Annotated in this window: 103 protein-coding genes and 4 tRNA genes (2 of these 107 cut by a window edge); 69 read left to right on the top strand and 38 right to left on the bottom strand. The window is 73.8% G+C overall.

Going from position 1 to position 112,071, the window contains the following annotated elements; translation table 11 throughout:
- Positions 1–1,774, bottom strand: partial view of a DNA gyrase/topoisomerase IV subunit A gene (locus tag LIV55_RS02085; RefSeq protein ID WP_229299036.1) — the 5' portion only. The gene continues 662 nt to the left of window position 1, outside the view; the window shows 1,774 of its 2,436 coding nt (coding positions 1–1,774); it begins with the start codon at positions 1,772–1,774; its stop codon lies off the left edge, out of view.
- Between the two features lie 179 nt (positions 1,775–1,953).
- Here LIV55_RS02085 and LIV55_RS02080 point away from each other — a divergent pair, with 179 nt between their 5' ends.
- Genes LIV55_RS02080 through LIV55_RS02055 form a run of 6 tightly spaced genes read left to right on the top strand, consistent with a single transcriptional unit; the run spans position 1,954 to position 9,046 of the window.
- Positions 1,954–2,487, top strand: coding sequence for an RNA polymerase sigma factor (locus LIV55_RS02080; protein WP_205473773.1), 534 nt, complete (start codon positions 1,954–1,956; stop codon positions 2,485–2,487).
- The gene (locus tag LIV55_RS02075) at positions 2,484–3,851 is read left to right on the top strand and encodes a hypothetical protein (protein WP_229299035.1); all 1,368 of its coding nucleotides are present in this window, start codon (positions 2,484–2,486) and stop codon (positions 3,849–3,851) included. Before LIV55_RS02080 ends, LIV55_RS02075 begins: the two co-directional genes overlap by 4 nt.
- A 42-nt stretch (positions 3,852–3,893) precedes the next feature.
- The gene (locus LIV55_RS02070) at positions 3,894–6,563 is read left to right on the top strand and encodes a bifunctional acetate--CoA ligase family protein/GNAT family N-acetyltransferase (protein WP_229299034.1); all 2,670 of its coding nucleotides are present in this window, start codon (positions 3,894–3,896) and stop codon (positions 6,561–6,563) included.
- Between the two features lie 49 nt (positions 6,564–6,612).
- On the top strand, positions 6,613–7,209 hold the full coding sequence (locus LIV55_RS02065) for a DUF5998 family protein (RefSeq protein ID WP_123091999.1): 597 nt from the start codon (positions 6,613–6,615) through the stop codon (positions 7,207–7,209).
- 2 nt (positions 7,210–7,211) lie between these two features.
- Positions 7,212–8,360, top strand: a complete 1,149-nt coding sequence (locus LIV55_RS02060) for an alkaline phosphatase family protein (RefSeq protein WP_157090101.1) — start codon at positions 7,212–7,214, stop codon at positions 8,358–8,360.
- A gap of 11 nt (positions 8,361–8,371) precedes the next feature.
- Positions 8,372–9,046 carry a thymidine kinase gene (locus LIV55_RS02055; RefSeq protein WP_191681544.1) on the top strand — a complete coding sequence of 225 codons (675 nt, stop codon included), beginning with the start codon at positions 8,372–8,374 and terminating at the stop codon, positions 9,044–9,046.
- Between the two features lie 49 nt (positions 9,047–9,095).
- Here the strand turns inward: LIV55_RS02055 and LIV55_RS02050 are convergent, their stop codons facing one another.
- Positions 9,096–9,491, bottom strand: coding sequence for a hypothetical protein (locus tag LIV55_RS02050; RefSeq protein ID WP_229299033.1), 396 nt, complete (start codon positions 9,489–9,491; stop codon positions 9,096–9,098).
- 4 nt (positions 9,492–9,495) lie between these two features.
- Complete coding sequence (sepH, locus tag LIV55_RS02045) at positions 9,496–10,794, bottom strand: septation protein SepH (RefSeq protein ID WP_267492230.1); 1,299 nt, start codon at positions 10,792–10,794, stop codon at positions 9,496–9,498.
- A 94-nt stretch (positions 10,795–10,888) separates the two neighbouring features.
- Here sepH and hemH point away from each other — a divergent pair, with 94 nt between their 5' ends.
- From hemH to LIV55_RS02005, 8 genes are all read left to right on the top strand, one after another.
- The gene (hemH, locus tag LIV55_RS02040) at positions 10,889–11,992 is read left to right on the top strand and encodes a ferrochelatase (RefSeq protein ID WP_229299031.1); all 1,104 of its coding nucleotides are present in this window, start codon (positions 10,889–10,891) and stop codon (positions 11,990–11,992) included.
- A complete protein-coding gene (locus tag LIV55_RS02035; RefSeq protein ID WP_229299030.1) occupies positions 11,989–12,864 on the top strand; it encodes an inositol monophosphatase family protein in 876 nt (291 codons plus the stop codon). Before hemH ends, LIV55_RS02035 begins: the two co-directional genes overlap by 4 nt.
- Complete coding sequence (locus tag LIV55_RS02030) at positions 12,861–13,475, top strand: maleylpyruvate isomerase N-terminal domain-containing protein (RefSeq protein WP_191564796.1); 615 nt, start codon at positions 12,861–12,863, stop codon at positions 13,473–13,475. Before LIV55_RS02035 ends, LIV55_RS02030 begins: the two co-directional genes overlap by 4 nt.
- Before the next feature lie 148 nt (positions 13,476–13,623).
- Positions 13,624–13,923 (top strand): DUF4193 domain-containing protein, encoded by a 300-nt coding sequence (locus LIV55_RS02025; protein ID WP_068275393.1) that lies wholly within the window; start codon positions 13,624–13,626, stop codon positions 13,921–13,923.
- Between the two features lie 2 nt (positions 13,924–13,925).
- On the top strand, positions 13,926–14,408 hold the full coding sequence (gene dut / locus LIV55_RS02020) for a dUTP diphosphatase (RefSeq protein ID WP_229299029.1): 483 nt from the start codon (positions 13,926–13,928) through the stop codon (positions 14,406–14,408).
- The gene (locus LIV55_RS02015; RefSeq protein WP_068275401.1) at positions 14,395–15,045 is read left to right on the top strand and encodes a DUF3710 domain-containing protein; all 651 of its coding nucleotides are present in this window, start codon (positions 14,395–14,397) and stop codon (positions 15,043–15,045) included. The genes dut and LIV55_RS02015 overlap by 14 nt, the downstream gene beginning before the upstream one ends.
- Complete coding sequence (locus tag LIV55_RS02010; RefSeq protein ID WP_068275402.1) at positions 15,042–15,407, top strand: OB-fold nucleic acid binding domain-containing protein; 366 nt, start codon at positions 15,042–15,044, stop codon at positions 15,405–15,407. Before LIV55_RS02015 ends, LIV55_RS02010 begins: the two co-directional genes overlap by 4 nt.
- Complete coding sequence (locus LIV55_RS02005; protein WP_229299028.1) at positions 15,404–16,135, top strand: DUF3159 domain-containing protein; 732 nt, start codon at positions 15,404–15,406, stop codon at positions 16,133–16,135. Before LIV55_RS02010 ends, LIV55_RS02005 begins: the two co-directional genes overlap by 4 nt.
- A 21-nt stretch (positions 16,136–16,156) precedes the next feature.
- Here the strand turns inward: LIV55_RS02005 and LIV55_RS02000 are convergent, their stop codons facing one another.
- Together LIV55_RS02000 and LIV55_RS01995 are read right to left on the bottom strand one after the other, a co-directional pair.
- Positions 16,157–16,831 carry a potassium channel family protein gene (locus LIV55_RS02000; protein ID WP_068275405.1) on the bottom strand — a complete coding sequence of 225 codons (675 nt, stop codon included), beginning with the start codon at positions 16,829–16,831 and terminating at the stop codon, positions 16,157–16,159.
- Between the two features lie 9 nt (positions 16,832–16,840).
- Entirely contained in the window at positions 16,841–17,506 is a 666-nt protein-coding gene (locus LIV55_RS01995) for a potassium channel family protein (RefSeq protein WP_229299027.1), read from the bottom strand.
- Between the two features lie 153 nt (positions 17,507–17,659).
- On the opposite strand from LIV55_RS01995, the gene LIV55_RS01990 reads away from it, so the two are divergent.
- The 6 genes from LIV55_RS01990 (at position 17,660) to dxs (ending at position 27,179) form a co-directional block, all read left to right on the top strand.
- Positions 17,660–19,621: an APC family permease gene (locus LIV55_RS01990; RefSeq protein WP_068276534.1), complete on the top strand. Its 1,962-nt coding sequence runs from the start codon at positions 17,660–17,662 to the stop codon at positions 19,619–19,621.
- 2 nt (positions 19,622–19,623) lie between these two features.
- Entirely contained in the window at positions 19,624–20,934 is a 1,311-nt protein-coding gene (locus tag LIV55_RS01985) for a class I SAM-dependent RNA methyltransferase (protein WP_229299026.1), read from the top strand.
- 156 nt (positions 20,935–21,090) lie between these two features.
- Positions 21,091–23,901, top strand: coding sequence for an aconitate hydratase (locus LIV55_RS01980; RefSeq protein ID WP_229299025.1), 2,811 nt, complete (start codon positions 21,091–21,093; stop codon positions 23,899–23,901).
- A 77-nt stretch (positions 23,902–23,978) separates the two neighbouring features.
- Positions 23,979–24,704 (top strand): SDR family oxidoreductase, encoded by a 726-nt coding sequence (locus LIV55_RS01975; protein WP_229299024.1) that lies wholly within the window; start codon positions 23,979–23,981, stop codon positions 24,702–24,704.
- 126 nt (positions 24,705–24,830) lie between these two features.
- Entirely contained in the window at positions 24,831–25,199 is a 369-nt protein-coding gene (locus tag LIV55_RS01970) for a hypothetical protein (protein WP_229299023.1), read from the top strand.
- Between the two features lie 117 nt (positions 25,200–25,316).
- Complete coding sequence (gene dxs, locus LIV55_RS01965) at positions 25,317–27,179, top strand: 1-deoxy-D-xylulose-5-phosphate synthase (RefSeq protein ID WP_229299022.1); 1,863 nt, start codon at positions 25,317–25,319, stop codon at positions 27,177–27,179.
- Positions 27,180–27,438: 259 nt separating this feature from the next.
- On the opposite strand, the gene LIV55_RS01960 is transcribed toward dxs, so the two are convergent.
- From LIV55_RS01960 to LIV55_RS01950, 3 genes are read right to left on the bottom strand one after another with little or no spacing between them, the layout of a single operon-like run.
- Complete coding sequence (locus LIV55_RS01960; RefSeq protein WP_068276537.1) at positions 27,439–28,977, bottom strand: helix-turn-helix domain-containing protein; 1,539 nt, start codon at positions 28,975–28,977, stop codon at positions 27,439–27,441.
- A gap of 31 nt (positions 28,978–29,008) precedes the next feature.
- Positions 29,009–30,742, bottom strand: a complete 1,734-nt coding sequence (locus LIV55_RS01955; RefSeq protein ID WP_229299021.1) for an NAD(P)/FAD-dependent oxidoreductase — start codon at positions 30,740–30,742, stop codon at positions 29,009–29,011.
- A 13-nt stretch (positions 30,743–30,755) separates the two neighbouring features.
- Positions 30,756–32,618, bottom strand: a complete 1,863-nt coding sequence (locus LIV55_RS01950; protein ID WP_229299020.1) for a Na+/H+ antiporter — start codon at positions 32,616–32,618, stop codon at positions 30,756–30,758.
- Positions 32,619–32,758: 140 nt separating this feature from the next.
- Here LIV55_RS01950 and LIV55_RS01945 point away from each other — a divergent pair, with 140 nt between their 5' ends.
- Entirely contained in the window at positions 32,759–34,606 is a 1,848-nt protein-coding gene (locus LIV55_RS01945; RefSeq protein ID WP_229299019.1) for an ABC transporter ATP-binding protein, read from the top strand.
- Positions 34,607–34,719: 113 nt separating this feature from the next.
- On the opposite strand, the gene LIV55_RS01940 is transcribed toward LIV55_RS01945, so the two are convergent.
- Together LIV55_RS01940 and LIV55_RS01935 are read right to left on the bottom strand one after the other, a co-directional pair.
- Positions 34,720–36,837, bottom strand: coding sequence for a 3-hydroxyacyl-CoA dehydrogenase NAD-binding domain-containing protein (locus tag LIV55_RS01940; RefSeq protein WP_229299018.1), 2,118 nt, complete (start codon positions 36,835–36,837; stop codon positions 34,720–34,722).
- A 3-nt stretch (positions 36,838–36,840) separates the two neighbouring features.
- The gene (locus tag LIV55_RS01935) at positions 36,841–38,064 is read right to left on the bottom strand and encodes a thiolase family protein (RefSeq protein WP_229299017.1); all 1,224 of its coding nucleotides are present in this window, start codon (positions 38,062–38,064) and stop codon (positions 36,841–36,843) included.
- A gap of 266 nt (positions 38,065–38,330) precedes the next feature.
- Between LIV55_RS01935 and LIV55_RS01930 the strand changes: the two genes are divergently transcribed.
- Complete coding sequence (locus LIV55_RS01930; RefSeq protein WP_229299016.1) at positions 38,331–39,221, top strand: alpha/beta fold hydrolase; 891 nt, start codon at positions 38,331–38,333, stop codon at positions 39,219–39,221.
- A 233-nt stretch (positions 39,222–39,454) separates the two neighbouring features.
- Here the strand turns inward: LIV55_RS01930 and LIV55_RS01925 are convergent, their stop codons facing one another.
- The 3 genes from LIV55_RS01925 to LIV55_RS01915 all read right to left on the bottom strand — a co-directional run bounded on the left by LIV55_RS01925 (position 39,455) and on the right by LIV55_RS01915 (position 42,883).
- Entirely contained in the window at positions 39,455–40,726 is a 1,272-nt protein-coding gene (locus LIV55_RS01925) for a ribonuclease D (protein ID WP_191563802.1), read from the bottom strand.
- Complete coding sequence (locus tag LIV55_RS01920) at positions 40,723–41,304, bottom strand: DUF3000 domain-containing protein (protein WP_068275439.1); 582 nt, start codon at positions 41,302–41,304, stop codon at positions 40,723–40,725. The genes LIV55_RS01925 and LIV55_RS01920 overlap by 4 nt, the downstream gene beginning before the upstream one ends.
- A gap of 112 nt (positions 41,305–41,416) precedes the next feature.
- Entirely contained in the window at positions 41,417–42,883 is a 1,467-nt protein-coding gene (locus LIV55_RS01915) for a hypothetical protein (RefSeq protein WP_229299015.1), read from the bottom strand.
- Between the two features lie 102 nt (positions 42,884–42,985).
- On the opposite strand from LIV55_RS01915, the gene LIV55_RS17080 reads away from it, so the two are divergent.
- Positions 42,986–43,822, top strand: a complete 837-nt coding sequence (locus LIV55_RS17080) for an EamA family transporter (protein ID WP_229299014.1) — start codon at positions 42,986–42,988, stop codon at positions 43,820–43,822.
- A gap of 122 nt (positions 43,823–43,944) precedes the next feature.
- Positions 43,945–45,009 carry a uroporphyrinogen decarboxylase gene (gene hemE / locus LIV55_RS01905; protein WP_191563827.1) on the top strand — a complete coding sequence of 355 codons (1,065 nt, stop codon included), beginning with the start codon at positions 43,945–43,947 and terminating at the stop codon, positions 45,007–45,009.
- Here the strand turns inward: hemE and LIV55_RS01900 are convergent.
- Positions 44,957–45,952 (bottom strand): DUF4349 domain-containing protein, encoded by a 996-nt coding sequence (locus LIV55_RS01900; protein ID WP_229299013.1) that lies wholly within the window; start codon positions 45,950–45,952, stop codon positions 44,957–44,959. The genes hemE and LIV55_RS01900 overlap by 53 nt on opposite strands.
- Positions 45,953–46,080: 128 nt before the next feature.
- On the opposite strand from LIV55_RS01900, the gene hemG reads away from it, so the two are divergent.
- The 3 genes from hemG (at position 46,081) to LIV55_RS01885 (ending at position 49,354) form a co-directional block, all read left to right on the top strand.
- Positions 46,081–47,532 (top strand): protoporphyrinogen oxidase, encoded by a 1,452-nt coding sequence (hemG, locus tag LIV55_RS01895; RefSeq protein WP_229299012.1) that lies wholly within the window; start codon positions 46,081–46,083, stop codon positions 47,530–47,532.
- Complete coding sequence (gene hemQ / locus LIV55_RS01890; RefSeq protein WP_191563807.1) at positions 47,529–48,245, top strand: hydrogen peroxide-dependent heme synthase; 717 nt, start codon at positions 47,529–47,531, stop codon at positions 48,243–48,245. The genes hemG and hemQ overlap by 4 nt, the downstream gene beginning before the upstream one ends.
- A 197-nt stretch (positions 48,246–48,442) precedes the next feature.
- Positions 48,443–49,354 (top strand): type IV toxin-antitoxin system AbiEi family antitoxin domain-containing protein, encoded by a 912-nt coding sequence (locus LIV55_RS01885; protein ID WP_123091880.1) that lies wholly within the window; start codon positions 48,443–48,445, stop codon positions 49,352–49,354.
- Between the two features lie 106 nt (positions 49,355–49,460).
- Here LIV55_RS01885 and msrB read toward each other — a convergent pair whose 3' ends face one another.
- Positions 49,461–49,886 carry a peptide-methionine (R)-S-oxide reductase MsrB gene (msrB, locus tag LIV55_RS01880; RefSeq protein WP_372430348.1) on the bottom strand — a complete coding sequence of 142 codons (426 nt, stop codon included), beginning with the start codon at positions 49,884–49,886 and terminating at the stop codon, positions 49,461–49,463.
- Positions 49,887–49,989: 103 nt separating this feature from the next.
- Positions 49,990–52,443 (bottom strand): DUF8508 domain-containing protein, encoded by a 2,454-nt coding sequence (locus tag LIV55_RS01875; RefSeq protein WP_229299011.1) that lies wholly within the window; start codon positions 52,441–52,443, stop codon positions 49,990–49,992.
- Positions 52,444–52,606: 163 nt separating this feature from the next.
- On the opposite strand from LIV55_RS01875, the gene LIV55_RS01870 reads away from it, so the two are divergent.
- Positions 52,607–53,689: a DNA polymerase domain-containing protein gene (locus tag LIV55_RS01870; protein ID WP_068275462.1), complete on the top strand. Its 1,083-nt coding sequence runs from the start codon at positions 52,607–52,609 to the stop codon at positions 53,687–53,689.
- 13 nt (positions 53,690–53,702) lie between these two features.
- Here LIV55_RS01870 and LIV55_RS01865 read toward each other — a convergent pair whose 3' ends face one another.
- Complete coding sequence (locus tag LIV55_RS01865; RefSeq protein ID WP_191563811.1) at positions 53,703–53,981, bottom strand: hypothetical protein; 279 nt, start codon at positions 53,979–53,981, stop codon at positions 53,703–53,705.
- Positions 53,982–54,010: 29 nt separating this feature from the next.
- Positions 54,011–55,078: an ATP-dependent DNA ligase gene (locus LIV55_RS01860; protein ID WP_308012862.1), complete on the bottom strand. Its 1,068-nt coding sequence runs from the start codon at positions 55,076–55,078 to the stop codon at positions 54,011–54,013.
- 30 nt (positions 55,079–55,108) lie between these two features.
- On the opposite strand from LIV55_RS01860, the gene LIV55_RS01855 reads away from it, so the two are divergent.
- On the top strand, positions 55,109–56,275 hold the full coding sequence (locus LIV55_RS01855; RefSeq protein ID WP_123091875.1) for an alpha/beta hydrolase family protein: 1,167 nt from the start codon (positions 55,109–55,111) through the stop codon (positions 56,273–56,275).
- 70 nt (positions 56,276–56,345) lie between these two features.
- Here the strand turns inward: LIV55_RS01855 and LIV55_RS01850 are convergent, their stop codons facing one another.
- Positions 56,346–57,020, bottom strand: a complete 675-nt coding sequence (locus tag LIV55_RS01850; RefSeq protein WP_229299010.1) for a dihydrofolate reductase family protein — start codon at positions 57,018–57,020, stop codon at positions 56,346–56,348.
- 51 nt (positions 57,021–57,071) lie between these two features.
- Here LIV55_RS01850 and LIV55_RS01845 point away from each other — a divergent pair, with 51 nt between their 5' ends.
- On the top strand, positions 57,072–58,067 hold the full coding sequence (locus LIV55_RS01845) for a polyphosphate kinase 2 family protein (protein ID WP_201467111.1): 996 nt from the start codon (positions 57,072–57,074) through the stop codon (positions 58,065–58,067).
- Between the two features lie 32 nt (positions 58,068–58,099).
- Here LIV55_RS01845 and LIV55_RS01840 read toward each other — a convergent pair whose 3' ends face one another.
- Positions 58,100–59,758 (bottom strand): acyl-CoA dehydrogenase family protein, encoded by a 1,659-nt coding sequence (locus tag LIV55_RS01840; protein ID WP_229299009.1) that lies wholly within the window; start codon positions 59,756–59,758, stop codon positions 58,100–58,102.
- A 176-nt stretch (positions 59,759–59,934) separates the two neighbouring features.
- Between LIV55_RS01840 and LIV55_RS01835 the strand changes: the two genes are divergently transcribed.
- The 4 genes from LIV55_RS01835 (at position 59,935) to LIV55_RS01820 (ending at position 61,209) form a co-directional block, all read left to right on the top strand.
- Entirely contained in the window at positions 59,935–60,843 is a 909-nt protein-coding gene (locus LIV55_RS01835) for a YihY/virulence factor BrkB family protein (protein ID WP_229299008.1), read from the top strand.
- A gap of 104 nt (positions 60,844–60,947) precedes the next feature.
- Positions 60,948–61,020, top strand: a tRNA-Gly gene (locus tag LIV55_RS01830).
- 22 nt (positions 61,021–61,042) lie between these two features.
- A tRNA-Cys gene (locus LIV55_RS01825) sits at positions 61,043–61,113 on the top strand.
- 24 nt (positions 61,114–61,137) lie between these two features.
- Positions 61,138–61,209, top strand: a tRNA-Val gene (locus LIV55_RS01820).
- Between the two features lie 84 nt (positions 61,210–61,293).
- Here LIV55_RS01820 and LIV55_RS01815 read toward each other — a convergent pair.
- Positions 61,294–62,466: a ScyD/ScyE family protein gene (locus LIV55_RS01815; RefSeq protein WP_229299007.1), complete on the bottom strand. Its 1,173-nt coding sequence runs from the start codon at positions 62,464–62,466 to the stop codon at positions 61,294–61,296.
- Positions 62,467–62,677: 211 nt separating this feature from the next.
- Here LIV55_RS01815 and LIV55_RS01810 point away from each other — a divergent pair, with 211 nt between their 5' ends.
- Entirely contained in the window at positions 62,678–63,763 is a 1,086-nt protein-coding gene (locus LIV55_RS01810; protein ID WP_229299006.1) for a helix-turn-helix transcriptional regulator, read from the top strand.
- Positions 63,764–63,852: 89 nt separating this feature from the next.
- Positions 63,853–64,335 (top strand): hypothetical protein, encoded by a 483-nt coding sequence (locus LIV55_RS01805; protein WP_229299005.1) that lies wholly within the window; start codon positions 63,853–63,855, stop codon positions 64,333–64,335.
- A gap of 4 nt (positions 64,336–64,339) precedes the next feature.
- Here the strand turns inward: LIV55_RS01805 and LIV55_RS01800 are convergent, their stop codons facing one another.
- Genes LIV55_RS01800 through LIV55_RS01790 form a run of 3 tightly spaced genes read right to left on the bottom strand, consistent with a single transcriptional unit; the run spans position 64,340 to position 67,583 of the window.
- Positions 64,340–64,888, bottom strand: a complete 549-nt coding sequence (locus LIV55_RS01800) for a DUF6328 family protein (RefSeq protein ID WP_229299004.1) — start codon at positions 64,886–64,888, stop codon at positions 64,340–64,342.
- Positions 64,888–66,573 (bottom strand): alpha-amylase family protein, encoded by a 1,686-nt coding sequence (locus LIV55_RS01795; RefSeq protein WP_229299003.1) that lies wholly within the window; start codon positions 66,571–66,573, stop codon positions 64,888–64,890. The genes LIV55_RS01800 and LIV55_RS01795 overlap by 1 nt, the downstream gene beginning before the upstream one ends.
- Positions 66,570–67,583 carry a TIGR03885 family FMN-dependent LLM class oxidoreductase gene (locus tag LIV55_RS01790; protein ID WP_229299002.1) on the bottom strand — a complete coding sequence of 338 codons (1,014 nt, stop codon included), beginning with the start codon at positions 67,581–67,583 and terminating at the stop codon, positions 66,570–66,572. Before LIV55_RS01790 ends, LIV55_RS01795 begins: the two co-directional genes overlap by 4 nt.
- A gap of 85 nt (positions 67,584–67,668) precedes the next feature.
- Here LIV55_RS01790 and LIV55_RS01785 point away from each other — a divergent pair, with 85 nt between their 5' ends.
- The 4 genes from LIV55_RS01785 (at position 67,669) to LIV55_RS01770 (ending at position 70,241) form a co-directional block, all read left to right on the top strand.
- Positions 67,669–68,679, top strand: a complete 1,011-nt coding sequence (locus tag LIV55_RS01785) for a chorismate-binding protein (RefSeq protein WP_229299001.1) — start codon at positions 67,669–67,671, stop codon at positions 68,677–68,679.
- Positions 68,676–69,524 (top strand): aminotransferase class IV, encoded by an 849-nt coding sequence (locus LIV55_RS01780; protein ID WP_123091864.1) that lies wholly within the window; start codon positions 68,676–68,678, stop codon positions 69,522–69,524. The genes LIV55_RS01785 and LIV55_RS01780 overlap by 4 nt, the downstream gene beginning before the upstream one ends.
- 5 nt (positions 69,525–69,529) lie before the next feature.
- Positions 69,530–70,096 carry a PGPGW domain-containing protein gene (locus tag LIV55_RS01775; RefSeq protein ID WP_224766860.1) on the top strand — a complete coding sequence of 189 codons (567 nt, stop codon included), beginning with the start codon at positions 69,530–69,532 and terminating at the stop codon, positions 70,094–70,096.
- Positions 70,097–70,167: 71 nt separating this feature from the next.
- Positions 70,168–70,241, top strand: a tRNA-Val gene (locus LIV55_RS01770).
- A gap of 299 nt (positions 70,242–70,540) precedes the next feature.
- Here LIV55_RS01770 and LIV55_RS01765 read toward each other — a convergent pair.
- Positions 70,541–71,050: a GNAT family N-acetyltransferase gene (locus LIV55_RS01765; protein WP_229299000.1), complete on the bottom strand. Its 510-nt coding sequence runs from the start codon at positions 71,048–71,050 to the stop codon at positions 70,541–70,543.
- A 66-nt stretch (positions 71,051–71,116) separates the two neighbouring features.
- On the opposite strand from LIV55_RS01765, the gene LIV55_RS01760 reads away from it, so the two are divergent.
- Positions 71,117–72,409 (top strand): HNH endonuclease signature motif containing protein, encoded by a 1,293-nt coding sequence (locus LIV55_RS01760; RefSeq protein WP_229298999.1) that lies wholly within the window; start codon positions 71,117–71,119, stop codon positions 72,407–72,409.
- 129 nt (positions 72,410–72,538) lie between these two features.
- Positions 72,539–73,144: a GNAT family N-acetyltransferase gene (locus LIV55_RS01755; RefSeq protein ID WP_229298998.1), complete on the top strand. Its 606-nt coding sequence runs from the start codon at positions 72,539–72,541 to the stop codon at positions 73,142–73,144.
- A 5-nt stretch (positions 73,145–73,149) separates the two neighbouring features.
- Here the strand turns inward: LIV55_RS01755 and LIV55_RS01750 are convergent, their stop codons facing one another.
- From LIV55_RS01750 to LIV55_RS01735, 4 genes are read right to left on the bottom strand one after another with little or no spacing between them, the layout of a single operon-like run.
- Positions 73,150–74,742, bottom strand: a complete 1,593-nt coding sequence (locus LIV55_RS01750; RefSeq protein WP_229298997.1) for an ABC transporter permease — start codon at positions 74,740–74,742, stop codon at positions 73,150–73,152.
- Positions 74,739–75,671 (bottom strand): ABC transporter ATP-binding protein, encoded by a 933-nt coding sequence (locus LIV55_RS01745; protein WP_229298996.1) that lies wholly within the window; start codon positions 75,669–75,671, stop codon positions 74,739–74,741. Before LIV55_RS01745 ends, LIV55_RS01750 begins: the two co-directional genes overlap by 4 nt.
- A 31-nt stretch (positions 75,672–75,702) precedes the next feature.
- On the bottom strand, positions 75,703–76,929 hold the full coding sequence (locus LIV55_RS01740) for an MFS transporter (RefSeq protein ID WP_229298995.1): 1,227 nt from the start codon (positions 76,927–76,929) through the stop codon (positions 75,703–75,705).
- 42 nt (positions 76,930–76,971) lie between these two features.
- Positions 76,972–78,288, bottom strand: a complete 1,317-nt coding sequence (locus tag LIV55_RS01735; RefSeq protein WP_229298994.1) for an NAD(P)/FAD-dependent oxidoreductase — start codon at positions 78,286–78,288, stop codon at positions 76,972–76,974.
- Between the two features lie 123 nt (positions 78,289–78,411).
- Between LIV55_RS01735 and LIV55_RS01730 the strand changes: the two genes are divergently transcribed.
- The gene (locus tag LIV55_RS01730; RefSeq protein WP_191564390.1) at positions 78,412–79,044 is read left to right on the top strand and encodes a response regulator; all 633 of its coding nucleotides are present in this window, start codon (positions 78,412–78,414) and stop codon (positions 79,042–79,044) included.
- Between the two features lie 38 nt (positions 79,045–79,082).
- Positions 79,083–79,316: a superinfection immunity protein gene (locus tag LIV55_RS01725; protein WP_229298993.1), complete on the top strand. Its 234-nt coding sequence runs from the start codon at positions 79,083–79,085 to the stop codon at positions 79,314–79,316.
- 70 nt (positions 79,317–79,386) lie between these two features.
- On the opposite strand, the gene LIV55_RS01720 is transcribed toward LIV55_RS01725, so the two are convergent.
- Entirely contained in the window at positions 79,387–80,037 is a 651-nt protein-coding gene (locus LIV55_RS01720) for an NAD(P)-dependent oxidoreductase (protein ID WP_229298992.1), read from the bottom strand.
- A gap of 231 nt (positions 80,038–80,268) precedes the next feature.
- On the opposite strand from LIV55_RS01720, the gene LIV55_RS01715 reads away from it, so the two are divergent.
- Complete coding sequence (locus tag LIV55_RS01715) at positions 80,269–80,637, top strand: winged helix-turn-helix transcriptional regulator (protein ID WP_229298991.1); 369 nt, start codon at positions 80,269–80,271, stop codon at positions 80,635–80,637.
- A 7-nt stretch (positions 80,638–80,644) separates the two neighbouring features.
- On the opposite strand, the gene LIV55_RS01710 is transcribed toward LIV55_RS01715, so the two are convergent.
- Positions 80,645–81,826 carry a MarP family serine protease gene (locus LIV55_RS01710; RefSeq protein ID WP_123091851.1) on the bottom strand — a complete coding sequence of 394 codons (1,182 nt, stop codon included), beginning with the start codon at positions 81,824–81,826 and terminating at the stop codon, positions 80,645–80,647.
- Positions 81,827–81,933: 107 nt separating this feature from the next.
- Between LIV55_RS01710 and LIV55_RS01705 the strand changes: the two genes are divergently transcribed.
- On the top strand, positions 81,934–82,680 hold the full coding sequence (locus LIV55_RS01705; RefSeq protein WP_068275541.1) for a flavodoxin family protein: 747 nt from the start codon (positions 81,934–81,936) through the stop codon (positions 82,678–82,680).
- A 45-nt stretch (positions 82,681–82,725) separates the two neighbouring features.
- Here the strand turns inward: LIV55_RS01705 and LIV55_RS01700 are convergent, their stop codons facing one another.
- Both LIV55_RS01700 and LIV55_RS01695 read right to left on the bottom strand, forming a co-directional pair.
- Positions 82,726–84,648: an acyl-CoA dehydrogenase family protein gene (locus LIV55_RS01700; protein WP_229298990.1), complete on the bottom strand. Its 1,923-nt coding sequence runs from the start codon at positions 84,646–84,648 to the stop codon at positions 82,726–82,728.
- A 31-nt stretch (positions 84,649–84,679) separates the two neighbouring features.
- Positions 84,680–85,363 carry a TetR/AcrR family transcriptional regulator gene (locus tag LIV55_RS01695; RefSeq protein WP_068275547.1) on the bottom strand — a complete coding sequence of 228 codons (684 nt, stop codon included), beginning with the start codon at positions 85,361–85,363 and terminating at the stop codon, positions 84,680–84,682.
- A gap of 118 nt (positions 85,364–85,481) precedes the next feature.
- On the opposite strand from LIV55_RS01695, the gene LIV55_RS01690 reads away from it, so the two are divergent.
- From LIV55_RS01690 to map, 4 genes are all read left to right on the top strand, one after another.
- Positions 85,482–86,777 (top strand): acetyl-CoA C-acetyltransferase, encoded by a 1,296-nt coding sequence (locus LIV55_RS01690; protein ID WP_229298989.1) that lies wholly within the window; start codon positions 85,482–85,484, stop codon positions 86,775–86,777.
- 61 nt (positions 86,778–86,838) lie between these two features.
- Positions 86,839–88,176 (top strand): 3-oxoacyl-ACP reductase, encoded by a 1,338-nt coding sequence (locus LIV55_RS01685; protein ID WP_229298988.1) that lies wholly within the window; start codon positions 86,839–86,841, stop codon positions 88,174–88,176.
- The gene (locus LIV55_RS01680) at positions 88,176–89,027 is read left to right on the top strand and encodes a MaoC/PaaZ C-terminal domain-containing protein (RefSeq protein WP_229298987.1); all 852 of its coding nucleotides are present in this window, start codon (positions 88,176–88,178) and stop codon (positions 89,025–89,027) included. The genes LIV55_RS01685 and LIV55_RS01680 overlap by 1 nt, the downstream gene beginning before the upstream one ends.
- 221 nt (positions 89,028–89,248) lie before the next feature.
- On the top strand, positions 89,249–90,022 hold the full coding sequence (gene map / locus LIV55_RS01675) for a type I methionyl aminopeptidase (protein ID WP_191564246.1): 774 nt from the start codon (positions 89,249–89,251) through the stop codon (positions 90,020–90,022).
- Here the strand turns inward: map and LIV55_RS01670 are convergent.
- Positions 90,003–90,935 carry a LysR family transcriptional regulator gene (locus LIV55_RS01670; RefSeq protein WP_123091845.1) on the bottom strand — a complete coding sequence of 311 codons (933 nt, stop codon included), beginning with the start codon at positions 90,933–90,935 and terminating at the stop codon, positions 90,003–90,005. The two genes, map and LIV55_RS01670, sit on opposite strands and share 20 nt — an antisense overlap.
- Before the next feature lie 76 nt (positions 90,936–91,011).
- Here LIV55_RS01670 and LIV55_RS01665 point away from each other — a divergent pair, with 76 nt between their 5' ends.
- From LIV55_RS01665 to LIV55_RS01640, 6 genes are all read left to right on the top strand, one after another.
- Complete coding sequence (locus tag LIV55_RS01665) at positions 91,012–91,779, top strand: aspartate/glutamate racemase family protein (RefSeq protein WP_229298986.1); 768 nt, start codon at positions 91,012–91,014, stop codon at positions 91,777–91,779.
- An 82-nt stretch (positions 91,780–91,861) separates the two neighbouring features.
- Positions 91,862–93,091 carry an FUSC family protein gene (locus LIV55_RS01660; protein ID WP_229298985.1) on the top strand — a complete coding sequence of 410 codons (1,230 nt, stop codon included), beginning with the start codon at positions 91,862–91,864 and terminating at the stop codon, positions 93,089–93,091.
- The gene (locus tag LIV55_RS01655; RefSeq protein ID WP_229298984.1) at positions 93,088–94,077 is read left to right on the top strand and encodes a phosphotransferase enzyme family protein; all 990 of its coding nucleotides are present in this window, start codon (positions 93,088–93,090) and stop codon (positions 94,075–94,077) included. Before LIV55_RS01660 ends, LIV55_RS01655 begins: the two co-directional genes overlap by 4 nt.
- A 118-nt stretch (positions 94,078–94,195) precedes the next feature.
- The gene (thrS, locus tag LIV55_RS01650) at positions 94,196–96,190 is read left to right on the top strand and encodes a threonine--tRNA ligase (protein WP_229298983.1); all 1,995 of its coding nucleotides are present in this window, start codon (positions 94,196–94,198) and stop codon (positions 96,188–96,190) included.
- Between the two features lie 125 nt (positions 96,191–96,315).
- The gene (locus LIV55_RS01645) at positions 96,316–96,771 is read left to right on the top strand and encodes a GNAT family N-acetyltransferase (RefSeq protein ID WP_123091840.1); all 456 of its coding nucleotides are present in this window, start codon (positions 96,316–96,318) and stop codon (positions 96,769–96,771) included.
- Between the two features lie 33 nt (positions 96,772–96,804).
- Positions 96,805–97,362 (top strand): HIT family protein, encoded by a 558-nt coding sequence (locus LIV55_RS01640; RefSeq protein ID WP_068275577.1) that lies wholly within the window; start codon positions 96,805–96,807, stop codon positions 97,360–97,362.
- On the opposite strand, the gene LIV55_RS01635 is transcribed toward LIV55_RS01640, so the two are convergent.
- Both LIV55_RS01635 and LIV55_RS01630 read right to left on the bottom strand, forming a co-directional pair.
- Positions 97,280–98,161, bottom strand: coding sequence for an HTTM domain-containing protein (locus LIV55_RS01635; protein WP_229298982.1), 882 nt, complete (start codon positions 98,159–98,161; stop codon positions 97,280–97,282). The genes LIV55_RS01640 and LIV55_RS01635 overlap by 83 nt on opposite strands.
- A complete protein-coding gene (locus tag LIV55_RS01630; RefSeq protein ID WP_229298981.1) occupies positions 98,158–98,616 on the bottom strand; it encodes a hypothetical protein in 459 nt (152 codons plus the stop codon). The genes LIV55_RS01635 and LIV55_RS01630 overlap by 4 nt, the downstream gene beginning before the upstream one ends.
- 94 nt (positions 98,617–98,710) lie before the next feature.
- Here LIV55_RS01630 and pgsA point away from each other — a divergent pair, with 94 nt between their 5' ends.
- Genes pgsA through LIV55_RS01610 form a run of 4 tightly spaced genes read left to right on the top strand, consistent with a single transcriptional unit; the run spans position 98,711 to position 102,013 of the window.
- A complete protein-coding gene (gene pgsA / locus LIV55_RS01625; RefSeq protein WP_191564254.1) occupies positions 98,711–99,340 on the top strand; it encodes a phosphatidylinositol phosphate synthase in 630 nt (209 codons plus the stop codon).
- Between the two features lie 5 nt (positions 99,341–99,345).
- Complete coding sequence (locus LIV55_RS01620; RefSeq protein ID WP_224766943.1) at positions 99,346–100,296, top strand: phosphatidylinositol mannoside acyltransferase; 951 nt, start codon at positions 99,346–99,348, stop codon at positions 100,294–100,296.
- Positions 100,293–101,444, top strand: a complete 1,152-nt coding sequence (locus LIV55_RS01615) for a glycosyltransferase family 4 protein (RefSeq protein WP_229298980.1) — start codon at positions 100,293–100,295, stop codon at positions 101,442–101,444. Before LIV55_RS01620 ends, LIV55_RS01615 begins: the two co-directional genes overlap by 4 nt.
- Positions 101,441–102,013, top strand: a complete 573-nt coding sequence (locus LIV55_RS01610; protein ID WP_191681819.1) for a hypothetical protein — start codon at positions 101,441–101,443, stop codon at positions 102,011–102,013. The genes LIV55_RS01615 and LIV55_RS01610 overlap by 4 nt, the downstream gene beginning before the upstream one ends.
- A 50-nt stretch (positions 102,014–102,063) precedes the next feature.
- Here LIV55_RS01610 and fdhD read toward each other — a convergent pair whose 3' ends face one another.
- Positions 102,064–102,897: a formate dehydrogenase accessory sulfurtransferase FdhD gene (gene fdhD, locus LIV55_RS01605; RefSeq protein ID WP_191564257.1), complete on the bottom strand. Its 834-nt coding sequence runs from the start codon at positions 102,895–102,897 to the stop codon at positions 102,064–102,066.
- Between the two features lie 128 nt (positions 102,898–103,025).
- On the opposite strand from fdhD, the gene LIV55_RS01600 reads away from it, so the two are divergent.
- The gene (locus LIV55_RS01600; protein ID WP_229298979.1) at positions 103,026–104,396 is read left to right on the top strand and encodes a hypothetical protein; all 1,371 of its coding nucleotides are present in this window, start codon (positions 103,026–103,028) and stop codon (positions 104,394–104,396) included.
- A 19-nt stretch (positions 104,397–104,415) separates the two neighbouring features.
- On the opposite strand, the gene LIV55_RS01595 is transcribed toward LIV55_RS01600, so the two are convergent.
- On the bottom strand, positions 104,416–104,934 hold the full coding sequence (locus LIV55_RS01595) for a GNAT family N-acetyltransferase (protein WP_229298978.1): 519 nt from the start codon (positions 104,932–104,934) through the stop codon (positions 104,416–104,418).
- Positions 104,935–105,027: 93 nt separating this feature from the next.
- Between LIV55_RS01595 and LIV55_RS01590 the strand changes: the two genes are divergently transcribed.
- From LIV55_RS01590 to LIV55_RS01555, 8 genes are all read left to right on the top strand, one after another.
- The gene (locus LIV55_RS01590; protein WP_229298977.1) at positions 105,028–105,804 is read left to right on the top strand and encodes a YebC/PmpR family DNA-binding transcriptional regulator; all 777 of its coding nucleotides are present in this window, start codon (positions 105,028–105,030) and stop codon (positions 105,802–105,804) included.
- Between the two features lie 113 nt (positions 105,805–105,917).
- Entirely contained in the window at positions 105,918–106,481 is a 564-nt protein-coding gene (gene ruvC, locus LIV55_RS01585) for a crossover junction endodeoxyribonuclease RuvC (protein WP_229298976.1), read from the top strand.
- The gene (ruvA, locus tag LIV55_RS01580; RefSeq protein ID WP_229298975.1) at positions 106,478–107,074 is read left to right on the top strand and encodes a Holliday junction branch migration protein RuvA; all 597 of its coding nucleotides are present in this window, start codon (positions 106,478–106,480) and stop codon (positions 107,072–107,074) included. Before ruvC ends, ruvA begins: the two co-directional genes overlap by 4 nt.
- Positions 107,071–108,240: a Holliday junction branch migration DNA helicase RuvB gene (gene ruvB / locus LIV55_RS01575; protein WP_229298974.1), complete on the top strand. Its 1,170-nt coding sequence runs from the start codon at positions 107,071–107,073 to the stop codon at positions 108,238–108,240. The genes ruvA and ruvB overlap by 4 nt, the downstream gene beginning before the upstream one ends.
- 144 nt (positions 108,241–108,384) lie before the next feature.
- Positions 108,385–108,774 (top strand): preprotein translocase subunit YajC, encoded by a 390-nt coding sequence (gene yajC / locus LIV55_RS01570; RefSeq protein ID WP_123091828.1) that lies wholly within the window; start codon positions 108,385–108,387, stop codon positions 108,772–108,774.
- A complete protein-coding gene (gene secD, locus LIV55_RS01565) occupies positions 108,774–110,732 on the top strand; it encodes a protein translocase subunit SecD (protein ID WP_229299556.1) in 1,959 nt (652 codons plus the stop codon). The genes yajC and secD overlap by 1 nt, the downstream gene beginning before the upstream one ends.
- Complete coding sequence (secF, locus tag LIV55_RS01560) at positions 110,729–111,952, top strand: protein translocase subunit SecF (RefSeq protein WP_229298973.1); 1,224 nt, start codon at positions 110,729–110,731, stop codon at positions 111,950–111,952. The genes secD and secF overlap by 4 nt, the downstream gene beginning before the upstream one ends.
- On the top strand, positions 111,949–112,071 hold the 5' portion of the coding sequence (locus LIV55_RS01555; RefSeq protein ID WP_229298972.1) for an adenine phosphoribosyltransferase. 429 nt of this gene lie beyond the right edge of the window; the window shows 123 of its 552 coding nt (coding positions 1–123); the start codon lies at positions 111,949–111,951; its stop codon lies off the right edge, out of view. The genes secF and LIV55_RS01555 overlap by 4 nt, the downstream gene beginning before the upstream one ends.

Raw genomic sequence — 112,071 nt, 5'->3', positions numbered from 1 at the left:
CGCCGCCGGAGAGGGAGGGGGCGTCGTTCGTCGGGGGCAGCGTCGGCAGCTCCAGGGCGCTCACCCGGGCGACGCGGCCCGCGCTCGTCACGACCCCGATCTCGCCGCGGGCGGTGCTGCGCACCGCGGAGACGACGGCGTCGTGGCGCGAGCGCGAGCCCTCGCGGGACGGCTCCTGCTCGCTCGTCGTGCGGGCGAGCAGCCCGGTGCTCGACAGGAGCACCCAGCACGGGTCGTCGCTCACCTCGAGCGGGGTGCTCGTCGCCGTGGGCGTGCCCGCCGACTCGAGCAGCACAGTGCGGCGCGGGGTGCCGTGCTGCTTGGCGACCTCGGCGAGCTCGGAGGACACGAGGCGGGTGAGCACGCGCTCGTCGCCGAGGATCTCCTCGAGCTCGGCGATCTGGCGGCGCAGGTCCTCCTGCTCCTGCTCGAGCTCGATCCGGGAGAACTTCGTCAGGCGGCGCAGCTGGAGGTCGAGGATGTAGCTCGCCTGGACCTCGCTGAGGTCGAAGACCTCCTGGAGGCGCTGGCGGGCCGTGCCCGCGTCGTCGCTGCCGCGGATGAGCTGGATGACCTCGTCGATGTCGAGGATCGCGACGAGCAGGCCGTCGACGAGGTGCAGGCGGTCGCGCTTCTTGCCCAGCCGGTGCTCGGTGCGGCGGCGCACGACGTCGACCCGGAAGTCGACGTAGACCGTCAGCAGCTCCTTGAGGCCCATCGTGCGGGGCGTGCCGTCGACGAGGGCGACGTTGTTGATGGAGAAGCTCTCCTCCATCGGCGTCAGCTTGTACAGCTTCTCGAGGACCGCCTCGGGGTTGAAGCCGTTCTTGATCTCGATGACGAGCTCGAGGCCCTTCGTGCGGTCCGAGAGGTCCTTGACGTCGGCGATGCCCTCGAGCTTCTTGCCCTGGACGCCGTCCTTGATCTTCTCGATGACCTTCTCGGGACCGACGAGGTAGGGCAGCTCGGTGACGACGATGCCCTGCCGGCGCGGCGAGACCTTCTCGACCCGCACGGTGGCCCGGGTGCGGAAGCTGCCGCGACCGCGCAGGTAGGCGTCGCGGATGCCGTCGAGACCGACGATGCGCCCGCCGCCGGGCAGGTCGGGACCGGGCACGAAGCGCATGAGGTCGTCGAGCGAGCACTGCGGGTGGGTGAGCAGGTGCCGGGCCGCGCCGATGACCTCGACGAGGTTGTGCGGCGGCATCTGGGTGGCCATGCCGACGGCGATGCCGGTCGTGCCGTTGACGAGGAGGTTGGGGTAGGCCGCCGGCAGCACCTCGGGCTGGGTGAGCTGGTCGTCGTAGTTGGGGACGAAGGGGACGGTGGACTCGTCGAGGCTGGCGACCATGAGCAGCGCCGCGGGCGCCATCCGCGCCTCGGTGTAGCGCGAGGCCGCGGGGCCGTCGTCGAGCGAGCCGAAGTTGCCGTGCCCGTCGACGAGCGGCAGCCGCATGGCGAAGGGCTGGGCGAGGCGCACGAGGGCGTCGTAGATCGCGGTGTCGCCGTGCGGGTGGTACTTGCCCATGACCTCGCCGACGACGCGGCTGGACTTCACGTGGCCGCGCTCGGGGCGCAGCCCCATCTCGCTCATCGAGTACAGGATCCGGCGGTGCACCGGCTTGAGCCCGTCGCGGGCGTCCGGCAGCGCGCGTGCGTGGATCACCGAGACCGCGTACTCGAGGAACGCGCCGCGCATCTCGTCCGCGACGTCGATGTCGACGATCCGCTCCGGGACGGGGGGCGGCGCGGGGGTGGTGGTGCGGCGGGCCATGCGTGCGGGTGCTCCTTCGTCGGGCAGGGGAGGACCCCATCTTCGCCGATCGCACCGTCAGCCCCGTGATGACACCCCGACGGCGGGTCGCGGGGTGCCCGCCTGCGCCGCCGGGGGGACTCTGCCAAGATCACCCCGAACCACGCAGGGGGCTGCGGCGTCTCACAGGCATGACCGCCATGAGCATCGTCCTCCCGAGGAGCGAAGGGGTGACGATGGCGCGAGCCCGCACGGACGTCGATGCGGAGCTGCGGGAGGTCTACGACGCGCACTACGGGCGTCTGGCGGGCTGGACCAACCGTCTCGTCGGCGACCCCGATCTCGCCCACGACCTCGCGACGGAGGCCTTCGTCAAGCTCGTGCGCGAGTGGGGCCGGGTCGACGAGCCCAAGGCGTGGCTCTACGCGGTGACCGCCAACCTCGTGCGCGACCACTGGCGCAAGCGCGGGCGGGAGCACTCCGCCTACCTGCGTCACGAAGGGGGAGCCCCGGCCGAGGGGCGGGACGACCCCGACGTCGCGACCCAGGTCTCCGTGCGCACCGCCGTCCAGTCGCTCCCCGACCGGCTGCGCGTGGCGGTGCTGCTCTACTACTTCGCCGACCTCTCCGTCGGCTCCGTCGCCACCCAGCTCGGCAAGTCCGAGGGCGCGGTCAAGCGCGACCTCTTCGAGGCCCGCAAGTCCCTGGCTGCCATGCTGGAGGGCGCCCGATGATCCCCCGTGACGAGCACGACGACCTCGAGACGTTCGGCAGGCTGATGGACGACCCCACGCGGCGCGACGACCCCGTCGACGCCTTCTTCGCCCGTGAGCGCGAGCTCGTCGAGGACCTCCCCGGGCACGACGTGCACCTCCAGGGCGTGCTGCGCGCCGGTCGGACCGGTCGGCGTCGCTCCACCGGCTGGCTCGTCGCCGGGGCCGCCGCCGTCGCCGCCGTGGCGACGGCCGTCGGCGTGGGGATGCTCGGGACCGGTCAGGAGGAGCTGCGACCGGCCGGCGACCCGACGACGGTGAGCCTGCCCGAGCCGAGCGAGGCGACGACCCCGGCCCCGACCGCCTCACGCGCCGAGCCGGCCGACGGCCAGCTCCTCGCCCGCTCGGTGAGCGCCGGCGACGACCGCACCCGCGCGGTGCTCGGCGAGGCGCGGTGCAGCGCCGAGACCACCTGCCCGCTGCTGCTGCGCACGACCGACGACGGCCAGAGCTGGATCAACACCGCCGCCCTGCCCGACCTCTCCGTCGCCCCGCCCGGCGGGATCGCCGTCGCGCCCGACCAGGTGGGCATCCTGCGCTGGGCGAGCGCCGACACCGGCTACCTCGCCGGGTCGGTGCTGCGACGCACGACCGACGGCGGCACGACGTGGGCCGACATGCCCTACCCGGGCGGCACGATCGTCGCCACGGAGGTCGCCGACGGCGTCGTGCACCTCGTGAGCGCGGGGGAGTGCACCGAGCAGGGGTGCGCCGGCCCCCTTCGCGTCTACCGGGCCGGCACCGGTGACAGCAGCGCCGACGTCGTCGTCCTCGACGAGGACGTCTCGGGCATCACCGGGGCACAGCTCGTCGTGCGCGGGCCGCGCGCCTACCTCTCCGTCGGCACCGCCGACGGCAGCCGCACCTACCGGATCGGCGAGCAGGCCGAGCACCTCGAGCCGTGCGACGAGGGCGACAGCGTCTTCTTCGGCACCCCGGCCGACGGCGAGGGCCCGCTGAGCGCGCTGTGCGGCACGCCCGGGGACGACGGCGGCACCTCGATCCGGGTGCGCACCTCCACCGACGACGGGGTCACCTGGTCGCCGGCGAGCCCCTCGGTCGCCGTCGGCGGCACGGTCGCCGGGTACGCCGAGACCCAGCCCGGGACGGCGGTCGCCGTCACCCGGGGCGAGGCCGGAGGCCGTGCCCTGCGCACGACCGACGGCGGTGCGAGCTGGCGCGTGGCGAAGGCCGACTCCGTCCAGTGGTCGTGGGTCGCCGCGGGCGGGGACGACCGCGTCTACGGCCTAGCGGACGACTCCGAGGGCTTCCTCGAGAGCACCGACGGCGGCCAGTCCTGGCGGGTCGAGGTCCTCGCGCCCTGAGCGTCGCGCTCGACGGGCGAGGGGCATGGCAGGATCGGACGCATGAGCGAGGCGCTCCCACCGGGGTACCCCCATCTGGCCGAGGCTGACGTCGTGCTGCGCGACGGCACCGTCGCCCGGCTGCGACCCATCCGTCCGAGCGACGCCGAGGGCATCCACCGCTTCCACGCGGGGCAGTCCGAGGAGTCGATCTACCTGCGCTTCTTCGCGCCGATCCGGCGGCTGAGCGAGCGCGACGTCGAGCGCTTCACGAATGTCGACTACGTCGACCGGATGGCGCTCGTCGCGCTCATCCGCGACGAGATCATCGGGATCGGCCGCTACGACCGGATCGCGCCGACGAGCGCCGAGGTCGCCTTCAACATCAGCGACCACTACCAGGGCAAGGGCATCGGCTCGGTGCTCCTCGAGCACCTCGCGGCGATCGCCCAGGAGCACGACATCACCCGCTTCGAGGCGGAGGTGCTCCCGCAGAACCGCAAGATGCTCTCCGTCTTCTCCGACGCCGGGTACGAGGTGAGCCGACGCTTCGAGGACGGCGTCGTCATGCTCCACTTCGACATCGAGCCGACCGCGCAGTCGTTGTCGGTGCGCTTCGCCCGCGAGCACCGCGCCGAGGCAGAGAGCGTGTCGGCCCTGCTCCACCCGCGCAGCATCGCCGTCGTCGGCGTGAGCCGGCGCGAGCGCGCGATCGGCCACCAGGTGATGCGGCACGTCCTCGACGGCGGCTTCACCGGCGAGGTCTACCCCGTGAACCCCGAGGCCGACCGCCTGCTCGGGGTGCCCGCCTACCCGAGCATCACCGACCTGCCCGAGGCCGTCGACCTCGCCGTCGTCGCCGTGCCGGCGAGCGCCGTGCCCGGGGTCGTCGAGGAGTGCGCGGCGAAGGGGGTCCGCGGCCTCCTCGTCATCTCCTCGGGCTTCGCGGAGGAGGGCGAGGAGGGCACGGCGCTGCAGCAGCGGGTGCTGCGCGTCGCGCGCGACAACGGCATGCGCGTCATCGGGCCGAACTCCTTCGGCATCCTCAACAACGACGAGGCGGTCCGACTCAACGCCAGCCTCAGCCCGACGACCCCGCCCGCCGGTCACCTCGGGCTGTACTCGCAGAGCGGTGCCCTCGCGGTCGCGAACCTCGACTCCGCCGCCCGACGCAACCTCGGGGTCTCGGTCTTCCTCTCCGCGGGCAACCGCGTCGACGTCTCCGGCAACGACGTCATGCAGTACTGGGTCGACGACGACAGCACGCACGCCGTCGGTCTCTACCTCGAGTCGATGGGCAACCCGCGCAAGTTCTCGCGGATCGCCCGGGCGCTCGCGATGACCAAGCCGGTCATCGTCGTGAAGTCGCCGATGGAGGAGGTGCCGGGCCACCGGGTGCGCTCCACGACCGTGCGCCCCCACGCCTTCCGCGCGATCATGGCGCAGGCCGGTGTCATCCACGTCGAGAACGTCCACCAGATGTTCGACGCCGCCCAGCTGCTCCTGCACCAGCCGCTGCCCGAGGGCAACCGGGTGGCCATCGTCTCCAACTCCCACCAGCTCGGCACGATCAGCGCCGGCAGCGCCGCGGCGTGGGGGCTCGAGGTCACCCACGGGCCGGTGTCGGTGCGCACGGAGGCCACGCCCTCGGAGTTCCGGGCCGCGGTCGACGCCGCCTTCGCCGACGAGCAGGTCGACAGCGTCGTCGTGTCCTTCATCCCTCCGATCGGCGCCGTCGAGCACGACGTCGTCGAGGCCGTGCGCTACGCGGCGAAGCGCTCGAGCAAGCCCTGCGTCGGCAACCTCCTCGGCATGCGGGGCGTCGACACCGGGTCGCTCGTCGCCGAGGACCCCGGCGCGAGCTCGGGGGACGTGCCGCGCGAGGCGGTGCCGCTGTACGCGATGCCCGAGGACGCCATCCGCGCGCTCGGCCTGGCCACGCAGTACGGCCGGTGGCGCACCAAGGACAAGGGCGAGCCCGTCGTGCGCGACGGGGTGCGCCGCACCGCCGCCCGAGAGCTCGTCGACTCGGTGCTCGCCGAGTACCCGGAGGGGCGCGCCCTCACCGACGACGAGTCGCACGACCTGCTCGCCGCCTACGGCATCGACCTGTGGCGTCGCATCGAGGTCGCGAGCGCCGACGAGGCGGTCGCCGCCGCCGCGGAGGTCGGCCACCCGGTCGTGCTCAAGTCGCTCTCGCCCCTGGTGCGCGGGCACTCGCTGCTCGACGCCGTGCGTGTCGACCTCACCGAGCCGGAGCACGTGCGGGCGGCCTTCGAGGCGATGGACGCCCGGCTGGCCCCGCTCGACGCGAACTACTTCGTCGTCCAGCGGATGGCGCCGCAGGGCACGTCGTGCGTCCTCGGGACCGTGGAGGACCCGCTCTTCGGCCCGGTCATCTCCTTCAGCCTCGCCGGTGCGCCGACCGAGCTGCTCGACGACATCGCCTACCGCATCCCGCCGCTCACCGACGTCGACGTGCGCGAGATCGTCGACGACATCAAGCTCGCGCCCCTCCTGCACGGTCACAAGGGCGCGACCCCGGTCGACCGGGCCGCGCTCGAGGACGTCCTCGGGCGGCTGTCGCTCATGTCCGAGGACTTCGTCGAGATCGCCTCCGTCGTCCTCGACCCGGTGATGGCCCACGGCAAGGGGGCGAGCGTCCTCGGGGCCCAGATCCACCTCGCCCCGCCGCTGCGCCGCAAGGACCCCGGTCGCCGGGCGATGACCTGAGCCCTGCGGGTGGTCCGGGGTGTCCTCGCCCTGCGGCAGAATGGGGGTCATGTCCCAGGTGCCCACCGATCTCACCAGGATCGTCCTGCCGTCCCCCCTCCTCGACGCGATCGCGCGGGCCGGGTACTACCCCGACCTCGTCGCCGACATCATCCGCGCCGCCGTCGGCGAGGAGGAGGTCATCTCCCACCTCGTGCACCAGGAGACGACCTTCGACCAGGAGTCGGTGCGCCGGCACATCACCGCGCTGGTGACGACGAGCACCCGCCTCGTCATCGCCCACGCCGACGACTTCCCCGACGACGAGACCTCGCGCGAGGACGTCGCGACCGCGACGACCGAGTGCATCCCCCTTCGCGCCGTGCGCGGGGTCATGCTCACGCACGTCGTGCCCAAGCCGAGCGAGTACGTGCCCGGGTCCCTCGGGCGCGAGCTCACCCTCACCGTCGGGTGGGGCACCGTGAGCCGGGTCGACCTGCTCCCCGCCGTGTGCGCGGACCCCTCGTGCGACGCCGACCACGGATACGAGGGCACGATCGCCGCGGACGACATCTCGCTGCGCATCAGCGCCGAGGCCGAGGGCAGCGGCGCGCTCGACGCCGCGGTGACCTTCGCCCGGGATCTCTCGGCTCGCGTCGGCGTCTGAGCGTGCCCCCCGCCCCGGCCCTGCCGGTCGTCGGCGACGGTCTGCTCGACCGCCTGCTGCCCAGCGTCGCGACGAGCCTCGGGGTCGCCGGGCTCGCCCGCCCCGGTGACCGGGTGCTCGAGCCCGCACGGCGCGCCGTCGTCGTGCTCGTCGACGGGCTCGGCGCCGAGCTCCTCGCCCGGCGGGGAGGTCATGCCCCCTACCTGCGCGGGCTCGCCGCGGCGCCCGGCTCGCGCTCGGTGGCCTGCGGCTTCCCCTCGACGACCGCGACGTCGATGGCGACCTTCGGCACCGGCCGGCTCGCGGGGGAGCACGGCCTCGTCGGCTACGAGGCGTACGACCCGGCGACGGGGCGCGCCTTCAACGAGCTGTCCTGGGAGGACGGCCCGGCCCCTCGCGCCTGGCAGCCGCACCCGACCGTCTTCGAGGCCGCGTCGGCGGCCGGGGTCGAGGCGGTCCGCGTCGGGCCGGGCTTCTTCGACGGCTCCGGCCTCACCGAGGCCGCCCTGCGCGGCGGCCGCTTCGTCGCCGCCTCCAGCCTCGCGCAACGGGTCGACGCGACCCTCGCGGCGCTGCGCACCCGCCCGCGAGCCCTCGTCTACCTCTACTGGGGCGACCTCGACAAGGTCGGGCACGTGCACGGCTGCGGCTCGTGGCAGTGGGGCGAGGAGCTCGAGGCGGTCGACGCCGAGCTGCGGCGGCTCGCCGCCTCGCTGCCGCCCGACTGCGCGCTGCACGTCACCGCCGACCACGGCATGGTCGACGTCGCGATGGACCGCCGTCTCGACGTCGCCCACGAGCCCGATCTCGCGGCCGGGGTGGCCGAGGTGTCCGGCGAGCCGCGCTCGGTGCAGCTGCACTGCCTGCCCGGCGCCGTCGACGACGTCCTCGCGGCATGGCGGGGACGGCTGGGAGAGGACGCCGTCGTCGTCACCCGCGACGAGGCCGTCTCGGCCGGGTGGTTCGGCCCCGTCGAGGACCGCGTGCGGCCCCGGATCGGCGAGGTGGTCGCGACGATGACCGGCGAGCTCGCCGTGGGGGACTCCCGCCGTCACCGTCCCGAGCTGCTGGCCCTCGTCGGCCTGCACGGGTCGGTCACCCTCGACGAGGTCGCCGTGCCGTGGCTCTGCGCGCCGGCGCGACGGGCCTAGGCTGTCCGACCGTGGCTGAGCTCGTCTTCTTCTCCGGCACCATGGACTGCGGCAAGTCCACCCTCGCCCTCCAGATGGACCACAACCACCGCGCCCGCGGCCGCGAGGGTCTGATCTTCACCCGGCTCGACCGGGCCGGCGACTCGGTGCTGTCCTCGCGCCTCGGCCTGTCGACCGGCGCCGTCGAGGTCCACGAGGAGCTCGACTTCTGGGAGGTCGTCGTCGCCCAGCTGACGAGCGGGGGCAAGGTCGACTACCTCATCTGCGACGAGGCGCAGTTCTACTCACCGGCCCAGGTCGAGCAGCTCGCCCGCGTCGTCGACGAGCTCGACATCGAGGTCTACGCCTTCGGCATCATGGCCGACTTCCGCACCCAGCTCTTCCCGGGGTCGCAACGGCTCGTCGAGCTCGCCGACCGCACCCAGGTCCTCCAGGTCGCCGCGCTGTGCTGGTGCGGTGCCCGGGCCACCCACAACGCCCGCGTCGTCGACGGCTCGATGGTCGTCGAGGGCGAGCAGGTCGTCGTCGGTGACACGACCGACGGGACCCAGGAGGTCGAGTACGAGGTGCTCTGCCGTCGTCACCACATGCGCCGGATGAGCTCGCACGCGGCCCACGCCGCCGCGCTCTCGGCCGACGTCCTCCCCTTCGACCTCGACGCCTGCCCGGTGCCGCCGCGCGCCTGAGGGCCCCTGAGGTCGCCGCAGAGGCGGTGCCGGCCCGGGGCGGGGTCGATCAGATCCAGAAGGTGACGACGAGCCTCATGAAGCTGACGAAGCCCTCGAGGCCCCCGCCGACGAGGACGACGGCGGAGACGACCCACCAGCCCCACCGCCAGGCGAGCCCGGCGGTCGTGCGGCGGGCCGGGGCGCGCATGACCGCCCAGTGGCGGTTCTGCGCGAGCGGCCCGTAGCGGCCCGCCCCGTCGGGGGCGAAGGGGGCCCACGGGTCGCCGAGGGCGCGTGCCCGCAGCAGCTCGGTGAGGACCGGGCGGAAGAAGACGACGGGCACTCCGACGAGCACGAGCCCGAGGCCCAGGCTGAAGACGACGAGCATGATGCGCACGCCCCAGACCAGCGCGGTGAGATCGGTCTCGAGGACGAGCGCAGCCGTCGTGGCTGCAGCGGTCACCGGGTCACTCGCCGCGCTTGGCGCCGAACATCACGTCGTCCCAGCTCGGGACGCTGGCGCGACCCTTGCGGCGACCGCCGGAGCTCTTGGGCCCGGCAGCAGGGGCCTCGGGGGCCGGGTCGGGCTCGGGCTCGGGGTCCGGGTCGGGCTGGGGGGTCGTCTCGGCATCCTCCGGTGCGCCCACCTCGACGTCTGCCTCGTCCGGACCCGCGGCCGCCGAGGCCTCGGGCTGCGGTGCCTCGGGTCGAGATGTCTCGGCCTCCGGGGTCTCGGGCTCCTCGTCGGCGTCCTCGCCGACCGGCTCGGGCGTCGTGTCCTCGAGGACGTCGGCCTGCGCCGGCGCGTCGGCGGGAGGTGCCCCGCCGTCCTCGACGCCCGGCTCGGCCGGCTCGACGACCGGCTCGACCTCGAGCAGCTGCTCGCTCTGCTGGGGGCCGGTGGTGTCCTGCGGCTCCACGACCTCGACCGGCTCGGCGGCCGCAGCCGCACGATCCTCGTCACGGGGGTGGACCCCCTTCGCCCCGGGCGGGAGCTCGGTCGGCAGCGGGGTGCCGGCCTCGTCGCCCTCGAGGGGGAGCGGGGGCTCGACGTGGTTCGGGCGGCGACGGCCACGACGGCGGCCACGGGCCGCCTCGCGCATCGAGGCCATGAGCTCGTCGGGCTCGCGTCGCTCCTGGGCCTCGACGTCGAAGACGGCGGTCGGCCGGTGGGGGGTCGGCACGGCGCTCTCGGCGGCGTCGGCCTCGGAGAGCCAGCGCGCCTCGTCGTTGGCGGCGACGACGCTCATGCCGGCCCGGTCGAACCACCAGCGCGCGGTGCGCTCCTTGCCCCCTGCCGCGAAGGTCACGGTGACGCTCCACTGCCCCTCGGCGTCACGCGAGGAGTCCCACAGGACGGCCTCCTCCGGCACGCCGCGCGACGCCAGCCGCGAGGCAGCCCGGCCGCCGAGGGTCTCGTCGGACCCCGAGCCCTGGCCGCGCACGCGCACCCGCTGGGCGGCGCTCGCGACGTGCTGGCGCTCGTCGAGCACCGGGCCCTCGAAGCGGGCGATCTTCTCCATGCTCCAGCCCGTGCGGGCCGCGACCTCCTCGCTGGAGGCCCCGGCGCGGATCATCGCCTGCACCTCGCGCGGGCGCACGGTGCTGTCCATCTCGATCTGCAGCTGCCCGAGGCGCGGACGATCGCGGCGCACGGCGGCGCGCAGCTGGTCGTCGATGCGGACGCGGTACTCCTGGCCGTCGCCGTCGGCGACGACGAGGTGCTCACCGTCGCCGTGCACGCCGATCAGTCGAAGGTCTCGCATGACTGTCCTCTCAGCTCTTCGGGGGTCGGGTGCGACTCTGCCACCCCCGTCCCGTGCGGCGGGGCCACCACGCCGCGCGACTACGGTTGGCTCCATGCCGCACGACGCCATCGCCCCGTACGACGCGATCATCCTCCACTCCTTCGGCGGGCCCGAGGGGCCCGACGAGGTCCTGCCCTTCCTGCGCCGTGTCACCGGGGGCAAGGGCATCCCCGACGAGCGCCTCCGGGAGGTCGGCGCGCACTACGACCTCTTCGGCGGCCGATCGCCGATCAACGACCACGGTCGCCGTCTCGTCGCCGAGCTCACCGAGGAACTGCGCCGCCGCGAGATCGACGTGCCGGTCCGCCTCGGCAACCGGCACAGCCCGCCCTTCACCGCCGACGTCCTCGCCGAGCTCGCCGACGAGGGCGCCCGACACGTGCTCGCGATCCGCACGAGCGCCTGGCAGTCCTACTCCTCGTGCCGCTCCTACCGCGAGGACCTCGCCGCGGCCCTCGCCGACGTGCGCGTCGACGGGCTCGACGTCGACCTCGAGTTCGTCCGCCCCTACGGCCAGCACCCCGGCTTCGCTCAGACCAACGCCGAGCTCGTCACGGCCGCCCTGCGCGAGGTGCTCGAGGACGACGAGGCGCCCGCCCTGCTCTTCGTCACCCACTCGATCCCCGAGACGATGGACATCACCTCCGGCCCCGGCGACGCCGAGGAGCGGGCCTACTCGCGCGGTCACGCCGACCTCGGCGCCGCGATCTGCGACCACGCGAGCGAGCAGCTCGGCCAAGAGATCACCGGCGAGCTGACCTTCTGCTCCCGCTCGGGCCCGCCGAGCATGCCCTGGCTCGAGCCCGACGTCGGCGACCGCATCGAGGAGCTCGCTGCTGAGGGCGTGCGGACCGTCGTCGTCGTGCCGATCGGCTTCGTCAGCGACCACATGGAGGTCATCTACGACCTCGACACCGAGGCCGCCGCGACGGCGAAGGAGCACGGCGTGCGCCTCGTGCGGGTGCCGACCGTGGGCACCCACCCCGCCTTCGTCGAGGGTCTGGCCGACCTCGCGCAGGAGCGGGCGGCGATGCGCCGCGGCGAGGACGTCGAGCCGCGGGCGTGGGCGGGCCTCGTGCCGGCGGCCACGCCGTGCCGGCCGGGCTGCTGCCCGAACCTGCGCGAGGCGCTGCCCGCCGTGGGCGAGCACGCATGAGCACCGCGCCCGCGCTGCCCGAGGGCACCGATGTCCGCGCCCTCGCCGAGGTGGCCCGCGAGGTCGCCGAGGAGGCCGCGACGATGATCGTCCAGCGCCGGCCGGCCGATCTCGGTGTCGCGACGACCAAGTCCTCGCTCACCGACGTCGTCACGGTGATGGACCAGGCCAGCCAGGACCTCTTGCGCTCGCTCCTCGGCGAGCGTCGGCCGCAGGACGCCTTCGCCGGTGAGGAGGAGGGCGGGAGCGCCGGCACCTCCGGGCTCACCTGGGTCGTCGACCCCATCGACGGCACCGTCAACTACCTCTACGGCCTCGCCGCTTACGCGGTCTCCGTCGCGGTCGTCGTCGGCGACCCCTCCCGGCCGGGTGCGTGGCGACCCGTCGCGGGCGCCGTCGTCGACCCGGTCGCCGGCCGCACCTACGTCGCCGCCCTCGGCGAGGGCGCGACCGTGAGCGAAGGGGGAGGCGCGCCGCGCCCCCTTCGCGTCGCCGAGGCGGAGGGGCTGGGTCTGGCCCTGTGCGCCACGGGCTTCGGGTACGAGGCCGACCGACGCGCCTGGCAGGGGCAGGTGCTCGCCCGTCTGCTCCCGCAGGTGCGCGACATCCGCCGCCTGGGCAGCGCCGCGCTCGACCTGTGCCGGGTCGCCGACGGCACCGTCGACGTGTACTACGAGCGCGGGCTCAACCCGTGGGACCTCGCCGCCGGCTGGCTCGTCGCCACCGAGGCCGGGGCGGCGGTCACCGATCTCGACGGCGGCGACCCGAGCAGCGCGATGACGCTCGCGGGCGCCCCGCGGACCCAGGCGGCCCTGCGAGAGGCCGTCCTCGAGGCGGTCGACGCCGTGGGCGAGGAGCACGACCGGTCATGAGCGAGGTCGGCCCCCGCGCCTGGTTCGAGCTCGCGAGCACGGGCGTGCTCGCGGTCGTCGACGCGATCTCGTCCGAGCAGCTCGACCGGCCGGGGCTGGGGGAGTGGGACGTGCGCTCCCTGCTCGGCCACACGTCGCGGGCCTTCGTCACGCTCGTCGACTACGTGGGCCGCGAGCCCGGGCCGGACGTCGAGCTCGTCGGCACCGCGGGCTACTACGCCGCGGCGCGCGCGCTGCCCTCCGGTGACGCGGCCGTCGCCGAGCGCGGCCGTGCGGCCGGCCGGGCCCTCGGGGACGACCCCTGGTCGGCCGTGCACGCAGCCGCGGACCGCGCCCTGCGCGTCGTGCACGAGAGCGCGGACGACACCCCGGCGGTCACCCCCTTCGGCACCCTCGTGCTCGCCGACTACCTGCCGACGCGGGCCCTCGAGCTCACGGTCCACGGGCTCGACCTCGCCCGGGCGACCGGGCAGGAGCCGCCCGCCGAGCTCGTCGAGGCGTGCGTGCCCGCTGTCGCGCTCTGCGCGCGGATCGCGCCGGGGCAGGCCCCGCAGGTGCTGCTCGCCCTCACCGGGCGTACTGTCCTTGCTCCAGGTTTCTCCCTCCTGTGAGGGCTCACGGTCTCCCCCTGCGAACCCAGGTGGCGCTCGTGCCCCCCGCTCAGGCACAATCCGCCCCGCCGGGCACAAAACTGCGGGGTCGTGCGTTGCACGACCCGACCACGATCTACCACGCGCGCTGAGGGGAATGACCACCACAATGGCAACCGACTACGACGCTCCACGCAAGACCGACGACGACATCTCCGAGGACTCCATCGAGGAGCTGAAGTCTCGACGAGCCGACCAGCAGTCGAGCAACGTCGACGTCGACGAGACCGAGGCGGCCGAGGGCTTCGAGCTGCCCGGGGCCGACCTCTCCGGTGAGGAGATGTCGGTGCGGGTCCTGCCTCGTCAGGCCGACGAGTTCACCTGCACCAGCTGCTTCCTCGTCCACCACCGCAGCCAGCTCGCCAGCGAGGGCACGTCCGGCCCGATCTGCCGGGAGTGCGCCGCCTGAGCATGGCTGACCGACCCGAGGTCCTCGTCCGTCGGCTCCACGCCGACGCGGTGCTGCCGACGTACGCCAAGGACGGCGACGCCGGCGCGGACCTCACCAGCGTCGCCGAGGTCACCCTCGCGCCCGGCGAGCGTGCGCTCGTCCCCACCGGGGTCGCGATCGCGCTGCCGCCGGGCTGGGTGGGTCTGGTGCACCCCCGCTCCGGGCTCGCCGCCCAGCACGGGGTCTCGGTCGTCAACGCCCCCGGCACGGTCGACTCGGGGTACCGGGGAGAGATCCTCGTCAACCTCGTCAACCTCGACCGTGAGCGCGCGGTGACCCTCGCCGCCGGCGACCGCATCGCGCAGCTCGTGCTCCAGGAGGTCGGCACCGGCGACTTCGTCGAGGTCGATTCGCTCCCCGGGTCGCTCCGGGGCGAGACTGGTCACGGCTCCAGCGGGGGCTTCACCATCGAGGAAGGTCCAGGACACGATGTTCGGTCGTAAGAAGAAGGCGTCGGAGCAGGGCGACGCCCCGCAGACCCAGGACGCCGACGGCTCGACGACGGCCGACGAGACGTCGGACGGCACCGCCGTCGCGGCGGGCGAGAGCGGTCCCTTCGACCAGTCCCAGGTCGGCGAGGCCGACGGCCGCGTCGACTTCGGCGGACTGTGGCTGCGCCCCGGCCCCGGCATGGAGCTGCGCCTCGAGGTCGACCCGACGTCCGACGCTGTCTCCGCCGTGCAGGTCGGCGTCGACGACGCCACCGTCCAGCTCCAGGCCTTCGCCGCGCCCCGCTCCAGCGGCATCTGGGACGAGATCCGCGGCGAGATCGCCGAGATGATCGAGAAGAACCGCGGCACCGTCGAGGAGGGCACCGGTCCCTTCGGCACCGAGCTGCGCACCCGGCTGCCCCAGCCCGGCGGCGACGGCCGCACGGTCTTCGCCCCTGCGATCTTCGCCGGGGTCGACGGCCCCCGGTGGTTCCTGCGCGCCGTGTACTCCGGCCGCGCCGCGGTGGACGAGGCCGCCCGCGCCCGGCTCGACGACGTCGTGCGCGACCTCGTCGTCGTCCGTGGTGCCGACCCGATGGCGCCGCGCGAGATGCTCGAGCTGAAGATGCCGGCGACCGAGCAGTCATGAGCACCGTCCTGCGCCGCCTGCGCGACATCGTGCGCTCCGACGACGACCTCGTCGACGACGAGCTGCGCACGGGTGCGAAGGACCTCGGCTGCACCGCGCTCGACGAGGCACCCGACCGCGAGGTCGTCACCGTCGCCGGCACGATCCGCAGCGTCACGCTGCGCCCTCGGGTCACGGTGCCCGCGCTCGTCGCTGAGCTCTACGACGGCACGTGCCCCGTCGACCTCGTCTGGCTGGGCCGGCGCGAGATCGGCGGCATCCGCCCCGGCACCTACGTGCGTGCCCACGGCCGGCTGTGCCAGGGGACGCGCAACCGCACGATCTACAACCCGTCCTACGACATCGTCCCCCCGCCCTCATGAGCCGCGACGCGGACGCGCCGGCCGGCACGCCCGAGGCCCTGCGCCCGGTGCCGACGACGGTCGAGGGGCTCATCCGGCAGCGGCTGTCCGACGCCCTCGGCGGGATCCGGGGCTCGCTCGAGACGACGCTGCCGATGCTCGCCTTCGTCATCTCGTGGTCGATCACGCAGGACCGCACGATCTCCCTCGGCGCCGCCGGGGTGCTCGTCGTCGTCATGCTCCTCGCACGTCTGGCCTCGCGCTCGAGCGTGCAGTTCGTCGTCTCCGGCGTCTTCGCCGCGGCGATCGCCGCCTTCTTCGCGCTGCGCTCCGGCAACGCCGAGGACGCCTTCCTGCCCGGGATCCTCACGAGCCTGGCCTACGGCGTCGCGGCGGCCCTGTCGGTCGTGCTGCGCTGGCCCCTCGTCGGCCTGATGATCGGCGCCACCGACCCGGCGGCTCGCGAGGGCGACTTCACCCGCTGGCGGCGCAACCCCGCCGCCGTGCGGGTGTGCAGCCGGCTCACCCTCGTGCTCGTCGCGGTCTACGCGATCCGCGTCGCGATCATGGGTCCGCTCTACCTCGCCGAGAACGTCGCGGGTCTCACCGTGAGCAAGGTCGTCCTCGGCTGGCCGCTGTGGGCGGCCGCCGTCGCCCTCATGGGCGCGATGCTCCTGCGGGGCCAGACCCCGATCGAGCCCGGCGACGAGCTCCTCCAGGAGCCGGCCGGCCCGCACCCGCCGCGCTGAGCGCGCGAGCGGCCCGGTCGCTCAGGCGGTCGCGCCGCGACGCGGGCTCATCATGTGCGCCAGCTGGGGCTCGGCCTCGGCCGTGGTGAGGAAGAGCAGCTCGTCGAGCGCCTCGAGGGCGTCGTCGACCGAGGGGTGGATCGGACGGGCGTCGCGGATGATCCCGGTGAGGACGGTGTCCACGGGGAAGGTGATGTCGCCGACCCGACGCCCGACGTAGGGGTTGTCCGCGGGCAGGGTGATCTCGACCATCGTCGCGCTGCCCTGCTGGAACTCGAAGATCCGCACGAGGTCGCCGACGCTCACCGCCTCCTCGACGAGGGCGGTCATGATGCGCGGCGTCGACACGGCGACGTCGACGCCCCACGACTCGTCGAACATCCACTCGTTCTTGGGGTTGTTGACCCGTCCGACGGTGCGCGGCACGCCGAACTCGGTCTTGGCGAGCAGCGAGACGACGAGGTTGACCTTGTCGTCGCCCGTGGCGGCGACGACGACGTCGCAGTCGGCCAGGCCCGCCTCGAGCAGGGTGGAGATCTCGCACGCGTCACCGGCCAGCCAGCTGGCCTCGGGCAGCTTGGCCACCCGGGCCTCGTCGGCGTGCTTGTCGACGAGGAGGATCTCGTGCTCGTTGTCGAGCAGTTCACGGGCGATGGAGCGGCCCACGCTGCCGGCCCCGGCGATGACGACTCGCATGGTGTCCTCTCAGTCCTGCGCCGGAGGGGCCTTGTCGAGGACGCGCTCGACGTCTCCGACGCGCGTGCGCGGGATGGTCAGGTGGACGAGGTCGCCCTCCTGGTAGACCGTGTCCGGCCCGGGGATCGTGCCCTCGCCGAGCCGGGTGAGGTAGGCGACGCGGGCGCCCGTCGCCGACTCGAGCTGCGAGAGACGACGACCGACCCACGACGGGTCGACCTGCACCTCGGCGATGATCACGGCGCCGGAGGCGTCGGTGTGCTCGGGGGCGTGGCCCTGCGGCAGGAGCCGGCGGATCACCTGGTCGGCGGTCCACCGCACCGTCGCGACCGTGGGGATGCCCAGGCGCTGGTAGATCTCGGCGCGGTCCGGGTCGTAGATGCGGGCGACGACGTGCTCGACGCCGAAGGTCTCGCGCGCCACCCGGGCCGCGAGGATGTTGGAGTTGTCACCGCTGGAGACGGCGGCGAAGGCGTAGGCCTGCTCGATGCCGGCCTGCAGCAGGGTGTCCCGGTCGAAGCCGACCCCTTCGACACGTCGCCCGGCGAACTCCGGGCCGAGCCGGCGGAAGGCCGCCGGGTCCTGGTCGACGACGGCGACGTCGTGGCCGCCGCGCTCCAGCGACCGGGAGAGCGAGGCCCCCACGCGACCGCACCCCATGATGACGAAATGCACGGTGCGACGGTACACGCCGGCACGTGCGGCGGCCGGGGGGCGAAGGGGTGACGCGGCACCTCGTCGTCGCGCAGCGGCGGGCCCGGTGCCCGCGTACAGTTCTGCCTCGTGTCCAGGGGTCGTCTGCTCAAGCGGGTGCTCGTCGGCCGAGCGATGCGCAGCGACCGTCTCGGCGAGACGCTGCTGCCCAAGAAGATCGCGCTGCCGGTCTTCGCCAGCGACGCGCTGTCCTCCGTGGCCTACGCCCCGGACGAGATCCTGCTGACCCTCGGTCTGGCCGGCGGCGCGCTCGCCCTCACCCACTCGTGGGAGATCGCGCTGGCGGTCGTCGTCGTCATGGTCGTCGTCGTCCTCAGCTATCGCCAGAACGTCCACGCCTACCCCTCCGGCGGCGGTGACTACGAGGTCGCGAGCGTCAACCTCGGGCCGCGCGCCGGTCTGACCGTCGCGAGCGCGCTGCTCGTCGACTACGTCCTCACGGTCGCCGTGTCGGTGAGCTCGGGGGTGCAGAACGCCGCGTCCGCCTTCTCCTTCCTGCGCGGGCACGAGGCCCTCGTCGCCGTCGGCATCGTCGTCGCCCTCACCGCGATGAACCTGCGCGGGGTGCGCGAGTCGGGCTCCGCCTTCGCGATCCCCACCTACCTCTTCATGGCCGCCGTGCTCGGGATGGCGCTCGTCGGCTTCGCCCGGCGCACCTTCGGCGAGCTGCCGCAGGCCGAGTCGGCCGATCTCACGCTCGCCCCCGAGGCCGGGTACGAGCAGCTCGGCACGCTGGCGATGGCCTTCCTGCTCCTGCGCGCCTTCTCGTCCGGCTGCGCGGCGCTCACGGGTGTCGAGGCGATCAGCAACGGCGTCCCGGCCTTCAAGAAGCCCAAGTCGACGAACGCCGCGACGACGCTGCTCCTCATGGGAGCGGTCTCGACGACGATGCTCCTGTCGATGATGAGCCTCGCGACGTGGACCGGGGTCCACTTCGCCGACGACCCGCAGCGCCAGCTGCTGCGCGACGGGGTGCCCGTCGGCGACTCCTACGTCCAGGACACCGTCATGGGCCAGGTCGCGAAGTCGGTCTTCTCCGGATTCCACCCCGGCGTCGTCCTCGTCTCGGTCGTCACCGGGCTCATCCTCGTGCTCGCGGCGAACACCGCCTTCAACGGCTTCCCCGTCCTGGGGTCGATCCTCGCCAAGGACGGCTACCTGCCGCGCCAGCTGCACACCCGCGGCGACCGCCTCGCCTTCAGCAACGGCATCGTCATCCTCGCGGCCGCCGCAGCGGCGCTCATCGTCGCCTACGACGCCGAGGTCACGGCCCTCATCCAGCTCTACATCGTCGGGGTCTTCATCTCCTTCACGCTGAGCCAGACCGGCATGGTGCGCCACTGGAACCGCCACCTCGCGGTCGAGAAGGACGAGCGGGCCCGCCGCCGCATGCGCCGCTCACGGGCGATCAACGCCGTCGGCGCGGCGATGTCGGGCACGGTGCTCGTCGTCGTCCTGCTGACGAAGTTCACCCACGGCGCGGGCTACGCGCTCGCGGCGATGGGCGTGCTCTTCGCCCTGATGATCGCGATCCGACGGCACTACGACCACGTGCGCGAGGAGCTCGCGGTCCGCGAGGACGACACGCAGCAGCAGCTGCTCCCCTCGCGGGTCCACGCCATCGTCCTCGTGAGCAAGATCCACAAGCCGACGCTGCGAGCCGTCGCCTACGCCGCCGCGACCCGGCCCTCGCGCCTCGAGGCGATCACCGTCGACGTCGACCCGGACGAGACGGCCCAGATCCAGGCCGAGTGGCTGCGCCGGGGGATCCCCGTGCCGCTGAAGTCGCTCGACTCGCCCTACCGCGAGATCACGCGGCCGGTCGTCGACTACGTGAAGTCGATCCGTTCCGGCAACCCGCGCGACCTCGTCGTCGTCTACATCCCCCAGTACGTCCTCGGGCACTGGTGGGAGCAGCTGCTGCACAACCAGAGCGCGCTGCGGCTGAGGTCGCGCCTGCTCTTCACCCCAGGGGTCATGGTGAGCTCGGTGCCGTGGCAGCTCGCGAGCTCGCAGGGTGCCGAGGAGCGCTTCGACGGACCCGTCGCGGGCGACGTGCGACGAGGAGAGAAGTGAGCATGACGACACCTGCAGGCGACGAGCTGGCCGTCGGCGACGAGATCGAGGTCGTCGTCGGCCCGGTCGCGCACGGCGGGCACTGCGTGGCTCGCCACGACGGGCGCGTGGTCTTCGTGCGCCACACCATCCCGGGGGAGCGGGTGGTCGTGAGGATCACCGAAGGGGGACCCGGCGACCGCTTCGTGCGCGGTGACGCCGTCGAGGTGCTCGAGGCCTCGGAGCACCGCGTGCCGCGGCGCTGCCCCGTCTCCGGGCCCGGGGGCTGCGGCGGCTGCGACCTCCAGCACGTGAGCACCGAGCACCAGCGCACCCTCAAGACGCAGGTCGTCGTCGAGCAGCTCAAGCGCCTCGGCGGGGTTGAGCGCGAGGTGGTCGTCGAGCCGCTGGGCGACACCGACGGGCTGGCCTACCGCACCCGGGTCGAGGTGGCGGTCGGGCGAGAGGGCGGGGGGACCCCCTTCGTCGGGCTGCGCAAGCACCGCTCGCACGACCTCGTGCCGATCACCGGGTGCCCCATCGCCCACCCGAGGGTCGACGAGGGCATCGCCGCGGCCGCGCAGGAGGCCGCCGAGGGCGGGCTCGAGGACGCGGTGGCCGTCGACGTCGTCGCGGCCTCCGGGGAGGAGGACGTGGCGCTCGTCGAGGTCGGCCCGCAGGGCCGCGCGCAGCGCATCACCCTCACCGAGCGGGTGGCCACGCCGACGGGGGAGCGCGAGATGAGCGTCGACGCGCGCGGCTTCTGGCAGGTCCACGCCGATGCGCCGCGTGCCTTCGTCGAGGCCGTCCTCGAGGCGGCGCAGGTGCAACTGGGGGAGCGGGTGCTCGACCTCTACAGCGGGGTCGGCCTGCTCTCGCTGCCGCTGGCCGAGGCGACCGGGCCGGAGGGCCAGCTGCTCGCCGTCGAGTCGGACCCGCTCGCCCTGGACCACCTCGCCGAGAACCTCGCCGAGCAGCGGCACGCCGTCGTCGTGCCCGGCCGGGTCGACGACCTGCTGGGGGTGCCCCGGCAGGGGCGTCGCCGCGGACAGCGCGGGGGACGCGCTCCTGTTCGCTCCCAGCTGCTGCCGCCGAGCGCCGACGTCGTCGTCCTCGACCCGCCCCGCACCGGCGCCGGTCGCGGGGTCGTCGAGGCGCTGCTCGCGATGCGCCCTCGGCGCCTCGTCTACGTCGCCTGCGACCCCGCCGCGCTGGGGCGCGACACCGCCACCCTGCGGGCAGGCGGGTACGAGCTCGACGCGCTGCGCTCGCTCGACGCCTTCCCGATGACGCACCACGTCGAGTGCGTCGCGACCTTCGTCCCGGCGGGCTGAGAGCGCCCTGTCCGCCCGCCGACGAGGGCTGCTGCTCGGCGCGCCGAGCGGCCCCGTGTGCGAGACAGTGGGAGCAGAACCGGACCCCGTGACGCACGGGGGCTGTGATAAGTTTATCTTGACGTCAAGATAAAAACCACGACAGAGGAGTCGACAGTGCCCAGTGCGAACACCTTCGGTGCGAAGGGCGAGCTCAGCGTCGGTGACGCGTCCTACGAGATCTTCCGGCTGGCGCAGGTGGAGGGCTCGCAGACGCTGCCCTACAGCCTCAAGGTCCTGCTCGAGAACCTCCTGCGGACCGAGGACGGCGCGAACGTCACGGCGGACCACATCAACGCCCTCGGGCAGTGGGACGAGACCGCGGAGCCCGACACCGAGATCCAGTTCACCCCTGCTCGCGTCATCATGCAGGACTTCACCGGCGTCCCCTGCGTCGTCGACCTCGCGACCATGCGCGAGGCCGTCGCCGACCTCGGCGGCGACCCCTCGAAGATCAACCCGCTCGCCCCGGCCGAGCTCGTCATCGACCACTCGGTGATCATCGACGTCTTCGGCCAGCGTGACGCCTTCGAGCGCAACGTCGACTTCGAGTACGAGCGCAACGAGGAGCGCTACCAGTTCCTGCGCTGGGGGCAGACCGCCTTCGAGGACTTCAAGGTCGTCCCCCCGGGCACCGGGATCGTCCACCAGGTCAACATCGAGCACCTGGCCCGCGTGACGATGACCCGCGAGGTCGAGGGCACGCTCCAGGCCTACCCCGACACCTGCGTCGGCACCGACAGCCACACGACGATGGAGAACGGCCTCGGCGTGCTCGGCTGGGGCGTCGGCGGGATCGAGGCCGAGGCCGCGATGCTCGGCCAGCCCATCTCGATGCTCATCCCGCGCGTCGTCGGCTTCAAGCTGACCGGCGAGATCCCCCAGGGTGCGACGGCGACCGACGTCGTCCTCACGATCACCGAGATGCTGCGCGACCACGGCGTCGTCGGCAAGTTCGTCGAGTTCTACGGCGAGGGCGTCACCGCGGTGCCGCTGGCCAACCGCGCGACGATCGGCAACATGAGCCCCGAGTTCGGCTCCACCTGCGCGATCTTCCCCGTCGACGACGTGACGCTCGACTACATGCGTCTCACCGGCCGCCCCCAGGAGCAGCTCGACCTCGTCGAGGCCTACGCCAAGGAGCAGGGCCTGTGGCACGACCCGAGCGTCGAGGCCCGCTACTCCGAGCGCCTCGAGCTCGACCTGTCCAGCGTCGTCCCCTCGATCGCCGGCCCGAAGCGTCCGCAGGACCGCATCTCGCTCACCGACGCGAAGTCGCAGTTCCGCAAGGACCTGCGCAACTACGTCGTGGACGGCAACGGCATCGACAAGAGCGCCGTCGACGCCGAGCTGGCCGACACCTTCCCCGCCTCCGACTCGCCGTCGCACGACGCCCACGAGGAGTCGCAGGAGGCCGGTCGTCCGAGCCACTCCGGTGGTGAGGCCAACGGGCTGGCGAGCAACGCCGTCCAGGTGAGCATCGACGGTCACGAGGTGAGCATCGACCACGGCCACGTCGCCATCGCCTCGATCACGAGCTGCACCAACACCTCGAACCCCTCGGTGATGATGGCCGCGGCCATGCTCGCCAAGAACGCCGTCGAGCGTGGTCTGAGCGTCAAGCCGTGGGTCAAGACCTCGATGGCACCGGGCAGCAAGGTCGTCACCGAGTACTACGAGAAGGCCGGCATGTGGCCCTACCTCGAGAAGCTCGGCTACCACCTCGTCGGCTACGGCTGCACGACGTGCATCGGCAACTCCGGCCCGATCATCCCGGAGGTGTCCGAGGCCGTGGCCCAGGGCGACCTCGCGGTGACCGCGGTCCTGTCCGGCAACCGCAACTTCGAGGGCCGGATCAACCCCGACGTCAAGATGAACTACCTCGCCTCGCCGCCGCTCGTCATCGCGTACGCGCTCGCCGGGACGATGGACTTCGACTTCGACGCGGACCCGATCGGTCAGGACGGCGAGGGCCAGGACGTCTACCTCAAGGACATCTGGCCGAACCCCTCCGACGTGCAGCGCACGATCGACGAGGCCGTGAGCACCGAGATGTTCGCCGACAAGTACTCAGACGTCTTCGCCGGTGACGAGCGCTGGACGGGCCTGCCGACCCCCGAGGGCAACACCTTCGACTGGGCCGCCGACTCGACCTACGTGCGCAAGGCGCCGTACTTCGACGGGATGGGCCGCGAGCCCGAGCCGGTCGAGGACATCTCCGGGGCCCGCGTCCTGGCCTGGCTCGGTGACTCGGTGACCACCGACCACATCAGCCCGGCCGGCTCGATCAAGGCCGACAGCCCGGCGGGCCGCTACCTCGCCGAGCACGGCGTGGACAAGAAGGACTTCAACTCCTACGGCTCGCGTCGTGGCAACCACGAGGTGATGATCCGCGGCACCTTCGCCAACATCCGGCTGCGCAACCTGCTGCTGGACGGCGTCGAGGGCAGCTTCACCCGCGACTTCACCAACGGCGGCGAGCAGACCTCGATCTTCGAGGCCTCGGAGTCCTACGCCGAGCAGGGCACCCCGCTCGTCGTCCTCGCCGGCAAGGAGTACGGCTCGGGCAGCTCGCGCGACTGGGCCGCGAAGGGCACGCGCCTGCTCGGCGTCCGCGCCGTCATCGCCCAGTCATACGAGCGGATCCACCGCAGCAACCTCATCGGCATGGGGGTCATCCCGCTGCAGTTCCCGCAGGGCGAGAGCGCCGAGAGCCTCGGCCTCGACGGCACGGAGACCTTCGACGTCGAGGGGATCACCGCGCTCAACGAGGGCACGACGCCCAAGACCGTCAAGGTCACGGCGACGAAGGACGGCGGCGAGCCGATCTCCTTCGACGCGGTCGTGCGCATCGACACCCCCGGCGAGGCGGAGTACTACCGCAACGGCGGCATCCTGCAGTACGTCCTGCGCTCGCTCGTCGCCTGACGAGACCCGCGCACGACGCCCGACGGCCCGGTCCCCCTTCGTGGGGGCCGGGCCGCCGGCGTCCCTAGGGTGGGGCCATGACCATCGAGCCCACCCGACGTCCCCTCGCCCTCGTCACCGGCGGGACCCGCGGCATCGGCCGCGCGATCTGCGAGGTCCTCGCCCCGACCCACGACCTGCTCGTCGGCGGGCGGGACGAGGCCTCCGTCGCCGAGACGGTCGCCGCCCTGTCGACGAAGGGGTGCACGGCTCACCCCTTCGTCGCCGAGCTGAGCGACGACGCGCAGACCGCGGCCGCGGTCGATCACGCCGCCGAGGTCCTCGGCGGACGTCTCGAGGTCCTTGTCCACAGCGCGGGGATCGCCCGCAGCGGGACGGTGGAGGAGCTGACGCGCGAGGACTGGCGGGTGCAGCTCGAGGTCAACGTCGTCGCGGTCGCCGACCTCACGCGCCGGCTGCTCCCGGCGCTGCGCGAGGCGCGCGGCCAGGTCGTCGTCATCAACTCCGGGTCCGGCTTCTCCTCGCGCGCCGGGGGTGGGTCGTACTCCGCCTCGAAGTTCGCCGTCCGCGCGCTCACCGACGCCCTGCGCGAGGAGGAGCGCGGCCAGGTGCGGGTGTGCTCGATCCACCCGGGGCGGGTCGACACCGACATGCAGGTCGACCTCCAGCGCTCGAAGGGGCGCGCCTACGACCCGGACGAGCACCTGCGGGCCGACTCCGTGGCCGCGACCGTCCGTCTGGCCGTCGACGCGAGCCCCGAGGCGATGGTCGAGGAACTGAGCATCCGCCCCGTCCACCCCTGACCCCGCGAGGTATGGAGATCGGTCGCCACGGACCCCGTCCGGGCGACCGATCTTCATACCTCGGCGAAGGGGGGAGGGGCGAAGGGGGAGGGGCGGGCGTCGTCGGGGGCGGGTAGCATCGAACGCATGTTCGAGCACGTGCCTCCGGGGTGGCCACCAGGCGTGCGCCCGCCGGGCACGACGGGCTGGCAGGGCGATGTCGCCGGCTGGCTGCTCGACCAGTGCCCGCCGGACTACCGCGCGCACGACGTGCTGCGCCGCCACCCCGTCGCGCTCGCCTGGCTCGCCCGGCTGCACGTGCGCGCGCAGGTCGACGCGACGCGGCAGGCCTACCGCGAGGCCCGGGTCGCCATGGTCGCCGAGCTGCCAGCGGGCACCCTCGAGCCGCTGCTCGCCGCGCTCGAGGCGGAGGGGCGTCGGCTGCGCACCGCCGAGCACGGGGTCGAGCTGGTCCGCGACGCCCTCGCCGGACGCACCTACGTGCCGCGGATGTGACGTCGGCGGCACCCGCCACGCCGAGCCCTCCTCGCAGGGAGCGCCCAGCCGGGGGCACCTAGACTGGCTGCTCGTGTGCACGCACCCGTGCGCCCATCCCTCGGAAGGACACAGCCGGTGACGGACCTGGAGCGCATCAGCGGTCCTCGCGACCTCGACGAGATGACGCCGGAGGAGCTCGACGCGCTCGCCGCCGACATCCGGGCCTTCCTCGTGCGCGAGGTGTCGCGCACCGGGGGTCACCTCGGGCCGAACCTCGGGGTCGTCGAGCTGACCATGGCGCTGCACCGCGTCTTCGACAGCCCGAGCGACACGCTCGTCTTCGACACCGGGCACCAGTCCTACGTGCACAAGATCCTCACCGGCCGCAGCGACTTCTCCGCCCTGCGCGTCAAGGACGGCCTCTCGGGGTACCCGAGCCGCGCCGAGTCCCCGCACGACGTCGTGGAGAACAGCCATGCCTCGACCTCGCTCTCGTGGGCCGAGGGCATCGCGTCCGGCTACCGGCTGCGCGGCGAGGACCGTCACGTCGTCGCCGTCATCGGCGACGGGGCCCTCACCGGCGGCATGGCCTGGGAGGCGCTGAACAACATCGCCTCCGAGAAGGACCTGCCCCTCGTCATCGTCGTCAACGACAACGAGCGCAGCTACGCCCCGACGATCGGCGGGCTCGCCGACCACCTCGCGATGCTGCGCACCAACCGCCAGTACGAGCAGGTCCTCGACTGGGGCAAGGACAAGCTGACCCGCACCCCCGTCGTCGGGCGGACCGCCTACCAGGCCTTCCACTCGATGAAGAAGGGCGCGAAGGACTTCTGGGCGCCGCAGGGGATGTTCGAGGACCTCGGCATCAAGTACCTCGGCCCGGTCGACGGGCACGACCTCGGTGCGCTCGAGCAGGCGCTGCGCCGCGCCAAGGCCTTCGGCGGACCGGTGCTCGTCCACTGCATCACGCAGAAGGGACGTGGCTACGACCACGCCGTCGACGACGTCGCCGACCAGTTCCACGCCGTCGGCAAGATCAACCCCGAGACGGGCCTGCCGCTGGAGATCGCCGGGCGGAGCTGGACCGACGAGTTCAGCGACGAGATGGTCGCCCTCGGCGCCGAGCGCGAGGACGTCGTCGCGATCACCGCGGCGATGATGATGCCGGTCGGCCTGCAGCCCTTCGCCGACGCCTACCCCGACCGCATCTTCGACGTCGGCATCGCCGAGCAGCACGCGACGACGATGGCCGCGGGCCTCGCGTACGCAGGCCTGCACCCCGTCGTCGCGATCTACGCGACCTTCTTGAACCGCGCCTTCGACCAGCTCCTCATGGACTGCGCGATGCACCGCGCCGGCGTCACCTTCGTGCTCGACCGCTCCGGCGTCACCGGACCGGACGGCGCGAGCCACCACGGCATGTGGGACATGTCGCTCGCCGCGATCGTCCCCGGGCTGCGCCTGGCCGCTCCCCGCGACGGCCAGCAGATCCGCCGAGCCGTCCGCGAGGCGGTCGACGTCACCGACGGCCCGACCGTCGTGCGCTTCCCCAAGGGCAGCGTCGCCGACCCGATCGAGGCGGTGGCGACGCACGAGGGTCTCGACGTCCTGCTCGGCGACCCCCAGGTCGACCCCGACGTCCTCGTCGTCTCGGTGGGCGCGATGGCGGGCACCTCGACGACCGTCGCCGAGAAGCTCGCGGCCGAGGGGCTGACCACCCTCGTCGTCGACCCGCGCTGGGTGCTCCCGGTGCCGGAGGCGCTCGTCGCGCTCGCCGCCCGCAGCGGCCGCGTCGCCGTGCTCGAGGACAACTCGGTCGCCGGCGGTGTCGGCTCAGAGGTGGCTCGCGCCCTGCAGGACGGCGGGGTCGGCGTGCCCGTGCACCGCTTCGGCCTGCCCAAGGAGTTCATCCAGCACGCGTCGCGCGGCCAGGTGCTCGAGGCCGTCGGCCTCACCCCGGAGCCGATCGTCGAGGAGCTGCTCCGCAGCCGCTGACCGGCTGTCGCCCCACCGGCGAGGGAGGGGGGGGCCCGCCCCCCCCCGGGGGGGGGCCCCCCCCCCGGCCGGGGGGGGGGGGGGGGCGGGGGGGGGGGGGGCGGGGGGGGGGCCGGGGGGGGCCCCCGGCGGGCGCCGTGCGTGGTGGCGCGGCGCCGCTGCGGCGGCCCGGCGGGCGCCCCCCCGGCGACGATGGGTGGGCCCGTCACCCCGAGGTGCGGGGCCCTCCCTTCGTCCGGGTGGCGCGGATGGGCCGGGCTCAGATGTCCCGGAAGGGGCGCACGTCGGCGCCCAGGGCGTTGAGGCGCTCGGCGAGGTCCTCGTAGCCGCGGTTGATGACGTAGACGTTGCGCAGGAAGCTCACGCCCGGGGCGGCGAGCATCGCGAGCAGGACGACGACGCCGGGGCGCAGCGCCGGCGGGCAGGCGACCTCGTTCGCGCGCCACCGGGTCGGGCCGGTGATCTGCACGCGGTGCGGGTCGAGCAGGGTGACGTGCCCGCCGATCTTCGTCAGCTCGGTGAGGTAGATCGCGCGGTTCTCGTAGACCCAGTCGTGGATCGTCGTCGTGCCCTCGGCGCACGCCGCGATGAGCGCGAAGAAGGGCAGGTTGTCGATGTTCAGACCCGGGAAGGGCAGCGGGTGGATCTTGTCGATCGGCGCCTTGAGCGGCCCGGGGTGGGTCGTGATGTCGACGAGGCGCGTGCGGCCGTTGGCGGCCGTGTACTCCGGCGAGAGCGTGTAGCGCATGCCCATCTGCTCGAGCGTCGCCAGCTCGATCTCGAGGAACTCGATGGGGGAACGGCGGATGGTGATCTCGCTGCCGGTGACGACCGCGGCCGCGATGAGGCTCATCGCCTCGATCGGGTCCTCGCTCGGGCTGTACTCGACGTCGACGTCGATCTCGGCGACGCCGCGCACCCGCAGGGTCGTCGTGCCGATGCCCTCGATGCTCACGCCGAGCTTCTCGAGGAAGAAGCACAGGTCCTGGACCATGTAGTTGGGGCTGGCGTTGCGGATGGTCGTCGTGCCGGTGTCGCGGGCGGCGGCCATGAGGGCGTTCTCGGTGACGGTGTCGCCGCGCTCGGTGAGCACGATCGTCTTGTCGGTGCCGACGGCGTCGCTGACACGGGCCTCGTAGAAGCCCTGGGTGGCCTCGACGTCGAGCCCGAAGTGCTTGAGTGAGGCGAGGTGCGGCTCGACCGTGCGGGTGCCGAGGTCGCAGCCACCGGCGTAGGGCAGGCGGAACTGCGGCATGTCGTGCAGCAGCGGGCCGAGGAACATGATGACCGTGCGGGTGCGGCGGGCCGCGGCCTCGTCCATGCTCGCGAGGTCGAGACGGGCCGGCGGGGTGATCCGCAGGTCGTTGGAGTCGGGCAGCCACTGCGTCTGCACGCCGATGGAGTGCAGCACCTCGAGGATGCGGTTGACCTCCTCGATGCGGGCCAGGCTGCGCAGGGTCGTCGTGCCCTTGTTGAGCAGCGAGGCGCACAGCAGCGCGACGGCGGCGTTCTTGCTCGTCTTGACGTCGATGGCGCCCGACAGCTGCCGCCCGCCCTCGATGCGCAGGTGCACGGCGCCGTCGACGCCGGACTTGCCGAAGGAGAGGAACTCGGTGTCGAGGGCCTCGCTGATCTTGGCCAGGGAGTCCAGCGTGAGGTTCTGCTTGCCGGACTCGACGCGGGTCACGGCGCCCTGGCTGGTCTCCAGGACGCCGGCCAGCTCGGACTGGGACATGCCGCGCTTGACGCGGGCGTCGCGGATCAGCAGGCCGATGCGGTTCAGGTAGTCGTCACTCACGTCGTCCAAGGTAACTCATATATGAGTTAACTCAAGTCGACGTCCGGCGTGGCGCGGGTGCCGTGGCGGTCGGGCCGGGCGACGGGGGAGCCTCAGGGGAGAGGTGGAGGTGCACCTGGGGGACGACGGACGCCCCTTCGCCGGCGGCGGAGGCGACCCGCTTCATCGAGCCGGCGCGGATGTCCCCGACCGCGAAGACGCCCGGCACCGTCGTCGACAGGTCGGCCGGCGGGCGGCCGTCGACCCAGGCGTCGCGGGGCACGTCGCGACCGGTGAGGACGAAGCCGCGCTCGTCGCGGGCGAGGGCATCGGGCACCCAGTCGCACGCCGTCCGCGCGCCGAGCAGGAGGAAGAGCCCGCCGGCGGGGACGCGGCGGCTCTGCCCGGTGTCGCAGTCGGTGAGCTCGAGCCACTCCAGCCGGGCCGCGTCGTCGGCGTCCTGCGCACCGGCGTCGGTGATCTCGGTGCGCCCGAGGACGGTGATGCGGGGGTTGTGCCGGATCTCGCCGACGAGGTAGGAGGACATCGTCGAGGAGAGGTCGGGCCGTCGGACGACGACGGTCACCGAGCGGGCGTACCGGGCGAGGTGGACCGCGGCCTGCCCGGCGGAGTTGCCGCCGCCGACGACGTAGGCGTCGAGCCCCTCCATCTCGCGGGCGACCGCCATCGCGGCGCCGTAGTGCACGCCCCGGCCGACGAAGGCCTCGACCGAGGGGACCCCGAGGCGCCGGTAGTCGACGCCGGTGGCCAGGACGACCGCGCGGGCGGCGATCTCGCCGCCCTCGGTGCGCACGCGGTGGGGCGCGCCGTCCTCGCCGACCTCGATGCCGACGACCGGCCACCCGGTGAAGAAGCGGGTGCCGAAGCGGATCGCCTGGCCCCGCGCGCGCTGGGCCAGGCGCATCCCCGAGATGCCACGGGGGAAGCCGAGGTAGTTGCGGATCATCGAGCTCGTGCCGGCCTGGCCGCCGACGACCTCGCTCTCGACGACGACCGTGGCCAGCCCCTCGCTCGAGCCGTAGACCGCGGCGGCCAGACCGGCCGGTCCGGCCCCGACGACGACGAGGTCGACGACGGCGTCGACGTCGACGTCGTCGGGACGGCCGTAGAGCATCGCGGCCACCTCGCGGGCCGAGGTGACGAGCACCGGGGCGACCTGCTGCCCGACGCCGGTGACGACGGGCCACCCGGGCGGCCCGTCGTAGCGGGCGAGCACCTCGCGCCCCCGGGGGCTGTCGGGCGTGTGCACCCCGACGGGCAGACCCGTGCGCTCGAGCAGCCCGCGCACGTCGAGGGCGACGCCGGTGAGCGAGGGGGCGATGATCGAGACCGTCTCGACGACGGGGGCGCCGACGGTCGCGTTCCAGTCGTTGAGCAGCTCGCCGACCGCGCTGTGGAACTCCTCGTCGCGCACCCCGCGCGGCAGGAGGAGGAAGGCGTCGTACACCCCCTTCGCCAGCCCGGGGCGCAGCGCCGGGGCCTCGGCGCGGAAGCGCTCCCACGGCGAGAGGACGACCCGGCGGGCCGTCGGCACGACACCGCGGAGCTTGACGAGCAGGGCGTGGATGTCGGTGCCGGGGACGAGCGACTCGGTGACGAAGAGCGCGACCGGGGTGCCGGCGTCCTGGAGCGCGCGTCCGTGCGCCTCCGCGGAGGCGAGGTCGGGGGCGACGACGACGGTGTACTCGCCCTCGTAGCGCCGGAACTGGGTACGCAGCTCGTCGCCGTGCTCGGGGGCGATGACGATGATCGCGGGGTCGCTCATGACGTGCCTGCTCTCAGCCGCTCAGCTGGTGGACGAAGCACCACCGCCACGACTCGTCCGGCTCGGCGGACTGCATGACGGGGTGCTGGGTGTGCTCGAAGTGGCGCGACGCGTGCCGCTGCGGCGAGGAGTCGCAGCAGCCGACCTCGCCGCACCCGAGGCAGCGCCGCAGGGTCACCCACGTCGTGCCCTCGGCCTCGCACGCCGGGCAGGTCTGCGCCGTCGCCTCGTCGAGCGCGGGATGGGCGTCGAGGTCGTCGCACGAGGCGCCGGCGGCGACGGTGTCGGCGGTGGGGGCGGGGGCGGGCTCGTCCTGACGCGCGGCCTCGACCATCGACTCCTCGATGTCGAGCATCGCGAGGACCTCGCGGATGACCTGCGAGGGCATCTCGCCCTCGCTGCGGATCTGGAGCACCCGCTCCCGCTCGGCGGCGAGCATCTCCTGGCGCACCCTGGCGTAGAGGGCGGCCGGGCTCTGCGCGCCGTCACGCGTGCCGAGCCGCTCCCACGCGGCGAAGCTGCGCTGCTCGACCCGGGTGCGGACCATCTCGGCGACCCCGTGCTCCTCCGGGCCGAGCTCGGCCGGGTCGAGCTCGTCGAGCCGGGCGAAACCGGCCTCGCCGGCCTGCTGCAGGACCGTCGCGCGGGCGAGCGCGTCGGAGGCGGGGTCGGGCGGCGGCACGCCGAGCAGACGGGTGAGCAGGGGCAGGGTGAGCCCCTGGGCGAAGAGCGTGCCGGCCACCGTGGTGAAGGCGATCATGAGCACGACCTCGCGGTGCGGCGTGTCGTCGGGGATGACGTATGCGGCCGCGAGGGTGACGACGCCGCGCATGCCGGCCCAGCCGACGAGGAGGGCCTGACGGGGCGGCAGGGCGGCGGCCCGCCGGGTGCGGCCGAGCAGCGCCCGGGTGCTGAAGACCCACGCGACGCGCACGACGACGACGGTCGCGAGCACCGCGAGGCACACGAGGACGACCCTGCCGACGCCGATGTCGCTGCGGCGCACCTCGTCGACGAGGGCGCTCGCCTGGAGGCCGATGAGCAGGAAGACCGCGCCCTCGAGGACGAAAGCGGTGCTCGCCCACGTCATCTGCTCGGTGATCCGGGAGCGGGCGGTCTGCACGAGGGGTGCCTTGTGGCCGAGGAGCAGCCCGGCGACGACGACGGCGATGACGCCGGAGGCCTCGATCTCCTCGGCGCAGATGTAGGCGGCGAAGGGGGTGACGAGCGAGATCGCCGTGTCGAGGAGCGGGTCGGTGACGCGCCGGCGGACCTTCGCGACGACGACGAAGGCGAGCAGGCCGACGAGGGCGCCGCCGCCGGCGGCGACGACGAAGTCGAGGGCGACGTCGAGGACCGCGACTCCTCCCGCCGTTGCGGCGATGGCGGTGCGCAGCGCGACGAGGGCGGTCGCGTCGTTGAAGAGCGACTCGCCCTCGAGGATCGTCACGACCCGGCGGGGCAGGCCGATCCGGCGGGCGACGGCGGTCGCCGCGACGGCGTCGGGCGGGGCGACGACGGCGCCGATGGCCACGGCCGCCGCCCAGGAGAGGTCGGGCACGAGCTGGCGCACGACGACGGCGACGACGGCGGTCGTCGCGAGGACGAGCCCGACGGACAGGGCGAGGATCGCGCCGCGGTTGGCGCGGAAGTCGACGAGCGAGGTCTGCAGCGCCGCCGAGTAGAGCAGCGGCGGCAGCAGGCCGAGCAGCACGACCTCGGGGCTCAGCTCGATGGTGGGGGCGAAGGGGAGCAGCGACCCCAGCGCGCCGACGAGGACGAGGAGCAGTGGTGCCGGCACCCGGAGCCGCTCGCTCACCGCGGTGCCGGCGAGGACGGTCACGGCGAGCAGCACGAGGGTGATCGCGGTCTCCACCAGGGGAGGGTAGGCCTGTCCGGGCCGCAGCGCACCGCTGCCGCGTCGTGCGCGTCGCCGCGGACCGCTGCCGGTCGCCCGCTCGCCGCCCCCTAAGGTGACCCTTACCTGACGACCCCCGATGGGAGCGCATCACCTCCGTGAGCAGCAGCACGAGCACCCGCCCGCCGCAGACCGCGGCCGACCCGACGACCGCCCCGCGGCCCGCCGACGACCCGAGCCGCCCCCTTCGCGCGCTGTGGGAGCGCTACCGCGCCTACCGGGGACGCTTCGTCCTCGCGCTGCTCATGTCGACGCTCAACAAGATCGCCGACGTCGTGCCCGAGCTGCTCATCGGCGCCGCGATCGACGTCGTGGTGCGGGGCGACCGGTCCTTCGTCGGCGAGCTGCTCGGCGTCGAGTCGCGCTACGGCCAGCTCGCGTGGCTGGCGGCGATCAACGTCGTCGTCTGGGTCGTCGAGTCGCTCACCGAGTACCTCGCCGCGGTGCTCTTCCGCGGGCTCTCGCAGGCCGTCGAGCACGACCTGCGGGTCGAGGCCTACGACCACGCGCAGCGCCTCGACCTCGGCTGGCACGAGCGCCGCCCGCAGGGCGCGACCCTGGCGGTCGTCAACGACGACATCAACCAGCTCGAGCGCTTCCTCGACGTCGGCGTGCCCTCGATCCTGCAGACCGCGCTCAACGTCGTGCTCGTCGGGGCGGTCTTCGCGGTCGCGTCGTGGCAGCTGCTCGTCCTCGCCTTCCTGCCCATCCCGCTCGTCATCGGCGGTGCGCTCGTCTTCCAGCGGCGGCTGCAGCCGCTCTACGCCCGCGTCCGCGAGGCCGTCGCCGACCTCTCCGGCGCGCTCTCGGCCAACCTCGCCGGGCTGGCGACGATCAAGGCCTTCACCGCCGAGCCGCGCGAGACCGAGCGGATCAGCGCGAGCTCGGACGCCTACCGCCAGGCGAACATCACGGCCATCCGGTCCTCGGCCGCCTTCGTGCCGCTCGTGCGCATGGCGATCCTCGCGGGCTTCACCTGCACCCTGCTCGTCGGCGGGTGGCAGGTGCTCGACGGCGACCTCGCCGTCGGGCTGTACTCGGTGCTCGTCTTCATGACCCAGCGCCTGCTGTGGCCGCTCACCGACGTCGCCGAGGTGCTCGACCTCTACCAGCGCGGGCGGGCCTCCGTTGTTCGGGTGCTCGGGCTGCTCCAGGAGCCGGTGGGAGTGCGCCCGGGTGCGCAGGAGGTCGAGGGCCCCGCGGAGGGGCGCATCGAGCTGCAGGGCGTGCGGGCGGGCTACGCCGACGGCCCCGACGTGCTCCACGGCATCGACCTCGTCATCCCCGCCGGGCAGACGCACGCGCTCGTCGGGGCGACGGGGTCGGGCAAGTCGACCGTGCTGCGCCACCTGCTGCGCTTCGACGACCCGCGCGCCGGCCGGGTGCTCCTCGACGGCCGTGACGTGCGCGAGCTCGACTGGGACTCGCTGCGCGGGTCCATCGGCTACGTCGCCCAGGACATCTACCTCTTCGCCGGGACGATCGGCGAGAACATCGCCTACGGGCGGCCCGACGCGACCCGTGAGCAGATCCGCGCGGCCGCCGACGCCGCCGCCGCGCTCGACGTCGTCGACGCGCTGCCCGAGGGGCTCGACACGTGGGTGGGGGAGCGCGGCGTGACGCTCTCGGGCGGCCAGCGCCAGCGCGTCGCCCTCGCCCGAGCGCTCCTGCGCGACCCCTCGATCCTCGTGCTCGACGAGGCGACGAGCGCGGTCGACAACGAGACCGAGGCCGCGATCCAGCGCTCGTTGCGCACCGCGACGCGCGGGCGCACCGCGGTCGTCGTCGCGCACCGCCTGTCGACCGTGCGGCACGCCGACCGCATCTGGGTCATGGACTCGGGGCGGGTCGTCGAGGCCGGCAGCCACGACGAGCTCGTCGAGCAGGGCGGTCTCTACGCCGCACTGTGGGCGGTGCAGACCGGCGACGCGCCCGTCGCGGGGTAGGGCCGACGCACGACGAAGGGGGACCCGCGCGAGGTGCGCGGGTCCCCCTTCGTGCTCCTGCTACGGCGCAGTACTGGTCGTCATCACGACCAGTACTGCGCCGTAGCGCGGGGTCAGGCCGGGACGGAGGCGACGCCCGGCGGCAGGAAGCGCTGCCCGGTGACGCGCTCGGACACGCCCTCGCGGTCGAGCAGCGGGGTGATCCCGCCGTTCCAGAACTGGAAGCCGGCGCCGGTGATCATCGCGAGGTCGATGTCCATCGGGGCCTGCGCGACGCCCTCGTCGAGCATGAGGCGCACCTCCTCGGCGATGACCCCGAGGACGCGCTCGCGGACCTGCTCGACGGTGAGCTCGACGGGCTGCTCCGGCGCGACCTGGGCGGCGAGCAGCTCCGGGTCGGCGACGGGCTTGCCGTCCTGCCACAGGTAGTAGCCCGGCTTCTTCATCTCGACCATGGTCTGCAGGTTCGGCGAGACGTAGAAGCGGTCACCGAGGGCCCGGTGCAGCGTCTCGCTGTTGTGCAGCGCGATCGGCGGGCCGACGAGACCGAGCAGGACGAAGGGGGGCATCGGCGCGAGCCCGGCGACGCCGCGCTCGGCGACCTCGACCGGGGTGCCCTCGTCGACGACCCGGCTGAACTCGCCCATGAATCGGCCCAGCAGGCGGTTGGTGATGAAGGACGGGCTGTCCCCCACGAGGATGCACGTCTTCTTCAGGCCCTTGCCGGCGGAGAAGGCCGTCGCCAGGGTCGCGTCGTCGGTGCGCTCGCCGGGGATGATCTCCAGCAGCGGCATGACGGCGACGGGGTTGAAGAAGTGGAAGCCGACGACCCGCTCGGGGTGCTCGAGGTCGGCGGCCATCTCGGTGATCGACAGCGACGAGGTGTTCGAGGCGAGCACGCACTCGGGGCGCACGACGGCCTCGACCTCGGCCCACACCTGCTTCTTGACCGAGATCTCCTCGAAGACCGCCTCGATGACGAGGTCGGCGTCGGCGAAGCCGTCCTTGCTCGTCGAGCCGGTGACGAGGCCGCGCAGCTGGTTGGCCTTGTCCTGGCTGATCTTGCCCTTGGCCAGCGACTTCTCGATCTCGGCGTGGACGTAGCCGACACCCTTGTCGACGCGGTCCTGGTCGAGGTCGGTCATGACGACCGGCACCTTGAGCGAGCGGATGACGAGCATCGCGAGCTGGCTGGCCATGAGGCCCGCGCCGACGATGCCGACCTTGCCCACGGGACGGGCCAGGGCCTTGTCCGGGGCGCCGGCGGGACGCTTCGCGCGCTTCTGCACGAGGTCGAAGGCGTAGAGCCCGGCGCGCAGCTCGTCGCCCATGACGAGGTCGGAGAGGGCCTCGTCCTCGGCGGCGAAGGCCTCGTCGCGACCGGCCGTGCGGGCCGCCTGGACGAGGTCGATGGCGCGGTACGGCGCCGGAGAGGTGCGCGAGGTCTTCGCGTCGGCGAGAGCCCGGGCGGCGTCGCAGGCCGCGGCCCACACCCCTTCGTCGTCGCTCACCGGGGCGCGCTCGACGGTGGTCTCGCCGCGCAGGACCGAGGCGGCCCAGCGGATCGAGTCCTCGAGGAAGTCGACGGGGGCGAAGATCGTGTCGGCCATGCCGAGCTTCGCGGCCTGCGGGCCGGAGAGCATGCGGTTCTGGCTGAGGGGGTTCTCGACGACGACCTTCAGGGCCGCCTCGGGGCCGACGAGGCGCGGCAGCAGGTAGCAGCCGCCCCACCCGGGCACGAGACCGAGGAAGACCTCGGGCAGGGCGATCGCGGGGACGCCCGCGGAGATCGTGCGGTAGTCGCACGCGAGCGCGATCTCGACGCCGCCGCCCAGCGCGGCGCCGTTGACGAACGCGAAGGTGGGCACCGGCAGGTCCATGACCGCGGCGAAGGCGGCGTGGCCGGCCCGGGCGATCTCGCGCGCCTCGTCACGGGAGGTGACGTGCGGGACCCCGGAGAGGTCGGCGCCGACGGCGAAGACGAAGGGCTTGCCGGTGATGCCGACGGCCTGGATCTCGCCGGCCTCGGCGCGGCGCCGCGCCTCGGCGACGGTCTGCGAGAGCTCGGCGAGGCCGGTCGGGCCGAAGGTGCTCGGCCGGGTGTGGTCGAGGCCGTTGTCGAGAGTGATGAGGGCCATCGTCCCGGCGCCGCCGGGGAGGGTGACGTCCTGGGCGGGGGCGTGGGTGACGACCTCGTCGTGCGCGGTCGTCGGGGCTGCGGTGGTCGTCATGGCTCAGGCCTCGCTCGTCGTGTCGGAGCCGTAGTCGGCGTGGTGGGGGTTCTCCCAGATGACGGCGCCACCCATGCCGATGCCGATGCACATCGCGGTCATGCCGTAGCGCACGCTCGGGTCCTCCTCGAACTGGCGCGCGAGCTGGGTCATGAGACGCACGCCGGAGCTCGCGAGGGGGTGCCCGGTGGCGATGGCGCCGCCGTAGCGGTTGACGCGCTCGTCGTCGTCGGCGATGCCGAAGTGCTCGAGGAAGGCGAGCACCTGCACGGCGAAGGCCTCGTTGAGCTCGAAGAGACCGATGTCCTCGATGCCCAGGCCGGCCTTGGCCAGGGCCTTCTCGGCTGCGGGGACCGGGCCGTAGCCCATGACCTCCGGCTCGACGCCGACGAAGGCGAAGTCGACGAGACGCATGCGCACCGGCAGGCCGAGCTCGGCGGCGGCCTGCTCGGAGGCGATGAGGCACGCGGTCGCGCCGTCGTTGAGACCGGCGGCGTTGCCGGCGGTGACGTTGCCATGGGGGCGGAAGGGGGTCTTCAGCCCGGCGAGGTCCTCGAGCGTGGTCTGCGGGCGGGGCGGCTCGTCGGTCGTCGCGAGCCCCCAGCCCTTCTCGGCGTGCCGGGTCGCGACCTCGACGAGGTCGGGCTGGATCTTGCCGTCCTCGTAGGCCTGCGCGAGCTTGCGCTGGCTGCCCAGGGCGTAGGCGTCGCTGCGCTCCTTGGTCAGGCTCGGGTAGCGGTCGTGGAGGTTCTCGGCCGTCTTGCCCATGACGAGGGCGCTGGGGTCGACGAGCTTCTCAGCGACGACGCGGGGGTTGGGGTCGACCCCTTCGCCCATGGGGTGACGCCCCATGTGCTCGACGCCACCGGCGACGGCGACGTCGATCGCGCCGAAGGAGATGGCGCCGGCGACGTTGGTCACCGCCGTCATCGCGCCCGCGCACATGCGGTCGACGCTGTAGCCGGGGGTGGTCTTCGGCAGCCCGGACAGCAGGGCGGCCATCCGGCCGAGGGTCAGGCCCTGGTCGCCGATCTGGGTGGTCGCGGCGATGGCGACCTCCTCGACGCGCTCCGGCGGCAGGTCGGGGTTGCGACGCAGGAGCTCACGGATGCACTTGATGACCAGGTCGTCGGCACGGGTCTGGGCGTACATGCCCTTCTCACCGGCCTTGCCGAAGGGCGTACGCACGCCATCGACGAAGACGACCTCACGCGGGGTGCGGGGCACGGCGGCCTTCACTTTCGCTCGGGGGTCCCCACCGGGATGGCGGGGTGACGTCAGGCTACTAAGCGAGCGCTCACCGCACGAGGGGTGGTGGGGTGAGTTGTCCCACCCCGCCCCGCCGAGACCCCCGGCTACCACCCCGTCGGTGGGGCGATCACCACCAGGACGGCGGGGTAGGTGGGGGTCTGGGCGGGTGGGTGGACAGGGATGGGGGACGACGGGGGAGCGCGGGGACCGCCGGGGCGAAGGGGGTGCGGCAGGGTGGGCGGATGAGCGGCGCCGAGATGTTCGAGGGCTTCGCCGACGAGCGGGTCGACGTCGGCGAGGTCGTCCTGCGGGTGCGTCACCGGCTCACCGACCCCGCTCGCACACCGGTGCTCCTCGTCCACGGGCACCCGCGCACCGGCGCGACGTGGCACCAGGTGGCCCGCCGGCTCGTCGAGCGCGGGCACGACGTCGTCGTCCCCGACATGCGCGGCTACGGCGCGTCGACCTCGCCGGACCCGCTGCCTGACCACCGGCAGCAGTCCAAGCGCGCCGTCGCGGGCGACCTCGTGCGGCTGCTCGACGTCCTCGACGTGCCTCGCGTCGTGCTCGCCGGGCACGACCGCGGCTGCTACGTCGCGCTGCGGCTGGCCCTCGACCACCCCGACCGCGTCGCCGCCCTCGGGGTGCTCGACGGGGTGCCGATCAGCGAGGCGCTGGCGCGGTGCGACGCACGCTTCGCCGCGGCGTGGCCGCACTGGTTCTTCTTCGCGATGCCCGACAAGCCCGAGCGCGCGATCCTCGCCGACCCGCTCGCCTGGTACGCGCCGTCCTCGCAGGACATGGGCGCCGTGGCGCTCGCCGAGCTCGAGGAGGCGCTCGTGCGTCCGCAGGTCGTCCGGGCGATGCTCGAGGACTACCGCGCGGGGCTGGGCGTCGACCGCGCGGACGAGGAGGCCGACCGGGCCGCGGGGAGGCGGCTGCGCATGCCGACGACCTTCGCCCGCAGCCGCGACGACGACCTCGCCGAGCTGTACGGCGAGCCGGTGCGGATCTGGCAGGACTGGGCCGACGACGTCGTCGAGGTCGTCGTCGGGTCGGGCCACCACATGGCCGAGGAGGCTCCCGGCGAGGTCACCGACCTGCTCGCGGACCTGGCCGCCCGCGCCCGCTGACGCGCCCCGTCGCGCCCGCTGACGCGCCCCGTCGCGCCGGCTGGCGGTGTCCCCTTCGCCGCCGGATGGCGGTACCCCGTCGCCGCGGGGTGACGGTGCCCCCTTCGCCGCCGGGTGACGGTGCTCCCTTCGACGCGCGCTTCGACGCAGTACTGGTCGCGACCACGACCACTACTGCGTCGTAGCGCGCGTCAGAGCGGGAGCGAAGGGGGACGAGCGGCGGCCGAGCGGGGTCAGCCCGTGTGCTCCTCGAAGGCTGCCGCCAGCATCGGGGCGACCACCTCTCGCTGCCAGGGCCGCACGCCGTGCGCGGCGAGCGCCGCCTCGAAGCCGGCGGCGTCGGTCTGCTCCGGGGGCGTCCACACGACGCGACGCAGCGGGTCGGGCGCGCAGACGTTCTCGACCGGGATCGTGTGCGCCTCGGCGAAGGCCGTGAGCATCTCGCGGGTCGTCGTGAGCCGGGCCGCGGCGACGGGGTTGCGGTCGGGCCAGCTGCGCTGCGGCGGCGGGGCGTCGGTGCGCACGGACACCGGGGGCAGCTCGGAGTCGGGGAGCGCCGCGGCCCGCTCGACCGCGGCGAGCCAGTGCCGGCCGTAGCGCGGCACGCTGCGCGGCGAGGTCGGCAGGTCGGCCGCGGTCGTCGGGGACTCCATGGCGATGGCGACGAGCGCCGCGTCCGGGACGACGCGGCCGGGGGAGATGTCGCGCTCCTGGGCGATGGCGTCGCGGGCGTACCAGAGCTCGCGCACGGTCGCGAGGACGCGCGGCTTGCGGATCTTGTGCATCCCCGAGGTGCGCCTCCACGGGTCGTCCTTGACGGCCGGCTGCCAGGTGAGCAGCGCCTCGAACTCCTGGCGCGCCCACTCGGCCTTGCCCTGCACGGCGAGGTCGATGCCCATGAGGTTGCGCACCTCGCCGAGCACCTCGACGTCGAGCGCCGCGTAGCGCAGCCACGGCTCGGGCAGCGGGCGGGTCGACCAGTCGACCGCCGAGTGCTCCTTGGCCAGGCTCAGCCCGAGGTAGTGCTCGACGACGGCGGCCAGGCCGACGCGGGGCAGCCCGAGCAGACGGGCGGCGAGCTCGGTGTCGAAGAGCTGGCGCGGCCGCAGGCCGACCTCGGCGAGGCAGGCGAGGTCCTGGGTCGCGGCGTGCAGCAGCCACTCGCCGCTGCCGATCGCGCGGTCGAGCGGCGAGAGGTCGGGCACGGCCATCGGGTCGAGCAGCCAGGTGCCGGCGTCGTCGCGGCGCACCTGCACGAGGTAGGCGCGCTGGCCGTAGCGGTAGCCCGAGGCCCGCTCGGCGTCGAGGGCCACGGGGCCGCTGCCGCGGGCGATCGCCTCGGCGCACTCGAGCAGACCGCGCTCGGTCGTCACGACGTCGGGCACACCCTCGGCCGGCTCGGACAGCACGGGCAGAGGAGCAGGGGTGGGCTGCTCGGCGGCCTCCTCGAGGTCACGGACCTCGGAGGGACCGCTCTCGTCCGGTCCGCCTCCGGCGGTGCTCATCGGCGCCTCCCCGGCAGGGCGACGACGCCGTCGGGCAGCGGGGGCAGCCCGCCGATCGTGCACAGCAGGTCGACCCACGCCTCGAGGTGCTCCCCGACCTGGGCGTCCTGCGGGCTCCACGACGCGCGGATCTCCATCTCGACGCTCACCGAGCGGTCCTCGAGGTCGCCGTAGGACTCCGAGACGACGCGCGTCACCGTGCCGGCCTCGGCGACGAGCTCGACACCGCGCTCCTCCAGGGCGTCGACGAGCCAGGACCAGCCCACCTCGCCGAGCACCGGGTCGGTCGCGACCTCGGGCTCGAGCTCGGCGCGTGCGTAGGTGACGACCCGCCACGGGCCGCCCCACGGCTCGGGCTCGGAGGGGTCGTGCAGCAGCACGAAGCGTCCGGTGGCGAGCTCGTCCTCGCCGTTCGCGTCGAGCACGTCGCCGGTCATCGCCACGGCGTGCGGGGCGATCCGGGTGGGTGCGGGGACCTCGGTGAGCCGTACCTCGGGCCGCACGCTCGCCGCGTGCAGCGCGCTGAGAGCGTGCTCGAAGTCGTCCGCGCCCTGCGCGGAGGTCGGTCGGGTGGCCACGTCGCGAGGGTAGGTCGACCGGTGACCCCGCGGGAGTTGCCACGCCGGGGGCTCCCCCTTCGCCTGGCATCGCGGGATGACCCTCGTCCTCGGCCTCCCCACGCCGGGCCGATCAGTCCCGGCTGACGACCATGCTGGTCACCCGGTCGGCGTCGTCGTAGCGGACGGTCCACACCCCGCCGTCCACGGGTCGCTGCTCGACCCGCTGAGGATCGGTGCGCGCCGGCGCCAGTCCCTGGCGCAGGGCGCGCAGGTCTGCCCGCGTCGGCTGCGGCGGCAGGCCGTCGACGGCCGCGGCGAGCCGGTGCCCCCCGTGGCGCCCGCCCAGCTCGATCTCGTCGACCTGGTTGGCGCGGAACCCGACGCGCACCCCGGGCAGGGCGCGCACCCGATCGACCAGAGGATGGTCACGGTCGCGGCCGAGGGTGTCGAGGAAGGTCACCAGGTCGCCGCTCACCCGCCACCGGCGGTCGGGGACCGCGTGACCGCCCCGAGCCCGGACCGAGACCGATCTCGGGGCGACCGCGGTCCCGAGGGCTCCGTAGCCGACCACCACGTCACCGACCGGGGACCGGAAGAGGTCCAGGTCCGCGGTGGTCATCACCGGGTGCCCCAGGGCGTCGGCCACCTCGCCCCGGGACGGCGGTCGGGTCAGCCCGGACAGCAGGGCGGGTCGGCCCTCGTCGGGGTGCAGCGCGGGCGTGCGGACCTCGGTCACGCGCCGGTCGTCGAGGAGCACCTCGACCCCACCGGCGAGCTCGATCATGCGTCGCGACCCCAGCAGCGAGTCGGTCCACCGACGACGCGGCTCGCCGAGCAGGGCGATCAACGCCCCGAGCGGCGCGCTGCCCTCGTCCTGACCGAGCGCGTGAAGCATGACCCCTATGGCCCCGACGGGTGCCGTGGGCGGAGCCGGACGGGAGAGCGTCAGGCCGACGAGGCCGCCGGCGTCGTCGTAGCGTGCGGTGAGTCGATCGCCCTCGAGACGATGGACGTCGGGCCCCTCGTCGACCGGGTCGCCGAGGATCGCGGCCACCCGCGCGCTATCGCTGCCGGCGGCCAGACCGACGACCAGCGCTCCCGCTCGCGGATGTGCGGCCCCACCGGTCAGGTCGAGCTCGACCCCGAGGTGCACGCCGTCGCGCTCGACGGCCCGGGCCGTGCCGCCGGCCAGGGCACGCGACCGGGTGACGGCGTCGTCGTCGACCGCCGCGCCCAGCGCGTCGAGATGGCACCAGATCTCTCCGGCGACCCGGGGCGGCACGGTCCGCTCGGCCCACGGCGACCAGCGCTCGGGACGCCACCGACCGCCCGCCGGGCTGAAGAGCAGCCGGTCCGGGCGGTGACCGGACCAGCACTCACCCAGGAAGGGTCGCAGCGCGTCGGGCTCGGCCAGCCCCGTGCGGTACTGCTCGTCGGTCAGCGCGTACAGCGCGTCGGCCGACCCGTGACCGACCTGCTGGTCCACGCCGACCCACGCTCGCCCGCTGGTCACCTCGACCCCGAGGCTCGGCCGGCGTGCGACCTCGACGAACCACCGCTGATCCGGCTTCCGGCTGGGTCCGGTGCGAGTGCTCACCTGCCGATCCTCTCCTGCCGGGCCTGCGTCAGGGAGCCCGCTCCCGTCGCAGGGACCCCGCGGTGCCAGGCCGGGGGCTCCCCCTTCGCCTAGCCTCGCGGGGTGACCCTCGTCCTCGGCCTCCTCGCGGCGGTGGTGTGGGGCAGCTCGGACTTCGTCGCCGGGCTGACGTCGCGGCGCACGCCCGCGGGGGTCGTCCTCGGGTGGAGCTTGGCGGTCGCCGCGGTGCTCACGAGCGTCGCCGTCCTCTCCGCCGGGCCGCTGCCGCCCGGTCGCTGGTGGCTGTGGGGGAGCCTGTCGGGGGTCGTCGGCACCCTCGGCCTGTGCGCGCTGTACGCAGGGCTCGCGGCGGGCCGGATGGGCGTCGTCGCACCGGTCGCCGCGTGCGGCGTCGTCGTCCCCGTCGTCGTCGGGCTGCTCGGCGGTGACCCGGTCGGCGTCCTCGTCGTCATCGGCCTCCTGTGCGCGGTCGTCGGCATCGTCCTCGCGAGCGGTCCTGAGCTGCGGACGGGGGCGAAGGGGGAGCGCGCCGGCCTCCCGGTCCTCCTCGCGCTCCTCGCGGCGCTCGGCCTGGGGGCCTCGCTCGTGCTCGTCGAGCGCGGGTCGCACAGCTCGGTCCTGCACACCCTGTGGTCGCTCAAGGTCGTCGGCGCGCTCGTCGTGCTCCTCGGCGCGCTCGCCGTGCGCCGGGTGGGGGTGCCGCCGCGCGCGACCCTGTCCGGGATCCTGCTCGTCGGTGTCGCCGACCTCGGGGCCAACGTCCTCTACGCGCTCGCCGCGACGCGCGGCCCGCTGTCGGTCGTCAGCGTCCTCGCCTCGCTCTACCCGGTCGCCACGGTGGCGCTCGCGACCCTCGTCCTGCACGAGCGGCTGCGGCCGGTCCAGGCGGCCGGGGTCGTCCTCGCCCTCCTCGGCGTCGTCCTGCTCGCCGCCGGCTGAGCCGCGGGCGAAGGGGGGACGAGGGTTTCGTCACCGGCCCGGCCGTGGGGGAGGATCGGGGCGTGAGCACCGCCGACCCCACCGCCGACGCCCGCGCCGACCGCACCGGTGCCGCACCGGGCCTGCAGCAGCCGCTCGAGGCGGCGACGACCTCGGCGGACAGCGACCTCGTCCGCGCGGCACGGGGGCTGCCCGTGCGCCGCACGCCCGTGTGGTTCATGCGTCAGGCCGGCCGCTCGCTGCCCGAGTACCGCGCGCTGCGCGAGGGCAACGAGATGCTCGCCGCGTGCCGCACGCCCGACCTCGTCACCGAGATCACGATGCAGCCGGTGCGCCGTCACGGCGTCGACGGGGCGATCTTCTTCTCCGACATCGTCGTGCCGGTGCACGCCGTGGGCGTCGACCTCGACATCGTGCCGGGCCGGGGTCCGGTGGTCGCCGAGCCCTTCCGCACCCGCGCCGACCTCGACCGGCTGCCCGAGCTGACGCCCGAGCACGTCCCGGACATCACCGAGTCGGTGCGCCGGCTCGTCGCCGAGCTCGGCCCGGTCCCGCTCATCGGCTTCGCCGGAGCGCCCTTCACCCTCGCCAGCTACCTCGTCGAGGGCGGGCCGAGCAAGAACCACGAGCGCACCAAGGCGCTCATGCACGGCGACCCCCAGCTGTGGCACGACCTGTGCGAGCGGCTCGCGCGGATCGCGGGCGCCTTCCTGCGGGTGCAGGTCGAGGCCGGCGCGAGCGTCGTCCAGCTCTTCGACTCCTGGGCCGGCTTCCTCTCGCGGGCCGACTACGTGACGCACGTGCAGCCCCACTCGGCCGCGGCCCTGGCGATGGTCGCCGACCTCGACGTCCCGACGATCCACTTCGGGGTCGGCACCGGCGAGCTGCTGCGCGACATGGGCGCGGCGGGGGCCGACGTCGTCGGCGTCGACTACCGGACCTCGCTGGCCGACGCGATCGAGCGGCTCGAGGGCCGCCACGCCGTCCAGGGCAACCTCGACCCCGCCCTCCTCTTCGCCCCGTGGGAGCCGCTGGCGGCGGCGGTCGAGCGCATCGTGGCCGAGGGCCACGCCGCGCCGGGCCACATCTTCAACCTCGGCCACGGCGTGCTGCCCACCACCGACCCCGACGTCCTCACCCGTGTCGTCGAGCTGGTCCACCAGCAGCCGGTACGAGCGGCGCGCTGACCCGCCGGCGCCGCCACCACCACACGAGCGGCGCGGTGACGAGCAGCCCGAGCGCGACGAAGGGGGTGAGCGCCCCCAGGACCGTGAGCAGCACGGCCGCCGAGCTGCCGAAGGCGTCCCAGCCGGCCGACAGCCCGGCGACGAAGCCCGTCGCGTCCTCGTCCTCACGCTCCGGCGCGCCCTCCTGCGACAGGCTGACCGTCACCGGCGAGGTGCTCGTGCGCCGCTCGAGGTCCTTGAGCTGGGCCAGGAGCGACTCGAGGTCGGCCTGACGGGTCGACAGGTCGCTCTCGAGCGTGACGAGCTGGTCGATGTCGTCCGTGCTCGCGACGAGCCGCTGGACGCGGGCGATGGAGGCCCGCATGGTCTTGATGCGCGACGAGGTGTCGGTGTAGGTCGAGCTCTCGTCGCTCGTCGAGGTCGTGCGCCGCTCGACGGTCCCGAGCTCGGACAGCGCGTCGAGGGTCGTGTCGAGACGTGAGCTCGGCACGGTGACGACCACCTCGCCCCACGCGTGACCCTCGTCCGAGGAGACCTCCTCCGAGGTCACCGCGCCGTCGACCCGGGCGGCCGCGCTGCGGACCTTCGCCGCGGCCTGGTCGACGTCGGCGACGGTGAGGTCGAGGGTCGCGCTGCGGGCCAGGCGCTGCTGCGAGACGACGGTGCGCTGCTGGGAGCGCGCGCCCGTCGCCCCCTTCGCGCCGGTGGCCGGTCGGCTCGCGTCCTGGTCGTCGGCGACCGAGGAGTCCTCGGCGGCGCCTCCCTCGCCCTGGGCGGTCGCGCCCTCGGACCGGGGGACGCCGGAGTCGGAGGACGACCCGCCGAAGCCGCACCCCGTGAGCGTCACCGCCGCCACCAGCGCCGCGGCGGCCGTCCCGACGGCCGGGCGGCGCCACCCCTTCGTGCTGTCCTCGCGGTGCGTCCTGCTCGCCTGCGTGCTCATCGTCTGCCCCCTGCTCTCGCGGCACCGCCGGGTGCGGCGCCGTCGGGGATGGGACGGCGCCGGCGGGGCGGGGGGTTCCGGCCGGGGCGGTCACGATCGGGTCACGCGTGGGTGGCAGAGTTGGGGGCATGGCTCGAGTCGTCGTCATCGGGGCCGGGATCGCCGGTCTGACCACCGCGGAGTCGCTCGCCGCGCGCGGGCACGACGTGCTCGTCGTCGAGGGTCGCGACCGCGTGGGCGGCGTCGTGGCGCCGGCCGAGGTCGCCGGGGTGCGCCTCGACGTCGGCGCCGAGTCCGTGCGGATCACCGACGACGCGACGGCGGCGCTGGAGCGCGTCGGCCTCGCGCAGCGCCAGGTGCGCCCCGAGCCCGTCCCCGCACAGCTGTGGGACCGCGGCCGGCTCGTGCCGCTGCCCACCCGGACCTACATGGGTGTCCCTGCGGACGCCGCGACGACCGGCGGCGTCCTCACCGAGCAGGAGCAGGAGCGGGCGGCGAAGGGGGGAGCAGCAGCCCTCGGCGAGGGGCCCGACGCCGACGTCTCCGTGGCCGCGGGCATCTCCGCCGAGTACGGCCGCGCCGTCGTCGACCGGCTCGTCGAGCCGCTCCTCGGCGGGGTCTACGCCGGCCGCGTCGACGAGCTCTCGCTCCCCTCGACGATGGGCGGGCTGTGGCAGGCCGCGCGCGAGCACGGCTCGCTCGCCGCCGGCGCCCGCGCGCTCGTTCCTCCTGCCGACCCCGCGGCGGCACCCGCTTCGGGCGCAGGCGGGGCGACCGGCCGGCGCGGACCCGCCCTGCTCGGCGTCGACGGGGGAGTCCACCAGCTGCCGCTCGCGCTCGCGGACCGGGTGCGCGCGCACGGCGGGCAGATCCGTCTCGGCACGATCAGCCGCGGCGTCGAGCGCACCGCGCAGGGCTGGCGCGTCGTCGTCGGCCCGACGACCGCGTCCGAGGCGATCGACGCGGACGCGGTCGTCGTCGCGACCCCCGCACCCGCCGCGACCCGTCTCCTGCGCGACGTCGCCCCCGTCGCCGCCGACGCGCTCGCCGAGGTCGAGACCGCCTCGATGGCCGTCGTGACGATCGCCGTCCCCGCCGGTCGGGACGGCTGGGACGACCTGCCGGGGTCGGGCTTCCTCGTGCCCGCGGTGGACGGGCGGCTCATCAAGGCGAGCACCTTCGTCAGCACGAAGTGGGCGTGGGCGGCGCAGGCGGCGCGCGAGCACGGGCTGCTCCTGCTGCGGGCCTCCGTCGGACGCGCCGGCGACGTCACGAGCCTGCAGCGCGAGGACGCCGAGCTCGTCCGCGGGGCCCTCGCCGACGTCGCGACCGCGCTGGGCCGGCCCGTGCCGCAGGTCGCCGACAGCCACGTGCAGCGCTGGGGCGGGGGGCTGCCGCAGTACACGGTCGGCCACCGCGCCCGTGTCGCCCGCGTCGTCTCCGGGCTCGCCGACCTGCCCGGGCTCGCCGTCACCGGCGCGACCTACGAGGGGGTCGGCATCGCCGCCGTCATCGCCCACGCCCGGGCCACCGCAGACATCACCCACGACCAGCTGAGCCACACCAAGGAGATCGCATGAGCACCCGTCCGTCCCCGTCCAAGCCGTCGCGCGAGCAGCTCGAGGCGATCAACTCCTCGGTGCACTACGCGATGTTCTCCGTCTTCGCCGCGGTGAGCCCGCTCGGCGAGGACCGCGAGGGCGCGGCGGCCGAGGTCGCCGAGCTCTTCGCCGAGCTCGAGGCGGACGGGGTGCGCATCCGCGGCACCTACGACGTCGCCGGTCTGCGCGCCGACGCCGACCTCATGATCTGGTGGCACGCCGACACGATCGAGCAGCTGCAGGGCGCCTACCACCGCTTCTTGCGCACCGCGCTCGGGCAGCACCTCGAGCCCGTGTGGTCGGTCGCCGCGCTGCACCGCCAGGCGGAGTTCAACCGCAGCCACATCCCGGCCTTCATGGCCGGCGAGGACCCCCGTGCCTACCTGTGCGTCTACCCCTTCGTGCGCTCCTACGACTGGTACGTCATGGACGAGACCGAGCGCCGCTCGATGCTCGCCGAGCACGGCGCGATGGCCCGTGACTACCCGGACGTGCGCGCGAACACCATCAGCTCCTTCGCCCTCGGCGACTACGAGTGGGTGCTCGCCTTCGAGGCCGACGAGCTGCACCGGATCGTCGACCTCATGCGCGAGCTGCGCGCCTCCAAGGCCCGCCTCCACGTCCGCGAGGAGATCCCCTTCTACACCGGCCCGCGGGTGGAGATGGCCGACTTCGTCGAGCGTCTGCGCTGACGCCCCACCTGCCCCAAGTTTCTCGGGTCACCCGATAAACCCCGGCTTAGCACGAGTCCCGAACTCCTGCCGAGCCGGGGTTTGTCTTGCTCAGTGCCCTCGACGTGGTTGTCCCCAGGCACCGACCGCTCGGGAACCTCGTCCACAGCCCGGGGTCGACCACGGCGCCGACAGGGCACAGAGCGCGACCGTGACGCATGCATCTCGTCACCCCAGACATCTTCAGCAGCCTGCTCGCGATGCCGGACGGCATCTTCACCCGCCAGGACGCCCTGCGGACGGGCATGAGCGACGAGGTCCTCACCGCCGGGTGCCGCCGCGGTGTCATCGTGAGGATCTGCCGGGGCGCCTACACCCGACCCGGGGAGTGGACGAAGGGGGAGCACCGTCGCCTCCTCGCCCGGGCGGCCCTGCGGGTCTACCCGGACGCCGTCCTCGCGAGCGGCACCGCCGTCGAGGCTCATGGCGTGCCGACCTTCGAGGTGGCGGTGATCCGGACCGACATCTGCCGGCCCATCGCCCGCGAGGCCTTCACCGAGCAGCTGCGCATCCGGCCCCTTCGCCAGGAGCCGGTCGCCACGCCCTGGGGTCCGGCGGTGCCCCTGCCCGACGCGCTCGCCCAGACGGCCGTCGACCACGGGATCCCCGCCGGCGTCGCGTCGATCGACGCCGCTCTCCACGAGCGGAAGGTCTCGATGCACGAGCTCGAGGCCGTCCGAGAGGCCATGGCCGGCACCCCGCGCTCGTCCCGTCTCACGTGTGCCCTCGCGTGGGCCGACGCGGCGGCCGAGTCCCTCGGTGAGAGCGTGACCCGGGTCGCCCTTCGTGGTGCGGGGCTCGAGGTGGAGTCGCAGGTGGACATCGCCGACCAGGACGGGGTCTTCGTCGGGCGGGTCGACCTGCGCATCAAGGGCACCCGGGTGCTGCTGGAGTTCGACGGCAAGGTCAAGTACACGGAGGGCGGCACTGACGCCCTCTTCCGTGAGAAGAAGCGCGAGGACCGGCTCCGCGCCCTCGGTTACGTCGTCGTGCGGCTGACCTGGGCGGACCTCTTCCACACCGATCGCATCATCGCCGCCGTCACGGCAGCCCTCGCCGTCGCCGCGTGACCCGCTGAGCATGACAAACCCCGGCTTCGCACGAGTTTCTTACTGGTGCCAAGCCGGGGTTTATCGGGTCACCCGAGAAACGGGTGACGGGTGGGGCGAAGGGGGATCAGCCCTGGGCGGGGCGCAGGGTCATGGCGATCGAGTTGATGCAGTACCGCTGGTCGGTGGGGGTCTCGTAGCCCTCGCCCTCGAAGACGTGCCCGAGGTGGCTGCCGCAGCTGCCGCAGCGGACCTCGACGCGGGGGCGGCCCGGGAGCGAGTCGTCCTGGATGTACTCGACGCGGTCCTGCGCGAGCGGGGCGAAGAAGGACGGCCAGCCGCAATGGCTCTCGAACTTCTCCGTCGAGGTGAAGAGCTCGGCGCCGCACGCGCGGCAGGCGTACACCCCTTCGGTCGTCGTGTCGGTGTACTCGCCGGTGAAGGGACGCTCCGTGCCGGCCTGACGCAGCACCGAGTACTCGTCGGCGCTGAGCTCGGACCGCCACTGGGCGTCGTCCTTGGACACGGAGTACTGCCGGCCGGTGGGCTCCACGATGGTCTCCTTCGCGGGTCGGGGGTGGATCACATCATGCCAACGCCCTCACGCCCCAGATGTTCCCGGGGCGTGAGGGCGTCGGTGCGAAGGGGGCAGAGCCCTACTTCTTGAGGTCCAGGTGCACGACCTGCGGGTCGTGGTCGCTGTCCTGGTCGGAGAAGGCGGCGTTCGTGTGGACGATGTCGTAGCGGAAGACCGGCTCGCCGTGCTGGTGCTTGCCGGGCCGCCACGGGCCGTTGACCTTCTCCCGCGTCACGAGCGAGGGGCTGAGCAGGATGTGGTCGAGGACCTGGCTGTTGCCGTCGAAGACGTAGGTCCACCGCTCACCGGCGGGCAGGGTGCGCGGCAGGTCGGTCAGCGCCGTCGAGCCGCTGCCCTCGAGCGTGTCGACGAGGATGTCGGCGGTCTGCGAGAACTCGAAGTCGTTGACGTCGCCGGCGACGACGACCTTGGCCTGGCTGTCGGCCTCGAGCAGGTCGTCGACGAAGGAGCGCACCGCGCGCGCCTGGGCGTGCCGGTCGTCCTCGCTGGAGCGCACCGGCTGCTGCCAGCGCCCGAAGAGCGGGTCGTCGCCGCCCTTGCTGCTCAGGTGCACGGCGATGACGAAGACGCTCTCGCCGCGGTAGCGCAGCTCGGTGACGAGCGGCTTGCGCGAGCTCTCGAAGGCGGGGTTCGTCGGGTCGACGCGGCCCGGCGAGGTCGTGAGGTAGGTCTCGGTCCGCTTGCCCTTGCGCCGCGTCTCGACGAGTGCCTCGTGCTCGGGGTCGCCCGCGTCGCGGGTGATGACGTCGACGTCGCGGTCGGCGCGCACGAGCAGGACGTTGCGGATGTTGCCGCCGGGCTGGCCGCCGTCGGCCTTGTCCTTCGGGTTGACCCAGTGCGCCGTGTACTGCGGTCCGCCCTGGGCGAGGATCGCCGCGGCGAGCTTGTCGGTCGTCGCGGTCGAGTCGACGGTGCCGTCGTCGACCGCGCCGTTGTCGTCTTGGACCTCCTCGACGGCGATGACGTCGGGGGAGCGCAGGTTCGTCACGATCTGCCCCGCGAGCCGGTCGAACTTCTCCTGCGGGTTCGTCGGCGCGAGGTTCTCGACGTTGAAGGACGCGACGCTCAGCTCGCGGTCGCGCTGGACGGGCGCGACCTCGCGCTGCGCCGGGCCGTCGACGACCGTCGGCTGCTCCTGGACGTGGAGCTTGAAGTTGCCGAAGTCGTAGTCGAGGACGCCGGTGACGAGCCCCGGCAGGGTGTCGCCCTGGTCGGCCGCCGGGAGGACGCCGGTGAGGTAGTCGTCGAGGATGACGCGCATCGTGTTGGGCCGGTCGTAGCCGGAGTAGACGACGCCGTCCCACGCGGTGCGGGTGGCCTGGACACCGCTGCCGGGCACGACGGGGAGCTCGCCGAAGGAGTTCGTCGGGCCGACGGCGGTCGCGTCGCGCACCCCGAGGCGCATGCCCTCGAGCGACTCGTAGAAGTCGATGGCGTCGCGCTCGGGCCGGAACTCGGCACCGTCGTACTCGACGTTCTTCGGGTCCGCCGCGTCGACGCTCTGCTGCGGGGCGGTGCGGTCCTCGCCGAGGACGACCGGGGCCGGGACGGGCGCCGTGCCGGTCACGGTCACCCGCGGGCCGACGACCTGCGTCGTCGTGAGGTTGTCCCACCCGCTGGAGCCACCGGGACGGAACTCGTCGACGGCGCCGTCGACGCTCACGGTGTCGCCGACCGTCGCGGTCGGCGCCGTGCGGGTGTAGACGAGGATCGCCTCGGACGTCGCGGGGTCGTCGTCCGGGGTGGTCGACTGCATCCAGAAGCCGTTGCGGCTCACCGCGGTCACGACCCCTTCGACGCCGTTGACCCGCTGCCCGTCGAGCGGGGAGAGGTGCGCGGCGCCCTGGATCTGCGCGATGGTCTCCGGCTCGTCGACGGGCGGCTCCTCGCCCCCTTCGCACGTCGTCACCGGGGTCGTCGAGGACTGCGGCGTCGGTGCCCCGACGACGAAGTCACCCGCGTTGTTGTCCGTGTCGCTGCAGATGTCGCGGCGCGCGACGGACGTCGTGTTGCTCGTCGCCCCGGCCGGCGCGCCCTCGAAGGTCGTCGCCGAGCCCCAGCCGAGGAGGTCGACCTCGCCCCCGCTCGCGTCGCGCAGGACGACGCGGGCGCCGCTCGAGGACATCGGGACCGTGCCGGTCGCGTCGGGGGTGGGCAGCGCGGGGGCGGTCGCGCTCGCGCCGTCGGCCTGCTTGACGAGGTAGCGACCACCCGCGGCGATGCTGCCGCTCAGCGGCGTCGTCTGCGCGGTCGTGCCGCTCGCGGAGTAGTAGGCCAGGCTCCAGCCGCTGAGGTCGACGGCCGCGCCGGAGCGGTTGGCGAGCTCGACGAAGTCGCTGCGGAAGGGGGCGCCGGAGTTGCCGCCGCCGCCGTAGGCCTCGGAGATGACGACCGTCGTGGAGACGGCGGTGGCGTTCGGCGCGGTGACGGCGAGAGCGGCGGTGACGAGCGGGACGGCGGTGAGCGCCGCGAGCGCGCGACGGCGTCGGGGCGAGGTGTGGCGAGTGGGCACGGGGGTTGCTCCTGAGCTGGAGAGAGGGGGCGAGAGAGACGGTAGGCACCCCTGGGTGACGCCACGCCGCGTCCGGGGTAAACCTCTGGCCAAGACCAGGTCAGGACTTCGTCAGGGGGCGAAGGGGGACCGCGCTGTCCCCTCTCGCCACTACCGTGAGCGCATGGCCAAGACCCCCGCGGGCAGCGTCACCGCCGGTGAGCGCGAGGTCCGCGTCTCCAGCCCGGACCGGGTGATCTACGAGGCGACCGAGCGCACGCCACAGATCACCAAGCTCGAGGTGTGCCAGTACTTCGCCGACGTCGGCGAGGCGATGATGCGCGCGGTCGGCGAGCGACCGACGGCGATGGAGCGCTGGCCCGACGGGTGGCGCGAGGGCATGCGCCTGGCCGTCGGCCCCCAGGACAAGGGCGCCGACGGCTTCTACCAGAAGCGGTTGCCGCGAGGCGCGCCCGACTACGTCGAGACCGTCGAGATCACCTTCCCCAGCGGACGGACCGCGGCCGAGCTGTGCCCCACCGAGCCCGCCTCGGTCGTGTGGGCCGCGCAGATGGGTGCGCTGACGCTCCACCCGTGGCCGGTGCGCCGGCCCGACGTCGACCACCCCGACGAGCTGCGGATCGACCTCGACCCCCAGCCCGGCACGACCTTCGCCGACGCGCGGCGCGTCGCCGGCGTGGCCCGCGAGCTGCTCGAGGAGCTCGGCATGCGCGGCTACCCCAAGACGAGCGGCAACCGCGGCATCCACGTCTACGTCCGGGTCGAGCCGACGCACTCCTTCGAGGACCTGCGCCACGCGGCGATCGGCTTCGGGCGCGAGCTCGAGCGCCGTGACGACGGCGTGACGACGGCGTGGTGGAAGGAGGAGCGCGGGGAGCGGATCTTCGTCGACTTCAACCAGAACAACCGCGACCGCACGATCGCGAGCGCGTGGAGCCTGCGCGCCCGCCCCGGGGCGCCGGTGAGCACCCCGCTGACGTGGGAGCAGCTCGCCGAGGTCGACGACCCCGCGGGCCTGCACCTGCTGTCCGTCCCCGAGCGGCTCGCCGACGGCGACCCGTGGGCCGACATGGACGGCACGGCCCACCCCCTGGAGCCGCTCCTGCGGCTGTGGGAGGAGCTGCCCGGCGGCGAGCTGAACTTCCCGCCCGACTACCCCAAGATGCCCGGCGAGCCCCCACGCGTGCAGCCCAGCAAGAAGGTGGCGTCGCACTGGGACGAGGACGGCAACCGGGTCGAGGGCTGAGCGCGACGAGGTCTCAGGCGACGAAGCCGTCGAGCTCGGCGACGGTCTCGCCGTGGGCGGTGACGACGACCTTCGTGCTGCCCAGCGCCGACTGGTGCACGGTCGCGACGACCCGCGTGCCCGTCGACAGCGTGCCGACGAGCTCGCGGGTGCCGGCGAGCACCTCCTCCTCGGCGAGCAGCTGATCACCCTCGAAGAGGCGCCAGGTCGCGCGGATCGCGCCGGTGGAGCCGACGACGCGCACCGGACGCCCGTCGACGGTGAGGTTGTGGCTGTCTCGCGTGAGGCTCATGGCCAGACGCTACCGATGAGGACCGCCGATCAGGGCTCGCGCTCGAGGAGCACCTCGCCGAGGTCGTAGGCCGGGGCGCGGTCGATCTGGTCGAGGGTGCATGACTCCGGGTCGCGGTCGGGCCGCCAGCGCACGAGCTGCACGGCGTGCCGGAAGCGCCACCCCTCGAGCTGGTCGAAGGCGACCTCGACGACGAGCTCCGGGCGCAGCGGCACGTACGAGACGTCCTTGCTCGAGGAGAAGCGCGAGCGGTCGGTCTCGGCCCGCACGACCTCGCCCTCCTCGTCGCGGCGCACGTAGGGCTCGAGCTCGTCGACGAGCTCCAGGCGGCGCGCGGTCGTGAAGGCGGCGATCCCCCCGACCCCGATGAGCTGCCCCTCGTGGTGCAGCCCGAGCAGGAGCGAGCCGACGCCCTGCCCCGACTTGTGCACGCGATATCCGATGACGACGGCCTCGGCGGTGCGCTTGTGCTTGACCTTGATCATCGTGCGCTTGCCGGGGGAGTAGGGCGAGGCGAGCGCCTTGGCGACGACGCCGTCGAGCCCGGCCCCCTCGAAGCGGGTGAACCAGTCCGTCGCCTCGTCCGGGTCGCGGGTGACGCGGGTCAGGTGGATCGGCGCCTCGGGAGAGACCTGCGCGAAGAGCCCCTCGAGGCGCGCACGGCGCTCGGCGAAGGGGGAGGACATGAGGTCCTCGTCGCCGACGGCGAGGAGGTCGAAGACGACGACCTCGGCCGGGGTCTCCTGCGAGAGCTTCGTCACGCGCGACGCCGCGGGGTGGATGCGCTGCGAGAGCGCCTCCCACTGCAGCCGCTGGGCTCCCGGCTCGCCGGAGCGCACGACGATCTCGCCGTCGAGGACGACCCGCTCGGGCAGGTGCTCCAGGCAGGCCGCGACGACCTCGGGGAAGTAGCGGGTGAGCGGCTTCTTGCCGCGGCTCGCGAGCTCGACCTCGTCGCCGTCGCGCAGGACGACGCAGCGGAAGCCGTCCCACTTCGGCTCGTAGGCGTACCCCCCGTCGACCGCGTCGGCGGCGGGCACCGCGGCGGCGGCCTTGGCGAGCATGGGGTCGACGGGGAGCGCGATGGGTTGCCTCACCTGCCCATCATGACCTGAGAGGATCGCCTCGTGAGCCCGAGCACGACCACCCGACGCGCCGCGACGTACGGCGGTGCCGCCGTGGGCGGCGCCCTGGCCGGTGCCGGCTCGGTGTGGCTCGGCGCCGCGGCCTACTTCGCCCGCCGTGTGCTCACCCCCGACCCCTACCGGCCCGACGACGCGCGGATCCGGGTCCTCCACCACGACTCGGTCACCCTCGACGCGACGCCCGAGACGACCGTGCCAGGCCTGTACGGCCTGTGGGTCGACGGCGACGGCGGTCACGTCCGGGTGGGCGAGGTCCTCGAGCACGACCATCGCCTCCAGCGGGTGCGCCGCCGGCTCGTGAGCGTCGACTGGGGCACCGCCCGGCCGGGTCCGGTGCGGGTCAACGGCTACTACTACGCGCGCAACCCCCGCGAGGACCTCGGCCTGCACCACGAGGACGTCGTCGTCGACGGCGAGGTCGGGCCGATGCCGGCGTGGGTGGTGCCCAGCGAGGGAGCCGACCACTCGCGCTGGGCGGTCCTCGTCCACGGGCGCGGGGCCCGGCGCTACGAGACCCTGCGGGCCGTGCCCGCGCTGCACGCCGCCGGTCTCGACGTGCTCGTGCCGAGCTATCGCAACGACACCGAGGCCCCGCTGGGCCCCGACGGGCGCTACAACCTCGGCCTGTCGGAGTGGCGTGACGTCGAGGCCGCGATGCGCCTCGCCGTCGCCCGGGGGGCCCAGGAGATCGTCCTCGTCGGGTGGTCGATGGGCGGGGCGATCGTGCTCCAGGTGCTCGACCGCTCCGAGCTCGCCCCGCTCGTCAGCCGGGCCGTGCTCGACGGACCGGTCGTCGACTGGGCCGACGTCCTCGCCCACCACGCCCGGCTGCACTCGGTGCCCCGGGCCGTCGGCAGCCTCGGACGCAGCCTCATGGGTCAGCGCTGGGCGCGCGGTCTCGTCGGGCTCACCGAGTCCGTCGACGTCACCCGCACCGACTGGGTGCGCCGCGCCGACGAGCTGCACCACCCGCTGCTGCTCATCCACTCCCGTGACGACGAGTTCGTGCCGGTCGGGCCCTCCGAGCGTCTCGCCGCCGCCCGGCCCGACCTCGTGACCTTCGAGCCGTGGTCGCTCGCCCGGCACTGCAAGGAGTGGAACGTCGACCCGCACCGGTGGGACCGGGTCGTCGGCGACTTCGTGCGCTGAGGTCGTCCGGCGCTCGCACCGGCGCCCCACCCCGCGCCCGCACCGGCCCCGGTGCTCTGAGCGCGGTGCGTCAGCGGCGCACGCGCCACAGCCCGACGAGGGTGCCGTCCTGCTCGAGGAGGTGCACCGGATCGAGCGCGACCTCGGCGGCGGGACCGCGCAGGATCCGGGGGTGGTCCTCCGGCGACCCGACGACGAGCGAGGGCGCCCACGACAGGCCGAGCTCGTCGACCAGGCCCGCGGCGACGAGGTCCCCGGCCAGGCTCGGTCCCCCTTCGCACAGGACGTGCGGGCCGAAGGCCGCGCGGCACCGCTGCACGAGGGCCACGAGAGCGACCTCGTCCTGCCCGACGTGCCACACGTGCTCGCCCTCGGGCACTCCCGAGGCCGCCACCGTGGCGAGGACGACGGTGCCGTCGCCCTCGCGGACCGATTCGGGCAGCTCGCCGCGGCGGCTGACGACGACGAGCGGTGTCGAGCGGGACCCGTACTCCTCCGCCCGGGCCGTGCCGGCACCGACGAGCACGACGTCGGCCGCCCGGCCCATCGCCCGGTACCCACGGCCGTCGGCCTCGGTGTTGATCGAGCCCGACACCCCGTCGCCGCCCGTCGCGGCGCCGTCGAGGGTGGAGACGAAGCTGAGGCGCAGCAGCTCGCCGTCGTGGGCGTAGAGCGCGTCGACGGCGGCGTCGTCGAGGGTCCCGTCGGGCAGGTCGACGTGCGGGGGAGCGATGAGGGCACGCATGGCGGCATCCTCGCAGCCCCACGGGCCCGGACCGGTGGGCATGATGGGCCGATGGCGAAGGGGTCGAAGAAGACGAGGACGTCGGCGAAGAGCGCGAAGGACGAGCGCTCGAAGGACAAGCGCCCGAAGGGGCCGGGTCGCACGGGCTCAGGTCCGAAGAAGTCAGCTGCCGACGAGCCCGTGCAGACGACGGTGCCGAAGGGGGCGCCCGTGCCCCAGACCTTCGGCGAGGCGCTGCGCGCCGGTCCGACGACACGGGTCGACGAGATCGACACACGTGGCACGCCGGGCTTCGACGGCGACAAGGCCGCGGCTGCCGAGCTCATGCCCGAGCTCGCCGACGTCGTCAGCGAGCTGCAGGAGCGGCTGTACGCCGAGTCCAAGGGCGGCGGTCAGCGCAGCGTCCTGCTCGTCATCCAGGGCATGGACACCTCGGGCAAGGGCGGCATCATGCGCCATGTCGTCGGGGCCATGGACCCGCAGGGTGTCGCGCTCACGAGCTTCAAGGTGCCGAGTGACGAGGAGCGCCGCCACCCCTTCCTGTGGCGGATCCGGCGGGCCCTGCCGCGGCCCGGCGAGATCGGCGTCTTCGACCGCAGCCACTACGAGGACGTCCTCGTCGTGCGCGTCCACGACCTCGTGCCGCGCGCGCAGTGGTCGCGCCGGTACGGCCAGATCGCGACCTTCGAGCGCGGTCTCGTCGAGAGCGGCACGACGGTCGTCAAGGTGATGCTCCACATCAGCAAGGACGAGCAGCGCGCCCGCCTCGCCGAGCGTCTCGCCCGCCCCGACAAGCACTGGAAGTACAACCCCGGAGACATCGACGAGCGCGAGCACTGGGACGAGTACATGGAGGCCTACCAGAGCGTCCTCGAGCGCACCTCGACCGAGAGCGCGCCGTGGTACGTCGTGCCCGCCGACCGCAAGTGGTACGCCCGTCTGGCCGTCATGCAGCTGCTCAAGGAGCACCTCGAGGCGATGGACCCGCGGTGGCCGGCCGCCGACTTCGACGTCGAGGTCGAGCAGGAGCGCCTCGAGCACACCTGAGCGTCAGCGGCGACCAGGCGGGACGCGCACCGTCAGCAGCGTCCGAGCGCGACGGGCGCCGCGAGCGACGCGAGACCGGGGTCGATCGACCCGAGGCCGAGACGGGCTCCTGCGCCCAGGCGTGACTCGACGAAGGCCTCGGCGAGCTCCGGTGGCGCGTACCGCGTCATGAGGCTGCCCTGGAGCACGAGGGCGAGGTCCTCGACGAGGCGCCGGGCGCCGGCCTGGGCCGCGAGCGGGTCGAGCGCGACGGCGGCGCAGGCGGTCTCGACGGCGTCGAGCGCCCGGTCGAGCGTCGACGAGGTGCCCCGCGCGACGGCGGCCTCCTCGAGGAGGGCCTTGAGGCTCGCGGGCTCGCGGCTGATCGCCCGGACGACGTCGAGCGCGTTGACGTTGCCCGAGCCCTCCCAGATCGAGTTGAGGGGGGCCTGGCGGTAGAGACGGGCCAGTCCGTTCTCCTCGACGTAGCCCGCCCCGCCGAGGCACTCCAGCGCCTCGGCGACGAGGGTCGGCGTGCGCTTGCACACCCAGTACTTGCCGACGGCGACGCCGAGGCGGGCCAGCTCGACCTCGCCGGTGTCGACCGCGTGGGCCAGCCGCATGCCGAGCAGGGTGGCCGCCTCCGACTCGAGCGCGAGATCGGTGAGCACCGAGCGCATGAGCGGCTGGTCGACGAGCAGCGCGCCGAAGGCGCGACGGTGCCGGGCGTGGTGCACGGCCCGGGCGAGGGCGGCGCGGGTGGTCGCGGCCGACCCGAGGACGCAGTCGAGACGGGTCGCGGCGACCATGTCGATGATCGTGCGCACCCCTCGCCCCTCCTCGCCGACGAGCGAGCCCCACGTGCCGTCGAGCTCGACCTCGGAGGAGGCGTTCGAGCGGTCGCCCAGCTTGTCCTTGAGGCGCTGGAGGGCGAAGGGGTTGCGCGTCTCGTCGTCGAGGACACGCGGCACGGCGAAGCAGCTCGGCGCGTCCTGCCCGTCGGTGCGGGCGAGGACGAGGAAGAGGTCGCTCATCGGGGCCGAGCAGAACCACTTGTGCCCGGTGAGCCGGTAGGTCCGCCCGGGCAGCGGACCGTCCGGCGCCGGCGTCGCGAGCGTGCGGTTGGCGCGCACGTCGGAGCCGCCCTGCTTCTCCGTCATCCCCATGCCGGCGACGAGCCCCGCCTTGAGCGCCGGCGCCCGCAGACCCGGGTCGTACTCGCGCGACGCGAGACCGGGCTCGTAGCGCGTCGCGAGCTCGGGGGAGTGGCGCAGCGCGGGCACGGCGGCGTGGGTCATCGTCACCGGGCAGATGTGGCCGGCGTCGACCTGCGACCAGGTGACGAAGCCGGCCGCCCGCCGCACATGAGCGCCCGCGCCCCGTCCGGCCGCCCAGGTGCCGGCGGTGAGCCCGGCACCGACGGCGACGCGCATGAGGTCGTGCCAGGCGGGGTCGTAGTCGACCTCGTCGACGCGGTGCCCCCAGCGGTCGTGGGTGCGCAGCCGGGGGGCGTTGCGCTCGGCCCGATCCGCGAGCTCGGCCGCCTCCGCGCTGCCCGCCCGCTCGCCGAGCGCGTGCAGCGCTGCGTGGGCGTCGGCCCGCCCGGTCCCGGGGACCCAGCGCTCGACGGCCGCGGTGAGGGTCGGGTCGCTGCCGTAGACGTCGACCCCGACGAAGGGGGGCGGCTGGTTCGTCACGTCGTGGGTCGGCATGGCGCGAGGATAGGCGGCCGGTCCGGTGGTCTCGAGGCTCGGGCCCAGAGGGCCCGTCGCACCTCGCCCGACGAAGCCCTCGCCGGTCGAGGTGCGAGGGACGGGACCACCGCGACGAGCCGCTCCTCCCGCGTGGGTCACGCCGGTCGGGCCGTGCGGGCTCTACGGTGCAGAGCGTGAGCACACGGGCGAGGGTGCGCGACGGGCTCGAGGGTGTCCCCTTCGTCCTCGCCCTCGTCCGGCTCGTGCGCGAGACGGTCCGCATCTGCCTGCGCTACCGGGTCACCGGGCTGGCCGCCGAGGCCGGCTTCTTCGCGCTGCTGTCCCTCCCGCCGCTCGTCCTCGGGCTCTTCGGCGGGGTCGGCTACGTCGGCAGCGCCGTGGGGCAGAGCGGCGTCGACGACTTCACCGAGCGGATCGCCAGCTATGCCGGCAGCTTCCTCACCCCGCAGGTCATCGACGACCTGCTGCTGCCGACGGTCGACGAGGTCTTCCGCGCCGGGCGCGGGGAGCTCATCTCCATCGGCTTCCTGCTGTCGGTGTGGTCCGGCTCGCGGGTGCTCAACGTCTTCATCGACACCATCTCGATCATGTACGGGCAGTCCGGCATCCGCGGGATCGTGCGCACGCGGGCGATGAGCCTGTCGATCTACACGCTCGGGCTGCTCTTCGGGGTCGTCATGATGCCGCTCGTCCTCGTCGGGCCGAGCGCGATCGGCTCCCTGCTGCCCGACCCCGCGGACTGGCTCGTCGCCCTCTACTGGCCGGTCGTCTCCGTCCTCGTGCTCGCCGGTGTCACGACCCTCTTCCACCTCTCGACCCCGCAGCGCGACCCCTGGCGCCGCGACCTGCCCGGCGCCGCCCTCACCCTCGTGCTGTGGGTCCTGTCGGCCTGGCTCGTGCGCACCCTCGTCGCCGGCTCGCTCGGCGGCACCTCGATCTACGGCCCGCTGAGCACCCCGATCATCCTCATCGTCGGCCTCTACGCGATCGCGATCTCCGTGCTCGTCGGGGCCGCGCTCAACGCCGCCGTGCGCTCCCTGTGGCCCCACTCGGCGGCCGACCGGTCCATCGCGCAGGCCTGACGACGGGGGTGCGAGGACCGCCCCAGGAGTCGGTTTGGAGTTCACCGTCCGTCTGGGCTACTGTCACACCGCACGCAAGGGGCAAGGAAGCCCGGAGCGGAAGTGCGGATGTAGCTCAGTTGGTAGAGCGCAACCTTGCCAAGGTTGAGGTCGCCGGTTCGAGGCCGGTCATCCGCTCGGAAGGTTCACCGCCTCCAGTGGTGGAGTGGCCGAGAGGCGAGGCAACGGCCTGCAAAGCCGTCTACACGGGTTCAAATCCCGTCTCCACCTCGACGCAGGACCTAGCAGGACCCCGGGCGATTGGCGCAGCGGTAGCGCGCTTCCTTGACACGGAAGAGGTCACTGGTTCAAACCCAGTATCGCCCACCGCAGACGAAGGGCCCCGACCACCAGGTCGGGGCCCTTCGTCATGCCACCGGGGCTCGCGCCGTCGGCGTCCTCCCACCGCGATCAGTGGTGGTGATGGTGGTGGTGCTTCAGCGACACCTTGACGATCGACCCCGGGGCCCGCGGCGTGCCCGTCTCGAAGTCGATGTCCGCGAGCTGGCCGAGGTACATCGTGCGCCCGCTCACCTCGACGGCCAGGGGCCGCTCCATCCGGTAGGCGGCCCAGCGGTGACGGCCGTGCACGGCCGTCACCTGGCCGCCGAAGAGCTCGGCGACGTAGAGCGTGTCGCCCTGCACCGCGAGGTTCGTCGCCCCGAGGAATCCGGAGGCGACCTTCGTCACCGCGCCGTGGTGCCCAATCGTGAAGACGGCGCCACGGGCACCCAGGCTCGGGTCCTCGGGGCCGCCGGGCAGCGAGCTCATGTAGAGCCGACCGCGCGGGCCCACCTCGACATCGGTGGGGACACCCTCGAAGGCGTAGGTCACGCCCACGGTGCAGTCGGGCAGCCCGATCGATGCGGCGATCTCCGTCGTGATGAGCAGCGGCCGGCGCGGCGCGAGGGCGAGCGTCGAGATGCGTCCTCGGCGGTCGACCCGCAGCACAGAGTTGCCCGCGGCGTCGGCGACCGCCCAGGACCCGTCGGGCAGGGCCGCGACGGCGTAGGGGTGCGACTCGACGATGCCCGTGTACGTGGCCTGGCCGCCGGTGAGCCCGCCGAAGACCTCCTCGGCGCAGGGGTTGCCGCCGGCGATGATGCCGTAGGTGACCCCCTGGTCCGGGTTGACGGTCTGCTCGTACGCGCCGAGGTCGGCGACGACGTCCGGCCGTCCCTTCGACTGGATCGTCAGGGTGCTGCGCCCGTCGGCAGAGGTGCTCGCGTATGCCCACGTGCGGCCCCCCTTCGCCACGTCGACGCCGGCGATCTCACCGCCCTCGACCCGCGCGAGCACGGTCTTGGTGCCCGATCGGGAGTACCTCGTGAGGGTGCCGAGGAAGCCGTCGGTCGCGTAGACGTCGCGCCCCTCGACGGCGAGCTGGAAGGGTGCGAGGACGCTGTCGTCGATCGTCGAGACCCAGCGGGGGTGCCCCTGGGGGTCCCCGGGGGGTCGTGCTGCGGACGTCGGCGGCGCGAGGCTCAGACCCAGGACGGCTGCCGCGGCGGCGGCGAGGACGGGTCGGAGCCCTCGACGGCGACCCGGGTGCTGGTGACGGGCTCTCAGACGGCTCGATGACATGGGCTGCTCCTCGTGACGTGGGGTCCGACCACGCGCCCGCCCTCCCCGGCGGGCTCGCCTCGCGACGGTGCTCGGATCCCATGAAGGGTCGTGCAGGCCCCCAGGGCCTGCCCATCCCCGAGCCGCGGCTTTGTCCGATTCCGCCCCGGCGGAGGGTGACCTGCCCCACAATGCTGGGGGTCCGGTGACGCCGTTCGGGAGGTGGTCGTCGATGGACAGAGATCTGGTGCGCGACCGCGTGGTGGCAGATGTCGCCGTCCTCGCGCGGGCACAGGTCGATCTCGAGACCTTCGCGCACGAGGCGATGCAGTCGCTGCAGCGCGCGGTGCCGCACGACGGCTGGTCCCTCGGCACCCTCGACCCGGCGTCGCTCATGCCCACGGGGGTCTGCCTGCGCGAGGGCTGCGCGGTGGCCTGGGCGGCGCACGACCGCGAGTGGGCGCGCTTCGAGTACGGCCAGGACGACCCCACCTCGGTGCTCGCCATGGCGCGCTCCGGCTGCGCCGCGCTCGGCGTGCACGACGTCACCGGGGGAGACCTCTCCCGCTCACCACGGATGCGCGACCTCATGCGTCCCGTCCTCGGCTGCGCCGACGAGCTGCGCGCGCTCGCCACCGACGGGCACCGGTCGTGGGGAGCGGTCTTCCTCTACCGGCTCCGCGGGCACTTCGAGCCGTGGGAGGTCGCGCTCGTCGAGGCCCTGTGCCCCTCCTTCGCCCGCGCCGTGCGCCGCGGGGTCCTCGGGATGTGGGCCGGTCGCCGCACGGTGACCGACGACGCCACCCCCACGATGGTCGTCCTCGACGCGCGGGGCGAGGTGGTCCTGTCCTCGCCCGGAGGCGTCGAGCAGCTCGTCTCGCTCCACCACGGCGACGGGGCCGAGGCGAGCGAGGGGCTGCTCGCGTCGCTCGCCGCTGCGGCCGCGGCGACGCGGGCGACGAAGGGGGCGCACCACCCGACGACGAGGGTGCGCCTGGCCGACGGACGGTGGTGCACCGTGCACGCGACGCCGCTGGGCTCGCCCGACGGGGACCTCGTCGGCGTGACGATCACGGAGTCGCGCCCCCGCGAGCTGCTCCCGCTCGTCGTCGACGCCCTGGGCATGACCCCGCGCGAGCGCGACGTCCTCGTGCTCGTCGTGCGGGGCGCGGACACGCGGTCGGTGGCCGAGCAGCTGCACATGAGCAGCCACACGGTGCAGGACCACCTCAAGGCGATCTTCGCCAAGGCGGGGGTGCACAGCCGCCGCGAGCTCACCGCCCTCGTCCTCGGGGACCAGCTCGACCCCGCGTGGTGAGGCCACCCTGGACAGCCGGGCTCCGCGGAGCCGATCCGTGCACCTGCGCGGATAGCCTGGCTGGACACCGTCGACAAGGGAGTGAAGCGATGACGCAGGACCCACGCCGCGAGGAGCTCGCGGCGCACGACGAGCGCGGGACCCGCGACGGCGAGACCGTCGAGGTCGCCCCCACCCACGGCCCCGAGCACGACACCGAGGTGCACCCGCACGTCTCGAAGTCCGGCGAGCGGGTCGTCCTCAACACCATCGCCGGCGAGGTCGGCACCGAGGCGGTGCGGGCCCAGGCCGCAGCCCTGCTCCGTGTCGTCGGCGAGGCCGGCGGGCTCACCCAGGACGAGCTCACCGACCGCGTCCACGAGGCGATGGCCGCGACCGGTGCCGGGGACCAGCCCACGGTCGTCGCCCGCTCGGTCGCCGAGGCGATCCAGCGCGGCATCCGCTCGCGGCTGGTCATCGAGACCGACGACGGCGCCGTCCTCGGCGTCTACGACGCCCCGGCCGACGAGGTCGAGCGCGTCCACCCTAACGTCACCGACCCGGCCCACGAGGACCGACCCTTCTACACCTGAGCGATCAGGACGAGGACCGCGAAGGGGGCGGGCTGCCGGCACGACCGGCGGCCCGCCCCATCCGCATGGGCAGCACGACCCACAGGGCGAGGAAGACGGCGGCACCGACGACGATCGCGGTGACCGCAGCCGGGGTGCCGAGCAGCACCTCGACGATGAGGTAGAGCACGGCGAGCAGGCTGAGGGCGAGCGAGACCATCCCGCCCTGGGCGCACCGGTTGCCGAAGGCGACGAGCTCGCGCTTCGCGTGCCGGCGGAAGAGCAGCCGGTGCGCGCTCACCGGCGCGGCGAGCAGCGCCGTCGCGAGGAGCGCGAGGCAGAAGGCGACGAGGTAGATCACCCGGTGGTGCGGCTCGAGCACCGTGAAGCGGGCCTGGAAGGGCAAGGTGAGCAAGAAGCCGGCGAGGATCTGCACGCCGGTCTGCACGACCCGCAGCTCTTGGAGGAGCTCCTCCCAGTTGCGGTCGAAGCGCTCGGTCGCCGTCTCGTCGCGCCCGTCGCCCGGGGCGACGTCCTCGCCGTCGGCGGACCCCTCGTGCTCCCCCTTCACCATCACGCCACCCGGGTGTCCTGCGCGGAGCAGACCCGCAGCCAGAGGAATCCGTAGCCGTCGATCGTCGTCTCGAGGACCCCCTTCGGCCCGGGCTCGATCCGACGGGGCGCGCCCGGCGTCAGCAGGTCGACGAAGGAGCACTCGTCCGGCAGGTCGGGCACGGTGACCGACACCTCGACCGGCTCGCCGGAGAAGTTGTGCAGGGCGACCATGCGCCACTCGTCCTTGCGGCACACGTGCGCGAGGACGGATCGGGGCGTGCCGCGCAGCACCTCGACCTGCGACCAGCCGATCTCCGGGCTCTGGCGGTAGCGCTGGATGAGTCGCGAGACGAAGCGCCACAGCGAGTCGACGTCGCCGCGCTGGTCGGCGACGTTGATCCGTTCCGGCCCCCACGGGCCCGAGGTCATCGGGCGGACCTGCTGACGCTCGGGCGCCTGGCTGAAGCCGCCCGAGGGGTCCCACTGCATCGGGCTGCGCACGGCCAGCCGGCCGGGGATGTCGAGGTTCTCGCCCATGCCGATCTCCTCGCCGTAGAAGAGCACGGGAGTGCCCGGGAGCGAGAACATCAGCGAGTAGGCCATCCGGATGCGGCGCATGTCGCCGCCGAGCATCGTCGGCAGCCGGCGGCGCAGCCCGCGGTCGAAGAGCTGCATCTGCGGCTCGGGGCCGAAGGCGTCGAAGACCTCCTGCCGCTCGTCGTCGGTGAGCTTGTCGAGGGTGAGCTCGTCGTGGTTGCGCATGAAGCTCGCCCACTGGCTCTCGTCGGACAGCCGCGGGCGGGATCGCAGCGCCTTGGCCAGCGGGCGGGCGTCGTGACGGGCGAGGGAGAGGTAGGTCGCCTGCATGCCGACGAAGTCGAACTGCGTCGTCAGCTGGTCGGCGTCGGTGCCCCCGAAGAAGAGCTTCTGCTCCGGGTAGGGGAGGTTGACCTCGCCGAGCAGCATGACGTTGCCCCCGCGCCGCGAGACGAAGCGGCGCAGGCTGCGCAGGTACTCGTGCGGGTCGTAGGTGGGGAACTTCCGCTCGGACTCGGGGAGGGTGTCCTCGGCGAAGAGGAAGGGCACGGCGTCGACGCGGAAGCCGCTCACGCCCATCTGGAGCCAGTAGCCCATGGTGCGGGCGATCTCGTCGCGCACGGCGGGGTTGGCGATGTTGAGGTCGGGCTGGGTCTTGTAGAAGTTGTGCAGGTAGTACTCGCCGGTGCGCTCGTCGAGCTCCCAGATCGAGTCCTCCTGGTCGGGGAAGACGACCTGGTCGGAGGTGTCTGGCGGTGTCGACGAGCGCCAGACGTACCAGTCGCGGTAGGGGTTGTCGGTGCTCTTGCGCGACTCCTTGAACCACGGGTGCTGGTCGCTCGTGTGGTTCATGACGAAGTCGACGATGACCCGGATGCCGCGCGAGCGGGCGAGGTGGACGAGCTCGACCATGTGGCCGGGTGTGCCGGCCCGCGGGTCCACGCCGTAGAAGTCGGTGATGTCGTAGCCGTCGTCCCGGTCGGCCGTCGGGTAGAAGGGCATGAGCCACAGGCAGGTGATCCCGAGATCGGCGAGGTAGTCGACACGCTCGGCCATGCCGGTGAGGTCGCCGCAGCCGTCGCCGTCGGAGTCGACGAAGGTCTGCACGTCGGCGCAGTAGAGGACGGCGTGCTTCCACCACAGGTCGGCGGTGTCGGTGAGGTTCACCGGGCTCCCTTCGGGTCGGGCTGGGTCGTGCCGGGTGTCGTCTCGGGGCGGGTCGGCCCCAGGTGCGGGAGCACCTGCTCGGCGAAGGTGTCGAGGTACTCGCGCTGGTCCTGCCCGACGAAGTGCAGGTAGAGCTCGTCGTAGCCGACCTCGAGGTACTCCTGCAGCCACTCGACGTGCTGCCCGGGCTCGGCCGAGATGCGCACGGCCTCGGCGACGGACTCGTGGGTGACGTGCTCGCCGATGGCGTCGAACCCCTCGACGCTGTCGACGTCCCACGCGATCGGCGGCCCGACGGTGTTGCTGCGCCACTGGTCGTGGGCGATCGCCTCGGCCTGCTCCTGCGTGGGCGCCCACGACAGGTGCACCTGCAGCCGGGCCGGGCCGCGGCCGCCGGCGTCGCGGTAGGCGGCGAGCACCTCGCGCAGGCGCTCCACCGGCTGGTTGACGGTGATGAGGCCGTCGGCCCAGTCGGCGTGGCGGGCGGCGGTCTGCGGCGTGACGGCCGGCCCGACGAGACGGGGCACGGGGTCGGCGAGGGTCCACAGCTGCGCGCGGTCGACGACGACGTGGCCGTCGTGGCTGACGACCTCTCCGCGCAGGAGCCGGCGGATGACGTCGACGCACTCGCGCAGCCGCTCGTCGCGGATCTCCTTGCGCGGCCAGCCCTGCCCGGTGACGTGCTCGTTGGCCGCCTCGCCGGAGCCGAGCGCCGCCCAGAAGCGGCCCGGGTACATCTGGCCGAGGGTCGCGATCGCCTGGGCGAGGATCGCCGGGTGGTAGCGCTGACCGGGGGCGTTGACGACGCCGAAGGGGAGGTCCGTCGTCGCGAGAGCGGCGCCGAGCCAGCTCCACGCGAAGCCCGACTCGCCCTGCCGCGCGCTCCACGGCACGAGGTGGTCGCTCGACATCGCGGCGGTGAAGCCGGCTCGTTCGGCGTGCTGGACGTCGAGGAGGAGCTGGCGGGGGCTGATCTGCTCGTGGCTGCAGTGGTGTCCGATGACCGGCATGGGGACAACCCACCACACGTCGGCCCCGTCGTGGGGCTTAGCGGCGTGCGCCGTCCAGCCTCGGGGGCGCCCCTATGCTGCGGCGGTGGAGTACGCCCGCTTCGGCCGCCGGCTGCTCACCGACCCCGTGGCGGTGAGCACCGACCTCGCCGACCTCGACGACGGCGGCCAGTGGGCGGTCGTCGTGACCTTCGAGGGCGAGGTGACGGCGGTCCGTTTCGCCCGGGCGGAGCAGACCTCCGACGCCCCGGCGACGGGTCGATGGGTCCCGCCCGGTCGGTGGTCGTCCTCGATGTCGGAGGGGGAGTACCTCGCCGGGGTCGAGCGGGTCCGCGAGCACGTCGCGGCCGGCACGGTCTACCAGGTCAACCTCTGCCGGGTCCTCACGGCGCCCCTGGCGCCGCAGGCCCACCTCCCCGCCCTGGCGGCGGTGCTCGAGGAGGGCAACCCCGCCCCCTTCGCCGGGCTGGTCCACGTGCCCTCCGCCGGGCTCGACGTCGTGTGCGCCTCGCCCGAGGCCTACCTGCTGCGCGACGGCGAGCGGGTGGTGAGCCGCCCGATCAAGGGGACCGGGCGGGTGCCCTCGGACCTCGGGGCGAAGGACCACGCCGAGAACGTCATGATCACCGACCTCGTGCGCAACGACATCAGCCATGTCGCCGTCCCCGGCACGGTCGACGTCGAGGCGCTGTGCGCGCTCGAGGAGCACCCGGGCCTGCTCCACCTCACGAGCGACGTCGCGGCCCGGCTGCGACCGGGTGTCGGGTGGGCCGAGCTGGTCGGGGCGACCTTCCCGCCCGGGTCGGTGAGCGGTGCGCCGAAGTCCTCTGCGCTGCAGGTGATCCGTGAGCTCGAGCCGGTCCGGAGGGGTCCGTACTGCGGCGCGATCGGGTGGGTCGACGCCGACGCGGGACGGGGGGAACTCGCGGTGGGCATCCGCACGTTCTACGCCGAGCAGGGGCCCGCCGGGCGCGTCCTGCGCTTCGGCACGGGCGCCGGCATCACGTGGGGGTCGGACCCGGGCCAGGAGTGGCGCGAGACCGAGCTCAAGGCGGGCAGGCTCGTCGGTCTGTCATCTGGAAGAGTTGGGGTATGAGCATGGGTGTCACGGTCTGGGTCAACGGCGAGCTCGTGGACGGGGGGCAGGCATCTCTCACTGCGCTCGACCACGGTCTGACCGTCGGTGACGGGGGCTTCGAGACGTGCAAGGTCGTCGACGGGGTCGTCTTCGGGCGCACCCGTCACCTGCGCCGGCTCGAGCGCACGCTCGAGGGCCTCGGGCTCACGGGCTTCGACGCCGACCACCTCGACGAGGGTGTCGAGGCGGTGCTCGCCGCCGGCGGCCCCATGCCGCTGGGCCGGCTGCGCTGGACGGTCACCGGGGGAGTCGGGCCGCTCGGCTCGGACCGCTCGGACACCCCGCTCACCTACGTCGTGGGCCTCGTGCCCGCCTCGCCGCTGCCGAGCCACGCCCACGTCGCGACCGTGCCGTGGACGCGCAACGAGCGCGCGGCGACCGCGGGGCTGAAGACGACGTCCTACGCGGAGAACGTCATCGCGCTCGCCCGGGCGAAGAGCCAGGGCGCCGACGAGGCGATCTTCCTCAACACCCGCGGCGAGCTGTGCGAGGGCACGGGGTCGAACGTCTTCGTCGTCCGTGACGGCGTCGTCCTCACCCCGCCGCTCGAGTCGGGCTGCCTGGCCGGCATCACCCGTGCCGTGACGATCGAGTGGTGCCGCGAGGCCGGTCTCGAGGTCCGCGAGGAGACCCTGCCGGCGGACGCGATGGAGACGAGCGACGAGGCCTTCCTCACGAACACGATGCGCGACGTCCAGCCGATCGCGACCGTCGACGGACGTGCGCTGGCCACGCAGACCCCGGTCACCGACCAGGCGGCGGCGATCTTCGCGACCCGCTCCGCCGAGCGGATGGACCCGTGACCTCGATGGAGGCCACGCGGGGTGAGCAGCAGGAGGAGGAGCGTCGGGGCCTCGGGCTCGACGCGCAGGGTCACCGTCGTCCGTACCGAGCCATCCGGCGCGACCAGCACGAGCTCGTGCGCGAGGAGCTGCTGGAGCGCTTCGGCGAGAACCAGACGATCGACCCCGAGGAGGACTCGATCCGTTGGCGGCGCGCGGTGCGCCTCAACCCGGTGCTCGGCCCGGTCTACCGCATCGGGGTCTTCGTCGCCGGGCTCGCGCTCATCGTCGTCGGCATCCCCATGGTCCCCCTCGTCGGCCCGGGCTGGGTCGTCATCTTCGTCGGCCTCTTCCTGTGGTCGACGGAGTACATGTGGGCCCGCCGGGTCACGCAGTTCGTCAAGGCCGAGGTGAAGTCCTTCGAGCAGTGGGCCCGTCACCTGCCCCTCGCCGCGAAGATCCCGCTCGTCATGGTCTCGGTCGCGATCGGCTGGCTGTGCTTCTACCTCGCGCTCCTCGTCACCGGGCTCCCGGGGTGGACCCCGGACGTCGTCGAGGAGTACCTGCGGATGCTCCCCGGGCTGGGTGCGTAGCCCGATGTGACGAAGGGGGAGAGCGCCAGGTACTCTGCACTGGCTTCACCGCCTCACCGCGGCAGCACCACGGACGTATAGCTCAGCTGGTTAGAGCGCTCGCTTCACACGCGAGAGGTCAGGGGTTCGAGTCCCTTTACGTCCACCCTCTTCGGCCCCGAGATCGCGCCCCCTTCGCTGGTCGAGGTGCGAGCGCCAGCGCGCAGGCTTCGGTGATCGAGGTGCGAGCGCCAGCGAGCCTCGAGACCACCCGCCCCGCCGCTCCGCCAGCAGGGCTCGCGGAGCCTTGGTCCTCCCTTCGCTCGGGCGCTGCGCGCCCTTCGCTGCGGTCCGGTCCGCCTGATGCTCCGCGAACCCTGCCGCGCCTGCGCTCATCTCGCCCCGTGCGCCGGTCGAGGTGCGAGCGCCGGCGAGCCTCGAGACCACCTGACCCGCCCCCTTCGCTCATCTCCTGCGCTCGACGAGCACCGTGTCGAGCCACGTGCCGGCGAGGGGGCCGTGCGTCATGAGGGCGATCCGCTCCCTCGTGCCCACGGTGCGGAAGCCGTGGGCGTGGTGCAGGGCCAGGCTGGAGAGGTTCTCGGGGAAGAGCGTCGCCTGGACGGTCCAGATCCCGCTCTCGTCCGCCGCGGCGAGCAGGTCTGCGAGGAGGCGCCCGCCGACACCCTGGCCGCGAGCCGCGGACGCGACGTAGATCGAGTGCTCGACGACCCCGCGGTAGACCTCGCGCGTCGACACGGGTGTGACCGCCGCCCACCCGACCACCTCGCCCCGCTCGCCGGTCGCCACGAGGCGGGGGGCGGGCAGCCGGTGCTCGTCGAAGCGCTCCCAGGTCGGCGGCTGCGTCTCGAAGGTCGCCAGCCCTGTGGCGATGCCCTCGCGGTAGATGCGCTCGACGTCGGGCCAGTCGCCCGGGGTCATCGGGCGGGTCTGGCTCGTAGCTGCCGAGGTCATCGCGTCATCGTGCCAGCCGCCGCGACGAGGCTCAGCGCTGTCGGTGGTCGCTGGCAGAGTTCTTCCATGGCAGCGATCGCGACGGCGCGGTGGGGCGGAGCAGGTGTCCTCCCCGGGCTCCGCGACGCACTCCGGTCGTTGCAGCTGCAGCATGACCTCGGCGACGAGACGTGGCGGCTCGCCGACGACGAGGTGCACGACGCGCTCGCCCTCGTCGGGCAGCTGCGCCAGCTCGTCGACGTGGCCGAGGTCGCCGTGGCCCGCGAGGGCCTCGAGCGCGGCTTGCCGGCCGAGCGGTCGTGGTCAGCCCACGACTGGGTGGCACGATCCGAGGCAGCGCGAGCACCCGCGCCCGACGTGCACCACGTCGCCCGGGTGCTGCGGGTGGCGAAGGGGCAGACCCGCGTCCCCGAGGTGACCGCGGCCTTCACGGCCGGAGACCTCCCGCTGACCAAGGCCGACCAGCTCGTCCGGCTCGAGACGCAGGTGGCGCCGGTCGCCGAGCCCGAGTCCCTCGCCGAGGCCATGCGCATCCTGCTCGACGGTGCTCGCGACGACGTCGTCCCGACAGGGCCCGACGGGCACGGGCCGCACGAGCGCATCAGCGGGCTCACCGAGCGTCAGCTCGCCCAGGCCGTCACCCGGACCGGGCGCCTGCTGCGGCCGGTCGAGGACCTCGAGCACGACGACCGCCGAGCGCGTGCCGCACGAGCGCTCTTCCGGCACGAGGGACCGGCAGGGCTCACGTCCTACCGGGTCGTCCTCGACCCCGAGGGAGCGGCCGTCGTCGACGCCGCGCTCGCGGCGCTGTCCGGTCCGGTGGCCGGGCCCGAGGGCGAGTGCGACGAGCGCAGCCCGGCGCAGCGCCGTGCCGAGGCGCTCCTCGAGATCATCCGTCGCGGCGTCTCCGCGCCCGGCGAGGTGCCCCGCACCGACAAGGCGCAGGTCCACGTGCTGATCCCGCTCTCCACGCTCCTGGGTGACGACGCCCACGGGGGAGCGACGACCGCGACCGGCCAGGTCCTCGCACCGTCGGTGGCCCGTCGGATGGCCTGCGACGCCGGCATCGTGCCCGTCGTGCTCGGCGGCTCCGGCGAGGTGCTCGACATGGGCCGTGTGGTGCGTCTCTTCACCCCGGGCCAGCAGCGTGTCCTGTGGCACCGCGACCAGGGGTGCACCTACCCGGGGTGCACCGTCCCGCCGCAGTGGTGCGACGCGCACCACGTCCGCTGGTGGTCCCGCGGCGGCCTGACGGACGTCAGCAACGCCGCCCTCCTGTGCCAGCGGCACCACACCCGGGTGCACCAGCTCGACCTCATGGCGACGGTGACGAGCACCGGGGTGACCTGGCACCTCTGACCCGGCCCCGGTCCGGGATGGGTCGGGGAGGCGCGGGTGTCGTGATCGGCCGGGCAAGCTCTGGCTGGTGCGGGGAGGCAGGGTGGGGTCGTCGGGGCGGCTGAGCGTTCTTTCGGTACGGTCGCCCGCGTGAGTCATGACGTCCGGCCAGCGACCCCCGTCGACCTGCCCGAGGCGGCCCTCACCCTCGTGCGGGCCTTCGAGCACTACCCGTGGACGCGGTGGTCGATCCCCGCGGACGACCACCTCGCCCGGCTCGAAGAGCTCCAGCTGCTCTACCTGGCGCACGCGCTGCGCCACGGGGTCGTGCTCGTCGACGACGAGGTGCACGGGGTGGGCGCCTTCCTGCCGCCGGGCGCGCCGGACCCCGACGACGCGACGCAGGGCCGGGTCGTCGAGCTCATGGACGACCGCTTGCCCGTCGTCATGTCCGCGGACCTGCCCCCACGGCCCGCGGGGGCCTGGGATCTCGCCACTCTCGGTGTGCGTCCGGGCAGTGCCGGGCGCGGTCTGGGTTCAGCGGTTCTTGCCGAGGGCCTGCGCCGGGTCGACGGCATGATGTCGTCGGTCGCGCTGGAGACCTCCGACGCGCGCAACGTGCGCCTGTACGAGCGGCACGGCTTCGTCGTCACCGGGTCGACCGAGATCCCGGACGGGCCGGTCGTGTGGTCGATGTGCCGTGAGGCGACCAGCCCGGCGGGCACCGGGACAGGCTCCGGTCCCACCACGGGCTGACCCGATCAGCCGAGGTCGCGTCGGCGGTAGGCCCACGTCCCCACGCCGACAAGGAGCGCGACGACGACGAGCTCGACCGCCCCGGGCACCGGGTCGAAGGGCTCGACCGGCACACCCGGCAGCACCGCGAAGGGGGACACCCGCTCGACGCCCTCCGGCAGCCCGAGGCTCTGCCCGAGGAGGGCGAGCACGGCGACCGCTCCCACGACGACCCATGCGAGCGGTACCGCACGGGGTCGTGCACCCACGAGGAGGACGGCCACGCCGACGACGACGAGGACCGCCGGCAGATAGCTCAGCTGGCCGCCGACGACCTCGGCGGGGCTCACCCCTTCGCCGCCGCCGAGGACGTACCCCACGACGAGCCCCAGACCCGACGCGAGGAGGAGCAGCAGCGAGCCGGCGCACGCGACGGCGACCGTGGCGCCGACCCACCGGGTGCGCGAGACCGCCGCCGCGAGCACAAGCCCGCCGCGGCCCGACTCCTCCTCGCCGGGCAGCCGGGTCACGCAGGCCACCCCGAAGGCCGTCGACACGACCGCGAGGAAGAGCAGGACGTAGCGCACGAAGGCGTCGACGAGCGCCTCCTGCGCGCTCCCGCTCGCTCCGATGTACTGCCCGATCTCGGGGTTCGAGGCGAGGAGGTCGGGGATCGTGGGGATGACCGCCCCGTAGATGACGGCCAGGGCGGCGAGACCGACCACCCAGCCGACGAGCGCGCCTCGCTGGACCCGTAGGACGAGCGCGAGGGGGGAGGCGAGCCATCGCGAGGCGCGGGCCGGCCCGGGGCGGGGGCGGAGGAGGGCGCCGCCGTGGTCGCGGCGGGTCTCGAGCCAGGCCGCCCCGACGAGCAGGGCGGCCGTCGCGACGACGAGCAGCCCGGCCGGCCACCACCGCTCGGTGCCGAAGGCCTGCATCTCCTGCGCCCACCCGAAGGGGGAGAGCCACACGAGGGCGTCGTCGCGGATGGCCCCGAGACCGCGGACGAGGTACGCCACGCCGACGGCAGCGCCCGCGAGCGCCAGCGCGGTGCGGGCCGAGGACGTCAGCTGGGCGGCGACGAGCGCGACGGCCGCGAAGCATCCGCCGAGCAGCACCAGGCCGAGGGCATAAGCGAGGCTGCCCGCTGTGCCCAGGCCCACGCCGAGCATCGAGACCGCGGTGATCCCCCCGACGGCGAGCGCGGCCACGACGGCGTGGAGGAGGGCGGTGAGCGTCGCGGCATGGCGGCCGACGACCCCGGAGCGCACGAGCTCGGAGCGTCCCGACTCCTCGTCGCCCCTCGTGTGCCGGACGACGAGGAAGATCACCATGAGGCACACGCCGAGCTGGGCCACCTGCGATATCTCGTTGGCGGTGATCCCGCCGATCGTGTCGATACCGTCCTGACGCCCGGACATCAGCCGGCTCACCGGGCTCGTCCCGACCGTGGCGGCGTAGCCGGCGACCTTCGCCGGGGTGTCGTAGACGGACTGCACGCCGACCGCGCTCCAGGCGACGAGCCCGCCCAGGCCGAGCACCCACGCGGGCAGGCGCACCCGGTCACGGCGCAGGACGAGCCGGGCGAGCTCGCCGGTGCCGGTCAGCCCGAGGTTCATGACGGGTCCGAGGGACGGTCGCCGGGGGCGCCAGGGGCGTCCGCGTCCGCGTCCGAGTACTGACGCAGGAAGAGCTCTTCGAGCGTGGGCGGGTGGGCGACGAGGGAGCGCACCCCGAGTGCGGACAACGCGGCGAGCACCCCGTCGAGGTGGTCGGGTTCGACGTCGAGGGTCACGCGGTCGCCGTCGGCGCGCAGGTGGTGCACCCCGTCCACGTCGGCCAGCGCCCCGGGCGGGGCTGCCACCTGCGCGCTCACAGTCGTGCGCGTCAGCTGGCGCAGCTCGGCCAGGCTCCCCGATCGCACGAGCCGACCGGCCCGGATGATGCTCACCCGGTCGCTCAGCGCCTCGGCCTCGGCGAGCACGTGGCTGCTCAGCAGCACCGTCGCGCCGTCCGCGGCGGCCTCGCGCACGCACCGCTGGAACTCCGCCTCCTTGAGCGGGTCGAGCCCCGACGTCGGCTCGTCGAGCAGGTAGAGATCGGCGCGGCCGGCGAGGGCGGCGACGAGCGCGACCTTCTGCCGGTTGCCCTTCGAGTACGTGCGCGTGCGCTTCGTCGGGTCGAGCTCGAAGCGCTCGAGCAGCTCGTCGAGACGCCGTCGGTCCAGACCTCCGCGCAACCGGCCGAGCAGGTCGATGACCTCGCCGCCGGTGAGGGTCGGCCACAGCGTGACGTCGCCGGGGACGTAGGCGACCCGCCGGTGCAGCGCGGCCGGGTCCGGCCACGGGTCGGACCCGAGGAGGCGCGCCCTGCCGCTGTCGACGCGGATGAGGCCGAGGAGCACCCGCATCGTCGTCGACTTGCCCGCGCCGTTGGGCCCGAGGAAGCCGTGGACCTCGCCCGTGCGCACCTGCAGGTCCAACCCGTCGAGCGCCCGGGCCCGCCCGAAGGTCTTGACGACGTCGCTCAGCTCGACGGCCAGCTCCATGACTCGATGCTGGCACGGGTCGGGCGTCGCGTCAGCCCGATCGGGGCAGGTCCTCCCGGGTGCCCAGCGCCGCCCAGAGGGCGGCGGCGCAGCACAGCGCGACGACCATCGTCACGAGACCGCCCCAGCCCAGCGCGCTCCAGGCGAGCCCGCCGAGGTAGCCGAAGATGCTCGACCCGCCGTAGTAGCACAGCGTGTACAGCGAGGTGGACTGCGAGCGGTCGCCGCGAGCGGCCGTGCCCGACCACCCCGACGCCACCGAGTGGGCCCCGAAGAACCCCGCGGTGAGCACGACGAGGCCGATGACGACGACGAGGAGCGAGTCGGCGAGGGTGACGAGGGTGCCCGCGACCATGACCCCGGTCGAGGCGAGCAGCACCGCTCGTCGTCCGAGCCGGGCGACGAGGCCTGCGGCGACGCGAGAGCTGAGGGTGCCCGCGAGGTAGGCGAGGAAGAGCAGGCTCGCCGCGCCCACCGGGACGAGGAAGGGCGGGGCCTCGAGCCGAAAGGTGAGGTAGTTGTAGACGGCGACGAAGCCGCCCATGAGCAGCAGCCCCTGCGCGTAGAGCGCGACGAGGTGCCGGTCGCGCAGGTGCCGGCTCACCGCCTGCAGGGTCGTCCCCACCGACGAGCGCCGTGGGCGGAACCCCTGCGGCGGGGGCGTGACGGCGAAGAAGACCGCCGTCGCCACCGCCGCGAGCACGGCGACGGCGAAGGTCCCGACCCGCCAGCCGGCCACGTCCGCCACGGGTGCCGCGACGAGCCGGCCGAGCAGCCCCCCGACGGTCGTGCCCGAGACGTACGTCCCGGCGGCGACGGCGGCGGAGCGGGCCGAGACCTCCTCGCTGAGATAGGTGACGGCGATGCCCGGGATGCCGCCGAGGGCCACCCCTTCGAGCACCCGGACGACGACGAGCGCCTCGAACCACGGGCACCACGGCATGACGAGCCCGAGGACCGTCGCGCTGACGAGGGCGAGACGCATCGCGCTCACCCGACCGACCCGGTCGGCGAGCACCGACCATAGCAGCACCGACAGCGCCAGCCCCGTCGTCGCGGCGGAGATCGACAGGCTGGCCCGCGCGGGGTCGATGTCGAGGTCGCCCGCGAGGAGGGGGAGCACGCCCTGCGGCGAGTACAGCTGGGCGAAGGTGGCGACACCCGCCCCGAGCAGGGCGACGAGGATGCGGCGGTACTCGCGGCTGCCGCGGTCGTGACCGCGCCAGGACGCGTCGGGGCTCGTGGACGTCGGCCTCACACCTCGCGCTCAGGGGGTGCCGGGGCGCACCGCGTCCGCAGTCTAGGAGGCGGCGCGGGCGTCGCCGTCGACCCGCCCGCGTCGTGCCAGGCCGGCGCGTGCCCCACCGAGCAGGGCCCGTCGGTGAGACCCGCGGGTGAAGCGGTCGGGGTGCAGCCACCCGTCGGTCGGCAGGGCGGTGCCGTCGAGGAGCGCCTCGGTGATCAGGCGTGCGGTGACGGGGGCGAGGATCATCCCCCACATGCCGTGGCCGGTCGCGACCGCCAGGCCCGGGGCGACCCGCGAGGTGCCGACGAGCGGCATCCCGTCCGGGGTGCACGGGCGCTCGCCGGCCCACCGGTCGAGCACCTCTCGACCGGCGAGGTCCGGGAGCACCCGCGTCGCGACCTCGAGCAGCGCGTCGGCGCGGCGCAGGTCGGCCGGTCGGGACTCGTCGCCGAACTCGATCGACCCGCACACCCGCACCCGGTCCTCGAGCGGGGTGACGACGACGCGGTGCTCCTTGATCCGCACGGGCATGCGCAGGTCGGACTCGGTGGCGGCGACGTCGACGACGTAGCCGCGACCGCCGCGAAGGGGGAGCTCGACGCCGACCTGCGCGGCGAGGACGGAGGACTGGACGCCCGCGGCGAGGACGACGTGATCGGCGTGCACGGTGGTGCGGTCGGTGACGACGTGGTGCCCGCCGTCGGCGTGCGGCACGAGCGCGCGCACGTCGGTGCCGAAGTGCAGCTCGGCGCCGTGCGCGACGGCGTCCTCGAGGGTCGCGCTCACGTAGCTGCGGCTCTCGACGGTCCACTCGTCCTCGTCGTGCGACCCGCCCGCGACCTCGCCGAGCATCGGCTCGAGCGCGCGCAGCTGCTCCGGCGAGAGGGCCGCTCCCCGGGCCTCGCGGAGGTAGACGTCGACCGCGCCGGTCCGTCGCAGGGTCGGGCTGAGACCGCGGTCGGCGAGGTCGCGGTGCAGCGTCGTGCTCTCGTGGGCCAGCGCGCGCAAGAGGTGGCCGCCGGGACCGGAGCGGTGCGGCGCGGCGGACGCCGCGAGCCGCCCGAGCCAGGGAGCCAGACCCCGCGCGGGCCGCACGGCCACGGCCGCCGGGCGACGCAGCATCTGCACCGGTGCCTCGCGCAGCAGCGCGGGCGTCGCGAGGGGCGTCACGTGGCCGGGGGCGAGGATCGCGGCGTTGGCGTAGGAGCACCCACCGCCGATGCCCGGGGCGCCGTCGACGACGACGACCTCGGTGCCGCGCCGCGCGAGGTCTCGGGCGACGCTCGCGCCCACCACCCCCGCCCCGACGACGACGACGCCGACCCGACGGGGTCGGCCGGAGATGATGCTGGGGACGCTCTGCTGGGCCATGCTCCTCACGCTAGGCACCCGCGTGACCGGTGCCATCCTCCCTTCGGGATGATCATCGGGAGCGCCACGGCGGTCGTCGTGAGATCTTCGGTGCGCACCGGCGTCGACGAAGGGGGTGAGGGCGTGACCCCACCGATCCGCGTCCTCCTCGTCGAGGACCACCCCGTCGTGCTGCGCGGGCTGCAGGCGATGCTGCGCGAGCACGACGACGTCGCCGTCGTCGGAGAGGCGGGCACCGCCGCCGAGGCGCTCTCGCAGGCCTCCCGGCTGCAGCCCGACGTCGTCGTCCTCCCGGTGCGCCTCGGGGGCATCCGCGCGAGCATCGAGCTGTGCCGCTCGATCAAGACGGCGAGCACCGCGCGGGTCGTCGTCTTCACGTCCTTCACCCGCACCGTCGACGTGCAGATGGCGATGCTCGCCGGCGCTGACGCCCTCGTCGCGAAGACCGTCTCGGCCGACGCGCTTCTCGCCGCCCTGCGCCAGGTGCGCGCCGGGGGAGAGGTGCTCGACCTCGGACCCGGCGCCGACCGTCCGACCCCGCGTCTCACGCCGGCCGAGCCGCTCACCGACCGGGAGGCGCAGATCCTCCAGCTCGTCCTCGACGGGCTGACCAACCCCCAGATGGCCCAGCGCCTGCGCATCGAGGTGACGACCGTGCGGACCCACATGCGCAGCATCCTGCGCAAGCTCGGCCTGGAGTCCCGGCGCGACCTCGTGCAGCCCGCTCGCCCGGGCCTGGACACGGGAGAGGGCTGACCCAGCCTCCTCGCACCCTCGGGCGTTAGCGTCGGCCCATGCCTACCGTCATCACCGACCAGAAGTCCCGCCCCGTGAGCTCGCTCGTCGCGATCGTCGTCGCGGTCGTCACGGCCGGCTACATGCTGCCGTGGGCGATCGCCGCGGTGCGGGGCAACCGCAACACGTGGAGCGTCTTCTGGGTGAACCTGCTCCTCGGCTGGACCGTCGTCGGCTGGGTGGTGGCCCTCGTCATGTCGATCCGCGAGCACCGGGTCCTCGGGGTCCGCTGACCTGCGACCGCTGACCTGCGACCGGGGGGCCGGCGCGCACAGGGACGGCGCGCGCCAGGACCCCGGTCGGTCAGTACGCGACGGTGAAGCGGGCGCGGCGGTGCGCCGGCTGCTCGATCTCGTCGACGACGGCGAGAGCGAGGTCCTCGCCGGAGATGAAGGACTCGCCCTGCTCGTCGGCGAGCAGCACATCGCCGCCGGTGCGGTAGCTGCCCGTCGCCTCTCCGGGGGCGTACGCGCCGAAGCCCGCGGCGGGGGAGAGGAAGAACCAGTCGAGCGCCTCGTCGGAGGCGCGCAGGTCCTCGAGAACCGCGGTGAGCTCGCGGGCCTCCGGGGCGAAGGCCTCCGGGAAGTCCGGGGTGTCGACGAGGAGCGGGCCGCCCTCGGCGACGTGCAAGGACCCGGCGCCGCCGATGACGCCGAGGCGGACGCCGCGCTCCTGGGCCTGCCGCGCCGCGGTCGCGAGGATCCCGCGCAGCGCGCCCTGCTCCGCGAGCTCGCCGCGCGGCGAGACCGCGGAGACGACGACGTCGGCGCCCTCGACCGCGGCGGCGACGACGGCCGGGTCGGAGAGGTCACCGGTGCGGTGGGTGGCGCCCTCGACCGGCTCGGCCGGGGCGCTGCGGCTCCACGTCGTGACGTCGTGCCCCTTCGCCGCGGCGGTGACGGCGATGTGGCGACCGGTGTAGCCGGTGCCCCCGAGGACGGTGATGCGGGTCATGGGTGTGCTCCTTGGTGGGTCAGCGCGGCCGGGCCTGGTGCCGGGCCGCTCCATTGGTTACCGTAGGTGACCTGGTACCGAAGGGGAAGAAGGCACCTGGCGGTGACTAGGTCACCGGGCGGTCACCGTCGCGCCGCCGTCGCCCCGCTCGAGCCGCACCGACCCACCGCAGCAGCACGCGCAGCAGCAGCACGCAGGGGCCAGAGCAGGCACCGCAGGAGCAGGAGAGACATGACGACACCGCAGGAGTACGACCCCTACGTCCAGGGGTGCCCCTCGCGCGCCCTGCTCGACCGCATCGGCGACCGGTGGACGGTGCTCGTCATCGGCATCCTCGCCGACGGGCCGCAGCGCTTCTCGCGGCTGCGGCGCCGGGTCGACGGCGTCTCGCAGAAGATGCTCACCCAGACCCTGCGCGGGCTCGAGGCCGACGGGCTCGTGACCCGCACCGTCTTCGCCGAGGTGCCGCCGCGGGTCGAGTACGAGCTCACCGCGCTCGGTCACTCGCTGCGCGTCCCCCTGCTCGCCCTCGAGGACTGGGCCCGGGAGCACATGGACGAGGTGCTCGGCTCGCGTCAGCGGGTGGCCGAGCGCGTCTGACCCACCATCAGGCGGCCGTGCAGCTGCCCGTCGGCACCGCCTCGGTCATCCCCGGCGCGCGCTCGACGACCGGCGCGGCGACAGATGCCGGCACCGCGTACGCCACCCGGTCGACGGCGACCGCCTTGGCGAAGACGACGCCGATGACGTGCCCGTCGGAGCCGAGGACCGGGCCCCCCGAGTTGCCCTGCTGGATGTCTGAGGCGAGGGTGAGCACGCGACGCAGCCGTGACTGGCCGTCGGTCGTGACGATCGTGCTGCGCTGGCCGACGACCTGCGCGGCCTCGAGCTGGAGCTGACGCACGCCGTGCGGGTACCCCGCGACGACGGCGACGTCGCCGGACCGGGCCCCGGTGCGCAGACTGAGGGCGGGGGCGTCGAGGCCGTCGGTCGCGACGACGGCGAGGTCCTGGCGCTCGTCGACGTAGACGACGCGGCCGGTCACCGGCAGCTCGCCCGGCGCCCGCACGACCGGTGCGTCCACCCCGGCGACGACGTGCGCGTTGGTCATCACCCGGTCGGGCGCGATGACGAAGCCGCTGCCGGTGACGACGCTGCGGCAGGCGCGGGCGTCCCCGCTCACGCGCACGACCGAGGCGCTCGAGCTCTGCAGGGCGGCCGAGTCGACGTCCACGGCGGGGATCGAGGGGGGCTGCGACGGGCTGCCGGCGACCTCCGCGAGCCACGGCTGGCTGCGCTCGAGGGCGCGGGCGAGCGCGGTGCGGTCCTGCAGCTCGTCGGGCACGACGCGGGTGAGGGCGGCGAGCGCCCGCGAGCTCGACACGCTGTCGGTGACGGTCGCCGACCCGACGACCGGCACGAGCGCCGCGACGAGCACCCAGATGACGGCGGTGATGACGGACCCCGCGAGGGCGCCCCCGGCGGCGTCGAGCCAGCCCAGCCTGATGCGGGCGAGCGCACGGTGGAGCAGGCCGCCGAGCGCGGTGCCGAGCGCGGCGCCGGTGACGACGCACAGGATGCCGGCGACGACGACGAGCAGGGTGGGCGAGGTCTGCGGCCCGAGCCGCTCCTCGGCCCACGGGACGACGACGGCGAGGGCGAGGAGCGCGCCGCCGACGGCTCCCGCGAGCGCCCCGACCGTGCGGCCCAGGCCCCGGGCCCACCCGCTGAGCACGGCGGTGAGCAGGGTGACCACGACGAGGAGGTCGACGAGCAGCGCGCCGTCCATGAGGCCTCCTGAGGTCGAGGGCGGTGCTCGGAGCGTAGGTGCCGCGGCTGTGAAAGTGCTGCGCCGGCACGGCCCCCATCTGCGCGGATGCTCCCTAGCCTGAGGTCATGAGCCAGACCACCCCCACCGCGCCGCGCTACGACGACCTGCGCGCTCTGCTGATCAACTGCTCGCTGACCAAGGACTCCACCCAGTCCCACACCGGCGTCCTGCTCGAGAGCCTCGGCGCCATCATGAGCGGCGCCGGCGTCGAGGTCGACACCCTCTACGCCATGGACCACCCCATCGCCCCGGGCGTGCAGCCCGACATGCGCGATGACTTCCCCGACGACGCCTGGCCCGACCTGTGGCCGCGGGTCGAGCGCGCCGACATCCTCGTCATCGGCACCCCGCTGTGGCTGGGCGAGGAGAGCTCGGTGTGCCGCCGGGTGGTCGAGCGGCTGTACGCGATGTCCGGCGAGCTCAACGACCAGGGGCAGTCGGTCTTCTACGGCCGCGCCGGCGGCGCGATCATCACCGGCAACGAGGACGGGGTGAAGCACACGGCGATGTCGTTGCTCTTCGCGCTGAGCCACCTCGGCTACACGATCCCGCCCCAGGCCGACGCCGGCTGGATCGGCGAGATCGGCCCCGGCCCGTCCTTCGGCGACGAGCAGGAGGGTGATCAGCCGGTCGGCTTCGACAGCGACTTCACCGCCCACAACTCGACGATCATGGCGTGGAACCTCATGCACACCGCCGCGATGCTGCGCCGCGCCGGCGGGCTGCCGACCTACGGCAACGACCGCCAGGCGTGGTCCGACGGCGAGCGCTTCGGCTACGTCGCTCCGACCCGCAGCATCCCGAGCAGCTGAGCCGAGTCCCCCTTCGCCCGGTCCCCGCAGGAGGGCGAAGGGGGATCAGCTCACGTCGCCGAGGTCCTCGAGCAGCTCGGTCTCGCGCCACGCCATGGGGATGGCGAAGGCGTCGACGAGGGTCTGCGCGTGCGGTCGCAGCTGTGCGCACCGCCGGTCGACCGCGCCGAGCAGGTCCTTGGACTGCTGGGCCGAGAGGCGCCCGTGCTCGACGAACCACGCGCGGTCCTGCGCGATGGTGCTCAGCGCGTAGAGGTCGCAGACCGTGTCGAGCAGCTCGCGCGCCTCGCCCGGCGGCGTCGCGTCGACGGCCGCGACGAAGGCCTCGAGCACGACGCGCTCGACGTGCGCCCGGGCGGCGAGCAGCAGGTGCGGCTGGGCGTCGTTGAAGATCGCGAAGGAGTCGGCTCCGTCGTCGCCCGCACGGCGCAGCCGCATCGCCAGGGTCTCGAGCAGGTGCTTCTCCCGGTCCTCGAAGAGGTCGAGCTGCCCGCCGCGGTCGGCGAGCGCCGCGTCGCCGTCCCGGCCCGGGCTGCCGCTGATGAGGCGCTGGATGATCGACCCGCCGACGGTGCGCTCGATGACCGCCTCGGTGACCTGGCGCGCGCCGAAGAAGAAGGCCCCGCGGGTGTCGAGCTCGTGGAAGGCGTCGGAGTAGCTCGTGAGCATCCCCTTCGCGACGAGCTGGAGGAGCACCGTGTTGTCGCCCTCGAAGGTCGTGAAGACGTCGGTGTCGGCCTTGAGGTCGGCGAAGCGGTTGACCGAGAGGTACCCGGCCCCGCCGCACGCCTCGCGGCAGACCTGGATGGTCTGGGTCGCGTGCTCGGTCGTCAGCGCCTTGATGCCGGCGGCCCGGGCCTCGAGCTCGCGCTGGGCGTCCTCGCCGTCCTCCTCGCCGGTGGCGATGCGGTGCATCTGCTCGACGAGCGCGTTCTGCGCGAGCATCAGCGCGTAGCTGCGGGCCAGGCGGGGCAGCAGCTTGGCCTGGTGGGCGCGGTAGTCGAGCAGGTGCACCTCGCGCTCGCCGCTCGGCACGTGGAACTGCGTGCGGTGCTCGGCGTAGGTGATGGCGAGGGTCAGCGCCGTGCGGGTCGCGGCACCGGCGCCGCCGGCCACGGAGATCCGCCCGCGCACGAGCGTGCCGAGCATGGTGAAGAAGCGGCGCGACGCGCTCTCGATCGGGGAGTGGTAGCGCCCGTCGTCGTCGATCGTGCCGTAGCGGTTGAGCAGGTTGTGCCGCGGCACCCGGACGTGGTCGAAGCTGAGCCGGCCGTTGTCGACGCCGCGCAGCCCCATCTTCGCGCCGCAGTCGCCGACGGTGACCCCTGGGCGGACGGTGCCGTCCCCGTCGCGGATCGGCACGAGGACGCAGTGCACGCCGTGCTGCTCGCCGTCCACGACGAGCTGGGCGAAGACGGCCGCGAGACGGGCGTCGCGGGCCGCGCCGCCGATGTAGTCCTTGCGCGCGGCGAGCGAGGGGCTGTGGATCTCGAGCTCGTCGCTCTCGGGCAGGTAGGTCGCGGTCGTCAGCAGGGACTGCACGTCGGAGCCGTGCCCCGTCTCGGTCATCGCGAAGCACCCGAGCAGCGAGCCGTCGGCCATCCCGGGCAGGTAGGCGTCCCAGTGCCGCTGGGTGCCGAGCCCGGCGATCGCCCCGCCGAAGAGACCGAACTGGACCCCGGCCTTGACGAAGACCGACAGATCGGCGTGGCCGAGCATCTCGAAGGCGGTGACGGACGCCCCGTGATCGTCGGTCCCGCCCTGCTCACGGGTCAGCCCGTTGCGCGCGAAGTCGGTCGTCCCGGCGAGCCGCAGGACGGCGTCGAGGGTGCGCTGGCGGTGCTCGTCCATCGGCAGCAGGTCGCGCGGCGGTGCGAAGTCGGCGGGGTCGAGCTCGGTGCGCACCTGCTGGCGCACCTCGCCCCATCGACCGTCGAGGACGGTCCGGATCTGCTCGGCGGTACCCATGAGCCGCATCCTGGCAGGGCGACGGGGGGTCTCAGGCCCGGGAGCGGTGTGCCGGTGACCACGCGGTCTTCGCGCCGTGCCAGGCGAGGTCGGTGAGCTGCTCGGTGAGCTCGTCGGCGGAGATCTCGCCGACCTCGCCGGCGAGCCAGGCGTCGGCGGCGGCGCGGACCATGCCGACGAGCGAGAGCCCCCACACCCGGGCGGGGGCGGGGTCGCTGCCGCGGGCGACGAGGCCCTGGGCGATGAGGTCGCCGATCTGCAGGGCCATCCGGCCGGTCGTGTCGGCGGCGACCTCGGCGGCGTTGCCGGTGCGCTCGGCGACGACGATCGGCGCGGAGACGATGAAGCGGTACACCTCGGGGTCGCGCTCGACGAGGTGGAGGTAGGCGCGCACGGCCGCGGCGATGAGCGAGCGGGGGTCCTCGTCGAGCTCGGCGAGATCGGTCTCGCGCAGGCTCTGCCCGACGACCCGGCCGACGTCGCGCAGGATGAGCTCGTCGACCCGCTCGGCGACGGCGCGGTAGAGGCCGGAGCGGTCGGTGAAGTGGCGGTAGAAGACGGTCTTGCTCGTGCCCGCCGAGGTCGCGATCTCGTCCATCCCGACGGAGGCGCCGTGCTCGCGGATGGCGTGCAGCGCCGCCTCGACGAGCTCGACGCGTCGTTGCTGGCGGTGCGCGTCCCAGCGCGCGCTGCGTCCGTCGGTGGTCGTGCTCACAGCGCTCGACGCTAGCAGGCACCAGAAGTACCTGCTACCGTCCGTATCGCATAAATGACCCGCCCCGGGCAGCCCGGTCGCGGCCCGCTGCACCCCACGACACACCGAGGAGTCCTTCGTGACGTCCACCCCGAACCTCCCGCGTCGCGCCGCCGTCCTCGGTGGCAACCGGATCCCCTTCGCCCGCCAGTTCGGCCCGTACGCGCAGGCGAGCAACCAGGACATGCTCACCGCCGCGCTCGAGGGTCTCGTCGCCCGCTACGACCTCGGCGGGCAGCGGATCGGCGAGGTCGTCGCCGGCGCCGTCGTCAAGCACAGCCGCGACTTCAACCTCACCCGTGAGGCGGTCCTCGGCTCGAGCCTGGACCCGCACACGAGCGCCTACGACATCCAGCAGGCGTGCGGCACCGGTCTCGAGGCCGCGATCCTCGTGAGCAACAAGATCCGCCTCGGCCAGGTCGAGTCCGGCATCGCCGGCGGCGTCGACACCGCCTCCGACGCGCCGATCACCATCAGCGAGCGGCTGCGGACCAAGCTGCTCGCGGTCAACCGCGCGAAGGGGGCGAAGAACCAGGCCCTCGCGCTGAGCAAGATCCGTCCGACCGACATCGGCATCGAGACGCCGGCGAACACCGAGCCGCGCACCGGGCTGTCGATGGGCGAGCACATGGCGATCACCGCCAAGACGTGGGGCATCACCCGCGAGGCCCAGGACGAGCTGGCGATGAAGAGCCACCGCAACCTCGCGCGCGCCTACGACGAGGGCTTCATGGACGACCTCATGACCTCCTTCGCCGGTCTGAGCCGCGACCAGAACCTGCGCCCGGACTCGTCGATGGAGAAGCTCGCGACACTCAAGCCGGCTTTCGGCAAGGGCGAGCAGGCGACGATGACCGCCGGCAACTCCACGCCGCTCACCGACGGCGCGTCCGTCGTCCTGCTCGGCAGCGAGGAGTGGGCCGCCGAGCACGGGCTCACCGTGCAGGCCTACCTCGTCGACGGCGAGGCTGCCGCGGTCGACTACGTCCACGGTGCCGAGGGCCTGCTCATGGCCCCCGCCTACGCGGTGCCCCGCCTGCTGGCGCGCAACGGCCTCACCCTGCAGGACTTCGACTTCTACGAGATCCACGAGGCCTTCGCCGCGACCGTGCTCTCGACGCTCGCGGCCTGGGAGGACGAGGACTTCTGCCGCGACCGTCTCGGTCTCGACGCCCCGCTCGGCTCCATCGACCGCGACCGGCTCAACGTCAACGGCTCCTCGCTCGCCGCGGGTCACCCCTTCGCCGCCACGGGCGGGCGCATCGTCGCCGCCCTGGCCAAGATGCTCCACGAGAAGGGCCCGGGCAGCCGAGGTCTGATCTCCGTGTGCGCCGCCGGCGGCCAGGGCGTCGTCGCGATCCTCGAGGGCGCCTGAGCCTCACCCGGCCCGCGCCGCACACCCCCTTCGCCCCACCACACACGAGGAGACCACCTCCATGGCATTCGACTACGGCAAGCTCGTCAGCGGCGGCATCGGCAAGCAGCTGGCCACCTCGCTCGGGCTGCCCCGCCCGACCCGGCTGCGGCGGCACCGCGTCGGCGACTCGCTCATCCCCGGGGCCGTCCTGCTCGGCGGCCACGGGCAGACGCCGGTCGCCGACCGCGTCCGCGGGCTGCTCGAGGCCGAGGGCATCCCCGTGGCGACGAGCGCCTCGACCTCGGTCGCCGGCGTGGTCGTCGACATGACCTCGGTGGAGAGCCCGGCCGACCTCGAGTCGCTGCGCGCCGTCCTCTCGCCGGCGCTGAAGACCCTCGCCCCGACCGGTCGCGTCGTCGTCGTCGGCCGGCCCGTCGAGGAGGCGACCTCGGTCGCCCAGTCCGCGGCGCGCCGCGCGCTCGAGGGCGTCGTGCGCTCGGTCGGCAAGGAGATGCGCGGCGGGGGCACGGCCAACCTCGTGCTCGTCGCCGAGGGCGCCGACGAGGGCGTCGACGCGACGATCCGCTTCCTGCTCTCCGGGCGCTCGGCCTACGTCGACGCCCAGGTCGTGCGCGTCGGCGAGCCTGTCGCGCCGGTCGAGGCCCCGGCCGACTGGGACCAGCCGCTCGCCGGCAAGGTCGCCGTCGTCACCGGTGCGGCGCGCGGCATCGGCGCCTCGATCGCCGACGTCCTCGCCCGCGACGGCGCGACCGTCGTCTGCGTCGACATCCCCGCCGCCGGCGGACCGCTCGCCGAGGTCGCCAACCGCATCGGCGGCACCGCGCTGCAGGTCGACGTCACCTCGCCCGACGCGGGCGCGAAGATCGTCGAGCACGCGCAGGCCCGGCACGGCGGCTTCGACGTCGTCGTCCACAACGCCGGCATCACCCGTGACAAGCTGCTCGCCAACACCGACGCGGAGCGCTGGGCCTCGGTGCTCGACGTCAACCTCACGTCGATCCTCGCGATGAACGAGGCGCTCGTCCCGGCGATCCGCGAGGGCGGGCATGTCGTCAACGTCGCCTCGATCGCCGGCATCGCGGGCAACCGCGGCCAGGCGAACTACGCGGCGAGCAAGGCCGGTGTCATCGGCATGACGACCGCGCTGGCGCAGGACGAGCAGATCCGGGCGAAGGGGGTCACGGTCAACGCCGTGGCGCCGGGCTTCATCGAGACCGAGATGACGGCGAAGATCCCGCTCGCCACCCGCGAGATCGGCCGGCTGACGAACAGCCTGAGCCAGGGCGGGCAGACCGTCGACGTCGCCGAGACCATCGGCTGGTTCGCGTGGGACGCCAACCGCGGCGTCACCGGCAACGTCGTGCGGGTCTGCGGCCAGATGCTCCTGGGCGCCTGATGGCGACCGAGACGCTGACCCGCACCCCGCGGCTGGGTCCGGTCTTCCTGCGCTCGGCGGTCGGCGGCCGGGCGAAGGGGGAGACTTTCCCCGACGTCTCCCTGCGGCTCGCCGAGCAGCGGGTCGACCGGGGCGACCTGCGCACCTACCAGCGGCTGTGCGGCTTCGCCGCCGACGACACGCTGCCGCACACCTACCCGCACGTCCTCGGCTTCCCGCTGCAGATGGAGCTCATGAGCCGGCGCGGCTTCCCGCTGCCGCTCGTCGGGCTCGTCCACGTGGAGAACGCGATCACCGTGCACCGCCGGCTGACCGCCGACGACGTCCTCGACATCACCGTGCACGCGGAGCGGCTCGCCCCGCACCCGAAGGGGCGCACGGTCGACCTCGTCACGGTGACCGAGGTCGCCGGTGAGGTCGTCTGGGAGGGGCGCTCGACGTACCTCGCGCGCGGCCGCGGCGATGCCGAGGCACCGCGCGGCGACGCCCCTCCGGCCACGCCGACCGGTCACCCCGCCGCGGTGTGGTCGCTGCCCGGCGACCTCGGTCGGCAGTACGCGCGGGTCTCCGGCGACGTCAACCCGATCCACATGAGCGCGCTCACCGCGCGGGCGATGGGCTTCCCGTCGGCGATCGCGCACGGGATGTGGACCTACGCCCGGTGCCTGGGCACCCTCGGGCCGCGGGCGAACGGCCCGTCGACCAGCCACGTGTGGTTCAAGAAGCCGGTGCTGCTGCCGGGCCGGGTCGAGCTCGTCGCGGGCCCCACCGCGCCGGGTGCGACGGCCGTCCTCGCCCTGCGCCGGGCCCGCCACCCCGAGACCGAGCACCTCGTCCTCACGCTCGACTGACCCCCTTCGCCCCGTCGCCCCGTCGCCCGCAGACGGCCGCTCACCGCTCGTGGCGGGCGCCCCCTTCGCCGAGGCCCGGTCGTCGTCCGTCAGGCCCGGTCCTCGCGGGGCCGCGACGACCGGGGCTCGCGGACCAGGAGCGGGGTTCGGCGAAGGGGTGGGGGAGCCGTGGGAGAGGATGGGGTGGCGGCCGACCGGTCGCGGACCTGGAGGGACCCACGATGATCGAGATCCTCGACCGCGCCGACGTCGAGAGGGCGCGCCGGACCGGTGCGCTCGTCGCCGACATCCTGCGCACCGCTCGCGACCGCGCGACCGTCGGCACCAACCTGCTCGACATCGACCGGTGGGCCAAGGAGATGATCCTCGGCGCGGGTGCGACGTCGTGCTACGTCGACTACGCGCCGTCCTTCGGGCGGGGACCCTTCGGGCACTACATCTGCACCTCGGTCAACGACGCCGTCCTGCACGGGCTGCCGCACGACTACGAGCTCGCCGACGGCGACCTCGTCTCGCTCGACCTCGCCGTCGTCCTCGACGGCGTCGCAGCCGACTCGGCGCTGAGCTTCGTCGTCGGCCCGACCCAGGACCCGGCCGACCTCGCGATGATCGAGACCACCGAGCGGGCGCTCGCCGCCGCGATCTCGGCCGCTGCACCCGGCGCGCGCATCGGCGACATCTCGCACGCCATCGGCACGGTCCTCAAGGACGCCGGGTACGAGGTCAACCTCGAGTTCGGCGGTCACGGCATCGGCTCGACGATGCACCAGGACCCGCACGTGGCGAACGACGGCCGCCCCGGCCGCGGCTACCAGCTGCGCCCCGGCCTCATGCTCGCGATCGAGCCGTGGGTCATGGCCGACACGGCCCGTCTCGTCACCGACGACGACGGCTGGACCCTGCGCAGCGCCACGGGCGCGCGCACCGCGCACAGCGAGCACACGGTCGCCATCACCGAAGACGGCGTGCAGGTCATCACCCTGCCGTCCGCCTGACCGGCCCGGCAGGGACCGACTCCCGCAGCGCCGCGACGACGGCCGCCACGGCGGGCAGGTGCTGCGCCCCGGGGCGGTGCACGAGGTGGTGGCGGCGCGCCCGGGTGCGCCGTGCCGGCCGCACGACGACGTCGGGGTGCCGGTAGGCCTGCAGCGCCGTCTCAGGCAGCAGCGTGACGCCGAGCCCCTGCGCGACGAGCGCCTGCGCGAGCACGTAGTCGTCGGTCGTGTGCCGCACGTCGGGCACGAAGCCCGCCGCGCCCGCCGCCTCGACGAGGTGCGCGCTGCACCGGGGGCACCCGGCGACCCACGTGTCGTCGGCGAGGTCGCCGAGGTCGGCCGGGCCGCTCGCGCCGGCCAGCGGGTGGTCGCGGGGCAGGACGAGGCGCGTCGCGTCGGAGCCGACCGGCACGACCACGAGGTCGCCCGCCGGCTCGTCCGTGCTGCCGTAGTCGAAGACGAGACCGAGGTCGGCGTCGCCCGCCCGTACGAGGTCGAGGGCCTGCGGGGGCTCGGCCTCGACGAGGTCGACGCGCATCGCCGGGTGCGCCTCGGCGAGCCGCCGCAGTGCCGGGGGCAGCACGACCGCGGCGCCGGAGGGGAAGGCCGCGACCCGGACCCGACCCGTCGCCCGGTCGGCGAAGGCCGCGAGCTCGGCGCTCGCGTCGGCCAGCCGGGCCGCGACCGCGTCGGCGTGCGTCATGAGCGCCCGACCGGGCTCGGTCGGCTCGACCCCGCGCGGCCCGCGCAGCAGCAGCGGCATCCCGGCGGCCCGCTCGAGGGCCGCGAGGTGCTGGCTCACCGCCGGCTGGGTCCACCCGAGACGGCGCGCCCCGGCGCTGATCGAGCCGGCGCGGACGACCTCGCGGAAGACGAGCAGCCGGCGGGGGTCGAGGTCGGGCACGTCGTCCATGACCCAAGCATGGCTTATGGGCCCTCCTAGGAGATGACGGATTCCGTAGAGCTCGCGGCGTCGGGACGATGGACCCATGAGTGCTCTCACCGCCGCCCCCGACGCCGCGACGGCGTCCCCCTTCGCCGACGACGCCGCGCAGGCGACGCACAAGGTCGGTCTCATCGGCGGGATGAGCTGGTACTCCACGCTCGAGTACTACCGCTGCGTCAACGCCCGGGTGCAGGACCGCCTCGGTGGGCACCGCAGCGCCCGTCTGGCGGTCGAGTCGCTCGACTTCGAGCAGGTGCGGGCCGCCCAGCTCGCCGAGGACTGGGACGGCGCCGGCGACGCGCTCGCCGCGGCCGGCGAGCGTCTCGAGGCCTCGGGCGCCCGCGCGATCGCCATCTGCACCAACCTCATGCACAAGGTCGCCCCGGCCGTGCAGGCGCGCGTCGACGTGCCCGTGCTCCACATCGCCGACGCGGTCGCCGACCGGCTCGTCGCGCAGGGCGTGACGACCGCCGCGCTCCTCGGCAGCCGCTGGGTGATGGAGGAGGACTTCTACGCGCAGCGGCTCGCCGCGAAGGGGGTCGAGGTCGTCGTCCCCGACGCCGTCGACCGGGAGCTCGTCGACCGGGTCGTCTTCGACGAGCTGACCCGCGGCGTCGTCACCGACGCCTCCCGCGCCGAGCACGTCCGGGTCATGGGCGAGCTCGCCGACCGCGGGGCCGAGGCGGCCGTCCTCGCGTGCACGGAGATCGAGCACCTCTTCCGCGACGGCCACGCCGCGCCGCTGCCGCTCGTCGACTCGATGCGCGCCCACGCCGACCGGGTCGCCGACTTCTGCCTCACCGGGCGCTGAGCGGCCCGCGGGGCGTCCGCCCAGGTCAGAGGGGGGACGCCGATGCGGTGACCGGGGCGACGGGGGACTACGGTCCCCTCGCATGAGCGATGAACCGACGCCGGCCCAGCAGGCGGCCTGGCGCCGCCGGATGCAGGGCGAGGTCGTCACCCCGGTCGTCGTCACGGCCCGCAACGCCCGCGAGGGCGACCCGTGGGCCCGCGGCACGGTGATGCTGGTGATCAAGGCCGCCGTCGCGGGCACCGCCGCGTGGACCCTCGCCTCCAACGTCTTCGACAGCTCGACCCCCACGTACGCACCGCTCGCCGCGATGCTCGTCGTCGAGCGCACCATCGCCCGCTCGGTGAGCGGCAGCGTGCAGCGCCTCGTGGCCGTGCTCATCGGGATGCTCATGGCCGCCGGCGCCGGGCTCGCCGTCGGGCTCCACTGGTGGACGATGCTCCCCGTCCTCGCCGTGGCCGTCGCGATCGGGCGGATCCCGGCGCTCGGCGACCACGGCTCGATGGTGCCGACGATGGCCCTGCTCTCGCTCATCACCGCGGGCGGGACCGACACCGACTTCACCGTCGCGACGATGCTCGAGACCGTCATGGGCGGAGCGATCGGCATCGCCGTCAACGCGGCCGTCGCCCCGCCCGCCCACATCGAGACCTCGCGGCAGCGGCTGCGGCGCATCGCGGGAGAGGCCTACGACCTCGTCACCGACGTCGGCAAGGCGCTGAGGGGCGGGTCCTGGACCGTCGAGGAGGCCCAGGAGTGGGCCCAGCGCAGCGAGCGCCTCGCCGACGAGGCACCGTCGGTGCTCGCCGCCGTCGACCTCGGGCAGGAGAGCACCCGGATGAACCCCCGCATGGTGCTCAAGCGCACCGACGCGGACTGGACCGGGTACCGCGACGCCGTCCGCGCGCTGCGGGCCATCCAGGCCCAGATCGCCGGGATCGCCGCGACGCTGTCGGAGGTGCGCGACCCCGAGCACCCCGTGCAGCCGCCGAGCGAGCGCTACCTCGAGGCCTTCGGCGAGGTGCTCCTCGACCTCGCGAGCGGAATGTCGCTGCTCGACCGGACCGACGACGCCGCGCGCGACGAGCTCACCGAGATCCTCGATCGCTGCCAGGACCGCATCACGACCCTCGGCGACGAGGTGTACGAGGCCGGGGCGGGTGTCTTCGCCTACGGCTCGCTGCTCGTCGACGCGACCCGGATGCTCCAGGTCGTCGACGCCGCCCGGCCGGGCATCGCCCTGCCGGTCGAGGCGATCGGGCCCGACCCCGACGACGACACCGAGGCGCCGCGATCCGGGGACACCCTGTGACCGCGGACGGCGCCGGCCTTCCCGCGGACGTCGCGCTGCGCGAGGCCGCGGGGCGGGCGCTGCCGCTGCTCGGCATCGAGGCCGAGCGGCTGGGCCCGGTGGCACCGGGCGCCACCACCTTCGCCGTCGACCTCGTCGGCGGTGGCCGCCTCGCGCTGCGGCTGCGGCCCGTCGTGGACGCCGACGAGGGCCGGGTCCACGGACGCGCCGCCTGGGCGCAGGCCCTCGCGATGGCCGGCGTCGACGTCGCCACCCCGTGGACCGGACCGGCGGGGGAGGAGCAGGTGCTCCTGCCCGGCCTCGCGCCCGACGAGCAGCTGCGGGCGAGCGCGACGTGGTGGTGCGAGGGCGAAGGGGTCACCGACCTCGACGCCGACCGGGCCCGGGCGCTCGGCGCGACCGCGGCCCGCATGCACGAGCAGGCGAGCGGCTGGGCGGCGCCCGAGGGCGCCTTCGCCGAGCTGCTCGACCCGCTCGCCGGGTACCCCGAGCTGCTCACCGGTGCGCTCGGCCACCCGAGCGACGTCGCCGTCGTCGAGACGAGCCTGGAGCTGGCGCAGACCGCGCTGTCGCGAGCCCGTGAGCACGAGGTGCACGTCGTCCACGGCGACCTGCGCCCCGACGCGCTGCTGTGGCAGAGCGGGCGCGACCGCCCGTGGGTCGTCGACCTCGACGACGCGGTGCTCGCCCCCGCCGCCCACGACCTGGCCGTCGCCACCTTCGCGCTGCGGCGCAGCCCCGACGACGACGCGCCGACGGCGCTGCTCGCCGGGTACGCCTCCGTGCGCCCGCTCCCGCCGCTGGACGACGCGACCTTCGAGGGGCTGCTCGCCGGTCGCCAGCTGCACCTCACGAGCTCGCTGCTCGCGAGCAGCACGAGCGCGCTGCGCCCCGAGGTCGAGGCCTACCTCGCGGCGACCCTCGTGCGGCTGCGGACCTTCCTCGACGACGGGGTCCTCGACCCCCGGCTCACCGCGCAGGGGTGAGGCCCCGGCGAGGTGGGGACACCCCTTCGCCCCGGATAGAGTCGACCCCGGTCCACCGCGCCGTCCTCGGCGCCCCCGGACCGCCGACCGAGTACCCGCACACCCCAGGAGCGCCGCCGTGCCAGCCCAGATCACCGTCCACGTCGCCGGAGACGAGCGAGCGGTCGAGCAGGGCACCACCGCCGCCGACCTCTTCGAGGGCCGCCGTGACGTCCTCGTCGCCCGCGTCGGCGGCGAGCTGCGCGACCTCGCCCACGTCCTCGCGGACGGGGACGTCGTCGAGCCGGTGACGGCGCAGGAGCAGGACGGGCTCGACGTGCTGCGGCACTCGACCGCTCACGTCCTCGCCCAGGCCGTGCAGCAGGCGCACGCGGACGCGAAGCTCGGCATCGGCCCGCCGATCCGCGACGGCTTCTACTACGACTTCGACGTCGCCGAGCCCTTCACCCCCGAGGACCTCAAGGCCCTCGAGAAGGCGATGCAGCGGATCATCAACGAGGGCCAGACCTTCGTGCGCCGTGAGATCTCCGACGAGGACGCGCTCGCCGAGCTCGCCGGCGAGCCCTACAAGTGCGAGCTCATCGGGCTCAAGGGCGGCGCCGGCGGCGACGTCGACGAGGCGGCAGAGGGCGCCTCCGTCGAGGTCGGCGGCGCCCAGCTGACGATCTACGACAACGTGCGCCGCGACGGCAGCGTCGCGTGGGGCGACCTGTGCCGCGGCCCCCACGTGCCGACGACGAAGGTCATCGGCAACGCCTACAAGGTGATGCGCAGCGCCGCCGCGTACTGGCGCGGCTCGGAGAAGAACCCCCAGCTGCAGCGCATCTACGGCACGGCGTGGCCGACCAAGGACGACCTCAAGGCCTACCTCGAGCGTCTCGCGGAGGCCGAGCGCCGCGACCACCGCAAGCTCGGCGCCGAGCTCGACCTCTTCTCCTTCCCCGACGAGCTCGGGTCCGGGATGGTCGTCTTCCACCCCAAGGGCGGCGTCATCAAGCGCGAGATGGAGGACTACGTCCGCCGGCGCCACATCGAGGAGGGCTTCGAGTACGTCTCGACGCCCCACATCTCCAAGGACGGGCTCTTCCACACCTCGGGGCACCTGCCGTACTACGCGGACACGATGTTCCCGGCGATGCACATGGAGCACGCGGAGTACCGCCTCAAGGCGATGAACTGCCCGATGCACAACCTCATCTTCCGCAGCCGCGGTCGCTCCTACCGCGAGCTGCCGCTGCGCCTCTTCGAGTTCGGGTCGGTCTACCGCTTCGAGAAGTCCGGCGTCGTGCACGGCCTGACCCGCGTGCGCGCGATGACGCAGGACGACAGCCACTCCTACGTCACCGCCGAGCAGGCGCCGGGCGAGATCGAGCACCTGCTGCGCTTCGTCACGGGTCTGCTCACGGACTTCGGGCTCGACGACTACTACTTCGAGCTGTCGACGCGTGCGACGGAGGGCGAGAAGAAGGACAAGTTCATCGGCTCCGACGAGCAGTGGGAGACCGCGACGCAGGTGCTGCGCGAGACGGCCGAGAGCTTCGGCGTCGCGCTCGTCGACGACCCGGGCGGCGCGGCCTTCTACGGCCCGAAGATCTCGGTGCAGGCCAAGGACGCCATCGGGCGCACGTGGCAGATGAGCACGATCCAGTACGACTTCAACCAGCCCGAGCGCTTCGGTCTCGAGTACCAGGCCGCCGACGGCACCCGTCAGCAGCCGGTGATGATCCACTCGGCGAAGTTCGGCTCCATCGAGCGCTTCTTCGGGGTGCTCGTCGAGCACTACGCCGGTGCCTTCCCCGTGTGGCTCTCTCCGGTGCAGGCGCTCGGCGTGCCCGTGGCAGAGGACTTCGAGCCCTACCTGCAGGAGGTGCTCGACCAGCTGCGCGCCGCCGGCGTGCGGGTCGACATGGACCGCAGCGACGACCGCTTCCCGAAGAAGATCCGCAACGCGAGCAAGTCGAAGGTCCCCTTCACCCTCATCGCGGGTGCCGAGGACCAGGCCGCCGGCGCGGTCTCCTTCCGCTACCGCGACGGCTCGCAGGAGAACGGCGTGCCCGTCGCCGACGCGGTCGCGAAGATCCGCGAGGCGATCGACACCCGCGCCCAGGTCTGACGCGGGCCCCGGCACCGGCTCCGACCGCGGCACCGGCTCCGACGCCTGCTACGGCGCAGTACTGGTCGTGATCGCGACCGGTACTGCGCCGTAGCGCGCCCGGCCCAGGGCCTAGTCTTCGGCGCATGGACGCGACCATCCGCCCGATCGAGCGCCGCGACGCCTTCGCCCTGGCCGCGCTGCGGATCCAGCACGACCGCGAGGTCGGGCGGGCGACCCGTGCGGGGTTCCTCACCGAGTACGCCGACGCCCTCCTCGCCGAGATCGACGGCTACCGCGGGTGGATCGCCGAGCTGGGCGACGGGACGCCGGTCGGGTGCCTGCTCGCCCTGCGCGTGCGCAAGCTGCCGAGCCTCATGGCCGAGGGCCGCCCCGAGTGGTGGTACGTCCAGTCCGTCTTCGTCACCCCGTCGCACCGCCGCACCGGCGTCGGCCGCGCGCTCATGACGGGCCTGCAGCGCGCGGCGCGCGACGAAGGGGTGCGCTGGCTCGAGCTGCGCAGCAGCGACGCCGGTCGCGAGCTCTTCGAGGCGACGGGCTTCGGCGCCCCCTCGCCCCGCGTCATGCAGTGGACCCCGTGAGCGGTCCCTGTCGCGCTCCGTAGGATCGGGCGCATGACGCACGAGGAGCTGCCGACCGAGGACGCGCGCGGCCTCGCCGGGGTGCCCGACGGCTTCGGCCGGCTGTGGACCCCGCACCGCATGGCGTACGTGACGGGGGAGCGGCCGAGCGCCGAGGCCGGGGACGGCTGCCCCTTCTGCGCGGCACCGGCGAAGGGGGACGCCGAGGGCCTCGTCGTCGCCCGCGGCGAGCACTGCTTCGTCGTGATGAACCTCTTCCCGTACAACGCGGGCCACGTCCTCGTCTGCCCCTACCGCCACGTCTCCCTCTACGTCGACCTCACCGACGAGGAGACCGCGGAGTTCACCGCGATGACGAAGACGGCGATCCGGGTGCTCGAGGCGACCTCGGCGCCGCACGGCTTCAACCTCGGGATGAACCAGGGCGAGGTCGCCGGGGCCGGTGTCGCCGCGCACCTGCACCAGCACGTCATCCCGCGGTGGGGCGGCGACATGAACTTCCTGCCGATCATCGCGCAGACGAAGGCGCTGCCGATCCTGCTCGAGGACGCGCGCGACCGGCTCGCGCAGGCCTGGCCCGACCCCGCCTGAGCTCGCCGAGCCGCTCGAGCGGCAGGAAGGCGAAGAGGCAGACCACGAGCGGCAGGAAGTGGATGTGCAGCAGGTAGGCCGTCGTCGCGTGGAAGGCGAAGCAGATGCCGATGCCGATCGCCAGACCCCGCCCGCGCAGCCACAGCAGCACCGGTGAGACGAACTCGAGCCCGAGCAGCGACCACTGGGTGAGGTGGACGAGCGCGGGGTGACCGGCGAGCCACTGCGCGACGTCGTTGCCGCGCCGGCTGAAGGCCCACACGAAGGTCGAGCCGTTGGCCCACAGCCACGTGCCGAAGCGCATCTTCGCCACGGCCGACAGGAAGTACGTCGCGACGACGCCCATCTGGATCATCCGCAGCGCCCAGCCCGCGGCCCGGCTCGGGGTGAGGTCGCCGGCGCGCGCGGCGCCGACGGTCGGCAGCACGAGGAGGGCGACCATGAGCGCGAAGTGGTCGTGGTCGATCTTGCTGTACGAGAAGGCGTTGCTCATCCAGTCGAGCATCCCGAGGCCGCACACCGCGCCCGCGAGCCGCGGCAGCCGCCCGAGCGCGGCGACGAGCGCGCTGAGCACGATCACGACGAGGAGCGCCCTGACGTAACCGGGGGAGGGGGCAGGCAGCCCGAGCAGGGCGCGCACCGGCAGCTCGCGGTAGAGCTCGGCGGGGACGTCTCCGTGGGGGATCGGGTCGGTGACGTTGACGAGGACGTCGAAGACGACGAAGGGGTAGACGAGCCGCCGCATCCAGGCGACCCGGGCGAGCGGCACCTCGGGCATCGCGAGGTCAAGGCCCCTCACAGGCCGCGCTCCGGGTCCTCGGGGTGCTCGACGTCCCACGTGGCGAGCGTCACCTGCTCGTGGCTCGGGTCGTCGCCGAGCACCCGCCGGTCGTCCATGAGCCGTACCTGCGACCACCGGGGCTGCTCGGGCTGACGCCGGGCGTGGAGCACGGCGACGGCCTGCAGCCGGGAGGGCTCGGCCTGCAGGCTGCGCAGCTGGCCCTCGATCTCCGAGCGCTCCATGCCGAGGTTCTCGCGGTCCAGGCGGACCCGGACGTCCTGCCCCTGCACGGTCGTCGCCTCGAGGTACGGAGAGCTGATGACGCCGCCCTGGTTGTCGACGAGGAAGGCGTACTGCGACATCGGCGAGAAGGGCCACCACCGGTCGTCGCCGACGAGGCTGCCGGCGACCACCCCGCCGACGAGGAGGCCGGTGACGGCCAGCCGCCAGCCCCTCGACACCCCTTCGCCCATGGCGCCACCCTCGCCGCTGGGCCGCTCCCAGGCAAGGCGACGCGCCCCGCAGGTGGTCGGGCGGCGGGCTGCGGGCCACTACCCTGGCAGGGCCATGCTCAACAAATACGCGCGCGCCTTCTTCACCACGATCTTCACACCCGTGGCCCGGCTGCTCCTGCGGCTCGGCATCAGCCCGGACGTCGTGACCGTCGTGGGGACCCTCGGGGTGTGCTTCGGCGCGCTCTTCTTCTTCCCGCGCGGAGAGCTGCTCGTCGGCGTCCTCGTCATCACCGCCTTCGTCTTCTCCGACACCCTCGACGGGGTCATGGCGCGGATGCAGGGGCGCAAGGGCGTGTGGGGGGCCTACCTCGACTCCACGCTCGACCGCTTCGGCGACGCGGCGATCTTCTCGGGCCTGGCGATCTGGTACTTCACCGGCGGCGAGCACCAGCTCACCGGCTACCTCGCCCTGGCCTGCCTGGTCCTGGGCAGTCTCGTCTCGTACGCGAAGGCCCGCGCCGAGGGGCTGGGCATGAGCGCCGACGTCGGCATCGCCGAGCGGGCCGACCGGCTCGTCACCGCGCTCGTCACCGCCGGTCTCGTCGGCCTCGGCCTGCCCGAGCGCGTCCTCACCGTCGTCCTCGCGCTCCTCGCCGTCGCCAGCGCCGTCACCGTGCTCCAGCGCATGCTCGTCGTGCGCAGCCAGGCGATGGCCGCCGCGGCGCTCGACGCCCGGGGCTGAGCACGGTGCCCGCCCTGCCCCGCCTCCAGGAGCGGGCGAGCGTCCTGGCCTTCCGGGCCGGGTGGCGTGCGCTGCGCCTGCTGCCCGCGCCGCTCGCCTACGCCCTCTTTGACGCCGTCGCGGCCGTCGTCACCCGCCGCGACGGCTCCTCGGTGCAGCGGCTGCGCAGCAACTACGCCCGCGTGCGGCCCGACCTCGGTCCGGCCGAGCTGCAGGAGCTCACGGCCGACGGGGTGCGCCGCGCCTTCCGCTACTACGTCGAGGCCTTCCGCCTGCCGGCCCTGTCGGGCGAGCAGGTCGACGACCTCGTGCACATCACGGGGACCGAGCCGATGCTCGCCGAGCTCGAGCAGGGGCGCCCCGTGCTCGCCTTCCTCGGCCACACGGGCAACTGGGACCTCGCCGGCGCGTGGTGCGCCCGTCATCTCGGGCACGTCGTCACCGTCGCGGAGCGGCTGCGGCCCGAGGAGATGTTCCAGGCCTTCCTCGACTTCCGCGAGGGCGAGCTCGGCATGACGATCCACCCGGCGGAGCGCGGCACCTTCGGCGCCCTCCTCGCGCAGCTGCGCACCGGCGACCCGGTCGTCATGCCCCTGCTCTCCGACCGCGACCTCTCCGCGAGCGGGGTCGAGGTCGACCTCGCCGGCGAGCGCGCCCGGGTCGCCGCCGGTCCCGCGGCCCTGGCCGTCGAGACCGGCGTCCCGCTCTTCCCCGTGACGATGCGTCACGTGCGCCGCGGACGGCACCGGTGGGGCCTGGACATCACCGTCCACCCGGCCGTCGACGTGCCCGCCGAGGGCACCCGCACCCAGCGTGTCGCCGCCGCGACCCAGGCCTGCGCCGACGCGCTCGGCGCGGCGATCCGCGAGCACCCGCAGGACTGGCACATGATGCAGCGGGTCTTCGTCGCCGACCTCTCAGCACGACGCCGTGCCCCGGACGAGGCGGCCGCATGAGGGTCGGCCTCGTCAGCCCCTACTCCTTCGACGTGCCCGGCGGGGTGCAGTTCCACATCCGCGACCTCGCCGACCGGCTGCTCGCCGACGGTCACCACGCCGAGGTGCTCGCCCCGGCCGACGAGGGCACGGTCTTGCCCGACTACGTCACCTCGGCCGGGCGCGCGGTGCCCATCCGCTACAACGGCTCGGTCGCCCGGCTCAACTTCGGCCCGCTCACCGCCGCCCGCGTGAGCCGGTGGATCGCCGACGGCGACTTCGACCTGCTGCACATCCACGAGCCCGTGACCCCGAGCGTCTCCGTCCTCGCGCTGTGGGCCGCGACCCAGCCGGTCGTCGCGACCTTCCACACCTCGAACCTGCGCTCCCGGGCGATGCAGGCGGCCTACCCGCTGCTGCGCCCGTCGCTGGAGAAGATCAGCGCCCGCATCGCAGTCTCCGAGGACGCGCGCCGCACGGTGACGACCCACCTCGGCGGCGACGCCGTCGTCATCCCCAACGGCGTCGAGACCCAGACCTACGCGGCCGCCTCGCGCCGGCCGCAGTGGTCGGGCGAGGCCGGCCGTCCGACGATCGGCTTCCTCGGCCGGGTCGACGAGCCGCGCAAGGGGCTGCCGGTCCTCGCGGAGGCGATGAGCGAGGTGCTGCGGGAGGTCCCCGGCGCCCGCCTGCTCGTCGTCGGGCCGGGCTCGACCCAGACCGCGCACTCGCGCCTGCCGCAGGACGTCGCGGCGGCGACGGAGATGCTCGGGGCGCTCAGCGAGGAGGACAAGGCGGCCTTCCTCTCCTCGGTGGACGTCTACGTCGCCCCCCACACGGGCGGAGAGAGCTTCGGCATCGTCCTCGTCGAGGCGATGGCCGCCGGGGCGCCCGTGCTCGCGAGCGACCTCCCCGCCTTCGTCCGGGTCCTCGACGGGGGCCGCGCGGGGGCGACCTTCCGCAACGAGCGCACGCACGACCTCGCCGAGCAGCTCGTCGCCCTGCTGCGCGACCCCGCCCGGCGCGAGGAGCTCGCGGCGTGCGGGCGGGAGCGGGCGGCCGACTTCGACTGGTCGGTCGTCGCCGCCGAGATCACCGCCGTCTACGAGACCGTCCTCGACGCGCGGCCGCTGCGCGAGGTCCCGACCCGGCTGCGGGAGCGCCGATGAGCGTCCTCGAGTGGGTCGCGGTCACCGCAGCCGTCGTCTCCCTCCTCGCCTGGTACCTCAGCTACTCCGCGGCCCGGCTCGACCGCCTCCACGCGAAGGTCGAGGGCGCCCTGTCGGCGCTCGACGCCGCGCTCGTGCGACGCGCCGAGGCCGCCCTCGAGGTCGCCAACTCCGGCGCCGTCGACCCGGCGACGGGCTTCCTCGTCGCGGCGGCGGCGAGCCAGTCGCTCGAGCGCACGACGGAGCGGACCTTCGAGACCGACCTCCTCGAGGGGCAGCACTTCGCCGGGCGCGAAGGGGTGGAGTCCGAGCTCACCGAGACCCTGGGCGCGGCGCTCGGCCCCGAGGTCGTCGCGCAGGTGCAGGCCGACGGGGGCGCGGGCGCCGCGGCGCTCGAGCGTCTCCACGCGGCCGCGCTGCGGGTGCAGCTGGCCCGTCGCTTCCACAACGACGCCGTCAAGGAGGTCCAGCGGGTGCGCAGCAAGCGTGTCGTGCGGTGGTTCCGCCTCGCCGGTCACGCCGAGCTGCCGCAGACCGTCGAGTTCGACGACGCGCTCGCCGCGCGCTGACCCCTTCGCCCCCCGTCGCCGGCGTCCCGCCGGGACGGACGGGACCGGGCTCAGGACGCCGCGGGGGCGTCGGCCGCGCCCTGGCGGACGCGCTCGGGCGAGGTGACGACGGTGAGCCGGTCGTCGCGGGCGAAGGCGACGAGGGTGAGACCGAGCTGGTCGGCCGCGTCCGCGGCCAGGCTCGAGGGCGCCGAGACGCAAGCGAGGACGCTGACGCCGGCGACGGCGGCCTTCGCGACGATCTCGAAGCTCGCGCGCGAGCTGACGACGAGCAGGGGAGCAGGCGGGGCGTCGTCGAGGACGAGCCGGCCGAGGACCTTGTCGACGGCGTTGTGCCGCCCGACGTCCTCGCGGGCGTGGAGCACCTCGCCCTGCGCGCTCGCGACGGCCGCGCCGTGGACGCCGCCGGTCTTGGCGAAGAGGGTCTGCGCCTCGCGCAGCCCGTCGAGGGCCCGGGTGATCGCCGCGGGCTCGACCTCGACGTCGGCGTGCTCGACCCGTGAGCCGAGGAGCACCCGCTCCGCGACGGCGTCGATGGTGCTCGACCCGCAGAGCCCGCAGCCGCCGTAGGAGGCGAGGTTGCGCTGGCCGCTCAGGGGCACGCCGGGGGCGCGGGTGAGCGCGACGTCGAGGACGTTGAGGGTCGTGGTGTCCGAGCAGTACCGCATGACCTGGACGTCCTCGCGCGAGGTGATGACGCCCTCGGAGCGCAGCAGCCCGTGGGCGAGCTCGACGTCGTCGCCCGGGGTGCGCATCGTCAGGGTGAAGGGCTCGCCGTCGACCCGGATCTCCAGCGGCTCCTCGACGGCGAGGGTGTCGACCCGCCGGTCGACCTCGCCGGCGCGGTACCGGGTCACCGGGCGTCGTGCGCTGCGACCTGCCATGGGCACCTCCTGTGCTCGTCCTCCCCAGGATGCCATCATCTGGTTGACACCATGCACAGTGATGCACGATCCTCGCCCAGGCGTCGCTCGACGCCACGTCGCAGGGGTTGCAGGGGTTGGGGAAAGTGATGCGTCCGCTCGTCCGGCGGGCGGCAGCTGTGCTGCTCGCCGTGCTCGTCATGTCCACCGGTGCGTGGGGCGCCGCCGCACCCGCGTCCGCGGCCGACCCGGCCCCGCCGGACCGCAACGTCATCGGCGGCTGTCTCCTGCGCTTCGACGGGGCGGGCAGGCCCTTCCTCTCGCCGTCTCTCGGCCGGCCGTGCATCGGCGCCGTCTCCGTGACCCGGACCGGTCTGGGCGATCTCGAGGTCCGGCTGGCCCCGGGGGCGCGGTACCCCCAGACCCGGCTCCTCGTGAGCGCCGACACGACGCTGGCCTCACGGGGGATCACCGTCGGCGCGTCTCGCAGCCCCGGCACCATCGCGCTGCGCTTCTTCGACGCGAAGCGGGGCAAGCGGGTCGACATGCGCAGCGCGGCGCAGCGCGCCCGGGTCGTCCGCGGCGGCGCGTCCTTCGGCTGGCTCGGCCGCAGCGCCGTCGACGCACGACAGCTCGACCCCGGTGTCGACGCGTACGGGCGCTACCACGACCGGCTCGCGACGGACGACCAGACGGTCGCCGGCGGGTGCGCCATCCGCTTCGGCTCCGCCGGGCCGAAGATCCACGCCAACAGCAGCCACCACTGCACCGGGGTGCGCAGCGTGGGGATCAGCAGCCTGGGCCGGGTGCGCATCCGCTACTCCGACGAGCAGCGGGGGAGCACGGTCAACGTGTCGGCCGACCCCGACGAGACCCTCGTGCGCCGTGGCATCATCACCGGCATCAGCTCCTCGCCCACCGAGCTGCACGTCGACCTCTTCGACACGCGCTCGAAGCGGCGGATCGACCTCCGCCGCCCCGCCGACCGCAAGGTCATGGCGGGCGCCTACGCGAACATGTGGGTCGCCTGGACCAAGACCACCGCCCGGCCCGGGCTGGCCAACGCGACGACGACACCCGCCCTGGACAAGTACGGCGACTTCGTCCACGGCTCGGCGCCCGCGGGCGGCGTGCGCCAGACCGGGTGCGAGGTGCGCTTCGGCGGCACCGGTGCGCACCCGTCGATCATCTCGACGTCCGCGAGCAGCTGCACCGGCGCGGCGTCCGTGTCCGTGGGCCCCGGGGGCACCCTGAGGGTGGTGGCCGCGGCGGGGACGTCGGGTCCGATCATCACGACGACGACGGTGTCGAGCCGCTCCGCGGCCGACTACGGCATCCGGGCCGGAGCCTCGGGGGGCGTGGGGGACACCGACTACCGCTTCTACAGCATCCGGCTCGGTCGCACCCTGGACCTGCGCAGGGCCGCCGACCGCGACCTCTTCCGACGCACGGACGCAGCGGTCGTCCTCGGCTGGAGCCGTACGGCCCCGGTGCCGGTGGCGGTACCTGCCAGGGGCTAGCCGTGCCACCCGCCGGGAGCTAGCCCGGCAGGGTCATGAGGACGAGGTCGGGCGCGTCGTCGGGCTGCCAGGACGCGCGGGCCCGCGACAGCTCGACCCAGCCAAGGCCGCGGTACATCGCCAGCGCGGCGTCGTTGACCGGCACGACGTCGAGCACGGGCTGGAGGTCGAGCGCACGGCTGCGCGCGACCGCCTCGCCGATGAGGGCGCGCCCGATGCCTCGACGCCGGGCCCGGCTCGCGACGACGAGGACCGAGACGACCGCGAGCTCCCCGGCGGGCCGGCCGGTGCCCTGCGACCACGCCGCCGCGTGCTCGTCGACGTCGGCCCGGGTGAGCGAGACGTGCCCGAGCAGGCCCTCGTCGTCCTCGGCCACCCACGTCTCGATCTCGCCCGGGCGCACGAGGAAGTCCTCGACGGGGAAGGGCAGCGGCCACCGGTAGGGGTAGCGGCTCTGCGGCTGCTGCTCGCCGACGAGGTCGACGAGGGCGGGCAGGTCTGCGGCCGCCCGCGGCCGCATGACGAGGGGTCGGTCCATGGCCGCAGCCTAGGCACGCCCGCCGACGGCGCACCCGGCGACTACAGTTGGCCGTCGATCAGGTCACCGCGAGCAGCAGCAGAGGGAGTCTTAGTGTCCGGCCACTCCAAGTGGGCAACCACGAAGCACAAGAAGGCGGCGATCGACGCCAAGCGCGGCAAGCTCTTCGCCAAGCTCATCAAGAACATCGAGGTCGCCGCGCGCACCGGCGGTGGCGACCCCGCGGGCAACCCGACGCTCTACGACGCCATCCAGAAGGCGAAGAAGTCCTCGGTCCCCAACAACAACATCGACAACGCGGTCAAGCGCGGGTCGGGGGCCACCGCGGGCGGGGCCGACTGGGAGACCATCGTCTACGAGGGCTACGCGCCCGGCGGCGTCGCCGTCTTCGTCGAGTGCCTCACCGACAACCGCAACCGCGCCGCGGCCGAGGTGCGCACCGCGCTGTCCCGCAACGGCGGCCAGCTCGCCGACCCGGGCTCGGTGGCCTACGTCTTCGACCGCAAGGGCGTCGTCATGGTCCCCAAGGCCCAGGGCGAGGGCAAGCCCGACGCGACCGAGGACGGCCTGCTCGAGATCGTCCTCGAGGCCGGCGCCGAGGAGATCAACGACCACGGCGAGGTCTTCCAGGTCGTCTCCGAGGCCACCGACTTCATCGCCGTGCGCACCGCGCTCCAGGACGCCGGGGTCGACTACGACTCGGCCGAGGCCTCGTGGGTGCCCAACCTCCAGGTCCCGCTCGACGCCGACGGCGCGCGCAAGATGATCCGCGTCGTCGAGGCCCTCGAGGACAGCGACGACGTCCAGGACGTCTACGTCAACGGCGACATCCCCGACGAGGTCCTCGCCGAGCTCGAGTCCGACGACTGAGGTCGCCCGCCGGGCAGGTCCTCGCACCGGGCCGGACGCGTGTCGCTGACGACGCCGTCCGGCCCGTCTGCGTAGGTTGGTCCCGAACAGGTGTTCGGTTGAAAGGAGATGTCGTGCGCGTCCTCGGGGTGGATCCCGGTCTCACCCGGTGCGGGCTGTCGGTCGTCGACGTCGGCGTCCGGGGCGACCTCGCACCGAGCGGGGCCCGACCGCGGATGATCGCCGTCGGCGTCGTGCGCACGACCTCCGAGCGCGCGACCGGCGACCGCCTGGCCTACCTCGCCGACGAGCTCGACACGTGGCTCGACCGCTTCGAGCCCGATGTCGTCGCCATCGAGCGGGTCTACGTCGCCGAGCACGTGCCGACGGTCATGACGACCGCGATGGCGAGCGGCCTGGTCCACCTCGCCGCCGCGCGCCGCGGTCTCGTCGTCCACGAGCACACCCCGACCGAGGTCAAGGCCGCGGTCACCGGCTCGGGACGCGCCGACAAGGCGCAGGTCACCTCGATGATCACCCGCGTCCTCGGCCTGCCCGAGGCGCCCCGCCCGGCCGACGCGGCCGACGCGCTCGCCGTCGCCATCTGCCACGCGTGGCGTGGCGGGGGGTCGGCCCGGCTCGAGCAGGCCGTCGCCTCCGAGCGGGCCCGGCTCGCGGCGAAGGGGGCCGGCGCGTGATCGCCTCCGTGACCGGCAGCGCCCAGCACGTGGGCCTCGACCGCGTCGTCGTCTCCGTCGGCGGCGTGGGCATGCTCGTGCACACCCCGCCGGCCGTCGCCGCCGCGTGCCGTCCCGGCTCCGAGGTGACCCTCGCGACCTCGCTCGTCGTGCGCGAGGACTCGCTCACCCTCTACGGCTTCGACGCCGACGGCACGCGCGACACCTTCGAGCTGCTCATGACGGTCTCGGGCGTCGGGCCGCGCGTCGCGCTCGCGATCCTGTCCGTGCTCACCCCGGACACCCTCGCGGCCGCCGTCGGCAGCGAGGACGTGCGCACCCTGACGAAGGTCCCCGGCATCGGCAAGAAGGGCGCCGAGCGCCTCGTGCTCGAGCTGCGCGACAAGATCGGCGTCGTGCCCGGTGCCGTCGCGTCGGCCCCGGTCGAGCCGGTCGTCCCCCCGTGGCGCACCCAGGTGCTCGAGGCCCTCGTCGGCCTGGGCTACTCGGCGTCGCAGGCCGAGGGCGCGCTCGACCGCGCCGCGGCCGGTCTCGGCGGCACCCCCGACGTCTCCGCCGCCCTGCGCGCCGCCCTGCGAGAGCTCGCCGGATGAGCCGCGACGGCTTCACCTCCGAGATCCGCGAGGCCGACGAGCCCGCCGGCGGCGGCCCGGCCGACGGCCCCGTGGGCCCGGCCGGTGGCCCGGCGAGCCTGCCCGACGGGTCGTACGACGCAACGGCGCGCATCGTCGACGCCGCGGCCGAGGACGACACCGCGGTCGAGGCGGCGCTGCGCCCGAAGCGGCTCGTCGACTTCCCCGGCCAGACGAAGGTGCGCGACCAGCTCGGGCTCGTCCTCGAGGCGGCACGACGTCGCGCCGCGCCCCCGGACCACGTCCTGCTCTCCGGACCGCCGGGGCTGGGCAAGACGACGCTGGCGATAATCGTCGGCGCCGAGCTCGGGCAGCCGGTGCGGGTCACCTCCGGCCCGGCGATCCAGCACGCGGGGGACCTCGCGGCGATCCTGTCCTCGCTCGCCGAGGGCGAGGTGCTCTTCCTCGACGAGATCCACCGCATGTCGCGCCCGGCCGAGGAGATGCTCTACCTCGCGATGGAGGACTTCCGCGTCGACGTCGTCGTCGGCAAGGGGCCCGGGGCGACCGCGATCCCGCTCGAGCTGCCGCCCTTCACCGTCGTCGGCGCGACGACCCGGGCCGGGCTGCTGCCCGCGCCCCTGCGCGACCGCTTCGGCTTCACCGGCCATCTCGACTACTACGAGACCGCCGACCTCGAGACGATCCTGCACCGCTCGGCCGGGCTGCTCCAGGTCGGCGCGGACGCCGCCGGCATCGCCGAGATCGCCCGCCGCTCGCGGGGGACGCCCCGCATCGCCAACCGGCTGCTGCGCCGGGTGCGGGACTGGGCGCAGGTGCACGGCGACCACGTCGTCGACGCCCGCTCCGCCCAGGCCGCGCTCACCCTCTTCGACGTCGACGACGCCGGTCTCGACCGGCTCGACCGCGGGGTGCTCGAGGTCCTGTGCACCCGCTTCGGCGGCGGCCCGACCGGTCTGTCGACGCTCGCCGTCGCCGTCGGCGAGGAGACCGACACCGTCGAGACGGTCGCCGAGCCCTATCTCGTGCGCACCGGCTACCTCGCCCGCACCCCCCGCGGCCGGGTCGCCACGGCGCTGGCCTGGCGCCACCTCGGGCTCGCCGTGCCTGACGGGCTGGCCCAGGGGATGCTGCCCGTCGACGAGCCCGGGCGCTTCGGCGGCTGAGCCACCGGTCAGCGGGCTCGGCGCGTCAGGTCAGGCGGTCCGCAGATCGCTGGCCTACACTGCGAGATCGGCCCGGGTGTCCCGGGCCGTGCTGCCGTCCGGCGGCGTGTCCTGTCTCCGTCTGCGAAGGTCTGCTGAACTCCCATGAACGACGGCTCGTTCGCCAGCCTGCTCATCCTGCTGCTCCCGCTCCTGCTCATCGTCTTCATGGTCTTCTCGGGGCGTCGGCGCCAGCGGACGATGCAGGACTTCCAGAGCTCCCTCGCCGTCGGCGAGAAGGTCGTGCTGACCTCGGGCGTCTACGGCACCATCACCGGCACCGACGAGGGGGTCCTCCACCTCGAGATCGCCCCCGGGACGGTCATCCGCGTCGACCGGCGTGCCGTCGGCGTGCGCGAGGCCGAGATGTCTCGCGGCCAGGTCGCCGGCACCGCCGCCGCGCGCGGCGAGGAGCCTGCCGACGACCCGGTCCAGGACCCCGTCGTGACCGCTGAGAGCGCCGTGGACGACGAGGGCCAGCGGGGCCGGCCGTGATGGCCGACCGCGGCGCGGCTCGCGCCGCGAAGGCCAAGGACGCGGCCAAGCGCACCCTCATCGCGCTCTTCGTCATGGGCGCCGCGCTCACCGCCGTCCTCGGCTTCGGCGTCGCCCGGTCCGACGCGTCGTGGGCGCCCCGTCTCGGCCTCGACCTCCAGGGCGGCACGCAGTTCATCCTCGAGCCCGTCGTCGAGGGCGGGCAGCGGGTGAGCTCGCAGCAGCTCGACCAGGCCCGCGACATCATCGTCCAGCGCATCGACGCCCAGGGCACGAGCGGCGCCGAGGTGACCACCCTCGGCGGCGAGAACATCGTCGTCGCCATGGCCGGTCGCCCCACCGAGGCCCAGCGCCAGGCGATCACGAGCGCCTCGCAGATGCAGTTCCGCCCGGTCCTCGCGACCGCCCCCGGCACGACCGAGCCCGCCCCCGGCAGCACCGGGTCGTCCTCGAGCTCGGCCACCTCCGGCTCCGGCGCGTCCTCGAGCAGCACGAGCGGCTCGACGACCCGGTCCAACCCCTCGGCGAGCAACGCCTCGCCGACCTCCGCGTCCCGCGACGAGGCCCGCACGGCTCCCGCCGGGAGCGCCGCGACGACGTCGACCACCCCCTCCGGCAGCGGCTCGTCCTCCGGCAGCGCCTCCTCGACGCCGTCCTCCGGTGGCTCCGCCTCCGGCTCGGCCTCGTCGACCCCCTCGGCCACCGGGGAGCCCACGGCCCCCGCCCAGGGCGGGTTCACCCCTTCGGGCAAGCCCGACGGCCCCACCGACCCGAACAACATCTCGACCGGTCTGTACCGCGAGTTCACCGAGCTCGACTGCGCGCAGCGCTCCGACGAGCGGCCCGCGACCGACCCGAAGAAGGCGATCACCGCCTGCTCCGAGGACGGCGCGACGAAGTACGTCCTCGGCCCGCAGATGGTCGCCGGCGCCGACATCAAGGACGCCTCGGCCGGGTACCAGACGACCCAGCAGGGTCAGGTCACCAACACCGTCGAGATCCAGCTGACCTTCGGCGGCGACGGCGTCCAGCGCTACGCGCAGGTCTCGCGCGACCTCCTCGCGCTGCCGAGCCTGTCGCAGGCCAGCCCGATCAACCCGCCGGGGTCGTACAACGCCCTCGCGACGGTCTACGACGGCACCGTCCTCGTCGCCCCGGGCTTCAACGAGGCGATCCCGAACGGCACCGCCTCGATCACCGGCAACTTCACCATCGAGGAGGCGCGCGCCCTCGCCCAGTCGCTGAAGTTCGGCGCGCTGCCCATCACCTTCGAGACCAACCAGGCCGTGACGATCAGCCCGACCCTCGGCTCGGAGCAGCTGCGCTACGGCATCATCGCCGGGCTCATCGGTCTGCTCCTCGTCATCGTCTACTCGGTCGCGCAGTACCGGGCGCTCGCCCTCGTGACGATCGGCTCGATGGTCGTCGCCTTCGCCTTCACGTACCTCTTCATCGCGCTGCTCGCGTGGGGCTACAACTTCCGTCTCGACATGGCGGGGGTCACCGGGCTCATCATCGCGATCGGCGTCACCGCGGACTCCTTCATCGTCTACTTCGAGAGAGTCCGTGACGAGCTGCGCGAAGGGAGGAACCTGCGGGCCGCGGTCGAGGCCGGCTGGGCGCGTGCCAAGCGCACCATCCTCGTGGCCGACGGCGTGAACTTCATCGCCGCGATCGTCCTGTACGTCCTCGCGAGCTCCGGCGTGCGCGGCTTCGCCTTCACCCTGGGCCTGACGACGGCCATCGACCTCGCGGTCTTCTGGCTCTTCACCCACCCGCTGCTCACCCTGCTCGCCCGCCGCACGTTCTTCGCCTCCGGCCACCCGTGGTCCGGTTTCGAGGTCGAGTCCCTGCACAACGCCGGCGTGCGCTACAAGGGCCGCGGCCAGTTCGACGTCCCGGAGGAGCGCAAGCCCGCCCGACCCGGCGTCACGAGCGACGGAGGTGCGGTCGTATGAGCCGCATGGCCGACTTCGGCAACGACCTGTACACCGGCAAGCGCTCCATCGACTTCGTCGGCAAGGCGAAGACCTGGTACGCGATCAGCGCCGTCATCATGCTCATCGCCCTCGCCGGCTTCGGCGTGCGCGGGCTCAACCTCGGTCTCGAGTTCGAGGGCGGATCCGAGTTCCGCGTCTCGACGACGCAGACGAGCGGCGACTACCAGCAGGAGGCGACCGACGCGGTCCGAGAGGTCGCCGGCCCGGCGGCCTCGGCGAACGTCACGCTCATCGGCGGCAACCAGGTCCGCGTGCAGACCGAGAAGCTGCCCGAGACCGAGATGAACGACGTGGGCTCCCAGCTCGCGCAGACCTTCGGCGTGCAGGCCTCCGACGTCACCCAGAACACGATCGGGGCGTCGTGGGGCGCGTCCGTGAGCCAGCAGGCGCTGCGCGCGCTCGTCGTCTTCCTCGTCATCACCGCCGCGCTCATGGCGGTGTACTACCGCAACTGGAAGATGTCGCTCGCGGCGATGGTCGCGCTCGCGCACGACATGCTCATCACCGTCGGCATCTACACGTGGTCGGGCTTCGAGGTCTCGCCCGCGACGGTCATCGGCTTCCTCACCGTCCTCGGGTACTCGCTCTACGACACCGTCGTCGTCTTCGACAAGGTCCGCGAGAACACCTCCGACGCCTTCGAGACGAGGCGTCAGACCTTCGCGGAGTCGGCGAACCTCGCCGTCAACCAGACGCTCGTGCGCTCGATCAACACGACGGTCATCGCCGTGCTGCCGATCATCGCGGTCCTCGCGGTCGGCTTCGCGCGGGTCGGTCCCGGCACGCTGCTCGACCTCTCGCTCGCGCTCTTCGTCGGCATGGTCGTCGGTGCCTTCTCGTCGGTCTACATCGCGACGCCGCTGCTCGTGCACCTGCGCCGGCGCGACGCCGACGTCGTCGAGCTCGACAAGGTCGCCTCGAAGCACCACGAGCGGGTCGGCGACCGCACGCCGGCCACGGTCGGTGCACCGGCGGGGGCCGGTGCGTCCGACGCGCCGTCGAGACCGCTGCGGTCCTCGAGCGCGACCACGCCGACGCGGGGGGACGGCGCGGACGCGCCGGTCACCCCTTCGCCCGACCCCGACGCCGAGCAGACGGTCACCGGGCGCGCCGTGCACCGCTACGCCCAGTCCGGCCCGCGCAACCAGCCCCGGCGCACGCCGCGGTCGAAGCGATGAGCTCGACGGCATCCGCGTCGCGCGAGCAGACCGCCGAGCTCGTCTCGGGCCTGCTGCGCGACATCCCGGACTTCCCCGAGCCGGGGGTGCTCTTCAAGGACATCACCCCGCTCGTCGCC

It is taken from the genome of Janibacter melonis (genome assembly GCF_020567375.1).
Lineage (GTDB): Bacteria > Actinomycetota > Actinomycetes > Actinomycetales > Dermatophilaceae > Marihabitans > Marihabitans melonis.
The sequence above is the reverse complement of the archived record's forward strand: the minus strand, read 5'-3'. Positions and strand labels throughout refer to the sequence as shown.

What these genes read in the sequence shown, in the direction of transcription:
- LIV55_RS01840 (WP_229299009.1), bottom strand. Translation starts at nt 59,758, where the DNA reads ATGCCGACCCACGACGTGACGAACCAGCCGCCCCCCTTCGTCGGGGTC.
- LIV55_RS01865 (WP_191563811.1), bottom strand. Translation starts at nt 53,981, where the DNA reads ATGAGCCTCACGCGAGACAGCCACAACCTCACCGTCGACGGGCGTCCG.
- LIV55_RS01985 (WP_229299026.1), top strand. Translation starts at nt 19,624, where the DNA reads ATGACGACACCTGCAGGCGACGAGCTGGCCGTCGGCGACGAGATCGAG.
- LIV55_RS01775 (WP_224766860.1), top strand. Translation starts at nt 69,530, where the DNA reads ATGGAGGCCACGCGGGGTGAGCAGCAGGAGGAGGAGCGTCGGGGCCTC.
- LIV55_RS01610 (WP_191681819.1), top strand. Translation starts at nt 101,441, where the DNA reads ATGAGCGTCCTCGAGTGGGTCGCGGTCACCGCAGCCGTCGTCTCCCTC.
- LIV55_RS01615 (WP_229298980.1), top strand. Translation starts at nt 100,293, where the DNA reads ATGAGGGTCGGCCTCGTCAGCCCCTACTCCTTCGACGTGCCCGGCGGG.
- LIV55_RS01975 (WP_229299024.1), top strand. Translation starts at nt 23,979, where the DNA reads ATGACCATCGAGCCCACCCGACGTCCCCTCGCCCTCGTCACCGGCGGG.
- LIV55_RS01660 (WP_229298985.1), top strand. Translation starts at nt 91,862, where the DNA reads ATGAGCGATGAACCGACGCCGGCCCAGCAGGCGGCCTGGCGCCGCCGG.
- LIV55_RS01760 (WP_229298999.1), top strand. Translation starts at nt 71,117, where the DNA reads ATGGCAGCGATCGCGACGGCGCGGTGGGGCGGAGCAGGTGTCCTCCCC.
- LIV55_RS01595 (WP_229298978.1), bottom strand. Translation starts at nt 104,934, where the DNA reads ATGGACCGACCCCTCGTCATGCGGCCGCGGGCGGCCGCAGACCTGCCC.
- LIV55_RS01805 (WP_229299005.1), top strand. Translation starts at nt 63,853, where the DNA reads ATGACGCAGGACCCACGCCGCGAGGAGCTCGCGGCGCACGACGAGCGC.
- LIV55_RS01710 (WP_123091851.1), bottom strand. Translation starts at nt 81,826, where the DNA reads ATGGACGGCGCGCTGCTCGTCGACCTCCTCGTCGTGGTCACCCTGCTC.
- LIV55_RS02010 (WP_068275402.1), top strand. Translation starts at nt 15,042, where the DNA reads ATGAGCACCGTCCTGCGCCGCCTGCGCGACATCGTGCGCTCCGACGAC.
- LIV55_RS01700 (WP_229298990.1), bottom strand. Translation starts at nt 84,648, where the DNA reads ATGGGTACCGCCGAGCAGATCCGGACCGTCCTCGACGGTCGATGGGGC.
- LIV55_RS01600 (WP_229298979.1), top strand. Translation starts at nt 103,026, where the DNA reads ATGCGTCCGCTCGTCCGGCGGGCGGCAGCTGTGCTGCTCGCCGTGCTC.
- ruvB (WP_229298974.1), top strand. Translation starts at nt 107,071, where the DNA reads ATGAGCCGCGACGGCTTCACCTCCGAGATCCGCGAGGCCGACGAGCCC.
- map (WP_191564246.1), top strand. Translation starts at nt 89,249, where the DNA reads ATGATCGAGATCCTCGACCGCGCCGACGTCGAGAGGGCGCGCCGGACC.
- LIV55_RS02065 (WP_123091999.1), top strand. Translation starts at nt 6,613, where the DNA reads ATGTCCCAGGTGCCCACCGATCTCACCAGGATCGTCCTGCCGTCCCCC.
- LIV55_RS01885 (WP_123091880.1), top strand. Translation starts at nt 48,443, where the DNA reads ATGCATCTCGTCACCCCAGACATCTTCAGCAGCCTGCTCGCGATGCCG.
- LIV55_RS02000 (WP_068275405.1), bottom strand. Translation starts at nt 16,831, where the DNA reads ATGCGAGTCGTCATCGCCGGGGCCGGCAGCGTGGGCCGCTCCATCGCC.
- LIV55_RS01815 (WP_229299007.1), bottom strand. Translation starts at nt 62,466, where the DNA reads ATGTCATCGAGCCGTCTGAGAGCCCGTCACCAGCACCCGGGTCGCCGT.
- LIV55_RS01640 (WP_068275577.1), top strand. Translation starts at nt 96,805, where the DNA reads ATGACGCACGAGGAGCTGCCGACCGAGGACGCGCGCGGCCTCGCCGGG.
- LIV55_RS02035 (WP_229299030.1), top strand. Translation starts at nt 11,989, where the DNA reads ATGAGCACCGCGCCCGCGCTGCCCGAGGGCACCGATGTCCGCGCCCTC.
- LIV55_RS02080 (WP_205473773.1), top strand. Translation starts at nt 1,954, where the DNA reads ATGAGCATCGTCCTCCCGAGGAGCGAAGGGGTGACGATGGCGCGAGCC.
- LIV55_RS01900 (WP_229299013.1), bottom strand. Translation starts at nt 45,952, where the DNA reads ATGAGCACGCAGGCGAGCAGGACGCACCGCGAGGACAGCACGAAGGGG.
- dut (WP_229299029.1), top strand. Translation starts at nt 13,926, where the DNA reads ATGGCTGACCGACCCGAGGTCCTCGTCCGTCGGCTCCACGCCGACGCG.
- LIV55_RS01705 (WP_068275541.1), top strand. Translation starts at nt 81,934, where the DNA reads ATGAGCCAGACCACCCCCACCGCGCCGCGCTACGACGACCTGCGCGCT.
- LIV55_RS01800 (WP_229299004.1), bottom strand. Translation starts at nt 64,888, where the DNA reads ATGGTGAAGGGGGAGCACGAGGGGTCCGCCGACGGCGAGGACGTCGCC.
- LIV55_RS01870 (WP_068275462.1), top strand. Translation starts at nt 52,607, where the DNA reads ATGGCCAAGACCCCCGCGGGCAGCGTCACCGCCGGTGAGCGCGAGGTC.
- yajC (WP_123091828.1), top strand. Translation starts at nt 108,385, where the DNA reads ATGAACGACGGCTCGTTCGCCAGCCTGCTCATCCTGCTGCTCCCGCTC.
- LIV55_RS01845 (WP_201467111.1), top strand. Translation starts at nt 57,072, where the DNA reads ATGGCGAAGGGGTCGAAGAAGACGAGGACGTCGGCGAAGAGCGCGAAG.
- LIV55_RS01850 (WP_229299010.1), bottom strand. Translation starts at nt 57,020, where the DNA reads ATGCGTGCCCTCATCGCTCCCCCGCACGTCGACCTGCCCGACGGGACC.
- LIV55_RS01765 (WP_229299000.1), bottom strand. Translation starts at nt 71,050, where the DNA reads ATGACCTCGGCAGCTACGAGCCAGACCCGCCCGATGACCCCGGGCGAC.
- LIV55_RS01735 (WP_229298994.1), bottom strand. Translation starts at nt 78,288, where the DNA reads ATGGCCCAGCAGAGCGTCCCCAGCATCATCTCCGGCCGACCCCGTCGG.
- secD (WP_229299556.1), top strand. Translation starts at nt 108,774, where the DNA reads ATGGCCGACCGCGGCGCGGCTCGCGCCGCGAAGGCCAAGGACGCGGCC.
- LIV55_RS02005 (WP_229299028.1), top strand. Translation starts at nt 15,404, where the DNA reads ATGAGCCGCGACGCGGACGCGCCGGCCGGCACGCCCGAGGCCCTGCGC.
- LIV55_RS02015 (WP_068275401.1), top strand. Translation starts at nt 14,395, where the DNA reads ATGTTCGGTCGTAAGAAGAAGGCGTCGGAGCAGGGCGACGCCCCGCAG.
- LIV55_RS02070 (WP_229299034.1), top strand. Translation starts at nt 3,894, where the DNA reads ATGAGCGAGGCGCTCCCACCGGGGTACCCCCATCTGGCCGAGGCTGAC.
- LIV55_RS01750 (WP_229298997.1), bottom strand. Translation starts at nt 74,742, where the DNA reads ATGAACCTCGGGCTGACCGGCACCGGCGAGCTCGCCCGGCTCGTCCTG.
- LIV55_RS01970 (WP_229299023.1), top strand. Translation starts at nt 24,831, where the DNA reads ATGTTCGAGCACGTGCCTCCGGGGTGGCCACCAGGCGTGCGCCCGCCG.
- LIV55_RS01955 (WP_229299021.1), bottom strand. Translation starts at nt 30,742, where the DNA reads ATGAGCGACCCCGCGATCATCGTCATCGCCCCCGAGCACGGCGACGAG.
- LIV55_RS01940 (WP_229299018.1), bottom strand. Translation starts at nt 36,837, where the DNA reads ATGACGACCACCGCAGCCCCGACGACCGCGCACGACGAGGTCGTCACC.
- LIV55_RS01715 (WP_229298991.1), top strand. Translation starts at nt 80,269, where the DNA reads ATGACGACACCGCAGGAGTACGACCCCTACGTCCAGGGGTGCCCCTCG.
- hemG (WP_229299012.1), top strand. Translation starts at nt 46,081, where the DNA reads ATGGCTCGAGTCGTCGTCATCGGGGCCGGGATCGCCGGTCTGACCACC.
- LIV55_RS01930 (WP_229299016.1), top strand. Translation starts at nt 38,331, where the DNA reads ATGAGCGGCGCCGAGATGTTCGAGGGCTTCGCCGACGAGCGGGTCGAC.
- secF (WP_229298973.1), top strand. Translation starts at nt 110,729, where the DNA reads ATGAGCCGCATGGCCGACTTCGGCAACGACCTGTACACCGGCAAGCGC.
- hemH (WP_229299031.1), top strand. Translation starts at nt 10,889, where the DNA reads ATGCCGCACGACGCCATCGCCCCGTACGACGCGATCATCCTCCACTCC.
- LIV55_RS02075 (WP_229299035.1), top strand. Translation starts at nt 2,484, where the DNA reads ATGATCCCCCGTGACGAGCACGACGACCTCGAGACGTTCGGCAGGCTG.
- sepH (WP_267492230.1), bottom strand. Translation starts at nt 10,794, where the DNA reads ATGCGAGACCTTCGACTGATCGGCGTGCACGGCGACGGTGAGCACCTC.
- LIV55_RS01680 (WP_229298987.1), top strand. Translation starts at nt 88,176, where the DNA reads ATGGCGACCGAGACGCTGACCCGCACCCCGCGGCTGGGTCCGGTCTTC.
- LIV55_RS02025 (WP_068275393.1), top strand. Translation starts at nt 13,624, where the DNA reads ATGGCAACCGACTACGACGCTCCACGCAAGACCGACGACGACATCTCC.
- hemQ (WP_191563807.1), top strand. Translation starts at nt 47,529, where the DNA reads ATGAGCACCCGTCCGTCCCCGTCCAAGCCGTCGCGCGAGCAGCTCGAG.
- LIV55_RS01990 (WP_068276534.1), top strand. Translation starts at nt 17,660, where the DNA reads ATGCGCAGCGACCGTCTCGGCGAGACGCTGCTGCCCAAGAAGATCGCG.
- LIV55_RS01720 (WP_229298992.1), bottom strand. Translation starts at nt 80,037, where the DNA reads ATGACCCGCATCACCGTCCTCGGGGGCACCGGCTACACCGGTCGCCAC.
- LIV55_RS01670 (WP_123091845.1), bottom strand. Translation starts at nt 90,935, where the DNA reads ATGGACGACGTGCCCGACCTCGACCCCCGCCGGCTGCTCGTCTTCCGC.
- fdhD (WP_191564257.1), bottom strand. Translation starts at nt 102,897, where the DNA reads ATGGCAGGTCGCAGCGCACGACGCCCGGTGACCCGGTACCGCGCCGGC.
- pgsA (WP_191564254.1), top strand. Translation starts at nt 98,711, where the DNA reads ATGCTCAACAAATACGCGCGCGCCTTCTTCACCACGATCTTCACACCC.
- LIV55_RS01685 (WP_229298988.1), top strand. Translation starts at nt 86,839, where the DNA reads ATGGCATTCGACTACGGCAAGCTCGTCAGCGGCGGCATCGGCAAGCAG.
- LIV55_RS02030 (WP_191564796.1), top strand. Translation starts at nt 12,861, where the DNA reads ATGAGCGAGGTCGGCCCCCGCGCCTGGTTCGAGCTCGCGAGCACGGGC.
- LIV55_RS01645 (WP_123091840.1), top strand. Translation starts at nt 96,316, where the DNA reads ATGGACGCGACCATCCGCCCGATCGAGCGCCGCGACGCCTTCGCCCTG.
- LIV55_RS01810 (WP_229299006.1), top strand. Translation starts at nt 62,678, where the DNA reads ATGGACAGAGATCTGGTGCGCGACCGCGTGGTGGCAGATGTCGCCGTC.
- LIV55_RS01630 (WP_229298981.1), bottom strand. Translation starts at nt 98,616, where the DNA reads ATGGGCGAAGGGGTGTCGAGGGGCTGGCGGCTGGCCGTCACCGGCCTC.
- LIV55_RS01790 (WP_229299002.1), bottom strand. Translation starts at nt 67,583, where the DNA reads ATGCCGGTCATCGGACACCACTGCAGCCACGAGCAGATCAGCCCCCGC.
- LIV55_RS01925 (WP_191563802.1), bottom strand. Translation starts at nt 40,726, where the DNA reads ATGAGCACCGCCGGAGGCGGACCGGACGAGAGCGGTCCCTCCGAGGTC.
- LIV55_RS01665 (WP_229298986.1), top strand. Translation starts at nt 91,012, where the DNA reads ATGAGTGCTCTCACCGCCGCCCCCGACGCCGCGACGGCGTCCCCCTTC.
- LIV55_RS01745 (WP_229298996.1), bottom strand. Translation starts at nt 75,671, where the DNA reads ATGGAGCTGGCCGTCGAGCTGAGCGACGTCGTCAAGACCTTCGGGCGG.
- LIV55_RS01725 (WP_229298993.1), top strand. Translation starts at nt 79,083, where the DNA reads ATGCCTACCGTCATCACCGACCAGAAGTCCCGCCCCGTGAGCTCGCTC.
- LIV55_RS01780 (WP_123091864.1), top strand. Translation starts at nt 68,676, where the DNA reads ATGAGCATGGGTGTCACGGTCTGGGTCAACGGCGAGCTCGTGGACGGG.